The sequence below is a fragment of the Stenotrophomonas sp. 28608_Sma genome (assembly GCF_056486185.1).
The window spans coordinates 4304893-4416985 of sequence record NZ_CM151308.1 but is presented as its reverse complement, the minus strand read 5'-3'; the positions used below and the strand labels follow the sequence as shown (position 1 = coordinate 4416985).

104 protein-coding genes and 1 pseudogene (2 of these 105 running past the window's edge) are annotated in these 112093 nt (G+C 66.5%); 68 read left to right on the top strand and 37 right to left on the bottom strand.

All coding sequences use genetic code 11. From position 1 onward, the window contains the following. Positions 1-85, bottom strand: the 5' end (the start) of a protein-coding gene (locus ACZLHH_RS20840) for a TetR/AcrR family transcriptional regulator (protein ID WP_180844709.1). Its footprint begins 545 nt before the window's first position; the window shows 85 of its 630 coding nt (coding positions 1-85); the start codon lies at positions 83-85; its stop codon lies off the left edge, out of view. Positions 86-211: 126 nt separating this feature from the next. Here ACZLHH_RS20840 and ACZLHH_RS20835 point away from each other — a divergent pair, with 126 nt between their 5' ends. Next, a complete protein-coding gene (locus tag ACZLHH_RS20835) occupies positions 212-1684 on the top strand; it encodes an MFS transporter (RefSeq protein ID WP_180844708.1) in 1473 nt (490 codons plus the stop codon). Between the two features lie 10 nt (positions 1685-1694). Here the strand turns inward: ACZLHH_RS20835 and ACZLHH_RS20830 are convergent, their stop codons facing one another. The 3 genes from ACZLHH_RS20830 to ACZLHH_RS20820 form a co-directional block, all read right to left on the bottom strand. After that, positions 1695-2000, bottom strand: coding sequence for a KGG domain-containing protein (locus ACZLHH_RS20830; protein WP_032128582.1), 306 nt, complete (start codon positions 1998-2000; stop codon positions 1695-1697). A 135-nt stretch (positions 2001-2135) separates the two neighbouring features. Beyond that, positions 2136-2810 (bottom strand): CerR family C-terminal domain-containing protein, encoded by a 675-nt coding sequence (locus tag ACZLHH_RS20825; RefSeq protein ID WP_180844707.1) that lies wholly within the window; start codon positions 2808-2810, stop codon positions 2136-2138. Then, positions 2803-4059 carry a M24 family metallopeptidase gene (locus tag ACZLHH_RS20820; protein WP_049423757.1) on the bottom strand — a complete coding sequence of 419 codons (1257 nt, stop codon included), beginning with the start codon at positions 4057-4059 and terminating at the stop codon, positions 2803-2805. Before ACZLHH_RS20820 ends, ACZLHH_RS20825 begins: the two co-directional genes overlap by 8 nt. A 207-nt stretch (positions 4060-4266) precedes the next feature. Between ACZLHH_RS20820 and ACZLHH_RS20815 the strand changes: the two genes are divergently transcribed. Then, complete coding sequence (locus ACZLHH_RS20815) at positions 4267-5751, top strand: DUF4434 domain-containing protein (RefSeq protein WP_071227810.1); 1485 nt, start codon at positions 4267-4269, stop codon at positions 5749-5751. Between the two features lie 5 nt (positions 5752-5756). Here ACZLHH_RS20815 and ACZLHH_RS20810 read toward each other — a convergent pair whose 3' ends face one another. Continuing rightward, entirely contained in the window at positions 5757-6221 is a 465-nt protein-coding gene (locus ACZLHH_RS20810; RefSeq protein ID WP_071227809.1) for a MarR family winged helix-turn-helix transcriptional regulator, read from the bottom strand. Between the two features lie 50 nt (positions 6222-6271). On the opposite strand from ACZLHH_RS20810, the gene ACZLHH_RS20805 reads away from it, so the two are divergent. From ACZLHH_RS20805 to ACZLHH_RS20795, 3 genes are all read left to right on the top strand, one after another. Further along, positions 6272-7183 carry a S41 family peptidase gene (locus tag ACZLHH_RS20805; RefSeq protein ID WP_071227808.1) on the top strand — a complete coding sequence of 304 codons (912 nt, stop codon included), beginning with the start codon at positions 6272-6274 and terminating at the stop codon, positions 7181-7183. Between the two features lie 98 nt (positions 7184-7281). Next, positions 7282-8175 (top strand): NAD-dependent epimerase/dehydratase family protein, encoded by an 894-nt coding sequence (locus ACZLHH_RS20800; protein WP_049401072.1) that lies wholly within the window; start codon positions 7282-7284, stop codon positions 8173-8175. Positions 8176-8385: 210 nt separating this feature from the next. Next, the gene (locus tag ACZLHH_RS20795; protein ID WP_032128587.1) at positions 8386-10917 is read left to right on the top strand and encodes a methyl-accepting chemotaxis protein; all 2532 of its coding nucleotides are present in this window, start codon (positions 8386-8388) and stop codon (positions 10915-10917) included. A gap of 95 nt (positions 10918-11012) precedes the next feature. On the opposite strand, the gene ACZLHH_RS20790 is transcribed toward ACZLHH_RS20795, so the two are convergent. Further along, the gene (locus ACZLHH_RS20790) at positions 11013-11399 is read right to left on the bottom strand and encodes a DUF2628 domain-containing protein (RefSeq protein WP_071227807.1); all 387 of its coding nucleotides are present in this window, start codon (positions 11397-11399) and stop codon (positions 11013-11015) included. 217 nt (positions 11400-11616) lie between these two features. Here ACZLHH_RS20790 and ACZLHH_RS20785 point away from each other — a divergent pair, with 217 nt between their 5' ends. Continuing rightward, a complete protein-coding gene (locus tag ACZLHH_RS20785; RefSeq protein WP_165929944.1) occupies positions 11617-11787 on the top strand; it encodes a hypothetical protein in 171 nt (56 codons plus the stop codon). Positions 11788-11847: 60 nt separating this feature from the next. Here the strand turns inward: ACZLHH_RS20785 and ACZLHH_RS20780 are convergent, their stop codons facing one another. Next, entirely contained in the window at positions 11848-13893 is a 2046-nt protein-coding gene (locus tag ACZLHH_RS20780; RefSeq protein WP_071227806.1) for a TonB-dependent receptor domain-containing protein, read from the bottom strand. A 493-nt stretch (positions 13894-14386) separates the two neighbouring features. Here ACZLHH_RS20780 and mdoH point away from each other — a divergent pair, with 493 nt between their 5' ends. The 5 genes from mdoH (at position 14387) to hemC (ending at position 20376) form a co-directional block, all read left to right on the top strand. Beyond that, positions 14387-16312, top strand: a complete 1926-nt coding sequence (gene mdoH / locus ACZLHH_RS20775; protein ID WP_032128590.1) for a glucans biosynthesis glucosyltransferase MdoH — start codon at positions 14387-14389, stop codon at positions 16310-16312. 50 nt (positions 16313-16362) lie between these two features. Beyond that, the gene (locus ACZLHH_RS20770; RefSeq protein ID WP_478478735.1) at positions 16363-17022 is read left to right on the top strand and encodes an alpha/beta hydrolase; all 660 of its coding nucleotides are present in this window, start codon (positions 16363-16365) and stop codon (positions 17020-17022) included. Positions 17023-17025: 3 nt separating this feature from the next. Then, positions 17026-18069, top strand: coding sequence for a sensor histidine kinase (locus tag ACZLHH_RS20765; protein WP_180844706.1), 1044 nt, complete (start codon positions 17026-17028; stop codon positions 18067-18069). A gap of 10 nt (positions 18070-18079) precedes the next feature. Beyond that, entirely contained in the window at positions 18080-18811 is a 732-nt protein-coding gene (locus tag ACZLHH_RS20760) for a LytR/AlgR family response regulator transcription factor (protein ID WP_010481294.1), read from the top strand. Positions 18812-19464: 653 nt separating this feature from the next. Further along, complete coding sequence (gene hemC, locus ACZLHH_RS20755; RefSeq protein WP_180844705.1) at positions 19465-20376, top strand: hydroxymethylbilane synthase; 912 nt, start codon at positions 19465-19467, stop codon at positions 20374-20376. Between the two features lie 115 nt (positions 20377-20491). On the opposite strand, the gene ACZLHH_RS20750 is transcribed toward hemC, so the two are convergent. Together ACZLHH_RS20750 and ACZLHH_RS20745 are read right to left on the bottom strand one after the other, a co-directional pair. Beyond that, entirely contained in the window at positions 20492-21268 is a 777-nt protein-coding gene (locus ACZLHH_RS20750; protein ID WP_010481298.1) for a DUF481 domain-containing protein, read from the bottom strand. 107 nt (positions 21269-21375) lie between these two features. Continuing rightward, complete coding sequence (locus ACZLHH_RS20745) at positions 21376-21978, bottom strand: LolA family protein (protein ID WP_049399177.1); 603 nt, start codon at positions 21976-21978, stop codon at positions 21376-21378. Between the two features lie 81 nt (positions 21979-22059). On the opposite strand from ACZLHH_RS20745, the gene ACZLHH_RS20740 reads away from it, so the two are divergent. Both ACZLHH_RS20740 and ACZLHH_RS20735 read left to right on the top strand, forming a co-directional pair. Beyond that, the gene (locus ACZLHH_RS20740) at positions 22060-23031 is read left to right on the top strand and encodes a helix-turn-helix transcriptional regulator (RefSeq protein ID WP_010481302.1); all 972 of its coding nucleotides are present in this window, start codon (positions 22060-22062) and stop codon (positions 23029-23031) included. Between the two features lie 26 nt (positions 23032-23057). Beyond that, a complete protein-coding gene (locus ACZLHH_RS20735) occupies positions 23058-23852 on the top strand; it encodes a MetQ/NlpA family ABC transporter substrate-binding protein (RefSeq protein ID WP_032129055.1) in 795 nt (264 codons plus the stop codon). Between the two features lie 95 nt (positions 23853-23947). Here ACZLHH_RS20735 and glpK read toward each other — a convergent pair whose 3' ends face one another. The 3 genes from glpK to ACZLHH_RS20720 all read right to left on the bottom strand — a co-directional run bounded on the left by glpK (position 23948) and on the right by ACZLHH_RS20720 (position 27823). Next, on the bottom strand, positions 23948-25447 hold the full coding sequence (glpK, locus tag ACZLHH_RS20730) for a glycerol kinase GlpK (protein ID WP_132810822.1): 1500 nt from the start codon (positions 25445-25447) through the stop codon (positions 23948-23950). A 79-nt stretch (positions 25448-25526) separates the two neighbouring features. Continuing rightward, on the bottom strand, positions 25527-27005 hold the full coding sequence (gene glpD / locus ACZLHH_RS20725; protein WP_180844704.1) for a glycerol-3-phosphate dehydrogenase: 1479 nt from the start codon (positions 27003-27005) through the stop codon (positions 25527-25529). Between the two features lie 182 nt (positions 27006-27187). Then, complete coding sequence (locus tag ACZLHH_RS20720) at positions 27188-27823, bottom strand: OmpW/AlkL family protein (protein ID WP_032129052.1); 636 nt, start codon at positions 27821-27823, stop codon at positions 27188-27190. Between the two features lie 186 nt (positions 27824-28009). On the opposite strand from ACZLHH_RS20720, the gene ACZLHH_RS20715 reads away from it, so the two are divergent. The 3 genes from ACZLHH_RS20715 to lpdA all read left to right on the top strand — a co-directional run bounded on the left by ACZLHH_RS20715 (position 28010) and on the right by lpdA (position 32321). Further along, complete coding sequence (locus tag ACZLHH_RS20715) at positions 28010-28525, top strand: DNA-deoxyinosine glycosylase (protein WP_049421431.1); 516 nt, start codon at positions 28010-28012, stop codon at positions 28523-28525. 167 nt (positions 28526-28692) lie between these two features. Further along, on the top strand, positions 28693-30405 hold the full coding sequence (gene aceF, locus ACZLHH_RS20710) for a dihydrolipoyllysine-residue acetyltransferase (protein ID WP_180844703.1): 1713 nt from the start codon (positions 28693-28695) through the stop codon (positions 30403-30405). A 107-nt stretch (positions 30406-30512) separates the two neighbouring features. Next, the gene (gene lpdA / locus ACZLHH_RS20705) at positions 30513-32321 is read left to right on the top strand and encodes a dihydrolipoyl dehydrogenase (RefSeq protein WP_180844702.1); all 1809 of its coding nucleotides are present in this window, start codon (positions 30513-30515) and stop codon (positions 32319-32321) included. Between the two features lie 444 nt (positions 32322-32765). On the opposite strand, the gene ACZLHH_RS20700 is transcribed toward lpdA, so the two are convergent. Beyond that, positions 32766-33584, bottom strand: a complete 819-nt coding sequence (locus tag ACZLHH_RS20700) for a hypothetical protein (protein WP_010481314.1) — start codon at positions 33582-33584, stop codon at positions 32766-32768. A 459-nt stretch (positions 33585-34043) separates the two neighbouring features. On the opposite strand from ACZLHH_RS20700, the gene ACZLHH_RS20695 reads away from it, so the two are divergent. From ACZLHH_RS20695 to ACZLHH_RS20655, 9 genes are all read left to right on the top strand, one after another. After that, positions 34044-34409, top strand: coding sequence for a hypothetical protein (locus ACZLHH_RS20695; RefSeq protein ID WP_006394654.1), 366 nt, complete (start codon positions 34044-34046; stop codon positions 34407-34409). 31 nt (positions 34410-34440) lie between these two features. Continuing rightward, positions 34441-35241, top strand: coding sequence for a F0F1 ATP synthase subunit A (gene atpB / locus ACZLHH_RS20690; RefSeq protein ID WP_010481316.1), 801 nt, complete (start codon positions 34441-34443; stop codon positions 35239-35241). A gap of 73 nt (positions 35242-35314) precedes the next feature. After that, positions 35315-35620, top strand: a complete 306-nt coding sequence (atpE, locus tag ACZLHH_RS20685; protein WP_005411133.1) for a F0F1 ATP synthase subunit C — start codon at positions 35315-35317, stop codon at positions 35618-35620. 106 nt (positions 35621-35726) lie between these two features. Beyond that, the gene (locus ACZLHH_RS20680) at positions 35727-36197 is read left to right on the top strand and encodes a F0F1 ATP synthase subunit B (RefSeq protein ID WP_005419512.1); all 471 of its coding nucleotides are present in this window, start codon (positions 35727-35729) and stop codon (positions 36195-36197) included. 2 nt (positions 36198-36199) lie between these two features. After that, positions 36200-36727: a F0F1 ATP synthase subunit delta gene (locus tag ACZLHH_RS20675; RefSeq protein WP_005411131.1), complete on the top strand. Its 528-nt coding sequence runs from the start codon at positions 36200-36202 to the stop codon at positions 36725-36727. 44 nt (positions 36728-36771) lie between these two features. Continuing rightward, a complete protein-coding gene (gene atpA, locus ACZLHH_RS20670; protein WP_005411130.1) occupies positions 36772-38319 on the top strand; it encodes a F0F1 ATP synthase subunit alpha in 1548 nt (515 codons plus the stop codon). A 97-nt stretch (positions 38320-38416) separates the two neighbouring features. Continuing rightward, complete coding sequence (gene atpG, locus ACZLHH_RS20665) at positions 38417-39280, top strand: F0F1 ATP synthase subunit gamma (protein ID WP_005411129.1); 864 nt, start codon at positions 38417-38419, stop codon at positions 39278-39280. 37 nt (positions 39281-39317) lie between these two features. After that, positions 39318-40724: a F0F1 ATP synthase subunit beta gene (atpD, locus tag ACZLHH_RS20660; RefSeq protein ID WP_005411128.1), complete on the top strand. Its 1407-nt coding sequence runs from the start codon at positions 39318-39320 to the stop codon at positions 40722-40724. Between the two features lie 113 nt (positions 40725-40837). Beyond that, complete coding sequence (locus ACZLHH_RS20655) at positions 40838-41260, top strand: F0F1 ATP synthase subunit epsilon (protein WP_005419509.1); 423 nt, start codon at positions 40838-40840, stop codon at positions 41258-41260. Positions 41261-41476: 216 nt separating this feature from the next. Here ACZLHH_RS20655 and ACZLHH_RS20650 read toward each other — a convergent pair whose 3' ends face one another. After that, a complete protein-coding gene (locus ACZLHH_RS20650) occupies positions 41477-41860 on the bottom strand; it encodes a GtrA family protein (protein ID WP_180844722.1) in 384 nt (127 codons plus the stop codon). 83 nt (positions 41861-41943) lie between these two features. On the opposite strand from ACZLHH_RS20650, the gene glmU reads away from it, so the two are divergent. Together glmU and ACZLHH_RS20640 are read left to right on the top strand one after the other, a co-directional pair. After that, a complete protein-coding gene (glmU, locus tag ACZLHH_RS20645; RefSeq protein ID WP_071228874.1) occupies positions 41944-43311 on the top strand; it encodes a bifunctional UDP-N-acetylglucosamine diphosphorylase/glucosamine-1-phosphate N-acetyltransferase GlmU in 1368 nt (455 codons plus the stop codon). Beyond that, positions 43280-43813, top strand: a complete 534-nt coding sequence (locus tag ACZLHH_RS20640; protein WP_180844701.1) for a GNAT family N-acetyltransferase — start codon at positions 43280-43282, stop codon at positions 43811-43813. The genes glmU and ACZLHH_RS20640 overlap by 32 nt, the downstream gene beginning before the upstream one ends. Positions 43814-43860: 47 nt before the next feature. On the opposite strand, the gene ACZLHH_RS20635 is transcribed toward ACZLHH_RS20640, so the two are convergent. The 7 genes from ACZLHH_RS20635 to ACZLHH_RS20605 form a co-directional block, all read right to left on the bottom strand. After that, a complete protein-coding gene (locus tag ACZLHH_RS20635) occupies positions 43861-45213 on the bottom strand; it encodes a sensor histidine kinase (protein ID WP_180844700.1) in 1353 nt (450 codons plus the stop codon). Next, the gene (locus tag ACZLHH_RS20630) at positions 45210-46556 is read right to left on the bottom strand and encodes a sigma-54-dependent transcriptional regulator (protein ID WP_478478734.1); all 1347 of its coding nucleotides are present in this window, start codon (positions 46554-46556) and stop codon (positions 45210-45212) included. The genes ACZLHH_RS20635 and ACZLHH_RS20630 overlap by 4 nt, the downstream gene beginning before the upstream one ends. 123 nt (positions 46557-46679) lie before the next feature. Next, positions 46680-47057 carry a PDZ domain-containing protein gene (locus ACZLHH_RS20625; protein WP_177179520.1) on the bottom strand — a complete coding sequence of 126 codons (378 nt, stop codon included), beginning with the start codon at positions 47055-47057 and terminating at the stop codon, positions 46680-46682. Between the two features lie 16 nt (positions 47058-47073). After that, a complete protein-coding gene (locus tag ACZLHH_RS20620) occupies positions 47074-48291 on the bottom strand; it encodes an ABC transporter permease (protein WP_071228876.1) in 1218 nt (405 codons plus the stop codon). 20 nt (positions 48292-48311) lie between these two features. Continuing rightward, positions 48312-49610: an ABC transporter permease gene (locus tag ACZLHH_RS20615; protein WP_180844699.1), complete on the bottom strand. Its 1299-nt coding sequence runs from the start codon at positions 49608-49610 to the stop codon at positions 48312-48314. Between the two features lie 10 nt (positions 49611-49620). After that, a complete protein-coding gene (locus ACZLHH_RS20610; RefSeq protein WP_032129038.1) occupies positions 49621-50346 on the bottom strand; it encodes an ABC transporter ATP-binding protein in 726 nt (241 codons plus the stop codon). Positions 50347-50381: 35 nt separating this feature from the next. After that, entirely contained in the window at positions 50382-51659 is a 1278-nt protein-coding gene (locus tag ACZLHH_RS20605; RefSeq protein WP_049399200.1) for an efflux RND transporter periplasmic adaptor subunit, read from the bottom strand. A 203-nt stretch (positions 51660-51862) separates the two neighbouring features. Here ACZLHH_RS20605 and glmS point away from each other — a divergent pair, with 203 nt between their 5' ends. The 3 genes from glmS (at position 51863) to ACZLHH_RS20590 (ending at position 55302) form a co-directional block, all read left to right on the top strand. Then, on the top strand, positions 51863-53701 hold the full coding sequence (gene glmS, locus ACZLHH_RS20600; protein ID WP_049399202.1) for a glutamine--fructose-6-phosphate transaminase (isomerizing): 1839 nt from the start codon (positions 51863-51865) through the stop codon (positions 53699-53701). Between the two features lie 293 nt (positions 53702-53994). Further along, positions 53995-54456: a DUF2846 domain-containing protein gene (locus tag ACZLHH_RS20595; RefSeq protein WP_049399205.1), complete on the top strand. Its 462-nt coding sequence runs from the start codon at positions 53995-53997 to the stop codon at positions 54454-54456. A gap of 414 nt (positions 54457-54870) precedes the next feature. After that, positions 54871-55302 (top strand): CBS domain-containing protein, encoded by a 432-nt coding sequence (locus ACZLHH_RS20590; RefSeq protein WP_006394252.1) that lies wholly within the window; start codon positions 54871-54873, stop codon positions 55300-55302. Between the two features lie 67 nt (positions 55303-55369). Here the strand turns inward: ACZLHH_RS20590 and ACZLHH_RS20585 are convergent, their stop codons facing one another. Beyond that, on the bottom strand, positions 55370-55798 hold the full coding sequence (locus ACZLHH_RS20585) for a VOC family protein (protein WP_049399207.1): 429 nt from the start codon (positions 55796-55798) through the stop codon (positions 55370-55372). Between the two features lie 92 nt (positions 55799-55890). Further along, a complete protein-coding gene (gene gloA, locus ACZLHH_RS20580; RefSeq protein WP_180844698.1) occupies positions 55891-56409 on the bottom strand; it encodes a lactoylglutathione lyase in 519 nt (172 codons plus the stop codon). Positions 56410-56531: 122 nt separating this feature from the next. Here gloA and ACZLHH_RS20575 point away from each other — a divergent pair, with 122 nt between their 5' ends. Further along, positions 56532-57644: a PLP-dependent cysteine synthase family protein gene (locus ACZLHH_RS20575; protein ID WP_478478733.1), complete on the top strand. Its 1113-nt coding sequence runs from the start codon at positions 56532-56534 to the stop codon at positions 57642-57644. 69 nt (positions 57645-57713) lie between these two features. On the opposite strand, the gene ACZLHH_RS20570 is transcribed toward ACZLHH_RS20575, so the two are convergent. Further along, on the bottom strand, positions 57714-58118 hold the full coding sequence (locus tag ACZLHH_RS20570) for a hypothetical protein (RefSeq protein WP_180844696.1): 405 nt from the start codon (positions 58116-58118) through the stop codon (positions 57714-57716). Positions 58119-58288: 170 nt separating this feature from the next. Here ACZLHH_RS20570 and ACZLHH_RS20565 point away from each other — a divergent pair, with 170 nt between their 5' ends. Continuing rightward, positions 58289-60319 carry a M3 family metallopeptidase gene (locus ACZLHH_RS20565; protein ID WP_180844695.1) on the top strand — a complete coding sequence of 677 codons (2031 nt, stop codon included), beginning with the start codon at positions 58289-58291 and terminating at the stop codon, positions 60317-60319. A gap of 152 nt (positions 60320-60471) precedes the next feature. Here ACZLHH_RS20565 and ACZLHH_RS20560 read toward each other — a convergent pair whose 3' ends face one another. Continuing rightward, a complete protein-coding gene (locus ACZLHH_RS20560) occupies positions 60472-61275 on the bottom strand; it encodes an SDR family oxidoreductase (RefSeq protein WP_180844694.1) in 804 nt (267 codons plus the stop codon). Next, the gene (locus ACZLHH_RS20555) at positions 61272-61838 is read right to left on the bottom strand and encodes a DUF1415 domain-containing protein (protein WP_032129027.1); all 567 of its coding nucleotides are present in this window, start codon (positions 61836-61838) and stop codon (positions 61272-61274) included. Before ACZLHH_RS20555 ends, ACZLHH_RS20560 begins: the two co-directional genes overlap by 4 nt. A gap of 193 nt (positions 61839-62031) precedes the next feature. On the opposite strand from ACZLHH_RS20555, the gene ACZLHH_RS20550 reads away from it, so the two are divergent. The 3 genes from ACZLHH_RS20550 (at position 62032) to ACZLHH_RS20540 (ending at position 65895) form a co-directional block, all read left to right on the top strand. After that, positions 62032-63498 carry a benzaldehyde dehydrogenase gene (locus ACZLHH_RS20550; RefSeq protein ID WP_180844693.1) on the top strand — a complete coding sequence of 489 codons (1467 nt, stop codon included), beginning with the start codon at positions 62032-62034 and terminating at the stop codon, positions 63496-63498. A 17-nt stretch (positions 63499-63515) separates the two neighbouring features. Further along, positions 63516-64643, top strand: a complete 1128-nt coding sequence (locus tag ACZLHH_RS20545; protein WP_049399218.1) for an NAD(P)-dependent alcohol dehydrogenase — start codon at positions 63516-63518, stop codon at positions 64641-64643. A 157-nt stretch (positions 64644-64800) separates the two neighbouring features. Then, positions 64801-65895, top strand: coding sequence for a helix-turn-helix domain-containing protein (locus ACZLHH_RS20540; protein ID WP_258014082.1), 1095 nt, complete (start codon positions 64801-64803; stop codon positions 65893-65895). A gap of 35 nt (positions 65896-65930) precedes the next feature. On the opposite strand, the gene ACZLHH_RS20535 is transcribed toward ACZLHH_RS20540, so the two are convergent. Beyond that, complete coding sequence (locus ACZLHH_RS20535) at positions 65931-66413, bottom strand: YajQ family cyclic di-GMP-binding protein (protein ID WP_180844691.1); 483 nt, start codon at positions 66411-66413, stop codon at positions 65931-65933. 180 nt (positions 66414-66593) lie between these two features. Between ACZLHH_RS20535 and ACZLHH_RS20530 the strand changes: the two genes are divergently transcribed. The 3 genes from ACZLHH_RS20530 to ACZLHH_RS20520 all read left to right on the top strand — a co-directional run bounded on the left by ACZLHH_RS20530 (position 66594) and on the right by ACZLHH_RS20520 (position 69384). Then, on the top strand, positions 66594-67490 hold the full coding sequence (locus tag ACZLHH_RS20530; RefSeq protein WP_107433295.1) for a DMT family transporter: 897 nt from the start codon (positions 66594-66596) through the stop codon (positions 67488-67490). Positions 67491-67690: 200 nt separating this feature from the next. Further along, complete coding sequence (locus ACZLHH_RS20525; protein ID WP_032129022.1) at positions 67691-68698, top strand: methionine ABC transporter ATP-binding protein; 1008 nt, start codon at positions 67691-67693, stop codon at positions 68696-68698. After that, positions 68695-69384, top strand: a complete 690-nt coding sequence (locus tag ACZLHH_RS20520) for a methionine ABC transporter permease (protein WP_032129021.1) — start codon at positions 68695-68697, stop codon at positions 69382-69384. Before ACZLHH_RS20525 ends, ACZLHH_RS20520 begins: the two co-directional genes overlap by 4 nt. A gap of 121 nt (positions 69385-69505) precedes the next feature. Here ACZLHH_RS20520 and ACZLHH_RS20515 read toward each other — a convergent pair whose 3' ends face one another. Next, positions 69506-70108 carry a lipocalin family protein gene (locus tag ACZLHH_RS20515; RefSeq protein ID WP_010481371.1) on the bottom strand — a complete coding sequence of 201 codons (603 nt, stop codon included), beginning with the start codon at positions 70106-70108 and terminating at the stop codon, positions 69506-69508. 127 nt (positions 70109-70235) lie between these two features. On the opposite strand from ACZLHH_RS20515, the gene ACZLHH_RS20510 reads away from it, so the two are divergent. Both ACZLHH_RS20510 and ACZLHH_RS20505 read left to right on the top strand, forming a co-directional pair. Next, positions 70236-70562, top strand: coding sequence for a hypothetical protein (locus ACZLHH_RS20510; RefSeq protein ID WP_049399225.1), 327 nt, complete (start codon positions 70236-70238; stop codon positions 70560-70562). A 69-nt stretch (positions 70563-70631) separates the two neighbouring features. After that, positions 70632-72728 carry a prolyl oligopeptidase family serine peptidase gene (locus ACZLHH_RS20505; protein WP_049463220.1) on the top strand — a complete coding sequence of 699 codons (2097 nt, stop codon included), beginning with the start codon at positions 70632-70634 and terminating at the stop codon, positions 72726-72728. 136 nt (positions 72729-72864) lie between these two features. On the opposite strand, the gene ACZLHH_RS20500 is transcribed toward ACZLHH_RS20505, so the two are convergent. Then, positions 72865-74052, bottom strand: coding sequence for a pyridoxal phosphate-dependent aminotransferase (locus ACZLHH_RS20500; RefSeq protein ID WP_180844690.1), 1188 nt, complete (start codon positions 74050-74052; stop codon positions 72865-72867). Between the two features lie 192 nt (positions 74053-74244). Here ACZLHH_RS20500 and ACZLHH_RS20495 point away from each other — a divergent pair, with 192 nt between their 5' ends. The 9 genes from ACZLHH_RS20495 (at position 74245) to hslU (ending at position 82077) form a co-directional block, all read left to right on the top strand. After that, on the top strand, positions 74245-76356 hold the full coding sequence (locus tag ACZLHH_RS20495) for a S9 family peptidase (RefSeq protein WP_071229055.1): 2112 nt from the start codon (positions 74245-74247) through the stop codon (positions 76354-76356). A 54-nt stretch (positions 76357-76410) separates the two neighbouring features. Continuing rightward, complete coding sequence (locus tag ACZLHH_RS20490; protein ID WP_107433296.1) at positions 76411-76836, top strand: YbaN family protein; 426 nt, start codon at positions 76411-76413, stop codon at positions 76834-76836. 69 nt (positions 76837-76905) lie between these two features. After that, a complete protein-coding gene (lptM, locus tag ACZLHH_RS20485) occupies positions 76906-77178 on the top strand; it encodes an LPS translocon maturation chaperone LptM (RefSeq protein WP_049399234.1) in 273 nt (90 codons plus the stop codon). Then, positions 77171-78022: a diaminopimelate epimerase gene (dapF, locus tag ACZLHH_RS20480; protein WP_049399235.1), complete on the top strand. Its 852-nt coding sequence runs from the start codon at positions 77171-77173 to the stop codon at positions 78020-78022. The genes lptM and dapF overlap by 8 nt, the downstream gene beginning before the upstream one ends. Continuing rightward, entirely contained in the window at positions 78019-78693 is a 675-nt protein-coding gene (locus ACZLHH_RS20475; RefSeq protein ID WP_049463225.1) for a DUF484 family protein, read from the top strand. The genes dapF and ACZLHH_RS20475 overlap by 4 nt, the downstream gene beginning before the upstream one ends. A 13-nt stretch (positions 78694-78706) precedes the next feature. Further along, positions 78707-79597: a tyrosine recombinase XerC gene (xerC, locus tag ACZLHH_RS20470; RefSeq protein WP_107433297.1), complete on the top strand. Its 891-nt coding sequence runs from the start codon at positions 78707-78709 to the stop codon at positions 79595-79597. Positions 79598-79674: 77 nt separating this feature from the next. Then, positions 79675-79875, top strand: a complete 201-nt coding sequence (locus tag ACZLHH_RS20465) for a DUF3079 domain-containing protein (RefSeq protein ID WP_032129030.1) — start codon at positions 79675-79677, stop codon at positions 79873-79875. Positions 79876-80048: 173 nt separating this feature from the next. Next, the gene (gene hslV / locus ACZLHH_RS20460; RefSeq protein WP_005411093.1) at positions 80049-80600 is read left to right on the top strand and encodes an ATP-dependent protease subunit HslV; all 552 of its coding nucleotides are present in this window, start codon (positions 80049-80051) and stop codon (positions 80598-80600) included. Between the two features lie 103 nt (positions 80601-80703). Beyond that, the gene (gene hslU / locus ACZLHH_RS20455) at positions 80704-82077 is read left to right on the top strand and encodes an ATP-dependent protease ATPase subunit HslU (RefSeq protein WP_107433298.1); all 1374 of its coding nucleotides are present in this window, start codon (positions 80704-80706) and stop codon (positions 82075-82077) included. A gap of 54 nt (positions 82078-82131) precedes the next feature. Here hslU and ACZLHH_RS20450 read toward each other — a convergent pair whose 3' ends face one another. Beyond that, positions 82132-83124, bottom strand: a complete 993-nt coding sequence (locus ACZLHH_RS20450) for a Gfo/Idh/MocA family protein (RefSeq protein WP_107433299.1) — start codon at positions 83122-83124, stop codon at positions 82132-82134. 45 nt (positions 83125-83169) lie between these two features. Further along, positions 83170-83829: an efflux transporter SmeDEF transcriptional repressor SmeT gene (smeT, locus tag ACZLHH_RS20445; protein ID WP_107433300.1), complete on the bottom strand. Its 660-nt coding sequence runs from the start codon at positions 83827-83829 to the stop codon at positions 83170-83172. A 227-nt stretch (positions 83830-84056) separates the two neighbouring features. Here smeT and smeD point away from each other — a divergent pair, with 227 nt between their 5' ends. The 3 genes from smeD (at position 84057) to smeF (ending at position 89887) form a co-directional block, all read left to right on the top strand. Continuing rightward, entirely contained in the window at positions 84057-85241 is a 1185-nt protein-coding gene (gene smeD / locus ACZLHH_RS20440) for a multidrug efflux RND transporter periplasmic adaptor subunit SmeD (RefSeq protein ID WP_107433301.1), read from the top strand. Positions 85242-85253: 12 nt separating this feature from the next. Next, positions 85254-88376, top strand: coding sequence for a multidrug efflux RND transporter permease subunit SmeE (gene smeE, locus ACZLHH_RS20435; protein WP_180844689.1), 3123 nt, complete (start codon positions 85254-85256; stop codon positions 88374-88376). Between the two features lie 110 nt (positions 88377-88486). After that, complete coding sequence (smeF, locus tag ACZLHH_RS20430; RefSeq protein ID WP_180844688.1) at positions 88487-89887, top strand: multidrug efflux RND transporter outer membrane subunit SmeF; 1401 nt, start codon at positions 88487-88489, stop codon at positions 89885-89887. 146 nt (positions 89888-90033) lie between these two features. On the opposite strand, the gene ACZLHH_RS20425 is transcribed toward smeF, so the two are convergent. From ACZLHH_RS20425 to ACZLHH_RS20410, 4 genes are all read right to left on the bottom strand, one after another. Further along, entirely contained in the window at positions 90034-90456 is a 423-nt protein-coding gene (locus tag ACZLHH_RS20425) for a low affinity iron permease family protein (protein ID WP_107433304.1), read from the bottom strand. Between the two features lie 76 nt (positions 90457-90532). Continuing rightward, on the bottom strand, positions 90533-90859 hold the full coding sequence (locus ACZLHH_RS20420; RefSeq protein WP_014038526.1) for a hypothetical protein: 327 nt from the start codon (positions 90857-90859) through the stop codon (positions 90533-90535). Between the two features lie 75 nt (positions 90860-90934). Continuing rightward, complete coding sequence (locus tag ACZLHH_RS20415) at positions 90935-91195, bottom strand: hypothetical protein (RefSeq protein WP_049421388.1); 261 nt, start codon at positions 91193-91195, stop codon at positions 90935-90937. 200 nt (positions 91196-91395) lie between these two features. Then, entirely contained in the window at positions 91396-91848 is a 453-nt protein-coding gene (locus tag ACZLHH_RS20410; RefSeq protein ID WP_005411083.1) for a nucleoside deaminase, read from the bottom strand. 80 nt (positions 91849-91928) lie between these two features. Between ACZLHH_RS20410 and ubiE the strand changes: the two genes are divergently transcribed. The 7 genes and pseudogenes from ubiE to ACZLHH_RS20375 all read left to right on the top strand — a co-directional run bounded on the left by ubiE (position 91929) and on the right by ACZLHH_RS20375 (position 97970). Continuing rightward, the gene (gene ubiE, locus ACZLHH_RS20405) at positions 91929-92690 is read left to right on the top strand and encodes a bifunctional demethylmenaquinone methyltransferase/2-methoxy-6-polyprenyl-1,4-benzoquinol methylase UbiE (protein ID WP_005411082.1); all 762 of its coding nucleotides are present in this window, start codon (positions 91929-91931) and stop codon (positions 92688-92690) included. Positions 92691-92992: 302 nt separating this feature from the next. Next, positions 92993-94921: a M1 family metallopeptidase gene (locus tag ACZLHH_RS20400; RefSeq protein ID WP_180844687.1), complete on the top strand. Its 1929-nt coding sequence runs from the start codon at positions 92993-92995 to the stop codon at positions 94919-94921. Positions 94922-95046: 125 nt separating this feature from the next. Further along, positions 95047-95778 (top strand): hypothetical protein, encoded by a 732-nt coding sequence (locus ACZLHH_RS20395; RefSeq protein ID WP_180844686.1) that lies wholly within the window; start codon positions 95047-95049, stop codon positions 95776-95778. Continuing rightward, positions 95778-95852 (top strand): annotated as a pseudogene (locus tag ACZLHH_RS20390) (HAD family hydrolase); the annotation flags it as partial. The gene ACZLHH_RS20395 and the pseudogene ACZLHH_RS20390, both read left to right, overlap by 1 nt. Before the next feature lie 61 nt (positions 95853-95913). After that, positions 95914-96414: an Imm70 family immunity protein gene (locus ACZLHH_RS20385; protein WP_180844685.1), complete on the top strand. Its 501-nt coding sequence runs from the start codon at positions 95914-95916 to the stop codon at positions 96412-96414. Positions 96415-96537: 123 nt separating this feature from the next. Then, positions 96538-97368: a hypothetical protein gene (locus ACZLHH_RS20380; protein ID WP_180844726.1), complete on the top strand. Its 831-nt coding sequence runs from the start codon at positions 96538-96540 to the stop codon at positions 97366-97368. Further along, positions 97365-97970, top strand: a complete 606-nt coding sequence (locus tag ACZLHH_RS20375; protein ID WP_180844684.1) for an HAD family hydrolase — start codon at positions 97365-97367, stop codon at positions 97968-97970. The genes ACZLHH_RS20380 and ACZLHH_RS20375 overlap by 4 nt, the downstream gene beginning before the upstream one ends. Positions 97971-98213: 243 nt before the next feature. Here the strand turns inward: ACZLHH_RS20375 and ACZLHH_RS20370 are convergent, their stop codons facing one another. After that, positions 98214-99152 (bottom strand): carbohydrate kinase family protein, encoded by a 939-nt coding sequence (locus ACZLHH_RS20370; protein ID WP_014038522.1) that lies wholly within the window; start codon positions 99150-99152, stop codon positions 98214-98216. Between the two features lie 283 nt (positions 99153-99435). Here ACZLHH_RS20370 and ACZLHH_RS20365 point away from each other — a divergent pair, with 283 nt between their 5' ends. The 9 genes from ACZLHH_RS20365 (at position 99436) to ACZLHH_RS20325 (ending at position 111497) form a co-directional block, all read left to right on the top strand. Next, complete coding sequence (locus ACZLHH_RS20365) at positions 99436-100482, top strand: rod shape-determining protein (protein WP_005419402.1); 1047 nt, start codon at positions 99436-99438, stop codon at positions 100480-100482. Positions 100483-100603: 121 nt separating this feature from the next. After that, positions 100604-101764 (top strand): rod shape-determining protein MreC, encoded by a 1161-nt coding sequence (gene mreC / locus ACZLHH_RS20360; protein ID WP_180844683.1) that lies wholly within the window; start codon positions 100604-100606, stop codon positions 101762-101764. Further along, positions 101761-102246: a rod shape-determining protein MreD gene (gene mreD, locus ACZLHH_RS20355; RefSeq protein ID WP_049463232.1), complete on the top strand. Its 486-nt coding sequence runs from the start codon at positions 101761-101763 to the stop codon at positions 102244-102246. Before mreC ends, mreD begins: the two co-directional genes overlap by 4 nt. A gap of 3 nt (positions 102247-102249) precedes the next feature. Continuing rightward, entirely contained in the window at positions 102250-104319 is a 2070-nt protein-coding gene (gene mrdA / locus ACZLHH_RS20350; protein ID WP_180844682.1) for a penicillin-binding protein 2, read from the top strand. Next, a complete protein-coding gene (gene rodA / locus ACZLHH_RS20345; RefSeq protein WP_032130317.1) occupies positions 104316-105428 on the top strand; it encodes a rod shape-determining protein RodA in 1113 nt (370 codons plus the stop codon). The genes mrdA and rodA (ACZLHH_RS20345) overlap by 4 nt, the downstream gene beginning before the upstream one ends. 192 nt (positions 105429-105620) lie before the next feature. Continuing rightward, a complete protein-coding gene (rodA, locus tag ACZLHH_RS20340) occupies positions 105621-106700 on the top strand; it encodes a rod shape-determining protein RodA (protein WP_180844721.1) in 1080 nt (359 codons plus the stop codon). A 1059-nt stretch (positions 106701-107759) separates the two neighbouring features. Further along, a complete protein-coding gene (gene mltB / locus ACZLHH_RS20335; protein ID WP_049400491.1) occupies positions 107760-108905 on the top strand; it encodes a lytic murein transglycosylase B in 1146 nt (381 codons plus the stop codon). Then, positions 108902-110176 carry a septal ring lytic transglycosylase RlpA family protein gene (locus ACZLHH_RS20330; RefSeq protein ID WP_071229501.1) on the top strand — a complete coding sequence of 425 codons (1275 nt, stop codon included), beginning with the start codon at positions 108902-108904 and terminating at the stop codon, positions 110174-110176. The genes mltB and ACZLHH_RS20330 overlap by 4 nt, the downstream gene beginning before the upstream one ends. Positions 110177-110276: 100 nt before the next feature. Beyond that, positions 110277-111497, top strand: coding sequence for a D-alanyl-D-alanine carboxypeptidase family protein (locus ACZLHH_RS20325; RefSeq protein ID WP_032130313.1), 1221 nt, complete (start codon positions 110277-110279; stop codon positions 111495-111497). A 174-nt stretch (positions 111498-111671) separates the two neighbouring features. Here the strand turns inward: ACZLHH_RS20325 and ACZLHH_RS20320 are convergent, their stop codons facing one another. Then, a protein-coding gene (locus ACZLHH_RS20320; protein WP_032130312.1) for a lipid A deacylase LpxR family protein crosses the window boundary here: on the bottom strand, positions 111672-112093 show its final stretch. 652 nt of this gene lie beyond the right edge of the window; 422 of the gene's 1074 nt are visible here — the last part of the coding sequence; its start codon lies off the right edge, out of view — the gene reads right to left on this strand; its stop codon occupies positions 111672-111674.

Genomic DNA, 112093 nt, shown 5'->3' with positions numbered 1-112093 from the left:
ACAGCGCCTGCGCGGCGTCCATCAGTTCTTCCTGGCGGGTTTCCGCAGGTTTGGTGCGTGGCCTGGCGACAGCTGGGGTCTGCATGTGGGAGGGATCCGGGTGCGACGGGAGCCATTCTAGCTGGCCTGTGGCACCGACTGACCGTCAGTCAGTGACCGACGGTCAGTCAGTGGCTAGGATGCGCACACATCCTTCCCCCGGGAGCCGTACATGCGACGTTTCCAGCGGCCGGCCCTGGTGCTGGCGGCCTACCTCGGCACATTCCTCGCCTCGCTGGACATCAGCATCGTCAACGTCGCCCTGCCGACCCTGCAGCAGGCGTTGAATACCGACATGGCCGGCCTGCAGTGGGTGATCAATGCGTATGCAATCGCGCTGTCGGCGTTGATGCTGTCGGCGGGGCCGCTTGGGGACCGTTACGGTCATCGGCGGATGTGGCTGCTCAGCGTCGCCACCTTCACGCTGGGGTCGCTGCTGTGCGCCTGTGCCGGCAATCTTGCGACCCTGGTAGCCGGGCGTGCAGTGCAGGGCATCGCGGGCGCCTTGTTGATTCCCGCCGCAATGCCGATCCTCAGCCACGCGTTTCCCGATGCGCGCCAACGTGCACGTGCGATCGGTGGCTGGTCGGCGTTCAGTGCGCTGGCTCTGGTGCTTGGCCCGCTGCTGGGCGGCGTGCTGGTACAGCGCGTCGGATGGCCCAGCATCTTCCTGATCAACCTGCCGTTGGGCCTGCTCGCACTGGCGCTGGGCGCCTGGGGAATTCCGGAGCGGCGGCATCCGCAGCACGCTGCGCTGGACCCTGCCGGGCAGCTGCTCAGCGTCGTCGCGCTGGGTGCGCTGAGCTATGGCCTGATCGCGATCGGCGCGCATGGCCTGCTGGCCCCGGTGACGCTGCTGGCGCTGGGCGTGGCAGCTGCCGGGTTGATCCTGTTCGGCATCGTCGAACGCCGGGTGGCACGCCCATTGCTGCCGCTGGACCTGTTTGCCGACCGCCGCTTCGGCATGTTCAACCTGGCCTCGTTCGTGCTGGGCTTCACTGCCTATGCCAGCCTGTTCTTCCTGTCGCTGTTCTTCCAGCAGGCGCAGGGGCACAACGTTGCGCTGGCAGGCTCCCAGTTGGCCCCGCAGTTCCTGTTGATGGGTGCCGTGTCGCTGTTGTTCGGGCGTCTGGTCGCCCACCTCGGGCTGCACGCCGCGCTGGTGCTGGGCTATGCCCTGGCCGGGGCGGCGCTGTGCGCGATGGCCACGTTCGAACCGGCTACTTCGCACGCTTGTTCCAGTGCTGTGCTGGTGCTGCTTGGCATTGGAATGGGGCTGGCAGTGCCGGCGACCGGCATGGCGGTCATGGCCAGCGCGCCGGTCGAGCGCGCGGGTATTGCCTCAGCCACGATGAACGCGTTACGTCAGGCAGGCATGAGCCTGGGCATCGCGCTGCTGGGCAGCCTGATGGGCCAGCGCGCCGTGCAGCAGTTCGCCGCGTCCGCGCAGGCGGCCGGGCAGCGGGAGCTGGCGGCACAGGCGCGCGAACTGATCCTGCAACCGGGCTCGATGCACGCCACGCCGCAGATGCTGACGTGGTATCGCAGTGCGATGGCCAGTGGTTTCGGATGGGCGATGGCTGTGGCCGGTGCGCTGGCCCTGCTTGCGGCGCTCGGGCTGTATCGGCAGCGCGCACCGGCCTGACGCGCTGCATTCAGCCCTGCTGGCGTTGCGGACCCGCTGCCGTGCGTTCGATCTCCTGAGGCTGTTGTTGCTGCTGGCGCGCATTGGCGTGGCGAGCGTGTCCACCTTCACGACCGATCTCGGCCATGTGCTGGCGGTTGCGGCTGATCGCCTCGCCGCCCTTGCGGCCTGCGACACGTGCCTCGGCCGGACTGAATTCATGCGCGTTGCCGGAGGCATGTGCGGCGCGCCCGCCCTTGGCCGCGATCGCGCGCTGCTTTTCCTGGTCCATTGATGCGAAACCCCGGTTGGAGCTGCGCGGGTTCTGCTCAGTCATGTGAAATCTCCTACGGTATGGGCGTCGCCTTCGTAGACGACGGCATCCATGCTTGGCCATCGCACGCTAAGTCAAGGTCGCCATCTTGGCCCTGGTTTTCACGCGCCCTGCGCACGGGGCTGATCAGGCAGCCATTCAGGCGGGCGCTGCCTTCGCTGCCGCCAGTGCCATGCCACTGACCACCGACCCGATCGTCTCTACGTCTGCCAAGGGAGCTCCCTGGTTCAGTCGCGCCTGCAGAGCTCCGTGGGAGACGGCGAAGACGATCGCTTGGCCGAGCAGGGCGTGGGTACGCAGCACCGTCTCGGCGCTGGATGGTTCGCTGCCGCGCAGGCACGCTACGCACGCGGCCAACGTGGTGTGCAGGGGTTCGAACAGCGTACGGTGGGCACTGGCGAACGCCGCCGTCGGTTGGATCTGTTCGCGCGCCAACAGCAGCGTGCGTGGACCTGCATCCGGCGCCGAAAGCAAGGCATGGACGAATGCCCGCATCAACTGCTGCAGCTGCTGCGCGGCCTGCCGCGCGCCGTTGGGTGGCGTTGCCGGCAGCGGCAATCGCTCGGCAATGGCTTGAGCGCAGCGCTGCAGTACGGCGGCATACAGTTCCTGCTTGCCACCGAAGTGATAGGGAATGGCTGACTGGCTGCAGCCGGCCATGTCCACCAGCTGGCGGGTACGCACACCCTCCACGCCGAACGCGCTGAACAGCTGCAGCCCCGCGTGCAGCAGTCGGGCTCGGGTCTGCCCGCTGCGCGTCTCGGCCGCGCGCCGCCGTGCCGGTGTCTGCAGATGGGCGATGAACTCAGGCATCGGCCTGCATCAGCCGTGTCGAGTTTTCATTGAGCGCGGTACCCGCGTCCGCGCCGACGATGACCGTACCGCCGATGTTGGCCATGTGCCGGCCGAATGCACAGTTCGGTTCGAAGGCGAAGCACATGCCGGCCTGCAGGGGCAGTTCGCGCCCGACAGTCGGCAGCGGCGCGATGTGCGCATAGCGCGCGGCCTCCGGCAGCGCTTCGATGCCCGGTGCACGGCCGAAGCCAATCGGTCCATAGGGGTTGAGGCTGTGGACCAACGGATGCACGTGCCAGCCGCCCGCCTCCAGCAGGGGCGCTTCCATCGCGTCGACGACATCGCCGAAGGTATTGCCCACGCGCAGTGCGGACAGGCCTGCTTCGTAGCTGCTGCGGGCGACGGCAGCGGCGCGATGGATGTCGTCGTGCACCTCGCCAATGGCAACCGCGGCCTGATGCTGGGTTTCCATCAGCCCGTACAGTGCGAAGATCTCCGACAGCACCAGGTCACCATCGCGCAGAATGCGCGGCGGCTGCGCACGATACTGCCAGGCGGGTGGTCCCCAGCCCACATACTCGGGACCCGAGCCGAGCAACACCTCGGCGGTATAGCCCCCCAGCGAGAAACAGGCGGCGGTCACTGCGGCAACCAGTTCGGCTTCCGAAACACCGGGGCGAGCAGTGGCACGCAGCGCCTCGCTCATGGATTCACCGATCCAGGCGGCATGCGCAATCAGCGCCAGTTCCTCCTGGCTCTTTACCGAGGCGCGCTGGAAGAACGCACGATATACCGGTACGAATTCCGCGTTCGGCACCGCCGCCTGCATGCCCTGCAGGGTGCGCGCGGGCATCGCGCCGTCGAAGTAGAACGGTGGATAGGGCTCCAGCCCCAGCACGCCGATACGTGCCGTGTGCAGGCCACATTGCTGCAGCCAGCGGCCAACCTCCAGACCGGATTTTCCAACCCACAGCTGTTCGGGTGCGATCCACTGCAGGTCGCCGCGCAGGCAGGCCTGCAGGTGGTCGGCAATCATCAGCGAGGCAAAGGTGAACACCCGTGGCGGCTGGTCGCCGACGAACACCACGATCGAGCCGGGCCGGTCATTGGTGAAGTAGCAGTCCGGCGAGAACCCGGCCGGTGCGGCGGCTTCCCGGTCGCCATGCACAACCAGGGCATCGAGGCGTTCACTGGCCATGAGGTCGCGGGCCAGGGCCCAGCGGCGGTCGCGTTCCATCAGGCTGAGCGGTGCGGGCGGCGTGCGCATGAGGAGTATTCCAGGGGAAGGAGCGCGCAGGCTCGATCACGCAGTTGAATGAATCAACCGCTTGAATCGGCATTGCACGTGCGCTGCTGCGGGGGCAGCTGAAGTCGGCGATTGCGCAGTGTTGTCGATGATCGTGATGGGGCCACCGTCGCTGTTGATAGGATGCGCAACAACGCCACTCGCCTGGCCGCGACAGGGACGTAGAACATGAACAGGATTGGATTGATCGCAGTGCTGGCCTGTACCGCTCCCGTCCACGCAGCCAGCCCTCTGTTGTCCGGCAGCTTCGTCCACGTTGGCTACTCGGGCAGCGACGAACAACTGCCGGCCGCGCAGTTGCCGCTGTTCCTGGATGAACTGCAGGACCTGGGCAACGACACGATCATCCTCGGTCAGGTGCGTGCCACCCGTGCCGGCGTCGGCTGCGCCAGCGGCGTGCAGGATTTCGAATGGATTGCCGGCTTTCCCGGCAAGCTCGGCACCGTGCTCGATGCGGCGGCCGCGCGCGGCATGAAGGTCGTGGTCGGCACCACCTACAGCTCGGGGCAGTGCGCCACCTTCTGGCAGGGGCAGAACGCAACGGCCGTGGCACAGGATGCGGCGCAGTCGCTGGCCCAGCTGGGCCAACAGTACGGATCGCATCCGGCGTTCGCTGGCTGGTACATCACCGACGAGCCAGCACAGGTGCCGGCTGATCGCGCGCCGTTCTACCGTGCGATCGTGACGGCGCTCAAAGGCAGTACACCCTCGCGGCCGGTGATGGTGGCCCCCTACCTGGTGTCATCCAGCGTGGATCCGGCCAGCGTGGGCCGGGCTGCTGCACAGTTCCGTACGGCCACCGGCGTGGATGTGCAGATCTGGCAGGACGGCATCGGCGCCGCCTCGCATGCACGCCTGTTCCAGTGGGATCGCCCAGGTCATTCCACCGAGGCGTATTACGAGGCGCTGTCGGCGGCGCTGGGGGCCAGCGGCCTGTGGGCCGACATCGAACTGTTCAACCATGGCAGTCCCTTGTTCCTGGAAACCGGCAACGGATTGTCCGGTGCCTATCGCTCCGCGTCGGTGCAGCGCATCAACCAGCAGTTGTGGAGCGCGCGTTCGGCCGGCAAGCGCGTTGCCTGGCTCAACCAGTACCACATGTCCGAGGTGGTCGGCCCCGGCCAGGGCTATGCCGAATCTCCGCGGTTGATGAACACCTATCGCGGGCTGTATGGGCTCGGTGCGTCCTACAGTGTCGATCCGGTGCAGACCACCTACAGCTACAGCGTGGCGCCGGATGCAAACTATCCCGACAGCACCGGGCATGAACTGTTCGATCGCCGGGTGGGGGATCCGCGCAACCCGATGGATGCCGGCTGGGTAGGCGTGCATGGCAACGCCAGCATCACCATCGACCTGGGCCAGCGCCGGCGGGTGGACTGGATCGGCCTGCATACGATGACCCGCCCGGCGTGGGGCATCGTCACGCCGACAGCTGTGGAGGTGATGTGTGCCGAGCCGGGCGCCGCTGCGGTGAAGATCGGTGTGCTGTCGGCGCCATTCCCCCAGGCCGGACTGAGCGGTTCGACCGAAGAGGAATACGTGCTGGGCAACGCCGCGCCGCTGGCCGCGCAGTGCCGCACGCTGGAGCTGCGGTTGGCCAATGGCAGCTGGACGTTCCTCAGTGAAATCGAGATGGCGGCCGAGCAGTAAGCGCCTCAGCGTTGGGGCGTGCCACGCAGTCGCTGCGCGAACGGCCGCTGTTCAAGCGCCTGCAGTGCCTCGCGCAGCACCTGCTCCAATGACTGTCCAAGATCGGCATCGAGGCTGCGCGCCGCGCGTGCCGTGGCCCGCCACTGCGCCTGCAGCGCCGGCAATGCCTGCAACGCGCGCGGGCTCATCTGCAGGATGCGCTCGCGGCTGTCTTCACCGACCGCAGCGTGCAGCCAGCCGTCGCGCACCATTGCTGAAACCGTCTGGCTGAGCGCCGAATGGCTGAGCCCGCAGGCCAGTGCGAGATCCTTGATGCGGCAGGGTCCCTGCGCCATCAGCGTGCGCAGCACCGGGGTGTAGCGCGGCCGGTAGTCCAGCTTCAGGTCGCGGTAGGCCTGCTCGACCGCCGGGTCCAGCTGGTCGAGCAGGGCCCGCAGCAGTGTTCCCAGGGTGGCATGTTGGAGATCCATGGTGGCGATGATATATAAGCACTTACATATCATCAACATGGGGTGCGGTCATGGCGGTTTCGTGGATGCTGGGCGCGCTGCTGGCGGCGTCCTGCCCGGCCCAGGACGCGGTGCTGCAGGCGGCGGCCACGGCGATACAGGCGCAGTACCTGGACGTGGCCGAAGGCGCGCGCATTGCCGAGGCCGTGCGCGGCTGGTCCACCCAACAGCGCTATGTGGACAGCTGCGCGGACCCCAAGGCGTTCAGCGCACGCTTGAACCAGGATCTGGACGTGTTCGATGGCCACTTCCATGTCGAGCGGGTGGATGCCCGCGCCGGCCAGGACGACTGGCTGATGGCCTGGCGCGCGGATGCGCGCAGCAATGGTGCGGGCGTGCGCGAGGTGCGGGTGCTGGAAGGCAACATCGGTTACCTGCGCCTGAGCACCTTCTATCCGCTCGATCTGGCCCGGCCGAAGCTGGCTGCTGCCTTCACCCTGCTGGCCGACACCGACGGCCTGGTGCTGGACCTGCGCCAGAACGGTGGTGGCGATGACGGCAGTGCGGACCTGCTGGTGCGGACCCTGCTGGCGGCGGAGATCACCCAGGTGCAGTCACTGCAACGCCGTGGCCAGCGCAGTCCGGTACCGTTGCCACCGGCGAGCCTGGGGCTGTACCTGAAGCCGCTGGTGGTGCTGATCGACCGCCGCACCGGGTCGGCCGCCGAATTCGTCGCGTACTCGCTGCAGGCGCAGGGGCGGGCACGTGTCGTTGGTAGTCGAAGTGGCGGCGCGGCACATATGTTCGATGATCCTGTGCTGCTGCCGGATGGCTATCAGATCAGCATTCCCGACCGGCAGCCGATCAACCTCCGTACCGGAACCAACTGGGAACGCACCGGCGTCACGCCTGATGCAGCAGGCGGTGACGATCCGCTGTTCGTCGCCCGGCAGCTGCTGGCCCGATCGGCATCGCCAGAATGAACGCACAATTGCAACCGCGCCCTATCGCAGACGACATGCAGCGTGCCTAGAATCGATGCATCCCGGTAGTTCCCGGGCGCTTCGAGTGAATGGACTCAATGAAGATTCTGTTGACCGGCAGTTCCGGGCGGATCGGGCGTGCGATCTTCGGCGCGCTGGCGGCGGCCCACGAAGTGGTGGGGCTGGATCGCAGCCCATTCGCCACCACCCGCATCATTGCCGATGTCACCGATCGTCAGGCCGTGAAGCGGGCAGTGCAGGGCGTCGACGCGGTGATCCATACCGCCGCCCTGCACGCACCCCATGTCGGCCTGGTGCCGGATGCGGTATTCCAGCAGATCAATGTGGAGGCGACTGCACACCTGTTGCAGGCTGCCCGCGAGGCCGGTGCACGCCGCTTCGTGCTGACCAGCACCACGGCGCTGTATGGCCATGCGGTGGTGGCGGGCGGTTGCCGCTGGATCGATGAAGATACCGAGCCGCTGCCACGCACCATCTACCATCGCAGCAAGCTGCAGGCCGAGGCATTGGCTGAAGCCGCTGCGGCGCCGGGCTTCAGCGTGCGCGTGCTGCGCATGGCCCGCTGTTTCCCCGAGCCACCGGAGCGGATGGCGATGTTCCGCCTGCACCGCGGCATCGACGCGCGCGACGTGGCCAGCGCACATGCCGCGCTGCTGCACGATGAGGGCGCTGCCTTCGCACGCTACATTGCCTGCGCACCGACGCCGTTCCTGCGCGAGGATTGCCTGGAACTGGCGACCCAGCCTCGCAGGGTACTGGCCCGCCGCGCCCCGCAGTTGCTGGCCGAGTTCGAGCGCCGTGGCTGGCCGCTACCGCTGAGCATTGACCGCGTCTACGACAGTGCACTGATGCGCAGCACACTGGGCTGGCAGCCGCGCTTCGGCCCGGACGACGTGCTGCAGCAGTACGCGGTTGGCAGCATCGAGGTGCTGCCGCGGGCGGAATGGATCAAGGACCGCGTGGCCGAATAGGGCGGCAGCCGGGCGGGTTCCTGACCCGACCCTGAGCAGGTTCAGGAATGTGCAGATGGACCGCCTCAACCTCGTTCGCAGGCGGCCGCTAACCCGGTGCGCTTCCAGCGCCGGGCGTGTCCCGGCGGCCGGTGGCCTGCGCGACGGATCGCGCACCTGCGCGGTGCCCTCGCGGTGCCGGTCGTCCTGAACTGCCTTGCGGATCCTTCCATGCCTTCTCCCCGTTCCGCCGCTGCCCGCCGCCCGGGCAGCATCGCCCACAAGCTGATGCTGGGCACCGCTGCGATCGCGCTGCTGTGCTTCGGCCTGACTGCGTTCCTGATCTACCGCCAGGCCAGCGCCAGCCTGATCGACGCCTCGCGCCAGACCATGGCCAGCGAAGCCACCGCCGAAGCCCGCCAGGTCGCGGCCGATCTGGGCACCGCCTTTGCCAGCAACGACGCCATGGTCGAGGCCGTGCTCGCCCAGCGCGCGCGCGGCGATGTTCCGGACCGTGCCAGCCTGGCTGCCGTGCTGGGCGAGCAGCTGCGCACCCACCCCGAGTGGCTGGGCAAGAGCACCATGTGGGAGGCCGACGCCTTCGATGGCAAGGATGCCGAGTTCGTCAACACCGAAGCGCACGATGCCACCGGTCGTTACATGAGCTACTGGGCCTGGCACGACGGCAAGCCGCAGCAGTCGACGATGACCGACTACACCGAGACGGCCAGTGGCTCCGGTGACTGGTACATGGTGCCCAGCCGCGACAAGCTGGCGAAGGTAAGCGAGCCCTACGCCTACGACATCGGTGGCCAGCAGGTGCTGATGAGCACGCTGAGCACGCCGATCATCGAAAACGGCCGGTTCCTCGGTGTATTTACTGTGGACTTCTCGCTGGCGGCGCTGCAGAAGCACCTGGCCACGCTGAAGCCGATGGGCGCCGGGCGCGTCGAACTGCTCTCGCCAAATGGCGTGGTGCTGGCCTCGGCCAATGCCGCCGAAATCGGCAAGCCGCGTGGCGACGCATTGACCCGCAGCATGCTGGCAGACATCGCCGCCGACCGCCGGTTCGAAGCCTTCACTCCGGATGCCGCCGGCAACGTGCGCGTATACGTGCCGCTGCGTGTGGGCGATGCGCCGCAGCGCTTTGCACTGGGTGTGGTGATGCCGCACGCGGTGATCGTGGCCGAGGCGCGCCAGCTGCTGTGGCTGACCCTGCTGGTTGGTGTGGTGGCCGCGCTGACGCTGAGTGCCGGTGTCTATGTGCTGCTGCGCCGGTTGGCGATCCGCCCACTGGCCGAAGCCGTGCGCGTGGCCGGCGACGTCGCCGCGGGCAAGCTGGACAGCACCCTGCCGGCACGCAGCAACGACGAAGTGGGCCGCCTGCTGGACGCGATGCAGGGCATGCGGGGGCAGCTGCAGTCGGTGATGGCGGCGCAGGCGGAAATGGCGCGTCGCCATGACGCCGGTGAAATCAGCTACCGCATGGACGCCTCGGCGTTCCCGGGTGAGTACGGCCGGATGGTGGCTGACAGCAACCAGCTGGTGGCCTCCAGCAACGCCGTCACCCAGCGCCTGGTCGACGTGATGCAGCGCTATGCGGTGGGTGACCTGAGCGTGGACATGGAAGCGCTGCCGGGCGAGAAGGCGGTGTTCACCGCTGCAATGGCCACCACCAAGAGCAACCTGGCGGCGATCAACGATCAGATCCAGCAGCTGGCCGCTGCCGCAGCAGCCGGTGATTTCGCGGTGCGCGGCGACACGCTGCGCTTCGACCACGACTTCCGCCGCATGGTGGAAACCCTCAACACCATGATGCAGGTCAGCGACCACAACCTGGCCGAGCTGTCGACGCTGCTGCGCGCGATTGCCGCAGGCGACCTCAGCGCGCGCATGCAGGGCGACTTCCACGGCGTGTTCGCGGTGATGCGCGACGATGCCAACAGCACCGTGCAGCAGCTGACCCAGATCGTTGGCCAGATCCAGCAGTCGGCGGCCAGCATCCGCCTGGCGGCGGGTGAGATTGCCGCCGGCAACAGTGACCTGTCGCGCCGCACCGAGCAGCAGGCGGCGAACCTGGAAGAGACCGCGGCCTCGATGGAAGAGCTGACCTCCACGGTGCGCCAGAATGCCGACCACGCGCTGCAGGCCAACACCCTGGCCGGCTCCGCAGCGGGCGTGGCCAGCGAAGGCGGGCAGGTGGTCAGCCAGGTGGTGCAGACCATGGAACAGATCGAGGCCTCCTCGCAGCGCATTGCCGAGATCATTTCGGTAATCGATGGCATCGCGTTCCAGACCAACATCCTGGCGCTGAACGCGGCGGTGGAAGCGGCGCGTGCCGGCGAACAGGGCCGCGGATTCGCCGTGGTCGCCAGCGAAGTGCGCGCGCTGGCCCAGCGCTCGGCAGGCGCGGCCAAGGAGATCAAGGAGCTGATCGACGCCTCGGTGGCGCAGGTCGGTGCCGGTGCGCAGCTGGTGCACGGCGCGGGCCGCACCATGCAGGAAATCGTCGGCCAGGTCGGCCGAGTGAACGAGATCATGGCCGAGATCTCGGCAGCCTCGCGCGAGCAGTCGGCGGGCATCGAGCAGGTCAACCAGACCGTGGTGCAGATGGACGAGACCACCCAGCAGAACGCCGCACTGGTGGAAGAGGCCAGTGCCGCCGCGCGTGCGATGGAAGAACAGGCCGAGCAGCTGGCGGTGGCGGTCTCGCGCTTCCGCCTGCAGGCCGAGCCGGTGGCTACGGTCCGCCGCGCGGCCTGATCCTGTTGCGCGCACATGAAGACGCCCGGCCAAGGCCGGGCGTCTTCATGTCTGCTTGATGCTATGCCAGGCCGGAGTGCGGCGGCAGCATCGCGTCAGAACATGCCTTCGAAGGGATTCCAGCTGGCTTTGCCCTTCACCTGCTCCAGGTAGTAGCTGTAGTTGGTGCTGGCGGCAACCAGGAAGTTCATGGCGATGAACAGCGGGCGCGCGATGATGTCCGGCAGGAACAGGGACACGATGCCCAGCACGAGGCCGATGCCGATCACCACCAGCGCCTTGCGCCACATGCCCAGAATGAACAGGTAGATGAAGCCGAAGAAGAAGGCGAAGAAGTTGATGTTGATCTTGAGGCGGTCGCCGAAGGACAGCGCCTTCCAGGCTTCCTTGAAGCGCGGCTCCTTCGGAGCGCCGTGCTGCTGGAAGAAATTGAAGCGGAACTGCCACTTCGGGCTGAAGCGGGAGAGGTCGACGGCGTTCATTGACGATTACGTCCTTGTAGGAAAACGGTTACATGATACGAGGCCGACGGTTCAGGAAACTACCCTCAACCGTCAAAAATGTGACGCGCCCGGCATGTGCAGGCCTGCGGCGGGGCGCCGCACCGTCACCCATCCGCCTTGTTTTTAGGATAGGGTGCGCAGTTCCGCTGCCGCCCCAGCTGAACCCGGGCGGCGGCGGGATGTCCATGGAGGTTGCATGACCACACCTGCTATACCGGAAAACGCACCGGGACCGGTGCTCCTGCCGACACCTGAAGTGGTGCAGGCACAACAACTGCTCGCACGCCAGCAACTGGCGGTAGCGATGGACCGTGCACGCACGGCCGCTACGCAGAACGCGGCCGCGGCCGCGCTGGAAAGCGAGTAATCCGCAACACCGCCGATCGCGCTGGCGTGCTGCCAGCGCGATCGCGGCGCGCGCCGCCGGTCAGAACCGCGCGGTCATGCTCATGAAGTAGCTGCGCCCGGCCACGAAGTAGTCGGTGGAGCCTTCCGCATACAGCTTCTTGTCGGCCAGGTTGCTGATGCCGCCGCGCAGGGTCAGTACCTCGTTGACGTTCCAGGCTGCGGTCAGGTCATACAGGGTGTAGGCCTTGAGGAAGGTCGTGGCGGTACCGGTCTGCTTGCCGGTGTACTGCGCCGACAGGCTGCTGGAAAACACCGTATTGGGCGTCCAGTCCAGCGACGAATAGCCGGAAAACTCCGGCGTATCGATCAGATTCCTGCCGGTGGTCAGGTTCTTGGCTTCCTTCATCCAGGTGGCCGAGGTGCGCCAGCGCCACTGCTCGCCGAAGCGGACATTGAAGTTGCCTTCCATGCCACTGGTGCGCGCGCGCTGCACGTTGCTCATGCGCGTCCACCAGATGCCGTTGAACTTGCCCAGGGGCGCGTACTCGATCTTGTTCTTGAAGTCGGTATGGAAGTAGGTCAGGCCGGCATCGAACAGGTCATTGTCGAAGCTGATGCCGATCTCCCGATTGGTGCTGGTTTCCGGGTCCAGGTCCGGGTTGCCGGCCATGTAGCAGCCACCGCGGGTATAGCCCAGCGGGATCAGCGAGGTGCAGCCGCGGCCGCCGGACTGGGTGGCCGCGCTGGGCGAGTTCTCGGTCAGGCTGGGCGCGCGGAAGCCCTTGGAGACGCCACCGCGGATCGTCCACTGTTCGGCCGGGTGCCAGACCAGGTACGCACGCGGGCTGACGTGGCTGCCGAACTTCTCATGGTGGTCCAGGCGTGCGCCCAAGGTCAGCGCCAACGTGCGGTGCAGCTTCAGTTCGTCCTCAACGAACAGTGCCCAGGTATCCACTTCCAGGTTGGAGCCGCTGACGGCATTGCCGGCATAGTCGATCGGCGCGCGGCCGATGGTATCGGTATTGGTCAGTTCCTGGCGCTTCCACTGGCCACCGACGGCGAACTGGTGTTCAACGCCCAGGGTGAACGGCGTGGTCAGGCTGCCTTCGATGATGGTATCGGTGGCCTCGGAGCGGCCGGTGGCACCGATGTCGTTCTTGTACTCGGTCCAGTACGCGCTGAGCTTCGAGTTGCCGAAGCTCCACTTGCCATCGTGGTTGAGTGCCAGCGAGCTGCGCTTGAGTTCGCTGGCACCCCAGGCGCCTTCGTCCTGCTTTTCCAGCGATGCGTCGATGAAGGCCTGCTGCACGCCGTGGCCGGCTTCCAGCGACAGTTCCTGCGCATCGCTGAGCTTCCACTGCAGCAGCGCGTCGACATTGCGGTCCTTCTCGCCGGCGTAGGCATTGCCATAGACACCACCGTTGGAGCGGTCCGAGTCGCGGCGCATGCTGTTGGCACCGATGCGCAGGCCGAAGCGCTCGCCGAGCGGGCCGGAGAACGTCGCACCGATCTGCTGGGTATCACCGCGCTTGCCATCACCCGGGCGGGTATAGCTGTGGGTGGCGCTGCCGTTCCAGTCATCACCGATGCGCTTGGTGATGATGTTGATCACGCCGCCCATGGCGTCGGAGCCGTACAGCGACGACATTGGTCCGCGCACCACCTCGATGCGTTCGATCTGGTCGGGCGAGATCCAGTTCAGATCCTGGCGGCCGAGGTCGGGCCGGTAGTTGGTCGAGGCCGAGCTGCCCATGCGCTTGCCGTCCACCAGCACCAGCGTGTAATTGGACGGCATGCCACGCAGCTTGATCTTGGACTGCTCGCCGACCGCGCTGAGGCCACCGGTCACGCCCGGCACGCGGCTGAGCAGGGTGGCCAGGTCGTGCACCGGCTGGCGCTCGATGTCCTCACGGCTGATCACGCTGATGCTGGCCGGTGCATCCTTGATCCACTGCTGGTTGCCCGAGGCGGTGACCACCACGGTATCCAGATCCTTGGTGGAGGCATCGGCGCTGGCCTCTGCGGCGGCCAAGCCGGGCAGGGCCAGCAGGCAGGCGGTGGCCAGAGCGCAGGCCAAGCGGGTGCGCGGCAGGCGCGCGGAAGGGGTACGGAACGACAGGGACATGACGGCTTCCATCGGAGGAGGGGGACCCGGTGGAAGCAGCAGGCGCACGCAGACAGCAGGCAGCCCCCTTCCATGGGTCGTTGGGCGCTGGGTTGGAACCGGCGCAGCTGGGTGGGTCTCGGCCGTGCGGAAGACGGTGACCTGCCTGGTTAATGAAATGATAACCGTTCGCGTTTGTTACGATCCAGTACCTGGGGCGACCAAGTGACATCCGTTCCCCTGCCCCGGCACTCGCCTGCTGTTTGCTGAATGGGGATAAATCCCGGCGTAGACCTTCGCACTCGGCTTACATCCGGCGCCCTAGACTGAGCCGCATTTTCGATTCCGCCCCGTTGGAGATCGTGTGGGTTCCGGTAGTGACAGACAGCGACTGCGTGGCGTGATGCCGACGCAGCCAGGACAAGTGCGGGCGCCGGGAAAGCGCGCCGGGAACCTTGGTGCATGCAGCCCGGCCGGGATGGCCGGCCGTGCCGACTGCGCGGAGTAGGCGGCAATGGAGGTGCAGACCATCCATGCGGAAGCAGATACGTCCCGGCTTGATGCCGGCTGGACGCTGCTGCCGGCCGAATCGCCGTTGCAGATGCCTGAGCAGACCCTGCGCGAAGGCCAGCTGAAGGTTCGCCGCCACCGCACCTCGCCGCGGCTGATCGGCCTGCGCCGGTTCTATATCTTCGGCGGCACGCTGGCGATGACCGCCATCGCTACCCGGATGATGTGGCGGGTGCTGTCGGCCAATGGCATCAGCGTGCTCGAGGCCTGCCTGCTGGTGCTGTTTGTCGGCCTGTTCGCCTGGATCGCGCTCTCTTTCGCCAGCGCCGTGGCCGGCTTCCTGACTGCCGTGTTCGACCGGGGGTATCGCCTCGGCATCGACCCGGACAAGCCACTGCCGACAGTGCACAGCCGCACCGCGCTGCTGATGCCGACCTACAACGAAGATCCGCGCCGGCTGCTGGCCGGCCTGCAGGCGATCTACGAGTCGGTGGCCGCCACCGGCCAGCTCGACCGGTTCGACTTTTTCGTGCTCAGTGATACCCGGCGCGAAGACATCGCACGGGCCGAGGAGCAGGTGTTCGCCGAACTGCGTGAGCGCGTGCCCGATGGCCAGGCGCGGCTGTTCTACCGCCGCCGTGGCGACAACAGCGGGCGCAAGGCCGGCAACATCGCCGACTGGGTCCGCCGCTTCGGCGGTGCCTACCCGCAGATGCTGATCCTCGACGCCGACAGCCTGATGACCGGCGACAGCATCGTGCGCCTGGTCGCGGGCATGGAGCACAACGCCGACGTCGGCCTGATCCAGACCCTGCCGTCGGTGATCGGCGGGCGCACCCTGTTCGCGCGCATGCAGCAGTTCGGCGGCCGTGTGTACGGTCCGGTGATCGCCCGTGGCGTGGCCTGGTGGCACGGTGCCGAGAGCAATTACTGGGGCCACAATGCCATCATCCGCACCCGCGCCTTCGCCGATCAGGCCGGGCTGCCGGCGCTGCCGGGGCGCAAGCCGTTCGGTGGCCACGTGCTCAGTCATGACTTCGTCGAAGCGGCGCTGATGCGTCGGGGGGGCTGGGCCGCGCACATGGTGCCGTACCTGGGCGGCAGCTATGAAGAAGGTCCGCCGACCCTGACCGACCTGCTGGTGCGCGACCGCCGCTGGTGCCAGGGCAACCTGCAGCACGGCAAGGTGGTCGGCAGCCGTGGCCTGCACTGGATCAGCCGCATGCACATGCTGATCGGCATCGGTCATTACTTCACCGCGCCGATGTGGGCGATGCTGATGCTGATCGGCATCGCCATCCCGTTGTTCCAGGAAGGCATCGATTTCAACGCGCTGCTGCACCTGTCGCCCAGCGTGTACTGGCGGGCCCAGGACGAGGAACAGGTGGTGCGCCTGTTCGCGGCGACCATGGCGGTGCTGTTGCTGCCCAAGGTGCTGGGTTACTTGGCGATGCTGCTGGACCCGGTCGACCGCCGCGGGTGTGGCGGTGCCCTGCGCGCGTTCGTCTCGATGCTGGTGGAAACCGTATTGGCCGCGCTGATGGCGCCGGTGGTGATGTACGTGCAGTCGCGCGGCGTGGCCGAAGTGCTGTCCGGCCGCGATTCGGGGTGGGACGCGCAGCAGCGTGACGATGGTGGCATTTCGTGGCTGGCGCTGATCCGTGGCTACGGTGGGCTGGGGGTGTTCGGCGCCTTCATGGGCATGCTGGCCTGGGCGGTGTCGCCATCGCTGGCCGCGTGGATGGCGCCGGTGGTGATCGGCATGGTGCTGGCGGTACCGGTGGTGGCACTGACGTCTTCGCGTGGCCCCGGCGCCTTCCTGCACCGTCTTGGCCTGCTTGATATCCCCGAGGAGAACATCCCGCCGCCGGTGCTGGTACGCGCCGCGCAGCTGCGCCGGGAAGCGGCCGAACAACCGCCGCTGTACTGATCGTCCCGCGGCAGCGGCATAATGCGGCTCGAACTTGAAGGAGCCGCATCATGCTGCAAACGGTGGAACAGGAGACCGGCGCCTCGCCGCAGTGGTCGGTGATCTGGCTGCACGGCCTCGGTGCCGATGGCCACGACTTCGCGCCGATCGTGCCGGAGCTGGTGCGTCCGCATTGGCCGGCGCTGCGCTTCGTGTTCCCGCATGCACCGGTGCGGCCGATCACGATCAACAACGGCGTGCCGATGCGCGGCTGGTACGACATCGTCGGCATGGATTTCCGATCGCGCGCCGACATGGTGGGCGTGCAGGAATCGGTGGTGCAGCTGGATGCGCTGATCGCGCGCGAGATCGAGCGTGGCATCGCGCCGGAGAAGATCTTCCTGGCCGGTTTCTCGCAGGGGGGCGCGATCATCCTGACCGCCGCGCTGTCACGCACTGCGCCGCTGGCCGGCCTGATCGCGCTGTCCACCTACCTGCCCGAAGCCGACGGCGCAAAGCGCGCTGAAGGCGCCGTGCAGGTGTCGGTGTTCATGGCCCATGGCAGCAGCGATCCGGTGATTCCGCAGGCGGTGGCCGCACACAGTGCGCAGGCACTGCAGGCGCTGGGCCTGGAGGTGGAATGGCACAGTTACCCGATGGCCCACCAGGTCTGCGCCGAAGAGATCCAGGCGCTGGGTGACTGGTTGCAGGAACGCCTGGGCGCTGCCTGACCCATGCCGCCGGCCAGCACCCCGCCCTGGATGCCGGAACTGTGCCGCCTGCCGCGGCTGGCGGCGATGCTCGGCCTGGCCGAACTGGTGGTGGTGGTGCTGGCCCTGGCCCCGGATGGCAGCCGCCACTGGACTGTGGGCGAACTGCTGTCGGCCAGTGGTTTCGCGTTGTGGCTGGCGCTGGCCGTAACGGCCAGCCTGTGCCTGCTGCGGAACGCGTTGTCGAGGCTGCCACAGGTTCTGGGGGCGGTCTCGGCCATCGCACTGGCGACGCTGATCGCGGTGGTCTGCGCGGGCATCGTGCATGCCCTGTACGCGGTGCTTGGCGACAGCTTCGCCCGCGGCATCAGCTTCTGGCGCTTCACGCTGGGCAGCGCGGCGACGACGGCGCTGATCACGGCCTTGGCCCTGCGCTACTTCTATGTGAGTGATCGCTGGGCCGCGCAGGTACAGGCCAACGCACGCGCACAGGCCGATGCCCTGCAGGCGCGGATCCGCCCGCATTTCCTGTTCAACAGCATGAACCTGATCGCCAGCCTGCTGCATCGCGACCCGGTCGTGGCCGAGCGTGCGGTGCTGGACCTGTCCGATCTGTTCCGTGCCGCGCTGGGGGCGGGCGAGGGTGATTCCACCCTGCGTGACGAATGCGAGCTGGCCGAGCGCTACCTGTCGATCGAATCACTGCGCCTGGGCGAGCGCCTGCAGGTGCGCTGGCAGCGCGACGAACCGCTGCCCTGGGATCTTCCCCTGCCTCGCCTGGTACTGCAGCCGCTGGTGGAGAACGCCGTGCTGCATGGCATCTCGCGGCTGCCCGAGGGTGGCACCATCGAGCTGCAGCTGATGCGCCAGGGCAATGAACTGCAGATCTGCGTGCGCAATCCGGCGCCCGACCCGCAGGCCCCCGGGCTGGCCCTGGCGCGCGGTGCCGGCCATGCCCAGCACAGCATCGGCCATCGGCTGGCCTGGCGCTTCGGCAGCGCCGCGCGGATGACGGCTGGCTGGAGCGAGGGCTACTATGCCTGCCAGGTGACAGTGCCGATCCAGTGAGGGAGCGATCGTGAGGGTAGTCATCGCCGATGACGAACCGCTGGCGCGTGAGCGCCTGCGCAGCCTGTTGGCCGCGCAGGACGGCGTGGATGTGGTGGCCGAGGCCGGCAACGGCGAGCAGGCCCTGCACGCGTGCGCGGAGCTGCAGCCGGACCTGGTCCTGCTGGATATCGCCATGCCCGGGCTGGATGGCCTGGAAGCCGCCCGCCACCTGGCCAGCTTCGAGCCGCGGCCGGCGGTGGTGTTCTGCACCGCCTACGATGCGCATGCGCTGTCGGCGTTCGAGGCGGCAGCGATTGATTACCTGATGAAGCCGGTACGTGCCGAGCGTCTGGCCGCGGCCATCGCGCGCGCGCGCACGTTCCTGGCCGGCCGTGATGGCCAGCCACAGGACCACCGCGGGCAGCAGGCGCGCAGCATGCTGTGCGCGCGCCTGCGCGGCAGCCTGCGCTTGATTCCGTTGGACGACATCCATTACCTGCAGGCCGAAGAGAAGTACGTGGTGGTGCACCACGCGCGCGGCGAGGACCTGATCGAAGAGTCGCTGAAGTCGCTGGAAGAAGAGTTCGCCAGCCGCTTCATCCGCATCCATCGCAACTGCCTGGTGGCGCGCCATGAGCTGGTGGAGCTGCGTCGTGGCACGGGTGGGCAGGTGCAGGCGATGTTGCGCCATGGCAAGCAACCGCTGGAAGTCAGCCGCCGCTGCGTGGCGACGCTGAAGCAGGAACTGCGGCATCTGTGAGTGTTCCGCGCGGCCTGCGGCCGCGACTGCTTACGAGCAACGTCTGAAGCAACAGCAACAGCAACAGCAGATTGTCGGCTCTGTGTTGTTGCGTGTTGGGTGAGGCGGGAAGGGCGGGCGGGACACGCCGTAAACCCATCCCTGGGGGCTCGATGGCGCCTTGCACGTGTGCGCAATCCTGCGCACACGGCAAGACCGGGGTAGGGCGTCCTGCCCAACCCGCCCGAGGCATGCCTCGGGCCCATGGCGCCAACGGTCCCGCCCGCCCATCCCGCCTCACCCTCGCGAATTTCCCGGTGACGGACGGCAAGGGCATTGTTGTTATCGAGTGGGGAAGAGGGGTCAGATCCCTTTTCCTGCGGAAAAGGGATCTGACTCCGGAAGCCGTCGGCTGTTGCTTTTGCTTCTGCTTTTTTCTTTTGATCTTCCGTGGCTGACGCACACGGAAACTGTCAGAGGCCGGGCGGGGTGGGCTGCGCAGGGGCGTGAGCCGCATGGATGCGGCGACCGAGCTTACATGGACGTACTTGCAGCGTCCCCTGCGTGGCCCACCCCGCCCGGCCACGCGCGGCTGTTGCTTTCATGACCCCTCCACCAGCCACGAGGGGCTCCGCCGTTGGCCGTATCCGCGCCGAAGGCGCGATAATGACCGGATGGAAACCGTCCGCATCGCCACCCGCAAGAGCCCGCTCGCCCTCTGGCAGAGCGAACACGTCGCCGATCGCCTGCGCCAGGCCCACCCCGGCCTGCATGTGGAACTGGTGCCGATGAGCACCCGCGGTGACGAGGTGCTGGACCGCTCGCTGGCCGCCATCGGTGGCAAGGGCCTGTTCCTGAAGGAACTGGAGCTGGCCATGCTGCGTGGCGAGGCCGACTGCGCCGTGCATTCGCTGAAGGATGTGCCGATGGAACTGGATGAACCCTTCGCGCTGCCGGCGATGCTGACCCGCCACGATCCGGCCGATGGTTTCGTCTCCAACCTGTACGCCTCGCTGGATGCGCTGCCGATCGGTGCGCGGGTTGGCACCTCGTCGCTGCGCCGCCAGGCCCAGCTGCGCGCGCTGCGCCCGGACCTGGAACTGCTGGACCTGCGCGGCAACGTCAACACCCGCCTGGCCAAGCTCGACAACGGTGGCTACGACGCCATCGTGCTGGCCGTGGCCGGCCTGGAGCGTCTGGGCCTGGGCGCGCGCATCGTCGCGCGCCTGCAACCGCCGCACTGGCTGCCGGCCCCGGCGCAGGGCGCGGTGGCGGTGGAGTGCGACGGTGGCAATGCGCGCCTGATGGCGCTGTTCGCGGGCTTGGATGACGGGGAAACCCGTGCCTGCGTGGAAGCCGAGCGAGCGATGAACCGTGCGTTGCATGGCAGCTGCCACGTGCCGGTGGCGGCGATCGCGCAGTGGCAGGGCACCGACCTGCACCTGCAGGGCCTGGTCGGCAGTGCCAGTGATGGCCGTGCGGTGAGTGCCGAGGCGATCGGCCCGGCCAGTGACCCGGAAGCACTGGGCCAGCGCGTGGCGAAGATGCTGCTGGATGCCGGTGCCGGCGAACTGCTGAACGTCTGAGCCATCGCAGGTAGTGCCGGCCGCTGGCCGGCAACCTCGTGCTCCGATTGAATGCAGTTGCCGGCCAGTGGCCGGCACTACCGAAAGAAGAACGGGCGCCTTTGGCGCCCGTTTCTTATTTGAATTTGTAGACCACGTTCATCGTGGTCAGCGTATCGGTCTTGCGCTTGTCCTCGGCCACGTCACTGTTGTAACGCGCCTGCCAGCCGGCCTTCAGCGCCAGATGTTCGTTCATGCTCACCGAAACACCGAAGTCGTTCTGGCCGAAGGTGTTGTAGGAACCCGACTCGACCAGCAGGGTGTTGACCAGGTCGGTGTTGTCGGTCAGCGAGTACTTCATGTCGAACAGGCCGCGGCCGATCATGCCGGTGCGGGTGCGGTCGTCCTCGGTGCTGTGGGTGCGGCGCACACCGGGGCCGATCTGCGCGTCGAACGAGAAACGCTCGGTGTTCCACAGGCGGGTGCCGTAACCCAGACCGAACGAGCTCTGGCGGTCGTAGGTGGCGAAGTCATCGCGCTCGGTACGCACCGTGGCCGTCAGCTGGCGGTGCTCGCCCAGCTGCAGCGCGCTGCCGGCACTGCCGGTATAACGGTTGGCGGTGGTGTTGTTGCGGCGGCTGGTGGAGCCGTCGTCGCGGGTCTCGATCACCTTGGAGCTGGAACGCAGGCCAGCCAGATCCATGCTGTGCACCCAGTCACCATCGGTGTAGCGCAGGCGCAGGCGGCCGTTGAAGCTCTCGGTGCTGCTGTTGCCGCGTGCCGAAGCGAAACCGAGCTCGCCGCCACTGCCGCTCCACGGCGAGGACATCGCCGCCAGTTCGGAGGCATCCTGCGCATACGCGAGCGGTGCGCACAGCAGCAGGGGGATCAGCAGGGACACGCGCAGGGACATCGGGGCTTCTCCGAAGCGGTTGACAGCCGGTGATGATACTGGAAGCGTGACGGCGGTCCGAATCGATCCAAACGGTTTCTTCAGCAGGCGTTGCCGCGATCGCCTATTCAGGGCAGATCGACGCGCAATGCCGGGTCGTTGAAGCGCGAATAGCGCAGGCGTAGCTGGAAGCTGCGGCCATTGCTGCTGCCGCTGCGTACGATCTGCCGCGGCAGGCCCTGCGCGTCCACCCAGTACTCCAGGCGTTCGCCGGGCTGCGCGCCACGCAGGCGGTAGTGACGCGTCTCGACCCCGTCCAGCGACTGGCTGCCCAGGTCTTCGGCCTGCAGATCGGCGGGCAGGGCATCGGCCGGCAGCGGGTTGCGCCATTGCTCGAGCAGGCCCGGCGGGGTCGGCACCTGCCGGATCGCGTCGTCGGCCTGCAGGAACATGGTGTCGCCGATGATCGTCTGCGGACCGGCCGGGGTCTGCACCCGGAAGCGGTCGGGGGCGACGAAGTCCATGGCGCTGCGCACCGGCTGCGGCGCGCCCAGCACCTCCAGTTCGGCGTGGAAGCTGCGCAGGGCCGAGAAGCGCTGGCTGGCGCCCAGCACCGCCTGCGCCGGATCCGCCGCAGGCACGGGCGCTTCGGTGCTGGCCGGGGCGGGCGCGCGATCACAGGCGGCCAGCAGCAGGCAGGCCAGCAGGGACAGGGCAGGCAACCGGCGCATCGGGTGTTCCAGAGGGGTGGGGGCGACCACGATAGCCCAAACGTCCCACACAAGACCCGCGACTCGGACATAATCGGGGGTATGGACCGATACGAACGCATCACCGCCCTGCATCGTCTGCTCAAGTCCGCACGCTATCCGGTGACGGTGGCGACCCTGCAGGACAAGCTCGGTTGCTCCCGTGCCACCGTCTACCGCGATCTGGCCTTCCTGCGCGATGCGCTGATGGCACCGATCGAGGGCGACGGCGAAGCCGGCTTCCGTTACCAGGCCGACGAGAGCGACCGCTTCGAGCTGCCCGGCCTGTGGCTGAGCTCGGAGGAGCTGCATGCCCTGCTGGCCTCGCAGCACCTGCTGGCGCGGACCGGAGGCGGCGTGCTGTCCTCGGTGCTGGCACCGCTGCAGCAGCGCATCGAGAGCCTGCTGGCGGCCCAGGCTGGCGTTTCCAGCTGGCCGGTGGACCGGGTGCGGGTGATTCCGCACCGTGGCCGCAAGTTCGATGAAGGCAGCTTCCGCAGCGTGGCTTCGGCGGTGCTGGAGCGCCGCCAGCTGGCGTTCGAGTACCGCGCCCGTTCCACCGACGAGCCGACCAAGCGCACCGTTTCGCCGCAGCGCCTGACCCACTATCGCGACAACTGGTACCTGGATGCCTGGGACCATGACCGCGAGGCGCTGCGCAGCTTTGCCGTGGATCGCATCCACAAGGCGCGGGTGATCGACAGCACCGCCCGCGACGTGGCCGACAGCGAGCTGGACGAGCAGCTCGGGGCCAGCTACGGCATCTTCTCCGGTGCGCCGAAGGGCTGGGCGACCATCCTGTTCAGCGCCAAGGCCGCGCGCTGGGTGGCCGACGAGCACTGGCATTCCAAGCAGCAGGGCCGCTTCCTGGCCGATGGCCGCTATGAACTGAAGGTGCCGTACAGCGTCTCGCGCGAGCTGCTGATGGACGTACTGCACTACGGCTCGGATGCCGAGATCGTCGAACCGGTGATGCTGCGCGAGCAGGCCAAGGCGCTGCTTGAGCTCGCCCTGAGCAACTACGACAACTCCTGACACTCCCCCCGAGAACCCTTCCGCCCATGAAGAAGACCCTGTTGCTGCCCCTGCTCGCCGCTGCGCTGGCCCTGACCGCCTGCGGCAAGTCCGGCGAGCCCTCGCAGAAGCTGGTGGTGGCCGCCACGGCCGTGCCGCATGCCGAGATCCTTGAAGTGGTCAAGCCCATCCTCAAGCAGGAAGGCGTGGACCTGGACGTGCGCGTGTTCAACGACTACGTGCAGCCCAACGACCAGCTGGTGCAGAAGCAGGTGGACGCCAACTACTTCCAGACCGAGCCGTATCTGGATGCCTACAACCGCGATCGCAAGACCGATCTGGTGAAGGTGATCGGCGTGCACATCGAGCCGTTCGGTGCGTACTCGCGCAAGATCAAGTCGCTGGCCGAGCTGCGCGAAGGTGCCGACGTGGTGATCCCGAACGACCCGAGCAACAACAGCCGTGCACTGATCCTGCTGCACAAGGCCGGTGTGATCGAGCTGAAGGATCCGACCAACGCGCTGTCGACCCAGCGCGACATCACTGCAAACCCGAAGAACCTGAAGTTCCGCGAGCTGGACTCGGCGATGCTGCCGCGCGTGCTGGACCAGGTCGACCTGGCCCTGATCAACACCAACTACGCACTGGATGCGGGCCTCAACCCGACCAAGGATGCACTGGCGATCGAGAGCAAGGACTCGCCGTACGTGAACTTCCTGGTCGCACGCCCGGACAACAAGGACGACGCCCGCGTGCAGAAGCTGGCCAAGGCCCTGACCAGCCCGCAGGTGAAGGCCTTCATCGAGACCAAGTACAAGGGCGCGGTGCTGCCGGCGTTCTGACGGCCGCTGGCCATGTGGTAGTGCCGGCCGCTGGCCGGCAATCTGCAGACGCCGCCAAGGATCATGGGGTTGCCGGCCAGCGGCCGGCACTACCGTCAGTCGACGTGGAAGGCGAGGGTGGCCGCCACGGCCTGCTGCCATCCCGCATACAGTTTCTCGCGCCGCGCCACCTCCATCTGTGGCTCGAAGCGCCGGTCCAGGCCCCATTGCGCGGCGATCTGTTCGCGGCTGGACCAGAACCCCACCGCCAGCCCGGCCAGGTAGGCCGCGCCCAGTGCGGTGGTTTCGGTCAGCCGCGGCCGCAGCAGTGGCACGCCAAGGATGTCGGCCTGGAATCCGGCCAGGAAGTCGTTGCCGATCGCACCGCCATCGGCGCGCAGCTCGGTCAGCGCGATGCCGGCATCGGACTGCATCGCATCGAGCACGTCGCGGGTCTGGTAGGCCATCGCCTCCAGCGCGGCACGCACGAAGTGCGCCTTGCGAGTGCCACGGGTCAGGCCGAACATCGCGCCGCGCACATCACTGCGCCAATAGGGCGCACCGAGGCCGACAAATGCTGGTACCAGGTAAGCACCGCCACTGTCGGGCACCTGCGCGGCCAGCGCCTGGCTGTCGCTGGCGCGTTCGATCATGCGCAACCCATCGCGCAGCCACTGCACCACCGAGCCGGCAATGAAGATCGAACCTTCGAGTGCATATTCCACGCGCCCGTCCAGGCCCCAGGCGATGGTGGTCAGCAGTCCATTGCGCGAACGCACCGCCTGCGCGCCGGTGTGCATCAGCATGAAGCAGCCGGTGCCATAGGTGTTCTTGACCATGCCCGGCTGGAAGCAGGCCTGGCCGAACAGCGCCGCCTGCTGGTCACCGGCGATGCCGGCGATCGGGATCGGGTGATCGAAGAAGAACTGCGGCCGGGTATGCGCGTACACCGCGCTGGAATCGCGCACCTGTGGCAGCATCGCACGCGGGATGTCCAGCAGCGCCAGCAGGTCGTCATCCCAGTCCAGCGTGTGGATGTTGAACAGCAGCGTGCGCGCCGCGTTGCTGTAGTCGGTCACATGCGCCTGGCCACCACTGAGGTTCCAGACCAGCCAGCTGTCGATGGTGCCGAACAGCAGCTCGCCACGCTCGGCACGCTGCTGCGCGCCCTCCACGTGGTCGAGGATCCAGCGCACCTTGGTGGCGGAGAAATAGGCATCGATCAGCAGGCCGGTGCGCTCGCGGATCAGCGCCTCATGCCCTTCGGACTTCAGCCGCTCGCAGATGGCGTGGCTCTGCCGCGACTGCCAGACGATGGCGTTGTGGATCGGCTGTCCGGTGGCACGGTCCCAGACCACGGTGGTTTCGCGCTGGTTGGTGATGCCCAGTGCGGCGATGTGGCGCGGGTCGATCTGCCCGCGGCTGAGCAGTTCGGTCAGCGTGGCATAGACGCTGGTGAGAATCTCGCGCGGGTCATGCTCGACCCAACCCGGCTGCGGGAAGATCTGCGCGAATTCGCGCTGCGCGCTGCCGACGATGTCGCCGGCGCGGTCGAACAGGATCGCGCGCGAACTGGTGGTGCCCTGGTCGATGGCCAGCACGTAGCGGGGCGTCATGCAGCGTCTCCGGTAGCGATGGTGTTGGTAGAGTCGAGCCTGCTCGACTGCTTTTCATGTCAGTCGAGCAAGCTCGACTCTACCGTCTATCGATCCACGCCTGCAGCCGCGCCACCTGCGCAGCATCCAGCCGCAACCCCAGCTTGCTCCGCCGCCACAGCACGTCCTCGGCGTCCCAGGCCCATTCGTGGTCGCGCAGGAAAGCCACTTCCCGCGCATGCAGGCCGCCGCCGAAGTCCTCTCCAAGATCGTCCATGCCCCGTGCACCCTGCAGAAGGGCGGCGCTGCGGCTGCCGTAGGCTTCGGCCCAACGCCGTGCGATCTCCACGGGCAACCACGGTGCCAGCGCCTGCAGGCGGGAGCGCGCCTGTGTGGCGTCACCCCAGTCGCTGCCCGGCAGCGGGTCTCCGCCTGCCGTCCAGGCCGGTCCCATCTGTGGCAGGGCAGGGCGCAGCAGGTTCAGCGCTTCCTCGGCCAGCACCCGGTAGGTGGTCAGCTTGCCGCCCAGCACATGCAGCGCCGGCGCCGGGTTGGACTGCAGCTGAAGGCGGTAGTCGCGGCTCAGCGTTGCCGCACGCGGGTCCGGGTCGGCCAGCAGGGGACGTACACCGGCGAACTGCCAGACCACGTCTTCCGGAGTGATCGGCTCACGCAGATAGCGGTTGGCGGCCGCGCACAGGTAGCTCACCTCGGAAGGCAGCACGCTGCAGCGCGCCGGGTCACCGCGGTAGTCGGTGTCGGTGGTGCCAATCAGCAGATGCTCGTGGGCGAACGGCAGCAGGAACACCACGCGGCCATCGGGCTGCTGCAGCAGGCAGGCACTGTCATCGGGCCAGGGGCGGCGCAGCACGATGTGGCTGCCCTGTACCAGCCGCAGCGCGGGGCCGCCGCTGCGGGCCTCCATCTGCTCCAGCAGGCCACCGGCCCATGGGCCAGCCGCATTGGCGACGGCGCGCGCGGTCACATGCTGCTGGCCATCGGCGGATTCCAGCACGGCCAGCCAACGGCCCTGCACAGGGCGCAGCTCGATGCAGCGGCTGCGCACATGTACCTGTGCGCCACGCCAGGCAGCATCCAGGGCATTGAGCAGTACCAGACGCGCGTCATCGACCTGCGCGTCGGCGTAGCTGAAGGCCTGCCGCAGATCCGGGGAGAGCCAGGGGCCGAGCGGATCACGCTGAAGGTCCAGGGCGCGCGAGGCGGGAAATGCCGGGCTGCGTGGGCCCAGGTGGTCGTACAGCCACAGTCCCACGCGCAGCATCCAGCGTGGGCGCAGGTGCGGTTCCCACGGCAGCACGAAACGCAGCGGGCGGACCAGGTACGGTGCCTGCCGGCGTACCACTTCGCGTTCACCCAGTGCCTTGCGCACCAGTCCGAACTCGCCCTGTTCCAGGTAGCGCAGGCCACCGTGGATCAGCTTGCTGCTGGCGCTGGAGGTATGCCCAGCGAGGTCGTGCTGCTCGCACAACAGCACGCGCAGGCCGCGGCCGCTGGCATCACGGGCGATGCCGGCACCGTTGATACCGCCACCGATCACCAGCAGGTCGACGTCGTGCATCGCGCCTCCGCATCCTGTGTATAGAGTCGACTGTCAGTCGACTGCTGTTGCAAAAGTCGAGCAAGCTCGACTCTACGAAAGGCAGTCGAGCAAGCTCGACTCTACAGAACGCGGGTGACGGAAACGACGACGGGCCCCGAAGGGCCCGTCGCGTTACATCAGTGAAGCAGGTGCAGCCTGGATCAGAAGCGGGCGCCGATGCCGAAGCCGACGGTCCACGGATCCATCTTGGCTTCGCCGATCTTCTCGCCGCCAACCTTCACGTCCGGGCGGGCGCGCATGTAGCGGGCGTCAGCACGGGCGAACCAGGTGGAGTTGATGTTCATGTCCACGCCGACGGTGCCGATCACGCCCTTGGCATCCTTGAAGCGGATGTCGGTGTCAGCGCCGTTGCCCAGCTTCTCGTTGCTGAAGCTCGACTGGTAGTAGCCCACGCCCACGAACGGACGGAACACGTTGTCAGCCTGGCCGAAGTGGTACTGGCCGCTCAGCGCGATCGGCTGCTGCTCGACCGAGCCCAGGCGGGCGTTGTTCGGGCCCTTGAACTTGTTGTCGAACTTGTCGGCAGCGCCCCACAGTTCAACGGCCCAGTTGTCGTTGATGTAGTAGCTGAAGCTGACGGTCGGCGCCGGGCCACCATCGGTCTTCTTGACGCCGGTGATCGGGTCGTTCTTCGGTTCCAGCAGCGAGATGCCGCCAACAACGGCAAAATGCTTGCCCGAAGCGGTGTCGGTGCTGCTGCTGTCCTGGGCGAAAGCGGCCGGCGCGAAGGCGGCGGAGGTCAGCAGGGCGAGACTCAGGATACGGATGGAGCGCATGGGGGTATCTCCTAATGTTTCTTGTTTTGGGCCCCCGGTTGCGGGGCGAGCACACCGTAGTCGCCCCAACATGAATCGAATCCGACGCACGTTAAAAAATAGTTTCCCTTGTTCAGCGACTGGAGCGAAAAGCCTGTTTTCATGGGCTTTTCGGCCTTCGGCGACATTCATGCAGTTGGAGAAGATGTGAGCGAAGCAACGGTGTGCATCGGCCTGCAAGCGCAGGTGAACATGGAGTGCAGGGTGCTGCTGCTGGGTTCGATGCCCGGCGTTGCGTCATTGCAGGAGCAGCGCTACTACGCGCATCCGCGCAATCGCTTCTGGCCTGTGCTGGCCGATATCTGTGGCTTCGATGTGGCCCTGGCGTACCCGCAACGGCTGCGCGCACTGCAGGCAGCCGGTGTGGGTCTGTGGGATGTGATCGGTCAGTGCGAGCGGCGTGGCAGCCTGGATGCCGACATCGTGCGTGGCACGGAAGTACCCAATGCGCTGCCGGCATTGATCGCTTCGCTTCCTGAGCTGGAGCTGATCGGCTGCAACGGTGCGGCATCGCTGAAGGCATTCCAGCGTTGGGTGCTGCCCGGCCTGGAGGCGCCGCCAAGGCTGCTGGCGCTGCCGTCCACCAGCCCGGCCAACGCGGCCTGGTCACTGCCGCGGCTGCGCCAGGCCTGGCAGCCGGTAGCCGACGCACTGGCGACATGAAGCGGACATCGTCCGGACAATACGCTACCGACTGGTCGCGGCCGCAACCCATGAGCAACAGCGTGTCCCGGCTGCGTGAGTACTGAAAACACCTGTAACGGTTGGCGCTGGCCCCCGCTGGCCGCACAATAGACGTTTCCCTACACCAGATTGCCGGAGTTATCCCCATGGCCGAAATCAAGGAAGCACTTGTCCCCGATATCGGTGACTACAGCGATATCCCGGTAATCGAGGTGCTTGTCGCCGTCGGCGACACGGTCAAGAAGGACCAGGGCCTGGTGACGCTGGAAAGCGACAAGGCGACCATGGAAGTGCCGTCGGCCGTCGCCGGCGTGGTCAAGGAGATCAAGGTCAAGGTCGGTGACACCCTGTCCGAGGGCAAGGTCGTGGCGCTGATCGAAGTGGCTGAAGGCGAGGCTGCCAAGCCGGCCGCTGCCGCCCCGGCACCGGCCAAGGCCGCTGCCCCGGCTGCCGCCACCCAGAGCGCGCCGGCCCCGGCCGCAGCTGCGCCGGCCGCTCCGGCTGCCAGCGGTGGTGCGGTTGAAGCGCTGGTGCCGGATATCGGCGACTATTCCGGCATTCCGGTCATCGAAGTGCTGGTCGCCGTCGGCGACACGGTCAAGAAGGACCAGGGCCTGGTCACGCTGGAAAGCGACAAGGCCACCATGGAAGTGCCGTCGTCGGTGGCTGGCGTGGTCAAGGAACTGAAGGTCAAGGTCGGCGACACTCTGTCGCAGGGCAATGTGGTCGCCATCATCGAGGCCGAGGGCGCTGCCGCGCCGGCGCCGACCAAGGCAGCCGCTGCTGCCGCTCCGGCTGCCGCCGAGACCGCCACCAAGGTCGAGCCGGTCGCTGTGCCGGCGCAGCCGGACAAGCTGGCGGCCCGCGAGATCGCCTCGGCCGGTACCCCGTCCAGCCCGCCGGTGCAGTTCAACGCCGATGGCGTGCTGCCGGCCAAGGTGCCGTATGCCACCCCGGCGGTGCGTGTGTTCGCCCGTGAACTGGGCGTGGACCTGCTGCAGATCAACGGCACCGAGAAGGGTGGCCGCATCACCAAGGGTGACGTGCAGAAGTTCGTCAAGGCCGCACTCAGCGGTGGCGTGCCGGCTGCCGGCGGTGCTGCTGTTGCTGCCGGTGGTGGCCTGAACCTGCTGCCGTGGCCGAAGGTCGACTTCAGCAAGTTCGGCGAGACCGAAGTCCAGCCGCTGTCGCGCATCAAGAAGATCTCCGGTGCGAACCTGGCCCGCAACTGGGCCATGATCCCGCACGTCACCCAGTTCGAACAGGCCGACATCACCGATCTGGAAGGCCTGCGCGTGGCGCTGAACAAGGAGAACGAGAAGGCCGGCATCAAGCTGACCATGCTCGCCTTCCTGATCAAGGCCAGCGCCGCGGCGCTGAAGAAGTTCCCGGAGTTCAACGCCTCGCTCGATGCCAGCGGTGAAAACCTGACCCTGAAGAAGTACTTCCACATCGGCTTTGCCGCCGACACGCCGAACGGCCTGGTCGTGCCGGTCATCCGCGACGTGGACAAGAAGGGCGTGGTGCAGATCGCGCAGGAAACCGGCGAACTGGCCAAGAAGGCGCGCGACGGCAAGCTCGGCCCGGCCGACATGAGTGGCGGCTGCTTCTCGATCAGCTCGCTGGGCGGCATCGGCGGCACCGCGTTCACCCCGATCGTCAATGCACCGGAAGTGGCCATCCTCGGCGTCTCCAAGTCGTCCATCCAGCCGGTCTGGAACGGCAAGGAGTTCGCACCGAAGCTGATGCTGCCGCTGTCGCTGAGCTACGACCACCGCGTCATCGACGGCGCACTGGCCGCACGCTTCACCACGTACCTGTCGCAGGTACTGGCCGACATGCGCCGCGTGCTGCTGTAAGGCACCGCTTCGCCCCCACCGTTCGGCCGCCGCCCCTGGCGCGGCCGTGTGAACAGATGCAGTGACAGCCCGCCGGTACCGCCGCGCGGGCACGAGGAAAACCCACCATGGCCACGATTGAAGTCAAGGTTCCCGACATCGGCGATTACAGCGATGTGCCGGTGATCGAAGTGTTGGTCGCCGTCGGCGACACGGTGAAGAAGGATCAGGGTCTGGTGACCCTGGAGTCGGACAAGGCCACCCTGGAAGTGCCGTCCTCGGCCGCCGGTGTGGTCAAGGAAATCAAGGTCAAGCTGGGCGACACCCTGTCCGAAGGCGCCGTGGTCGTGGTGCTGGACGCCGAAGGCGCCGCCGAAGCCCCGGCCAAGGCCGCCGCGCCGGCCGCAGCTGCGGCCGCCCCGGCCAGCAAGCCGCCGGTGACCCCGTCGCACCGCGCCCCGGCTGAGCCGGCGGCGCCGAAGCCGGCGCTGTCCAGCGGCAAGCCGGCCGACATCGAATGCGAAATGGTCGTGCTGGGCTCGGGCCCGGGCGGCTATACCGCCGCCTTCCGCGCCGCCGACGTCGGCCTGGATACGGTGCTGGTCGAGCGTTACGCCAGCCTCGGTGGCGTCTGCCTCAACGTGGGCTGCATTCCGTCCAAGGCGCTGCTGCACGCTGCAGCGGTGATCGACGAAGTGGCCCATGCCGGTGATTTCGGCGTCGAGTTCGGCAAGCCGACCATTACCCTGGACAAGCTGCGCGAGTACAAGGAAAAGGTCGTCAGCCAGCTGACCAAGGGCCTGGCCGGCATGGCCAAGCAGCGCAAGGTCCGCAGCGTGCAGGGCGTCGGCAAGTTTGTCTCGGCCAACGAGCTGGAAATCACTGCGGCTGATGGCAGCACCCAGTTGCTGCGCTTCCAGAAGTGCATCATCGCTGCCGGTTCGCAGGCGGTGAAGCTGCCGAACTTCCCGTGGGACGACAAGCGCGTGATGGATTCCACCGACGCGCTGGAGCTGGCCGAAGCGCCGGGCTCGCTGCTGGTTGTCGGTGGCGGCATCATCGGTCTGGAAATGGCTACCGTGTACGGTGCGCTGGGCAGCAAGGTGACCGTGGTCGAGTTCATGGACCAGCTGATGCCGGGCGCCGACAAGGACCTGGTCAAGCCGCTGGCCGACCGCCTGAAGAAGCAGGGCATCGACGTGCACCTGAAGACCAAGGCCTCGGGCGTCACCGCCGATGCCAAGGGCATCACCGTGACCTTCGACGCCGCCGAGGAAGGCCAGGCGCCTGCGCTGGCGCAGGGCACCTTCGACCGCGTGCTGGTGGCCGTGGGTCGCTCGCCGAACGGCAAGAAGATCGATGCCGAGAAGGCTGGCGTGCAGGTCACCGACCGCGGGTTCATCCCGGTCGACCGCCAGATGCGCACCAACGTGCCGCACATCTTTGCCATCGGCGACATCGTCGGCAACCCGATGCTGGCCCACAAGGCTACGCATGAGGGCAAGCTGGCCGCCGAAGTGGCTGCCGGCCACAAGAAGGAATGGGTCGCCCGCGTGATTCCGTCGGTGGCCTATACCAACCCGGAAATCGCCTGGGTCGGCGTGACCGAAACCGAAGCCAAGGCCAAGGGCCTGAAGGTCGGCGTGGCCAAGTTCCCGTGGGCCGCCAGTGGCCGTGCGATCGGCATTGGCCGCACCGAGGGCTTCACCAAGCTGATCTTCGACGAAGAGACCCATCGCATCATCGGTGGTGCGATCGTCGGCGTGCACGCCGGCGACCTGCTGGCCGAGATCGGCCTGGCAATCGAGATGGGTGCGGAGGCGGAAGACATCGGCCACACCATCCACGCGCACCCGACGCTGAGCGAATCGGTGGCGATGGCCTCGGAAATCTACGACGGCACGATCACCGATCTGTACATGCCGAAGAAGAAGTAAGGCGCCCGCGCCTTCGCGAACGAAAAGCCCCGGCATCTGCCGGGGTTTTTTGTTTCTCCGCTCCGGATTTTTGCGAGCGGTGGGGCCGCTGCGCGGGTGGCAGGCGTCTGGACAAATGTCCCCCGTCGTCCGCCTGCGGCGGTCGCCTCCTCCTTTACTTTGTCCAAACGCCTGCCACCCGCGCAGCGGCTCGGCTTGCGGATAGTCGAGAGCCACAGCTTGGCCCGCCTGGATGCCTGACACGCGGGGGAAGAGGGACTTGCGTGCGAAGTAAAGGAGGAGGTGACGGCCGCAGGCCGGTGCCGGGGGACATTCGCACGCAAGCCCCTCTTCCCCCAGCGCTCGACCAACCTGCTTCTCTGCTCGACGATGCAAAGAAAAAGCGCGGCCCCGATGTTCCGGAGGCCGCGCCAGGAGAGAGAGTGCCGTGGAAGGGGCGTGGGATCAGAACACGAAGCTGACGCCGGCCACCGGGCCCTTGAATTCCTGCTTCAGGCCGATGGTGCCGTCGCTGCCCTTCTTGTCCGCGTCGAGCTTGAACCAGTCGTAGCCAGCGAACACACCGAAGTTCTTCGTGAAGCGGTAATCGACGATGGCGTTGGCGCGGCTCAGGTCGCCCTTGTAGTCATCGAAGCTGCCCCAGCGCGTGTTGAGATACTGGCCCTGCAGCGTGATCATCCACTTTTCCGACGGGGTGAAGCTCAGGCGCGCACCGACCACCGGCGCCACGCCGTCCGTCTTCTCATTGAGGAACTGGCCTTCGTAGACGGTGCCCAGATCGGCGTAGGCCTTGGTGCTGACCTTGGCGTACTCGGCACCCAGCTGCAGGCCGAGGTCGAAGGTATCGGTGTCCACCACCGAGTAGTCATAGACCAGGCTGGCGACCTGGTACTTCAGTTCACCCTTGACGAAGCTGCCGGACGGCACGTTGACGTCACCGAAGGAGATGTCCTGGCCAAGGGTCTCGCGGCGGTCCTTGTCGTACTTGAAGTAGTTGAACAGCAGGCGCTGGCGGTTGCTGATGCGGAACATGCCGTCGATGCGCGGTTCCCACTCCTTGCCACCCAGCTTGAAGTCCTCGGAGAAGCCGATGTCCTGGCCGGCGACGTTGGTCTTGCCGCGAAGGGTGTTGTCCGAGTCGATGTTCATCGCACCCAGGCGCAGGGCGAAGCGGTCGTCGCCTTCAGCGGCGTGGGCGGCAGTGGCGAACGAAGCACCAGCGGCGAGCAGGGAGAGGGCGAGCAGGGTGGGTACGGGGCGCATCGAAGAGTCCTTGCAGTGGTTCATCAGAATGAAGGCCACTGTGCCGGACAGGCCCGTCCACCATCCGTGAACGTATGGTCCACGAAGTGTGCACGGTTCAGCGCTGTCGCGACGATGCAAAAAGATGGCCCCGGAGCCGGGCTTCGGGGCCATCGTGGGACCTGCGGGGCGGAGCGTCGACGAGGTTGCTGCAGGCAGGTCGAAAGATCGGACCGGCGCATTCGGCGAAAGTTCCGCGGCCTGCGACCAAAGTTCAATACTGCGCTGCAACATCATACGGACGTCATTGTCCCCTGGGTGGCACGCAAAAATGTAACCGTTACCGCAACTTGCGGCCTCCCGGGATGAACAGGGAGCGGTTGTCTCGCAAATTGTCCCATTGCTATAATTTGGCGGCTCGATGAGGCCCCCCTGCTGTAGTCGCCTCAGCCCTCCACTTGCAACCACGCGGGACGTCCTGTGCTGAACTCCGTTGATGCGGGTCGGCGACTGATGCTGCGCGCCGCGGTCTACCCGCTGGCCGCAGTGGCTGTCCTGGCCCTGGCCTTCCTGCTGGTAGGTCCGAAATATGCCCTCGGCGCGCTGGCGTCCGGTGTGGCCATTTCGGCCGGTGGCTGGGTGGCGGCACGGATGGCCCTGGGCGGTGGGGCACTGGCCGCAGGATCGGCGATGGCTCGCCTGATCATTGCGATCGTGGCCAAGTGGGTGGTGGTTTTCGGCGTCCTGCTGGTGGGGTTTCTGGTCTTCAAGCTGCCTGCATTGGCGCTGTTGGCCGGTATCGCCGTCGGCTTGATGTTCCAGGTCCTGGCGATGGCCAGGCGTTGACAGAATTCAATTAACTGAAGGTTCCGGACACATGGCGGGCGAGGCTCTAACCCCTACCAGCTACATCCAGCATCACCTGCACAACCTGACCGCGCCGGTCGGCAAGGGTGAGGGTATGTTCTGGCATATCCACGTCGATACCTTCCTCACCGCTGTCCTGATGGGCCTGGTGATCGTTGTCGCGTTCTGGCTGGGCACCCGCAAGGCCACCGCCGGCGTGCCGGGCAAGTGGCAGGCCTTCGTCGAGATCTGCCTGGAGTTCGTCGACCGCCAGGCCAAGGACACCTACCACGGCAAGAGCAAGCTGGTCACGCCGATCGCCATCACGATCTTCTTCTGGATCCTGTTGATGAATCTGCTGAAGATGATCCCGGCCGATTTCATCGCCAAGCCGCTGGAATGGGTGGGCGTGCACTACTGGAAGCCGGTCCCGACCGCTGACGTCAATGCCACCCTGGGCATGGCCATCAGCGTGTTCTTCCTGATGCTGTTCTTCGCGCTCAAGTCCAAGGGCCTGGGCGGCTTCATCAAGGAATTCCTGACGGCGCCGTTCGGCAAGTGGATGATGCCGTTCAACCTGATCCTCAACATCGTCGAGTGGCTGAGCAAGCCGATCTCGCTGGCGATGCGACTGTTCGGCAACATGTTCGGCGGCGAAATCGTGTTCCTGCTGATCTGGGTGCTGGGTGGTGCCGGTTTCTTCGGTGCCATTGCCGGTGGTGTGTTCGGCCTCGGCTGGATGCTGTTCCACCTGCTGGTGATCCCGCTGCAGGCCTTCATCTTCATGATGCTGTCGATCGTGTACCTGAGCCTGTCGGAAGACGCTCACTGAGTTTCAAGCTTCAACGCGTTTCAACCTTCATCCGTTTCATCACCCTTAGCAACTTAAGTTCCTGGAGATAACCATGTACTTCGCCGTCCTGACCAACTTCGCGCAGATTCAGAGCTCCACCGCCCTTGCCGTCGGCATCATGATCGGCCTGGCCGCGCTGGGCGCCGGTCTGGGTCTGGCCATCATGGCTGGTAAGTTCCTGGAGTCGGCCGCCCGCCAGCCGGAACTGATCCCGGTCCTGCAGGTCCGCATGTTCATCACCGCCGGCCTGATCGACGCCGCGTTCATCATCTCGGTCGCCGTTGGCCTGCTGCTGGCCTTCGCCAACCCGCTGTCGGCTGCCTTCGCTGGCGCCGTCACCAAGGCTCTGGCCGGCTGATACAGCGGTTTGAGACGACCGGGTGCTGATGCACCCGGTTTCGGATGAAGGCCGGATGTGCCGCTACGGCGGCGCGTCCACCCCGAAACCAGCGATCGAGCTAACCATGAATATCAATTTCACCCTTCTTGCGCAGGCGCTGGCCTTCGCTGGTCTGATCTGGATCATCGCGACCAAGATCTGGCCGCCGCTGATGAACGCGATCGAAGAGCGCCAGCAGAAGATTGCTGAAGGCCTCGCTGCTGCCGACCGCAGCCAGAAAGATCTGGCCCAGGCGCAGGAGAAGGTCAACGAAGCGCTGAAGGAAGCACGCACCAAGGCCAACGAGATCATCGATCAGGCTCACGCGCGTGCCAACCAGATCGTTGATGCTGCCCGTAACGAAGCGATCACCGAAGCCACCCGTCAGAAGGAACTGGCCCAGGCTGAAATCGACGCCGCCGCCAACCGTGCCCGTGAAGATCTGCGCAAGCAGGTGTCCGCGCTGGCCGTGACCGGTGCCGAAAAGCTGCTCAAGCGCGAAATCGACGCCAACGCCCACAAGGCGCTGCTCGACGAGCTGGCCTCGGAGATCTAAGGATGAGCCAGGCCCTCACGCTTGCCCGCCCGTACGCCCGCGCCGCGTTCGCGACCGCGCGCGACGAAGGCGCGTTCGCGCCGTGGTCGGACGCCCTGGCGTTCTCCGCCCACGTCGCCGCCGACCCGCGCGTGGCGGCCCTGCTCGCCAACCCGGAGCTGGGTCGTGACGACGCCGTCGCCCTGCTGGCGCCGGTGTCCCACGGCGAGACCTACTCGCGCTTCCTGGCCATCCTGGCCGAATCGCATCGTCTGCCGCTGCTGCCGGAGATTTCCGGCATGTTCGACGCCCTGCGCGCCGAAGCCGAGCACGTGGTCAAGGCCACCGTCACCTCGGCCGCCGAACTGTCGGCCGGTGAGCTGGACGCGATCAAGGTCGCGCTGCGCAAGCGCTTCAACCGCGAGGTCGACGTGACCACCGCGGTCGATGCCTCGCTGATCGGCGGCGCCGTGATCGACGCCGGCGACGTGGTCATCGATGGTTCGCTGAAGGGCAAGCTGGCCCGTCTGCAGACCGCGCTCGCTAACTGAATTCATTTAACGTCCGGCCCCGCTGCCGGCACTAGGACTTGACGATGGCAACCACGCTCAACCCCTCCGAAATCAGCGAACTGATCAAGAACCGCATCGAGAAGGTCAAGCTGGCCGCGGAATCGCGCAACGAAGGCACCGTGACCAGCGTGTCCGACGGCATCGTGCGCATCTTCGGTCTGGCCGACGTGATGCAGGGCGAAATGATCGAACTGCCGAACAACACCTTCGCCCTCGCCCTGAACCTGGAGCGCGACTCGGTCGGCGCCGTGGTGCTGGGTGACTACGAGCACCTGCGCGAAGGCGACGTCGCCAAGACCACCGGCCGCATCCTGGAAGTGCCGGTCGGTCCGGAACTGCTGGGCCGCGTCGTGAACGCGCTGGGCGAGCCGATCGACGGCAAGGGCCCGCTGGGCACCGACCTGACCGCTCCGGTGGAGCGTGTTGCGCCGGGCGTGATCTGGCGCAAGTCGGTCGACCAGCCGGTGCAGACCGGCTACAAGTCGGTCGACTCGATGATCCCGATCGGCCGTGGCCAGCGCGAGCTGATCATCGGTGACCGCCAGACCGGCAAGACCGCGATGGCGATCGATGCCGTGATCAACCAGAAGGGCACCGGCATCAAGTGCGTGTACGTTGCGATCGGCCAGAAGGCTTCGACCATCGCCAACATCGTGCGCAAGCTGGAAGAGAACGGCGCGCTGGCCCACACCATCGTGGTGGCCGCGACTGCTTCCGAATCGGCTGCCATGCAGTACATCAGCGCCTACTCGGGCTGCACCATGGGTGAGTACTTCATGGACCGCGGCGAAGACGCGCTGATCGTGTACGACGATCTGTCCAAGCAGGCCGTTGCCTACCGCCAGATCTCGCTGCTGCTGAAGCGCCCGCCGGGCCGTGAAGCCTACCCGGGTGACGTGTTCTACCTGCACTCGCGCCTGCTGGAACGCGCTGCCCGCGTGTCCGAGGAATACGTCGAGAAGTTCACCGAAGGCAAGGTCACCGGCAAGACCGGTTCGCTGACCGCGCTGCCGATCATCGAAACCCAGGCCGGCGACGTGTCCGCCTTCGTTCCGACCAACGTGATCTCGATCACCGACGGCCAGATCTTCCTGGAAACCGACCTGTTCAACGCCGGCATCCGCCCGGCCGTGAACGCCGGTATCTCGGTGTCGCGCGTCGGTGGCTCGGCCCAGACCAAGATCATCAAGAAGCTGTCGGGCGGCATCCGTATCTCGCTGGCCCAGTACCGCGAGCTGGCTGCGTTCGCGCAGTTCGCCTCGGACCTGGACGAAGCCACCCGCAAGCAGCTGGAGCGTGGCCAGCGCGTCACCGAACTGATGAAGCAGAAGCAGTACGCGCCGATGTCGATCGCCAACCAGGCGCTGTCGATCTACGCCGTCAACGAGGGTTACCTCGACGACGTGCCGGTCAACAAGCTGCTGGCGTTCGAAGAAGGCCTGCACGCCCACTTCGCCAACACCCAGGGCGAGCTGGTCAGCAAGGTCAACGCCACCGGCGGTTGGGACAACGACATCGAAGGTGCCTTCAAGAAGGGCATCGCCGAGTTCAAGACCACCGGCAGCTGGTAATCGCGGTCCTGTAGAGCGGAGCCTCTGGCTCCGCTGGACCAGATGACAAACGGTTGAACAACGCGGGGCAGCAGCCCCGCGCCACGGGAAACAAGAGATGGCAAGCGGACGCGAAATCAAAACCAAGATCAAGAGCGTGCAGAACACCCGCAAGGTGACGCGCGCCCTGGAAATGGTCTCGGCCTCCAAGATCCGCAAGGCGCAGGATCGGATGAAGACCTCGCGTCCGTACGCGCAGGCGATGAAGCAGGTGATCGGTCACCTGGCCCAGGCCAGCACCGACTACCAGCATCCGTTCCTGGTCGAGCGTGAGCAGGTCAAGCGGGTCGGCTTCATCGTGATCTCCTCCGATCGCGGCCTGGCCGGCGGCCTGAACAACAACCTGTTCCGCAAGATGCTGGGCGAAGCCAAGGCATGGCAGGACAAGGGTGCGGAAGTGGACCTGGTGACCATCGGCCAGAAGGCTTCGACCTTCTTCCGCCGCGTGAAGGTCAACATGGTCGGCAGCGTGACCCACATCGGCGACGTGCCGAAGCTGGAATCGCTGATCGGTGTGATCAAGGTCATGCTCGACGCCTTCACCGAAGGCAAGATCGACCGCGTGTACCTGGTCTACAACCGCTTCGTGAACACCATGGTGCAGAAGGCCAGCTTCGATCAGCTGCTGCCGCTGCCGCCGGCTGAGAAGCAGGTCGCTCACCACGACTGGGACTACCTGTACGAACCCGATGCCGCGACCGTGCTCGAGCACGTGATGACGCGTTACATCGAGTCGCTGGTGTACCAGGCACTGCTGGAAAACGTCGCCTCCGAGCATGCGGCACGCATGGTTGCGATGAAGGCGGCGAGCGACAACGCCAACAAGCTGATCGGCACCCTGCAGCTCGTCTACAACAAGGCGCGCCAGGCAGCGATCACCCAGGAAATCTCCGAAATCGTCGGCGGCGCGGCAGCAGTCTGACCGCGTTCGTTCAAAGCACACATTAGAGGATGCAGCAATGAGTCAGGGCAAGATCGTTCAGATCATCGGCGCGGTCGTCGACGTCGAATTCCCGCGTGAATCGGTGCCGAAGGTGTACGACGCACTGAAGGTGGAAAACACCGAGATCACCCTCGAAGTCCAGCAGCAGCTGGGCGACGGCGTGGTGCGTACCATCGCCCTCGGTTCCACCGACGGCCTGAAGCGCAACCTGGTTGCCGTCAACACCGGCCGTGGCATCTCGGTGCCGGTCGGCGCTGGCACCCTGGGCCGCATCATGGACGTGCTCGGCCGTCCGATCGACGAAGCCGGCCCGGTGGCCGCCAGCGACAGCTGGGAAATCCACCGTGCGGCCCCGTCGTACGAAGACCAGTCCCCGGCCACCGAACTGCTGGAAACCGGCATCAAGGTCATCGACCTGATGTGCCCGTTCGCCAAGGGCGGCAAGGTCGGCCTGTTCGGCGGCGCCGGCGTCGGCAAGACCGTCAACATGATGGAGCTGATCAACAACATCGCCAAGGCGCACAGCGGTCTGTCCGTGTTCGCCGGCGTGGGTGAGCGTACCCGTGAGGGCAACGACTTCTACCACGAAATGAAGGACTCCAACGTCCTCGACAAGGTGGCGATGGTGTACGGCCAGATGAACGAGCCGCCGGGCAACCGTCTGCGCGTCGCCCTGACCGGCCTGACCATGGCCGAGTACTTCCGCGACGAGAAGGACGAAAACGGCAAGGGCAAGGACGTCCTGCTGTTCGTCGACAACATCTACCGCTACACCCTGGCCGGTACCGAAGTGTCGGCACTGCTGGGCCGCATGCCGTCCGCCGTGGGTTACCAGCCGACCCTGGCCGAGGAAATGGGCGTCCTGCAGGAGCGCATCACCTCGACCAAGAACGGTTCGATCACCTCGATCCAGGCCGTCTACGTTCCCGCGGACGACCTGACCGACCCGTCGCCGGCAACCACCTTCGCCCACCTGGACTCGACCGTGACCCTGTCGCGTTCGATCGCCTCGCTGGGTATCTACCCGGCCGTCGATCCGCTGGATTCCACCAGCCGCCAGATGGACCCGCTGGTCATCGGCCACGAGCACTACGACACCGCCCAGCGCGTCCAGCAGACCCTGCAGAAGTACAAGGAACTGAAGGACATCATCGCGATCCTGGGCATGGACGAGCTGTCCGAAGAGGACAAGCAGGCCGTGTCGCGCGCCCGTAAGATCGAGCGCTTCTTCAGCCAGCCGTTCCACGTGGCCGAAGTGTTCACCGGTTCGCCGGGCAAGTACGTGCCGCTGAAGGACACCATCCGTGGCTTCAAGGCCATCGTCGATGGCGAGTACGACCACCTGCCGGAGCAGGCGTTCTACATGGTCGGCGGCATCGAAGAAGCGGTCGAGAAGGCCAAGAAGATGGCCGAGAAGGCCTGATCCGGGACGGGCGGGAGCGATCCTGCCCGACCTGACGCCGGCGCCGGGCAACCGCCCGCGCCGGTGGACTCCCACGGTGGCATTGCGCCGCCGCGAACAGCGAAGAGATTTGCATGAGCACGATCCGTTGCGACATCGTCAGCGCCGAGCAGGAAATCTTCCGTGGCGAAGCGACCCTGGTCGTGGCCACCGGTGAGCTGGGCGAACTGGGCATCGCGCCCAAGCACGCGCCGCTGATCACCCGCCTGAAGCCGGGCAAGGTGGTGGTGACCACGCCGAACGGCGAGCAGCTGGATTTCGCCATTTCCGGCGGCATCCTGGAAGTGCAGCCGCAGGTGGTGACCGTGCTGGCCGACACCGCGATCCGCGCGCAGGACATCGACGAAGCCTCGGTCCGCAAGGCCAAGGAAGAAGCCGAGCGCATCCTGGCCAACCGCGGCGAAGCGATGGAAGTGGCTGAAGCCCAGCAGAAGCTGGCCGAAGCCGTCGTCCAGCTGCAGGCGCTGGAGCGCCTGCGCAAGAACCTCAAGCACTGAGGTTTCTCGCGCTGCATCCACGAGAACGCCGGCCCTGTGCCGGCGTTTTTGTTTGTGCGGGGTAGAGTGCCGGCTGGGTAGAGTCGACTGTCAGTCGACTATCGCGCGCAGCGCGGGATTTCCGCAGTCTGATGGAAGAGCAGTCGACCAACAGTCGACTCTACCGATCCCGATCCCGATCCCGATCCCGATCCCGATCCCGATCCCAGCGCCGTATCAGCGGTAGACCACGCAGCGCATCAGCAGGAAGGAAACGCACGCCAGCCCGCCTTCCACCAGCGGCTTGGCCAGCCAGGTGTACTGCAGGCCCAGCGCGTGGTCGACCAGGCTCACCAGCAACGTGCTTGTCGCGGTCAGCAGCAGCCACAGCCCGAAGAAGCGTGAAAATCGACGCCAGCCAAGGCGCGCATCACCTGCGTTGGCAAAGGTGTAACGGCCGTTGAGCCAGAAGCCCAGCAGCATCCCGGCCAGGCGTCCGGCAATGTTGGCAGGCACCACCGGCAGGCCCAGCGCGGTCGCGGCGACGAACACCAGCCAGTCGAGCAGCAGCTGCACGAGCCCGATGATGAGATAGGTGCTTCCCTGGCGGACGAGGCCCATCAGTGCGGTGAAGGAGGTGGGATGCACATGTTAACGGCCCACGCTCTAGAATCATCGGCAACGAACCACGGACTGCCGTTTCCATGACCCAACCCCTGCACGTCATCATCCTCGCCGCTGGCGCGGGCAAGCGAATGAAGTCGGTGCTGCCGAAGGTGCTGCAGCCGATCGCCGGCCAGCCGATGCTGGCGCATGTGATCGATGCGGCCCGCGAACTGCAGCCCTCGGCGATCCACGTGGTCTACGGCCATGGTGGTGAAGCGGTGCGCCAGTACTTCGCCGACCAGCCCGACCTGCAATGGGCTGAACAGGCACGGCAGCTGGGCACCGGCCATGCGGTGGCCCAGGCGATGCCGCAGGTGCCTGACGCCGCGCAGGTGCTGGTGCTGTACGGCGACGTGCCACTGATCCGCACGCAGACCCTGCGCGACCTGCTGGCGCAGCCGGGTCGCCTGGCGGTGCTGGTCGCCGATGTCGATGACCCGACCGGCTACGGCCGCGTGCTGCGCGATGCCGAAGGCAAGGTGGGCTCCATTGTCGAGCAGAAGGACGCTACCGACGACCAGCTGCGTGTGCGCACGATCAATACCGGCATCATTGCCGCCGAGTCGACCGCGCTGCGGCGCTGGCTGTCGCAGTTGTCCAACAGCAACGCGCAGGGCGAGTACTACCTGACCGACGTGTTCGCCTTTGCCGCGCACGAGTACACCCCGGCCGAAATGGCACTGGTGGCCGACGCGCAGGAAGCCGAAGGGGCAAACGATCCCTGGCAGCTTGCGCAGCTGGAGCGTGCCTGGCAGCGCCGCGCGGTACGGGCCCTGTGCGCGCAGGGCGCGCGCGTGCGTGACCCGGCACGACTGGATATCCGTGGCACCGTCACCGTGGGCAGCGATGTGCTGATCGATGTCGACGTCGTTCTGGAAGGCCACATCGTGCTCGGCGACGGCGTCACCGTGGGCCCGTTCAACCGGCTGAAGGACGTCAATCTTGGCCCGGGCACTGAAGTGCGCGCGCATTGTGATCTTGAAGGCGTGGTCACCGAAGGTGCTGCGCTGGTAGGACCGTTCGCGCGGCTGCGTCCGGGGACCGTGCTCGCCGACGGCGTGCACGTGGGCAACTTCGTCGAGACCAAGAAGGTCACCCTCGGTGTTGGCAGCAAGGCCAACCATCTGACCTACCTGGGCGATGCGGTGATCGGCAGCAAGGTAAACATCGGTGCCGGCACCATCACCTGCAACTACGACGGCGTGAACAAGTCGACCACCACCATCGGCGACAACGCCTTCATTGGTTCCAACAGTTCGCTGGTAGCACCGGTGACCATTGGCGACAGTGCGACGATTGCCGCCGGTTCGGTCATCACCCGCGACGCCCCGGATGGCAAGCTGACACTGGCACGTGCACGACAGGAAACCATCGATGGCTGGAAGCGCCCGCTCAAGAAGTCCTGAGCCACGCATCCCGCATGCCGACGAACTCGGCATGCTGCCGGCAATTGAACAACGTGCCGGTGAACTGCTGAAGGGTCACCAGGCCTACCCGGTGTTTGCCGGGCATGGTCTGGACCTGCCGACGCTGCAGGATGGCCTTCAACGTGGCCAGTTGTGGGTGGTGGATGCGGCTGACGGTGGTATCGCGGGTTACCTGCTGGCCGGCGAACTCTGCGGTGAATTCCATGTGCTGCAGATGGACGTGGATCCCGCACACGCGCGGCGTGGCTACGGCCGCGCTTTGCTGCGCCATGCCTTGGCGCAGGCGAGGGCGGGAGGCTACGCGGCCGCGGTGCTGACCACGCTGTCCGATGTGCCGTGGAATGCGGCCTTCTATGCCAGCGAAGGATTCGACGTAGTGCCCGAGGCGCAGTGGAACGATGGCCTGCGCGCGGTGATGGCCGAAGAGGCTGCGCTCGGGTTCCCGATGCACCTGCGGGTGGCGATGCGGCAGGTTTGGTAGGTGCCGACCTTGGTCGGCACATCCGCGCATGACGTGGACCTACCCGCTCAACCCACCGGCAACAGGATCGACACGCACAACCCGCCATCGCCGCGATTCTGCAGTGATACCCGGCCGCCATGCGCTTCCACGATCTCGCGGGTCAAGGCCAAGCCCAGCCCGGTGCCATTGCGCTTGGTCGAATAGAACGGCATCAGCGCATTCTGCAGCACCTGCTCGTTCATGCCCTTGCCGCGATCCAGTACGTCCAGGCGCAGCCACTGCGGCAGCCGCGTGAGTTGCACCTGTACGTCGTCGTTGGGCGGTTCTGCTTCGGCGCAGGCTTCGTGCGCGTTCTTCAACAGGTTCAGCAGTGCCTGCCCGAACTGGGCGATGTCGATGCGGCTGCTCAGTTCCTCGTCCGGCTCACGTTCCATGCCGAATGGGATCTGATGGCGCAGGCTGGACAGGAAGGGGGCCCAGTGCACGGTCTGCAACTGCGGTTGCGGCAGCTTGGCAAAGCGCGCATAGCCGCGGATGAAGCCTTCCAGGTGGCGTGCACGATCCTCGATGGTGGTGAAGATCTCCGGCAGCCGGTCAAAGCGCTCACGCTGCACCAGTACACCGCCGGAGTGGGCCAGCGAGGCAATCGGTGCCAGCGAGTTGTTGAGCTCGTGGCTGATCACCCGGATCACCTTCTTCCAGGTCTGTACTTCCTGGCGGCGCAGCTCGGCGGTCAGCAGGCGTACCAGCAGCAGGTCGTGCGGACGACCATTGAGCTGGAAGGCGCGGCGCGAGAGGTGGTACACCTGCTCGTCGTCCTCATCGCCGTCCTCGCCCTCGGCATGCACCGCGAACAGGCTGTCGCCACCGCGGGCGATGGCATCGCGCAGCTCCACCGGCACCTGTTCCAGCACGTCCTCCAGGCGCTGGCCTTCCAGCTTCCAGCCGCCATGCAGCAGCTTGCGCGCAGCCAGATTGGAGAACACCACGCGGGCGATGCCATCACCGCCCGAGGCGATCAGCAGCATCGCCACCGGCGTGTTCTGCACCATCGTGTCCAGCAGAAGTTCGCGTTGCACCAAACCCTGCCGCTGTGCACGCAGCACATCGCCCAGTTCGCGGTGTGCCTGCACCAGGTCGCCGAGCTCGTCATTGCCGGGCCAGTGCACGCCGAAGTTGTATTCGCCGTCGCGATAGCTGCTGGTGGTGCCCGCCAGGGCCCGCATCAGTGACCGCACCGGGGCGGTAGCGCGACGCAGGGTCCACCACATCAGCGACAGCAGGATCAACGCCGACACCGTGGTCACCACCCAGCCATGGTCCATCCAGTAGGCCAGCAGCCACGGCAACGCGGCGGCCAGCGCCAGCACCGGCAGCAGGCGCAGGAACAGGCGGAAAGTGAACGAGCGCCGTTTCATTCTCGCGGGATACCGTGGCGGTCCATGCGCCGGTACAGCGCCTGGCGGCTCAGGCCGAGTTCGGCGGCGGCCTGGGCGATGACGCCATGGTTGCGCGCCAGTACCTCTTCGATGCGCGCGCGGTCGGGGTCATTGCCCGCACTGGGGGCCGGGCGCGGTGCTGCGGCTGCGCGCGGCAGGTTCAGGTCGGCCACTTCAATGCGGTTGCCGGTGGCCAGCAGTTCGGCGCGCTGGATCACGTTGCGCAGTTCGCGCACGTTGCCTGGCCACGGGTGGCGCAGCAGGGCGGCGGTGGCGGCGCTGGACAGGGGTTTGCCAGCGGTCAGGAAGCGCTCGGCCAGCGGCACGATGTCGCCCGGGCGATCGGCCAGCGGCGGCAGCACCAGTTCCACCGTGTTGAGGCGGTAATAGAGGTCTTCGCGGAAGGTGCCGTCGCGGATCATCGCCGGCAGGTCGGCATTGGTCGCGCTGACCACGCGGACCTTGACCTGGCGTTCGCGGTTGGAGCCCAGGCGCTCGAAGCGGCCGGTTTCCAGCACACGCAGCAGCTTCATCTGCCCGCCCAGCGACAGGTTGCCGATCTCATCCAGGAACAGGGTGCCACCATCGGCGGCCTCGAACTTGCCTTCGCGCGCCTTGTTGGCGCCGGTATACGCACCGGCCTCGGCACCGAACAGTTCGGCCTCGATCAGTTCCGAAGGCAGCGCGCCACAGTTGACCGCCACGAATGGACCCTTGGCCACCAGGGAATTGGCCTGGATGATCTGCGCGATCTTCTCCTTGCCGGCACCGTTCGCGCCGGTGATCAGTACCGGCAGTTCCGAGCGTGCGACCTGGCAGGCGAGAGCGATGACGCGCTCGCTGGCGGGGTCGGCGAAGACCGCGCCGCACAGGTCATACTTCTCTTCCAGCGCATTGCGCTGGCGCAGTTCACGGCTGCGGCGCCGGTCCAGTTCGCGGCGCGCCTCGGACAGTTCCAGCAGGTTGTTGACCGTGGTCATCAGCTTGCGGTCGTCCCAGGGCTTGGCCAGGTAGTCGGCCGCACCGGCCTTGACCAGATCCACCGCGCTGCTGAGGTGGGTCCAGGCGGTCAGCAGGATCACCGGCAGATCGGGATGGCGCGCGCGGATCTGCGCGAACAGGGCCTCGCCTTCTTCGCCGGAGGTGGTGTCCTCGCTGAAGTTCATGTCCTGGATCACCAGGTCGACCGGCTGCCACTCCAGCAGGGCCAGCCCTTCGGACGGGCTCTGCGCCTGCAGGGTGTCGATGTCGTGCAGGGAGAACAGCACGTCCAGCGCGGTACCCACGCTGGCGTTGTCGTCGATGATCAGGATTGCAGGCATCAAGCGGTTCTGCAGAAAGGGATGGGCGGCGCCGTTGGAGCCGTTCGTGTCCACGCACCGGGAGAGCCCGGCGCCACCCATCAAGCATAGCCAAACCCGTGGCTGTGCAGGAGCGGCCCTCGCTCAGCGCCGGGGAGGCACCGGGGGCCGTGGCGGCGCGGGTGGCGGCGGCACCTCCAGCGCCTGGCGCCAGGCTGCGGCGTCGACCGCCACCGTCAGTTCGCGCTTGTCGCGGCGCAGCAACAGATAGGCGGTGGCTGCGTTGGAATGACGCAGGGCCTCGGCAAGGTGTTCGACCCGGCGCACCGCCGTGTCGTCCACGCGCAGGATGCGATCGCCACTGCGCACGCCGAAGCGCATTTCCGGGCTGGCGGCCTCCACGCGCACCTGGCCCTCCGTTGAGCGCAAGGACAACCGCGCGGCATCCTGGCGCCACTCCAGTGTCTGCGCACTGCCACCGCCGGCCAGCGCCGGCAATGGCAGGAGCAGCATCAGGCACATCGCGCGGGCACGCATCTCACGCGCCCCGCGTGGCGACCGCAGGCGGCACCGCTGCCGCACGCCGCGCCGGCCCGAACACGGCGATCTGGCCCAGCACCCACAGCAGCAGTGCACCCAGCGGCAGGTAGTACAGCGGCATGCGCGGCAGCTCGTACAGGTTCATCAGTGCCAGGTTGATGGCGTAGGCCGCCAGCATGCCCAGCACGATGCCCAGCGTGGCCAGCAGGAAGTTCTCGGTCTGGAAGTAGCGCAGGATCTGCCCGCGGGTCGCGCCCAGCGCACGGCGGATGCCGATCTGCTTGCTGCGCTGCTGCACCCAGAAGCTGGCCAGGCCGATGATGCCCAGCGCGGTGACCACCAGCAGCGAGATGCTGACGGTGATCAGCAGGCCGACCATCGCGCGGTCGTTCTTGAAGAAGTCCTTGCGCTGGTCTTCATAGGTCAGCTTGTCGCGCATCAGCCGGTTGGGGTCGTTGCGTTCCAGCGCGGCGGCACCGGCATCGAGTACTTCCTTGCGGCGTTCCGGCGAAGTGCGCAGCACATACGTGCCACCTTCGTCGAAGGTGCGCCGCATGGGCAGCAGCATCGAGTTGGTCCAGTTGTCATTCCAGCCGTTGGGCGTGCTGAGCGTGTCGACGATGCCGACCACATGCAGCGGCTGCTTGCCCATGTAGTAGGTTTTGCCCAGCGCACTGCCATTGGGTTCCATCTTGGCGGCGGTGGCCTGGGTGAGGATGACCGGGATCGCGTTCTCCTTTGCGCCGCCCTTGCTGGCGTCTTCGAAGTTCTGGTACTCGTCGGGCAGGAAATCGCGGCCTGCGATCAGGTTGATGCCCATCGTGGCCAGCCCGTTCTCGGACAGGGTGTACATCGAGGCGTTGGTGGTCGGCCGTTCCTGGTCGATCACACGCGAAATGCTGCTGCTGGAGGAGCCGTCGCGGAAGGGGACCTGGTTGATGATGGTGACGTTGCTGACGCCGGGAATCGCGCGCAGCGATGCCAGGTCCTCGCGGGTGCGGGCCATGGCGTCGGTCTGCTTGCCGATGCCGCTGACGCGCAGCATGACCAGTTCGCTCTCGGCGATGCCGCTGGGCATGCTGATCTTCTCCACGCGCTGGCTGACCAGGAACAGCGCGTTGCAGACGATGGCGCAGGTCAGTGCGACTTCCAGCACGATCAGGGCAGCGGCGGTCTTGTGCCGGCGCAGCGTGCTGAGGATGGGGCGGATGTCCATGGGAGTCCTCGTTCGGGTGCTTACTGCGACTTGAGCTGGATGGCCGGGGTGACCTGCATGGCGCGCCAGGCGGGCAGGAACCCGGCCGCAAGACTGGCGAGCAGGGTCAGGCCCAGCGCGAGCAGCAGCATGTTGCCGTCCAGGTGGGCCAGCTTTGCGTATTCCACCGGTTGCTGGCGCACCGCGAACAGGCCAAGCAGGGCCAGACCGATACCCAGCACGCCACCGACAACGCCGACCGCACCGGCTTCCACCAGGCACTGCAGGAAGATCTGGCCACGGCTGGCACCGAGGGCGCGGCGCACGCCGATCTCACCACTGCGGCGCAGGAACTTGGCCAGCAGCAGGCCCACCGTGTTGATCAGGCAGACACCCAGGAAGCCCAGCGCCAGCCACAGCTGCAGGCGCACATCGCTGGGGACCGCGCCATTGAAGTCCAGCCATTCCATCACGGTGCGCAGGCGCACGTTCGGCGGATGCTTGAAGCGGCCGGCCTCGCGCTGCTGGGTCGAATAGTTCTCCAGGTAGCGGCGGTAGTCGGCGGCCTTGGCCGGGTCCATCTCCACCCAGTACTGCAGCCACGCGCACGGTGCGTTGAGCGAGTAGCTGTTGCCGTCGGGATTCTCGCCGAAGCAGTTCATGTTGCCGTTGTTGCCCAGCTTCAGGTCGAAGGAGGTGGAGATCGGCAGCAGCAGGTCCTCGTTCTTGCCGTAGCTGCCCGTGGTCAGGTCGTAGAAGTGCGGCTCCGGGCTCCATTCCTTCATCACGCCGACAATGCGGTAGCTCTGCCCTTCCATGCGCAGGTCGCGGCCCACGCTGTTGGCGCCCTGGTACAGCTTGTCATTGAGCGCCTTGGAGATGACCACCACGCGTGCACGGCCTTCATCGTCCTCGCGCGTCCAGGGGCGGCCGTACTGCATGGGCACCTCGAACATCGGGAAGAAATCGGCCGAGGTCCAGCGGGTGTCGATGCTGAAGGGCTTGAGCGTGCTGTTGTCCGGTTCGATGGTGCCGCCGCCGCCGCTCATCAGCGCCTGGCGCTCGCCCTTGGCCTCGCGCAGCAGCGCTTCACCGTCGAAGCGGGTCAGCTGGGTTTCCGGTTCCTCGCCGGCGACATAGGCGCCGGTCGCGGCATCGAGCTGCACGTAGAACAGGCGGTCACTCTTGCCCGGAATCGGGTCGCCGGACAGCACGTGGAATACGGTCAACGTGGTCATCGAGGCGCCGATGCCGAGCGCGATAGCGATCACCATCAGCGCGGTCAGGACCTTGTTGCGGCGGAAACTGCGCGCCGCCAATCGGGCGTAGTAGGCGAACATGGTCGGGCCCTCACTCGTTGACGGCGACGATGTGGCGCGGCGGGGTGGCCAGCACCGGCTCGCGCACCAGGTCGGTCACCTGACCATCGACGATGTGCACGTTGCGCTGCGCGCGCGCGGCCAGTTCCGGATCGTGGGTGACCATCACGATGGTGGTGCCGGCAGCGTTGATCTCCTCCAGCAGTTCCATCACGCCGCGGGCCATCTGTGTGTCCAGGTTGCCGGTCGGTTCGTCGGCCAGCAGCAGGCGCGGGCTGCCGGCCAGCGCACGCGCGATGGCCGCGCGCTGCTGCTGGCCACCCGACAGTTCATTCGGATAATGCTTCATGCGCGAGCCGAGGCCGACCTGGCTCAGCGCCTTCTCGATACGTTCGCGGCGCTCGTTGGCGCTCATCTTCCGATAGCGCAGCGGCACGTCGACGTTGTCGAACAAGTTCAGGTCGGGGATCAGGTTGAAGCCCTGGAAGATGAAGCCGATCTTCTGGTTGCGCAGGCGGCTGCGGGCGTCGTCGCCCAGCGTGCTCACGTCCTGGCCGTCAAGCATGTAGGTGCCGCTGGTGAAGGTTTCCAGCAGGCCGGCGATGTTGAGGAAGGTGGTCTTGCCGGAGCCTGACGGGCCGGTGACGGCGACGAACTCACCTTCCTTGACCTGCAGTTCCAGCGAGCGCAGTGCGTGGGTTTCCACCTGTTCGGTGCGGAAGACCTTGGCGACCGAACGCATTTCGAGCATGTACATGGGGTGTCCTCTCTCCAGGATTCAGGTATCAGGTATCAGTTGACGGAGACGCGTTCGGCGTCCTTGAACAGGTCGCTGCCAGAGACCACGATGCGGTCGCCCGGCTGCACACCCGACTTGATTTCCACTTCGCCCAGGCTGCTGACGCCCAGTTCCACCGGACGCCGCACTGCGGTGCGGCCATCCATCACGTAGGCGATGCCGTTGCCCTGTTCGACGAACGGGCCGCGCTCGACCTTCAGCACGTCCTTGCGGGTGTCGAGCAGCACGCGCACCGACATCCGCTGGCTCTGGCGCAGGCCTTCCGGCTGCGCGCTGGCGAAGCGCACGCGGGCGTTGACCTCGCCGTTGACCACTTCCGGCGACACCGCACTGATCTCGCCCGGGAACGGCTTGCCGTTGCCGCCGGTCAGCTGCGCCGGCATGCCGATCGCCAGGTCGCGGGCGAAGCTCTCCGGTACCTTGATCTCAACCTCGAACTTGGACAGGTCGACCACGCCCAGCACGGGCGCATTGGCGGCCAGGTTGGTGGACTGGACGGCCTGCACCTGGCCGACCTGGCCGTCGAACGGCGCGCGCAGGGTCAGCGCGTCCACCTGGCGCTGCACCTCGGCCACCACCGCCTTCTGGCGGTCGGCCAGCAGGCGCTTGTTGCGGGCGTCCAGGTCAGCGCCCTGGCTCTGCAGGCGTGCATCGGTGGTGGCATTGGCCAGCGTGATGTCGGCCTTCTTCAGCGAGTCCTTGGCCTTGGCCAGATCGATCTGCGGTACTGCACCGCCGTCGTAACCGCGCTGGTAGCGCTGCAGGTCGCGGTCGGCGGCCTGGCGCTCGATGGTGGCCTGGTCGGTTTCCTTGCGCGACTTGGCACGGGCCAGGGTGGCGTCCAGCGCGGCGCGGCTGGCCTCGGCTTCCAGGCCGGCCAGGGTGGCCTGCTCCTGGGCCAGCTTGCTGCGCAGTTCCGGGCTGTCGATGACCGCCAGCTCCTGGTCCTTCTTGACCACGTCACCGGCAACGACTTTCAGGTCCACGGTACCGGCCGAGATGGCGTACAGGATCGGGCTGTTGGCGGCGATCACGCGGCCGTCGGCGGCGATGTCGCGGACCAGGTCACCGCGCTTCACTTCGGCGATGCGCACGCGGCTGCTGTCGTAGGAGCGGCTGGCGTTGGACCAGGCGTACACGGCCCAGCCGATGCCGGCCAGCAGCGCGATGGCGCCCAGTGCCGGCCAGCGGTAACGCTGCCAGTTGGCGCGGGTGGTGCCGGCCGGGGCGGAGGAAACGATCTGGTCCTGTGCGGAGGTGTCGCGGATCATCGGGTGCGTGCCTGACGGTGGTAGTGGGTACCAAGCACGTAGCGTGCCAACTTTATTTCCTTGTGGGTCAATGGGTTGGGAGTCGCCCTGAAGTGTCCGGGTGTCCGCGGACACCTTTCCGGACACTTTCATTAAGCGGACAGGAGGGGGAGCGCGGGCCCGCAGGCTAGAATGCGGCGATCGTCTTCAAGGAAACGCGTGACATGTGTGGAATCGTGGGTGCGATCGCTGATCGCGACGTAGTGCCGGTGCTGATCGAAGGCCTGAAGCGCCTTGAGTACCGTGGTTACGATTCCTCGGGCATCGCGGTGATCGACCATGCCGAACGGCCGGATGTGCGCCGCGTGCGTCGTACCGGCCGTGTGTCGGAAATGGCCACTGCGGCCGAGGCCGAGGGCTTCAATGCAGTGCTGGGCATCGGCCACACCCGCTGGGCCACCCACGGTGGTGTCACCGAGGCCAACGCGCATCCGCACATCAGCCACGGCGTGGCGCTGGTGCACAACGGCATCATCGAAAATCACGAGGAGCAGCGCGAGAAGCTGCGTGCCCTGGGTTACACCTTCGAGTCGCAGACCGACACCGAAGTCATCGCGCACCTGATCCATCACCACCTGAAGGACGGCGACGACCTGCTGGTGGCGCTGCAGCATACGGTGAAGGAGCTGACCGGTGCCTACGCACTGGCCGTGGTCAGCCGCGCCGAGCCGGAACGCTTCGTCTGCGCGCGCATGGGCTGCCCGCTGCTGATCGGCCTGGGCGAGGGCGAGAACTTCGTGGCGTCCGACGTTTCGGCGGTGATCTCGGCCACCCGCAAGGTGATCTTCCTGGAAGAGGGCGACACCGCCGAAATCCGCCGCGACGGCGTGCGCATCTTCGATGAGCATGACCAGCCGATCGAGCGCGAGGTGCACCTGTCCGACGTATCGCTGGCATCGCTGGAGCTGGGCCCGTACCGCCACTTCATGCAGAAGGAAATCCACGAGCAGCCGCGCGCGCTGGGCGACACCATCGAGGCAGCGATCGACGCCGGTGGTTTCCCGGCCGAACTGTTCGGCAAGAATGCCGAGGCCGTGCTGTCAGGCATCGAAGGCGTGCAGATCATCGCCTGCGGCACCAGCTATTACGCCGGCCTGACCGCGCGCTACTGGATCGAAGCCATCGCCGGCCTGCCGTGCAGCGTGGAGATTGCCAGCGAGTACCGCTACCGCGCCGCCTATGCGAACCCGAAGCATCTGATCGTCACCATCTCCCAGTCCGGCGAAACGCTGGATACGATGGAGGCGCTGAAGTACGCCAAGTCGCTTGGCCACAAGCACACGCTGTCGATCTGCAACGTGCCGGAAAGCGCGATTCCGCGCGCCAGCGAGCTGGTCTGCTACACCCGCGCCGGCGCCGAGATCGGCGTGGCGTCGACCAAGGCCTTCACCACCCAGCTGGCCGCACTGTTCCAGCTGACCGTGGTGCTGGGCAAGCTGCATGGCCGCATCGACGCGGCGCAGGAGGCGGACTACCTGGAGCAGCTGCGCTTCCTGCCGGGCAGCGTGCAGCACGCGCTGAACATGGAGCCGCAGATCGCCGCCTGGGCCGAGCGTTTCGCCCGGAAGAGCAGCGCGCTGTTCCTGGGTCGTGGCCTGCATTACCCGATCGCGCTGGAAGGCGCGCTCAAGCTCAAGGAAATCTCCTACATCCACGCCGAGGCCTATCCGGCGGGCGAGCTGAAGCATGGCCCGCTGGCGCTGGTGGACGAGGACATGCCGGTAGTGGTGATCGCGCCCAACGACAGCCTGCTGGAGAAGGTGAAGTCGAACATGCAGGAAGTACGCGCGCGCGGCGGCGAGCTGTTCGTGTTCGCCGACCAGGACAGCAACTTCAACGAGTCCGAAGGCGTGCATGTGATCCGTACGCCGCGCCATGCCGGCGTGCTCAGCCCCATCGTGCACACCATCCCGGTGCAGCTGCTGGCCTACCACACCGCGCTGGCGCGCGGCACTGACGTGGACAAGCCGCGCAACCTGGCCAAGAGCGTGACGGTGGAGTAACTCCGGGCAGATCCGCTGGCATCGCAGACGAGGGCGGCCCGACGGGTCGCCCTTTTTTCATGCCGGCATGGCATTCTCTGCACCCGAATCGGCGCATCACGGAGGATGCCTGTGCCACGCTGCAGTGCGGCGATCCATGCAATGCAGAGCGCAGCAGGCGAACCCGGAGGCGTCCGCATGTCCCGGCCGGGCCATGCCGGGAACCCATTTCACTGCTGGCAGTCCACACCCGCAACGGGTGTGCGTAGCCATGTCCATTCCGCGCGCGATGGCGCGCATTACAGGGGCTGTAGATGAAAAAGCTGCATGGAGTCGCGTTGGCAATGGCAATCAGTGCGCTGTCCGGTTGCGCGACTGTGCCTATGACCGAGAAGAGCGTGGTTGATACGGCGAAGACCTTCCCGGCACCGCAGGACGGCAAGTCCGGGGTGTATGTGTTCCGCAACAGCTTCGTCGGCAAGGCACTGAAAAAAGACGTCCTGATCGACGGAGAGTGCTTGGGCGAAACCGCCGACAAGGTGTTCTTCTATACCCAGGTCACGGGTGACAAGGAGCATGTGATCTCCACTGAGTCGGAGTTCTCGCCCAACGACATCAAGCTATTTACCGAAGCCGGTCGCAACTACTTCATCCAGCAGTCGATCAAGATGGGCGTTTTCGTAGGCGGCGCCAAGTTGACGGTGGTGCCGGAAGCTGAAGGCCGCAGCCAGGTGATGCAACTGAAAATGGCCCAGAACGGTCGTTGCTCGAAGTAGGGGAAGGTGGCCGGCGGGGCGAGATGCTCCGCCGGCCGGACCACAAGTGGGACAGCAACCGGGTGTTCTGTCCGCTGTCGGCAGCAGGCAATCAATCTTTAATGCGCGGCATCGCCTGTATTCAGCGGCGGTTTCAGCCGCGGTGCCATTCTCTGGATCGTCAGTTGGTTCCTACGACGAACTGTCCTATCGATGCCGGTAGTGACCGATGGTCGCAGTCGTAGAATCGATTTGACCGAGGGCCGGGTTGAGCGGTTGAACCCACCTCGTTCGCGTTGCAGCACGTCGTCTGCCGATCCATTTCCACCGGCAGCCGGGTGCGCCAGACGTGCGCTGAAAGGTCTGTTCCCGGGGAGGGGGCGTATCGGAAGAGCACACTTTTTTGACTTCAGTGACCTGCACCAGGAAACAAGAATGAACGTCCGCGAACTCCTGCAATCCAAGAAAGAAGCTGTCATCACCATCGACGCCGAAGACACGATCGGTGCCGCCGCCCACAAGATGAGCGCGAACAAGATCGCTGCGCTGGTGGTGATGAAGGACGATGCCCCGGTCGGCATCATTTCCGAGAAGGACATCGTGCGCACCCTGGCCGACGACGGCCCGCAGGCCGGCCGCCGGGTGATTTCCAGCCTGCCGTCCACCGGCCTGGAAGGCATTGCGCCGGAAGCGACCCTGAAGCAGGCCATGTCGCTGATGACATACTCGCGGCGCCGTCATCTGATGGTCACCGAAGGCACCCTGCTGGTGGGCATCCTCAGCCTGGGCGACATCGTGAAGAACCTGCTGGGCGAGCTGGAGCTGGAAAAGGCCGTGCTGCAGGACATCTACATGGCCGCCCACTGAGGGCTGGACCCTTGGATGCAGAGAAGCCGGGCATTGCCCGGCTTCTTCGTTCACGGCTTCGGTGATATCAGAAAGTGACCTTCACCGAATCGGCACTGTAGTTCGCCGGACCGTGATAGACCACTTCGATGTTGTTGCCATCCGGATCGAGCACGAAGGCGCCGTAGTAGCCGGGATGGTAGGGGCGCTCGCCGGGTGCGCCGTTGTCCTTGCCTCCGGCGGCGATCGCGGCGGTATGGAAGGCATCGACGGTGGCGCTGTCGCGGGCCTGGAAGGCCAGATGGTGGCGCCCGGTCAGCTGGCCGGCGGCGGCCTCGCTGCTGGCGCTGGAAATGAACAGCTCATCGGCCCAGAAGAAGTCCGGCCCTTCGCCGCCCAGGGGCACGCCGATGGTGTCGAACACCGCCTGGTAGAAGCGGCGGCTGGCTGCCAGGTCACGCACCACCAGCTGCAGATGGTCGATCAAGCGCCCGCGGTGCAGTTCCATCGTTTCCATACGAACCTCGCAAAAAAGGGGACGGAGGGGATTAAGTCACTTCCAGCCAATAGTGCCAGAAACGACTTAATCCCCTCCGTCCCCTTTTTGGGTCAGACGTTGGAGATGATCTCGACCCAGTAGCCGTCCGGGTCCTTGATGAAGGCCAGGTTCTTCATGCGGCCGTCGGTCAGGCGCTTCTGGAAGGTCACGCCCAGGTCCTCGAAGCGCTGGCAGGCGGCTTCGATGTCCGGCACCGACACGCAGATGTGGCCGAAGCCGCGCGGGTCGCTGTTGCCATCGTGGTAGACCGTGCCGTCCTGGGTTTCGGTGCCGTGGTTATGGGTCAGTTCCAGCACGCCCGGCAGGCCGGCCATCCACACGCGGCGCTGGCTGTCGTCTTCCGGCACCACCGCGCCGGCCGGTACGTAGGCCAGGAAGTACAGGCTGAACTGGGCGTCCGGGAAGTCGCGCTTGTCGATCAGCTGGTAGCCGAGCACGCGGGTGTAGAAGTCCAGCGAGGCGGTGATGTCCTTCACCCGCAGCATGGTGTGGTTGAACACGAAGCCGGTGGTTTCGGCCGGGGCCTGGGCGGCGACGCCGGGGACATCGCGCAGGGCGGGAATGGTCATGGGGGAGGTCCTTCAGACAGGGCCGTTGCTGGCCGGATGGGGCCATTCTACCGGCCGTCACCTGACGGCACCGCGACGTACAATGGGCGGATCGCACCGTTCCGTTCTGAGCATTGCCCGCCATGTCGCAGCGTGAATGGGTGGCTGCCGCCATCCGCAAGATCGAAGCCGATTTCAACCGTTCCGCCGATACCCACCTGATCCCGCTGGCGCTGCCCGGGTTCGCGGGCATCGATGTGTACCTGAAGGATGAATCGAGCCATCCCACCGGCAGCCTGAAACACCGGCTGGCGCGCTCGCTGTTCCTGTATGCGTTGACCAACGGCTGGCTGCGCGAAGGACGGCCGGTGATCGAGGCTTCCAGCGGGTCGACGGCAGTGTCCGAGGCCTATTTCGCGCGCCTGCTGGGGGCGCCGTTCATTGCGGTGATTCCGGCCACGACCTCCCCAGAGAAGATTGCGGCCATCGAGTTCCACGGGGGCCGCTGCCACCTGGTCGAGCGCGCCTGCGAACTCAACGGTGAATCGGAGAAGCTGGCCCGCGAAACCGGTGGCCACTTCATGGACCAGTTCACCTATGCCGAGCGTGCCACCGACTGGCGCGCCAACAACAACATTGCCGAGTCCATCTTCAAGCAGATGGCCGAGGAGCCCAGCCCGGTTCCGGAATGGATCGTGTGCAGCCCCGGTACCGGCGGTACCGCAGCGACGCTGGGCCGCTATGTCAGCTACCGCCGGCATGACACCCGCATCCTTTGCGCGGACCCGGAAGTGTCGGTGTTCTTCGATGGCTATCAGGCTGCCGTGGCCAGCCAGCAGGACTGGCGCGGCCTGACCTGCAGCGGCGGTTCGCGCGTGGAAGGCATCGGCCGGCCGCGGGTGGAGCCGAGTTTCATCCCGACCAGCGTCGATGCGATGGTGAAGGTGCCCGATGCACTGAGCCTGGCCGCGATGCGCCATGTCAGCCGCCAGCTCGGTCGACGCGTGGGTGGCTCCACCGGCACCAACTTCATCGGCGTGCTGCAGGCCGCGCAGTGGATGCGTGAGGCGGGCCACCAGGGCAGCATTGTCAGCATCCTGTGCGACAGTGGCGAGCGCTACGCGCAGAGCTACTACGACCCGGCGTGGTACGCGCGGCAGGGCATCGATGTCGACGGCGCCGATGCACAGCTGGCAGCGGCGGTGGCCGGGCAGGGGCTGCCGGAACTGCCGTGGTGCAGCCTGGAAGCGTTGTAGAGCCCTTGTAGAGTCGAGCCATGCTCGACTCCGGGAAAGAGCCGTCGAGCATGGCTCGACGCTACAGATTCAGTACCCCGCCGCGGTGAACGCATCCAGTACTGCATCGCGCAGCGCATCGGGCAAGGCCTCGATGTCCATCGCGCGATCATCCAGATGCAGGCTCGGGTCCAGGATGCTGGCACGGCCCTGGGCCAGCGCCTGCAGCCACAGCAGCAGGCAGATCACGAACTCGCGCTCATGGCCCAGCCGCAGTTGGCTGGCGCCGCGCTCGATCACCTCGAACGGGTACCACTCCTGGGCATCGTTGAGCATGCCGCCCTGCTGCAGCACTGCCTGCAGTTGCTGCAGGTGACGCGGGGCGTCGTCGCCGGCATCGCACAATGCGGCGATCCAGGTCAGTTCGGCCGGGCTGGCGGACAATGCCAGTGACCGGGCCGGTGAGGCGGATGCAACTGCAGCCAGACCTTCCATGTAGGGCCTCGTTCGGTGCGTACCGCTGCGGACTCCCCCGCAGCCAGAGCTTCAGCGCGGGACCGTAAGGCCGACGTGAATGCCAGGCCGTGCCCCCTTGTCAGCCCCGCCTGCCAGCGCCATATCCTGCATGCTGCCCGCCCGCCGGGCCCGTACCCTGGAGATCTACCGTGACCGTTGCCAACCCCCTGCTCGATTTTTCCGGCCTGCCGCGCTTCGAGGCCATCCGCCCCGAGCACGTGGCGCCGGCGCTGGACGTGCTGCTGGCCGAGGCCGAAGCCGCCGTCAGCGCGGCCGAGCAGGTGCAGCCGGTGCGCTGGGAGACCTTTGTGGCCCCGCTGGATGATGCCACCGAGCGCCTGTGGCGCGCCTGGGGCCTGGTCGGCCACCTGCAGGGCGTGGTCAACACCCCGGAACTGCGCGAGGCCTACAACAGCAACCTGCCGCGGGTGACCCGCTTCGCCAGCGCGCTCAGCCAGAACCTGGCGTTGTACCGGCAGTACCAGACCCTGGCCGCCAGCACCGAGGCGGCGCGCTTCGACGAGGCCCAGCGCAAGGTGCTGGACAACACGCTGCGTGACTTCCGCCTCGGCGGCGCCGAGCTGGCGCCGGAGGCGCAGCAGCGCTTCGCGGCGATCAAGGAAGAACTGTCGGCGCTGTCGGCGAAGTTCTCGCAGAACGTTCTTGACGCTACCGATGCCTGGTCGCTGATCGTCGAGGACGAAGCGCGATTGAAGGGCCTGCCGGAAGACGTGAAGGCCGCCGCGCATGCCGCAGCACAGAAGGACGGCAAGTCTGGCTGGAAACTGACCCTGCAGATGCCGTGCTACCTGCCGGTGCAGACCTGGGGTGAGGACCGCGACCTGCGCGAGATCCTGTACCGTGCCAGCGCACAGCGTGCGTCCGAATTCGGCGATGACACGCTGGACAACAGCGGCAACATCGACCGCATCCTCGCCCTGCGCGCGGAACTCGCCGCACTGCTCGGCTTCGGTTCGTATGGTGATTATTCGGTGGCGACCAAGATGGCGCAGGACCCGGCCGAGGTGCTCGGTTTCCTGCGTGACCTGGCCTCGCGCGCCAAGCCGTTCGCGGCCAAGGACCGTGCTGAACTGGAACAGTTCGCACGCGAGCAACTCGGTATCGACAGCCTGCAGGCTTGGGACCTGGCATTCGCTGCCGATCGCCTGAAGCAGGCGCGTTACAGCTATTCCGAACAGGAAGTGAAGCAGTACTTCACCGAACCGAAGGTGCTGGGCGGCCTGTTCTCGGTAATCGAGCAGCTGTACGGCCTGCGCGTGCAGGAGGACAGCGCGCCGGTGTGGCACGAGGATGTGCGCTTCTTCCGCCTGGTCGATGCGCAGGGTGCGCTGGTGGGCCAGTTCTACCTGGACCTGTACGCGCGCGAAGGCAAGCGCGGTGGCGCGTGGATGGATGATTGCCGTAACCGCCGCGAGCGTGCCGACGGCAGCGTGCAGACGCCGCTGGTCTACCTGGTGTGCAACTTCGGCCGAGGTGCCAATGGCAAGCCGGCTACCTTCAGCCACAATGAAGTGACCACCCTGTTCCATGAAATGGGCCACGGCCTGCATCAGCTGCTGACCCGCATCGGCGAACTGGGTGTGGCCGGCATCAACGGCGTGGAATGGGACGCGGTGGAGCTACCCAGCCAGTTCATGGAGAACTTCTGCTGGGAATGGGAGCACCTGCAGGCGATGACCGCACGTGTGGACAGTGGCGAGCCGCTGCCGCGCGCGCTGTACGAGCGCATGCTGGCTGCACGCAACTTCCACAGCGGCATGGCCACCGTTCGCCAGCTGGAGTTCGGTCTGTTCGACATGCTGCTGCACAGCCAGTTCGAGCCGGCGCAGGACAGCGTTCTGGCACTGCTCGATCGTGTGCGCGCGGAAGTGGCGGTGAACCACCCGCCGGTCTGGAACCGCTTCCCGCATCAGTTCAGCCACATCTTCGCCGGCGGCTACGCAGCCGGTTACTACAGCTACAAGTGGGCCGAGGTGCTGAGCGCCGATGCCTATGCGGCGTTCGAGGAGGCGCCGCAGGCGCTGGCTGAAACCGGCGCGCGCTTCCGCGAAGAGATCCTGTCGCGCGGTGGCAGCCGCCCGGCGGCGGAGAACTTCAAGGCCTTCCGCGGCCGCGCGCCTCAGATCGACGCGCTGCTGCGCCACTCGGGCATGGCGTAAGGTGTTTGGTAGGTGCCAACCTTGGTTGGCACGTTACCGTTATCCACGCATGGCGTGGATCTACCGGAATGTTCGGACATGGCGTAACGCCTTGGTTGGCGAAAAGCCCAGGCCAACCAAGGTTGGCCTCTACCGGGCGTCGCGCCTTGGGGTCATTCGGCGTAGATCATCTTCCGGGTCATGCCGCCGTCCACGATGAAGTCCTGGCCGGTGGTGAAAACGGACAGCGACGACAGCAGGTACACCGCCAGTGCACCGATGTCTTCGGGGCGGCCGACCCGGCCGACCGGGTGTTGCGCATGGTCGATGGCTGAGTATTCCGGCGCGTGGCGCCGTGAGGGTGCCTGCCACGCAGTGGTGCCGATCCAGCCGGGGCTGATGCTGTTCACCCGCACCGCCGGGCCGGCGCTGATCGCAAGTGCATGGGTGAAGGCCACCAGCCCACCCTTGGCTGCCGCGTAGGCTTCGCTGTGTGCTTCGGATTGCCAGGCGCGGGTGGAGGCGATGTTGATGATCGCACCGGCGGCGCTGGCGATCAGTGCTGGCAACGTGTGCTTGCTGCACAGGAATGCACCGTGCAGTGACGACAGCCGGCGCTGCCACTCGTCCCAGTCCATATCCTGCAACTCTGTGCCGTGTGGACCGGCGATGCCCGCGTTGTTCACCAGTCCGTCGATACGGCCGAAACGCTGCAGGGCCACGGCGATGAAGTCGCGCACGCTCGCTTCGTCGGTGATGTCCAGGCGCTGGAACGCGGCATCCTCGCCGCGCTGCCATTCCGCCAGACACGCTTCTCCGGCCTCCACGTCCAGGTCGCCGATCAGCACGCGTCCACCGGCACCAAGTACGGCCTGGGCAATACCACGGCCGATGCCGTTGGCACCGCCGGTGACCAGCACAACCTTGCCCGACAGTGGCGCGGCCGGCCATGCGGCGATCGGCGGCACCGTGCTCACGTCAGGTCTTCGCCGCGCAGGCGGCGATGCCAGCCGTCCACACCGATGCGGTCCAGGGTCTGGATGTTGCGCTCGACGATCACGTCCGGGTCCGGATAGACATCCACCGCGCGTGCCACGCTGTCTTCGCGCAGCAGGTGCAGGGTGGGGAAGGGTGCGCGGTTGGTGTAGTTGCTGGCGTCGTCCGCGGCCACGCCATCGAACTGGTAGTCCGGGTGGAAGCTGGCCACCTGCAGGATGCCCTGCAGGTCCAGTGCCTCGATCGCCGCATCGGCGTTGTCGAGGAAATCGTTGTAGTCGAGGAAATCGGTCAGCACCTGCGGATGCACGATCAGCGTCGTGTCGATCTGCTCGGCCGGCGTATCGCGCAGCAGCACCAGCTCCTCGGCCAGCTGTTCAACCAGCGCTTCCGGCGTGGTCGCATCGCTGAGCACGATGCGGACCTGGTCCTTCACGTACACCGCCTTGGCGAACGGGCACAGGTTCAGGCCGATGACGATGCGCTCCAGCCACAGGCGGGTGGCGGCGATCGGGTCATCGGTGGGCAGGTGGGAATCGGTCATGGCGGGCACGTGGGCTGGCGGGGCCGCCATTGTAGGCAGTGTGCCGGTGCTGCGCTGTCCACTGTGCAGGAACTGGACAGTGGCGAAGCTGGAAATTCCTGAAGATTCAAACCGTTGCGCGCTACCGATGGATGGCCGATTGCCAGTCCGGGGCGACGGGCGTGGAATGGATGCACGACACAGGAGGACACCCATGACTGCATCTTCCCCGTGGCTGCCGGACGCCCTCTGGGCCGGCGCCTTCTTTGATGGCCACTGGCAGGCTGCCCCGCAACGGCACCCGGTGATTGAACCGGCCACTGGCCGGGAGCTGGGCGAGATCGGCCTGGCCGACCCGGCGCAGATCGCGCGTTCGGCGGCTGCCGCGGCACAGGCGCAGCAGGCTTGGGCGGCGGCGCCCTACGAACAGCGTGCCGACGTGCTGCGCAAGGCCGCGCGTCTGGCCGAAGAGAACATCGACACCCTGGTCGAGTGGCTGGTGCGCGAAAGCGGCTCGACCCGCCTGAAGGCCGGCTTCGAGGCCAAGGTGACGATCAAGGCGCTGCACGAGGCCGCCGCACTGCCGTCGCGCAGCACGGGTGAGATCCTGCCCTCCGAGCCGGGCAAGCTGAATCTGTCGCGGCGCCGCCCGCTGGGTGTGGTCGGGGTCATCTCGCCGTTCAACTTCCCGCTCTATCTGGCGATGCGTGCGGTGGCCCCGGCGATCGCGCTGGGCAACGCTGTGGTTCTCAAGCCGGACCCGCGTACGGCAGTGTGTGGTGGCGCGGTGATCGCACGCCTGTTCGAGCAGGCGGGCCTGCCGGCAGGCGTGCTGCACATGCTGCCCGGCGATGGCGCGGCCGGGGCCGCGCTGACCAGCGACCCGCACGTGGCGATGATCCAGTTCACCGGTTCCACCGCCGCCGGGCGCAAGGTCGGCGAAGCGGCGGGCAAGCACCTGAAAAAGGTTTCGCTGGAGTTGGGTGGCAAGAATTCGTTGATCATCCTGGACGATGCGGACCTGGACCTGGCGGTGGCCAACACCGCGTGGGGCGTCTACCTGCACCAGGGCCAGATCTGCATGGCGACCGGCCGCGTGCTGGTGCACCGGAAGATCCACGACACGTTCCTGCAGAAACTGGTGGCCAAGGCCAACGCGCTGAAGGTAGGCGACCCGGCACGTGAGGACGTGGCGATCGGCCCGCTGATCAATGCTGGCCAGCGCGACCATGCTGCACGCGTGGTCGAGCAGGCGGTGCAGGCCGGTGCCACGCTGGAAGCGGGCGGCACGCACCGGGAGCTGTTCTTCGCACCCACCGTGCTCGGCAACGTTGCGGCCGACAATCCGGCCTTCAACGAGGAAATCTTCGCGCCGGTAGCGGTGGTGGTGCCGTTCGACGATGACGACGAAGCCGTGCGCCTGGCTAACGACAGCGAGTACGGGCTGTCGATGGCGATCGTGTCCAGCAACGTCGGCCGCGCGCTGAAGATCGGCGAGCGCCTGCGTACCGGTCTGCTGCACATCAACGACCAGACCGTGAATGACGAGGTGATCAACCCCTTCGGCGGCGTCGGCGCGTCCGGCAACGGCACCAGCATCGGTGGCCCGGCCAACGGCGAGGAGTTCACCCAGTGGCAGTGGTTGACCGTCAAGGGCGAAGCGCCCGCTTACCCGATCTGATCGAAGGAGCCATCACGATGAACGACAACAACGCAACGCGTGAGATCACCGCCGCCGTGGTACGCGGCAAGGAGCAGCCCTTCGTCATCGAGCAGGCGACGCTGCGCGGTCCCCAGGACGACGAGGTGCTGGTGAAGGTGGTGGCCACCGGCCTGTGCCATACCGACCTGATCGTGCGCGATCAGTACTATCCGGTGCCGCTGCCGGCGGTGCTGGGCCATGAGGGGGCGGGCATCGTCGAAGCGGTTGGCCCGAACGTGCGCGACCTCAAGGCGGGGGATCACGTGGTGCTGACCTACGGCGCCTGTGGTCACTGCAATCCCTGCCGGGGTGGACACGGTGCTTACTGCAGGGATTTCTTCGCCCTGAACTTCGGTGGCGATGATGGTCACGGCCATACCGCGATCACCGATGCGCAGGGCCAGCCGCTGCACGATCACTTCTTCGCCCAGTCCTCGTTTGCCACCTACGCGCTGGCCCGCGAGATCAATGCGATCAAGGTGCCTGATGACGCACCACTGGAACTGCTGGGCCCGCTGGGGTGCGGCATCCAGACCGGTGCCGGTGCGGTGCTCAACTCGCTGCAGGTGCGGTCGGGCAGCAGCTTTGCAAGCTATGGTGCCGGTGCGGTGGGCCTGAGCGCGGTGATGGCGGCCAAGGTGGCCGGGGCCACCACCATCATTGCCATCGACGTGGTGCCTTCGCGCCTGGAGCTTGCTCTGGAGCTGGGGGCCACCCACGTGGTCAACAGCCGGGAGACCGATGTGGTCGAGGCGGTGCGTGCGATCACGGGTGGGGGTGCTGACTTCGCGCTGGAATCGACCGGTCGTCCGGACGTGCTGTCCGCTGGCGTCGAGGCGCTGGGTGGGCTGGGCATGATGGGCGTGGTCGGTGCGCCGAAGCTGGGCACCACCGCCAGTTTCGATGTGAACAACCTGCTGCTCGGCGGTCGCAGCATCCGCGGCATCGTCGAGGGCGACAGTGTGCCGCAGGTGTTCATTCCGCAGCTGGTGACCCTGTTCCAGCAGGGACGCTTCCCGTTCGACAAACTGGTGAAGTTCTATCCGCTGGAACAGATCAACCAGGCCGCCGAAGACAGTACCCGTGGCATTACCCTGAAGCCGGTGCTGCGCATCGCGGCGTAGTTTCCCTTGTTGGTAGTGCCGGCCGCTGGCCTGCATGGGGCAGATCCGTTTTCCATAACGGCTCTGCCCCTTTGTTTGAACGCGTCTTGAAACGGAAACGCTTCGTTGCCGAGACGTAACATGGCGTTGCCGCTGGCGGGTGTACGCTGCGTCCATGATGGCCACGACAGTCGGGCAGCAACAACTGGTGGCGGCACGTGCCGCTTTCGCCGACGGCGATGCGCGCTTATTGGGCGTGTTGCCGCTGCCGCTGCAGCAGTCATGGCTGCGTTCGCGCGCGGCGGGCCTGCAGCCGGGGCAGGAGCCGGACTATCGGCCGCTGCTGGGCGATGGCCGCCATCTGTCCCATCCCGATGACCGGCGCCTGGCGCGTTGCGTGCAGCCGGAGCTGGAACAGCTCTGGGCGGCCTTCGGTGGGCGTGGCTGGACAATGTTCTGCGCCAACCGCGACGGCATGGTGATCGCGCAGCAGGCCCACGGGCTGGAAGATGCTCCCTTGCTGCGGCCGATCCAGGTCGGGCGACAGCTGGGCGAGACCGAGATCGGCACCACCGCGCCAGCGGTCAGCCTGGCCGACGATGTGCCGGCACTGGTGCGCGGCAACGAACACTACCTGCAGCGGTTCGCGCCGGTGTTCTGCCTGAGCGAGCCACTGCACGATCTCGACGGTCGGGTCTGCGGAGTGATCGATATCACCGGTCTTGGCGAGCGCGATCCCGCGCTGCTGCAGGGCTATTTCCGGCAGGCTGCGCTGGCTAGCGAAAATCGCTTGTTCCACAGCCTCACTGACGTGCACCTGCTGGCCGTGCAACATGATCCGCGCTGGCTGGCGTCACCGCTGCAGGGGCTGCTGGCGGTGCAGGAGGATGGCCAGCTGCGTGCAGCCAACCGCGTTGCACGGCGCCTGCTGGGCCTGCCACGGCGCGGGCCGTTGCCGCTGCTGGGTCTGGAAGCGCTGTTTGCCGGTGCCAGTGCGGCGCAACGGCGTCGGCTGCTGCAACCGGGCGCAGCGCATCGGGTCCGGCTGGGCGAGGGCAGTGCGGTCTACCTGCAGCGTCTGCAGGGGCCGCGGGGCGCGGCGCACCGGTCTACTGTGCGGAGCACCCCGGCAGATCCAGGCGCGCCGCTGCTGCGTGACCAGCAGCGTGAGGCCGCGCGTCGCGCGGCCCAGGCCGCTGACGGCAACCTCAGCCTGGCCGCACGCCAGTTGGGAATCTCGCGCACCACGCTGTACAAGCTGCTGCGCGATTGACCGCGTAGTCCACCGGGCAGGGCCCGGCGGGGGCATCAGTCGCGGAAGTTGTTGAACTGCAGCGGCAGTTCGAACTTGCCGGCCTTGAGCACGGCGATGGCGTCCTGCAGATCGTCGCGCTTCTTGCCCTGCACGCGCAGCTTGTCGCCGTTGATCTGGCTTTCCACCTTCAGCTTGGCGTCCTTCAGTGCCGCCGCGATCTTCTTGGCGATCTTCTGCTCGATGCCCTGCTTGACGGTGATCTTCTGCCGGGCCTGCGCCAGGTTGGTTTCGACATCGCCGAACTCCAGGCTGAGCACGTCGATGCCGCGCGCGGCCAGGCGTGCGCGCAGGATGTCGTTCATCTGCTTGAGCTGGAACTCGGTCGGCGCCGTCTGATTGATGACATCGCCATCGCGTTCGAACTTGGCGTCCACGCCCTTGAAGTCGAAGCGGGTGGCCAGTTCGCGGTTGGCCTGGTCGATGGCGTTGGTCAGCTCGTGGGTGTCGACTTCGGACACGACGTCGAAGGAAGGCATGGGCGGTGCTCCGCAGGATTCAGTGGTGGCCATTCTATCGCGCCGGCCCGCATGCCCGCTTTCTGTAGAGTCGAGCAAGCTCGACTCTACAAAACGGCCAGTCGAGCAAGCTCGACTCTACAAAACGGCCAGTCGAGCAAGCTCGACTCTACAAACCGGTGCTGTCGGCGATAATGGGCCATGAACGTGCAACGCTCTCCCTCGCGCGCGGTGGCCTGGATGGTCGCTGCGGTCGCCTGTTTCTCGCTGATGGATGCTGGTATGAAGCAGCTGTCGGCCAGCTATCCGACCCTGGAAGTGACCTTCCTGCGTGGGGCGGCTTCGTTGCCGTTCGTGCTGGTCTGGGTGCTGGTCAGCGCCGGCCCGCGCTCGCTGATCCCGCGCCGCTGGGGCCTGCACCTGCTGCGTGGTGGGCTGGGCATGGCGATGATCGGCTGCTTCGTGTTCGCCCTGCGTGACCTGCCGCTGTCCACCGCCTACACCATCTATTTCGTTGCCCCACTGCTGATCGCCGCGCTGTCGGTGCCGTTGCTGGGTGAGCGGGTTGGCCCGCGGCGCTGGGTGGCCATCGGCATCGGCCTGGTCGGCGTGCTGGTGGTGCTGCGGCCGGGCGTGGACGGCTTCATCTCGGTGCCGGGGTTGATGGTGCTGGCGGCGGCCACCGCCTATGCCATCGCCGCGATCACGGTCAGCCTGCTCACCCGCACCGATACCTCGCAGTCGATGGTGGTCTGGTTCCTGGTGATCATGGCCATCGGTGCCGGCCTGCTGGCCCTTCCCGGCTGGGTGCCACTGCAGTTGGCGCATGCGCCGCTGATCGCCGGCATGGGTCTGGCTGGGGCGCTGGGCCAGATTGCTCTGACCAAGGCGTTCCAGCTGGGCGAGGCCTCGATGATCGCGCCGCTGGAGTACAGCGGCCTGGTCTGGGTGATCGGCTGGGATCTGGCCTTCTGGGGCCAGCTGCCGGACAGCTATACCTGGGTGGGCGCGGCGATCATCGTCGCCTCGGGGCTGTACCTGCTGCACCGTGAGCGGGTGAACCGGCAGGAACCGCCGAAGCCGCTGGATCATCCCTGAGCCGGGGTAGTGCCGGCCGCTGGCCGGCAACTCCTTGCCCCGGAGGGATCGCTGCAGGTGCCGGCCAGCGGCCGACACTACCGGGTGCGGGCGACTTAGAACCAAAAGGAATAACATTCTGGCCCATGGCGCGGGCGCGCGACCGCCTGCGCTGGTAGGCTGCACGCCCCCTTCCGTCACCCAGCCGGTGAGCCACGCCCGTGATCGAGTTCCAGCGCCTGCACAAATCCTATGCCGTTGCCGGCCGCGCAGTCAGCGCGCTGCAGCCGCTGGACCTGACCATCGAGGCCGGTGAGGTATTCGGCATCATCGGCCATTCCGGCGCCGGCAAGTCGACCCTGATCCGCATGATCAACCGCCTGGAAGAGCCCAGCGGTGGTCGCCTGCTGATCGGTGGCGAGGATGTCACCGCACTGGACGCGGATGGCCTGCGCGCGTTGCGCCGGCGCATCGGCATGATCTTCCAGCACTTCAACCTGCTGTCGTCGCGCACGGTGGCCGGCAATGTCGCCTTCCCGCTGGAGCTGGCCGGCACGCCGAAGGCGGAGATCGACGCGCGCGTGGCCGAGCTGCTGCAGACCGTGGGCCTGGAGGCGCATGCGCAGAAGTATCCGGCGCAGCTGTCCGGTGGCCAGAAACAGCGCGTCGGCATCGCCCGCGCGCTGGCGACCCGTCCGCAGATCCTGCTCTGCGACGAGGCCACCAGTGCGCTCGACCCGCAGACCACCGCTTCGGTGCTGTCGCTGCTGTCGAAAATCAATCGCGAGCTGGGCCTGACCATCGTGCTGATCACCCACGAGATGGATGTGATCCGCCGTGTCTGCGACCGTGTCGCCGTGCTCGACGCCGGCCAGATGGTCGAGACCGGGCCGGTCACCCGGGTGTTCCTGCATCCGCAGCACCCGACCACGCGCCGTTTCGTCAGCGAATCGGAGCACGTGGACGAAGGCGCGCTGCATCGTGATTTCGATGCCGTCGGTGGCCGCATCGTGCGGCTGACCTTCCTCGGCGGAGACACCTACGAACCCCTGCTCGGCAGTGTCGCGCGGGAGACCGGGGTCGACTACAACATCCTGTCCGGCCGTATCGACCGGATCAAGGACACCCCGTATGGCCAGCTGGTGGTCGCCCTGGTGGGCGGTGACCAGTCCGCCGCGCAGGCCGCGTTCGTGGCTGCCGGCGTGCACGTTGAGGAGCTGCGTCGATGATCATCGCCACTGCCGGCGGATTCTTCCGCCACCTGGATGCGGGCAAGTGGGCCGACATCGGCCAGGCCACCATCGACACTCTGCTGATGCTGCTCGGTTCGCTGCCGCTGACCCTGGCCATCGGCCTGCCGCTGGGCGTGCTGCTGTACCTGTTCGGCGCGCCGCAGATGAAGCGCCGTCCGTTCGCCTACGGCGTGCTGGCGCTGGTGGTGAACCTGTTGCGCTCGGTGCCTTTCATCATCCTGATGATCGTGCTGATCCCGGTCACCCTGTTCCTGATGGGGACGTCGCTGGGGGTACGCGGTGCGATCGTGCCGCTGGTGATCGGTGCCGCGCCGTTCTACGCGCGCCTGGTCGAAACCGCACTGCGCGAAGTGGACCGTGGCGTGATCGAAGCGACCCAGTCGATGGGTGCCACCACCTGGCAGCTGGTCACCCGCGTGCTGCTGCCCGAGGCGCGCCCCGGCCTGATCGCCGGTGCGACGGTCACCACCGTGGCGCTGATCGGCTTCACCGCGATGGGCGGTGCGATTGGTTCCGGCGGCCTTGGTGATCTGGCGTTCCGCGATGGCTACCAGCGTTCGCACACCGACGTGGCCCTGGTTACCGTGGTCCTGCTGTTGGTTCTGGTGCAGCTGCTGCAGATGCTCGGCGACCGCCTGGTCGCGCATTACAGCCGCAAATGACGAGGCGCCGGGGCGCTGCCCCGGCGTCGCCCGGTGCATCGCGGCAGCCGGCCAGCGGCCGGCTCTACCCCATTGCCTGGAAACGGTAGTGCCGGCCGCTGGCCGGCAATCCCACCTGCAATCAACGCACGTTCGGTACTTCGTAGCCCAGCTTGCCGACCTGCTCCGGGTGCTGCGGCACGCGCTTGAGCTTGTCGGTGTTCACGCCGTACTCGTCACGCAGGCGCTCGGCCAGCTCCTTGTACAGGGCTTTGTCCATGTCCGGCGTACGCGAGAAGATCCAGGCCATTTCGCGGCCCGGGTAGCCGATCAGTGCCCACGAGTAATCCGGCGCTACTTCCAGCACCCTCGAATGGGTGGGCACCACGCGGTAGAACCAGGTGCGCCAGCCGTGGTTGCCACTGTCCGGGTCGACGCTGGCGCGGGCACGCACTTCCTGCAGCGGTTCGCCGAAGCCATCACGGTAGCGGTAGGTGATGCCGACCTTGTGCGCATCGCGCAACTCGTACTCGTTGACGCTGGCGACATGGCCACGTTCGATGAAGTTCGGTACGCGGCCGATCACGTACCAGGTACCCATGAAGCGCTTCAGGTCGATCGGTGCGTCCAGGGCAGCCGCACCAGAGGCGCTGGTACGGGGCGACGGCGGCTCACTGGCGGCCACGGCGGGGCCGGCCAGGGAAAGGGCCAGCAGCGCGGCGCAGAGCGGGCGGATCGAAGTCATGCGGGAGCGGGCTCCAGTGGGCTTGCACGCGCATGGTCGACTGTGTGCACGCGATCCGTCAATGGTGTCGCAACCTGTGAGAAGGGGGTTGCCCATGCTGTGTTGCATTGTCCACCGGAGAAGCCCCATGAACGCACGTTCCGTCCGCCGCTCTGCAACTGAACGCGTCATTCTCGAGCGTGCCGACCCGCGCCTGCTGCGCAGCGTGCAGCAGCTGGCCCTGGCCGGTATGGCGCTGGTACTGGTCTGGCCGGCCGCGCGCGGCAGCAGTGCCTGGCTGGGCTGGCTACCCATGTGGCTGGTGGGCATGCCGCTGGTGGCCTGGTGGGCGTTGCTGCGCTTTCCGTTGCCGCGCCTGTCGTGGCTGCGGCTGGCGCGTCGTACCGGTGGACAGGCACGTCGCCGTAGCGGCGGGGCGGCGCGAGGCCGTCGCGGCTCCACCGCCGCGGCCTGACCTTCGACACGGGGGCGGCCGCGGCGATCCATGCTAGCGTTCCACGGCTTATGACTGCCTGGAGCTGCAATGTCTCGACTCGCTTCCGCCTGCCTGCTGGCCGGCATGATGACCGCTGCCTCGGTGGGGACCGCCGTGGCCGCTGAAGACACCGATCGCTACGCCTGGCTCGAAGACGTCACCGGCGACAAGCCGCTGACCTGGGTCAAGGAACAGAACGCCAAGTCCGAGGCGCGCCTGGCGCAGACCCCGGCCTTCAAGCAGATGGAGACCAGCATCCGCGAGGTGCTCGACTCCGATGCCAAGATCCCCGGCGTGCAGAAGATCGGCGACTACTACTACAACTTCTGGAAGGACCAGCAGCACGAGCGCGGCCTGTGGCGGCGCACCACCCTGGCCGAGTACCGCAAGGCCTCGCCGCAGTGGGAAACCGTGCTCGACCTGGATGCGCTGAACAAGGCCGAGGGTGAGAACTGGGTCTGGCATGGCGCCGATTGCCTGCGCCCGGACTACAGCCGCTGCCTGATCGCGCTGTCGCGCGGCGGCGCCGACGCCGACGTCACCCGTGAGTTCGACCTGGCCAACAAGACCTGGATCAAGGACGGCTTCTTCCGTCCCGAGTCCAAGGGCGGCCTCAACTGGGTCGACCGCGACACCGTGTTCGTCTACACCGACTTCGGTGCGGGCTCGATGACCACCTCCGGCTACCCGCGCGTGGCCAAGCTGTGGAAGCGCGGCACGCCGATGACCTCGGCCACCGTGGTGTACGAAGGCAAGCCGGAAGACATGTACATCGCGGCGATGCACGATGACACCCCGGGCTTCGAGCGCAACCTGGTCAGCCGCACGCTGGCGTTCTACAACAACGAGCTCTACCTGCGTGGCGACGACGGCACGCTGACCAAGATCGACGCGCCGAACTCGGCCGAGAAGGGCCTGCACAAGCAGTGGCTGACCCTGGAACTGCGCGATCCGTGGACCGTGGGCGGCAAGACCTACGCGTCCGGTTCGCTGCTGGCGACGAAGCTGGACGACTTCCTGGCCGGCAAGCGCGACTTCGAGGTGCTGTTCACCCCGACCGCGACCACCTCGCTGGCCGGCGCCACCTGGACCAAGAGCCACCTGGTGCTGAACGTGCTGGATGACGTCAAGAACCGCCTGTCGGTGCTGACCCCGGGCGCCGATGGCTGGCAGACCAGCCGCTTCGTCGGCGCGCCGGCCTTTGGCACGCTGGCCGTGGGCGCAGTGGACAGCAACGACAGCGATGCGGTGTGGCTGACCGCCACCGACTACCTGACCCCGACCACGCTGGCTCTGGCCGAGATCGGCCAGGCGCCGGAAACGTTGAAGACCATGCCGGCCTTCTTCGATGCCAAGGGCAAGGTGATCGAGCAGCACTTCGCCACCAGCAAGGACGGCACCCGCGTGCCGTACTTCGTGGTGCACGACAAGGCGATGAAGCTGGACGGCTCCAACCCGACCCTGCTGTACGGCTATGGTGGCTTCGAGATCTCGCTGACCCCGAATTACTCCGGTGGCATGGGCCGCGCCTGGCTGGAGAAGGGCGGTGTGTACGTGGTCGCCAACATCCGTGGTGGTGGCGAGTACGGCCCGCGCTGGCACCAGGCAGCGCTGAAGCAGAACCGTCACAAGGCCTATGAAGACATGGCTGCGGTGGCGCGCGATCTGGTCAAGCGCAAGATCACCAGCGCCAAGCACCTGGGCGTGCAGGGTGGCAGCAACGGTGGCCTGCTGACCGGCAACATGCTGACCCAGTACCCGGAACTGTTCGGTGCAGTGGTGGTGCAGGTGCCGCTGCTGGACATGAAGCGCTACAGCCACCTGTTGGCCGGTGCCTCGTGGATGGCCGAATACGGCAACCCGGACACCAGCGACTGGGAGTTCATCAAGACCTTCTCGCCGTACCATCTGTTCAACGAGAAGAAGAACTACCCGCCGGTGCTGTTCACTACCTCCACCCGCGATGACCGCGTGCACCCGGGCCATGCCCGCAAGATGGCGGCGAAGATGATCGACGCCGGCAAGGACGTGACCTACTACGAGAACATCGAAGGTGGCCACGGCGGCGCAGCCAACAACGCGCAGGCCGCACACATGTCCGCACTGGCCTACAGCTTCCTGTGGGAGCGGTTGGGCGGCAAGTAAGCAGAACGGAAAACGCCGCCCCAGGGCGGCGTTTTTCGTTGGGTTCACGTATCCACGCATGGCGTGGATCTACCTACGTATCGTGCGCTGGGTCAGTAGATCCACGCCATGCGTGGATGCCGTTCGCGCAGATCGATCAGGCGCCCCAGCTCTTCAACCCGCGTGCAATCCGCGCCACCGCCTCCTGCAGCCGCGGCACTTCCTGGGTATAGGCCAGGCGCACATGCTGATTGGCGCGATGGAAACCGAAATCCAGGCCCGGGGTGAACGCCACGTGTTCGGTTTCCAGGAAGTGCGCACAGAACGCCTGCGCGTCATCGGTGAACGCGCTGACGTCGGCGTACAGGTAGAACGCACCCTGCGGTTCCACTTCGATGCGGAAACCAAGCTCGCGCAGCGCCGGCAGCAGATAGTTGCGACGCTGGCGGAACGCCTCGCGGCGCTGCTCGAAGATCGCCATCGATTCCTCGCTGAAGCAGGCGAGTGCGGCATGCTGGGCGATGCTCGACGCGCTGATGTACAGGTTCTGTGCCAGCTTCTCCAGGTCCGGCACCGCCGCCGGCGGAGCCACCAGCCAACCCAGCCGCCAGCCGGTCATGCCGAAATATTTGGAGAAGCTGTTCAGCACGAACGCGCTGTCATCCACCTGCAGCACGCTGGGTGCATCCAGGCCGTAGGTCAGGCCGTGGTAGATCTCGTCCACCACCAGATGGCCGCCACGCGCGTGCAGGGCCTGCGACAGTGCCGCCAGTTCGTCGGCGGACAGCACGGTGCCGGTCGGATTGGCGGGGGAGGCCACCAGTGCGCCGACGCTGTCGGCATTCCAGTGCTGTTCCACCAGCGACGGCGTGAGCTGGTAGGCGGTGTCCGGGCCGACCGGAACCAGCTGTGCACCGCCTTCCACCAGGCGCAGGAAATGACGGTTGCAGGGATATCCGGGGTCGGCCAGCAGCCAGTGGCGGCCCGGATCGACCAGCAGGCTGCTGGCCAGCAGCAGCGCACCGGAGCCGCCGGGAGTGACCAGGATGCGTTCGGGATCGATATCCAGCCCGTAGTGGCTGCGATAGAAGCCACTGATCGCCTGGCGCAGGGCCGGCAGGCCACGTGCGGCGGTGTAGCGGGTATGGCCGGCGGCCAATGCGGCCTGGCCGGCACGCACGACCGGTTCGGCCGTGGTGAAGTCCGGTTCGCCGATTTCCAGATGGATCACATCGTGGCCCGCCTGTTCCAGCGCCTGCGCGCGGGCCAGCAGGGACATCACGTGGAACGGAGCGATTTCATGGCTGCGCCGGCTGTAGCCCGGCGTGTGGGGCAGGGTACTCATGTGCCCATGGTACGCCGCGCGTCCTGGTAGTGCCGGTCGCTGGCCGGCAACCACCCGCCTCTGTTTATCCCGAGGTTGCCGGCCAGCGGCCAGCACGACCCATGACCATCCGCAGGGTTGCCCGCAACCCTCCTGCAACCCAGACTCGAGCACAAGGACGCCATTGCATTGCGGCTCAAGGAGCCTTATCTCATGAAATCCACCCTCTGCCTGTTGCTTGCGAGCCTGATGACCACCACTGCCACCGCCGCCACGCCGCCCGTTCCGCCGGATGCCGCCAAGCATCCGCATGTGGTCAAGGCGCCGTTCGGCGCGACCCGCAACGACGACTATTACTGGCTGCGCGACGACAAGCGCGAGAACAAGGACATGCTGGCCTACCTGCAGGCCGAGAATGCCTATGCCGACCAGTTGCTGGCGCCGTTGAAGCCGCTGGAAGACACCCTGTACAAGGAGATCGTCGGCCGCATCAAGCAGGACGATTCCAGCGTGCCGGCGCGCGAGCGTGGCTACTGGTACTACAGCCGCTTCGAGACCGGCCAGGACTACCCGATCCACGCACGCCGCAAGGGCGGCATGGATGCCGCCGAGGAAATCCTGCTGAACGTCAACACGATGGCCGCCGGCAAGGGCTACTTCAGCGTCGGCTCGATGGAAGTCAGCCAGGACAACCAGCTGCTGGCCTGGGCCGATGATGATGTCGGTCGCCGCCAGTACACCATCCGCTTCAAGGACCTGGCCACCGGCAAGGTGCTGCCTGATGTGATCACCGGCAGCTCCGGCGACCTGGTCTGGGCCGACGACAACCGCACCGTGCTGTATGTCGAGAACGATCCGGAAACCCTGCTGACCGTGCGCGTGAAGAAGCACGTGCTGGGCACTCCGGCCAGCGCCGACACCGTCGTCTACGAAGAGAAGGACGACAGCTTCTACATGGGCATCGGCCGCACCCGCGACGATCGCTTCATCACCATCGGCGTGCACAGCACTGTGTCCTCGGAAGAGCGCTACGCGCCGGCCAGCGACCCGACCACGTTCACCGTACTGGCGCCGCGCCAGCGCGATGTGGAGTACGACGCTGACCACTACGACGGCCGCTGGGTGATCCGCACCAACGACGGTGCGAAGAACTTCAAGCTGGTCACCGCACCGACCGATGCGACCTCGCGCGCACAGTGGAAGGACTGGATCGCGCATGACGATGCAGTTTTCATCGAAGGCTTCGAGCTGTTCGATGCGTACACCGCCATCGCCGAACGTTCCGAGGGCCTGGAACGCATCCGCCTGCTGTTCAAGGATGGCCGCAGCGACTACGTGAAGGCCGATGAGCCGGCGTACTCGATGGGCCTGGGCGACAACACCGAGGCCGATACGCCGTGGCTGCGCTACGTCTACACCTCGATGACCACCCCCACCACCGTGTTCGAGCTGAACACCGCCACCGGCGAGCGTCGCCAGCTGAAGGTGCAGCCGGTGATCGGCTATGACGCGTCGAAGTACGAAACCGATCGTGTCTGGATCACCGCACGCGATGGCGTGAAGGTGCCGGTGTCGCTGGTCTACCGCAAGGGCTACCAGAAGGACGGCAAGGGCGCGCTGTTCCAGTACGCCTATGGCAGCTACGGCATGTCGATGGATCCGTACTTCAACCAGACCGCGGTGAGCCTGCTCGATCGTGGCGTGGTGTATGCCATCGCCCATATCCGTGGCGGCCAGGAGATGGGCCGCGACTGGTACGAGAACGGCAAACTGCTGCACAAGCAGAACACCTTCAACGACTTCATCGACGTCACCCGCGGCCTGGTCGCACAGGGCTGGGCGGCGAAGGATCGCGTCGCCGCGTCCGGCGGCAGCGCCGGTGGCCTGCTGATGGGCGCCGTGGCCAACCAGGCGCCGCAGGACTACCGGGTGATGGTGGCGCAGGTACCGTTTGTCGACGTGGTCACCACCATGCTCGACCCGACCATTCCGCTGACCACCAACGAATACGACGAGTGGGGCAACCCCGAGCAGAAGCAGTATTACGACTACATGCTGTCCTACTCGCCCTACGACAACGTGAAGCAGCAGGCGTACCCGGCGCTGTTCGTGGGCACCGGCCTGTGGGATTCGCAGGTGCAGTACTGGGAGCCGGCCAAGTGGGTGGCCAAGCTGCGTGACGACAACACCGGCCATTACCCGATCCTGTTCCGCACCAACATGGAAGCCGGCCACGGCGGCAAGTCGGGGCGCTTCCAGCGCTACCGTGAACTGTCCGAGTCGTACGCGTTCGTGCTGCAGCAGCTGGGCATCGCCCAGCCGTAATGGTGCAGGGGTGCCGGGCGTTGCCTGGCATCCCGAACCGGTATCCTTGCGGCCATGAGCCAGCCCGACCCCTCCGCACCCCGCGATGCTGCCACGCCACCGCGCGTGGTGCGTTTCCGCTGGGCGTGGTGGCTGCTGGCCTACGTCAGCCTGGGCACCGGTATCGTCGGCATCTTCGTGCCGGGCCTTCCCACCACCGTATTCATCCTGATCTCGGCCTGGGCTGCCTCGCGTGGTTCCGAGCGCCTGCACAACTGGCTGCTGCAGCACCCGCGCTTCGGCCCGGCCATTGCCAACTGGCAGGCACACGGGGCGGTCAGCCGCTACGGCAAGTGGATGGCCACGATCACCATGGCAGTGTGCGCCGGCATCATGCTGTGGTGCGTGCCGATCGCCTGGGTGAAGTGGTTCTCGATCGGCAGCATGACCGTGGTGGCGATCTGGCTGTGGACCCGGCCGCTGCCGCCACCGGAGCGGTAGTGCCGGCCGCTGGCCGGCACCCCGGTTCCCTGCACCAACCGCTCAGCCGCCAATGGCTATACTCGGGGCATGAAGATCCCCCATCGAAACGCCATCCTGATTCCGCTGGCAGCGGCCTCGCTGCTGCTCCTCGCCGCCTGCGGCAACAAGGGCCCGCTGGTACTGCCGCAGAAGCCGGTGCCGGTGGAAGAAACCGTCGAACCGGTTGCCGAGCCCGCTACCGAAGCGACCCCGGCGCAGACCGAAGGCAGCGGCACCCCGGCCACGACCGTGGAGCCGGCTGCACCGACCACGCAACCGGCGCCTGCGCCTGCGAAGAAGGTGGGCGGCGGGAATGAGTAAGGCCGGTTCCAAGGCCCTGCGCTTCAGCAAGATGCATGGCGCGGGCAATGATTTCGTAGTGATCGACCTGCGTGACGGCACTGCGCCGCCCACGCCTGAACTGGCCGCGCGCCTGGCCGACCGCCACACCGGCGTCGGCTGCGATCAGATCCTGACTATCGAAGCGCCGCGCGCGGAAGGCTCGGTGGCGTCGTACCGCATCTGGAATGCCGACGGTTCCAACTCCGAGCAGTGCGGCAACGGCGCGCGCTGCATTGCGGCCTGGCTGGTGCGTGAGGGCAGTGCGCAGGGGGATCAGTTCGTCATCGACAGCCCGCTGGCCAGTCATGAGGTGAAGGCCCTTGGCGATGGCCAGTTCGCGGTGACCATGGGCGTGCCTGCGTTCGAGCCGGTCAACGTGCCGCTGGTGGGCTTCGCCCATGCACGCGAGGAGTACCTGCTGCCGTTGCAGGGCGAGAGCATACGCTTTGCCGCGGTGTCGATGGGCAATCCGCATGCGGTGATCGAAGTGGGCCTGATCGATGCAGCACCGGTCGAGCGCGTCGGTTCGCTGCTGCAGCAGCATGCCTCGTTCCCGCGCTCGGTGAACGTGGGTTTTGCCCAGGTGATGGGCCCGGCGCATGCACGTCTGCGTGTGAATGAACGTGGCGTCGGCGAAACCCTGGCCTGCGGCAGCGGCGCCTGCGCCGCTGCGGTGACCCTGATGCAGCGTGGCCGCCTGCAGCGCGACGCGCGCATCAGCCTGCCCGGGGGTGACCTGCGCATCCAGTGGCCGGGCGATGGCCAGCCGGTGGTGATGGCCGGCCCGACCGCATTCGTCTTCGAAGGGGAGTGGATCGCATGACCGAAACCGTCGACAAGCTCGGGGCCCATGAAGTCGCTGCCTGGTTGCGGCGACATCCCGGCTTCCTCAAGCAGTTCCCGGACCTGGCCCTGACCCTGGTGGTGCCACGCGACGACGGCCCGACCGCGTCGCTGGCCAGCTACCAGCTGGAAGTGCTGCGCGAGAAGAACCGCGAGCTGGCACGACGGTTGGCCGATCTGGGTGCCACCGCCCAGGTCAATGAACGCCTGGCAGTGCGCACGCATCAGCTGACCCTGGCGCTGATGAAGCAGGACAACGCCGCCGACACCCTGCGTGCGATGGCAGCCTCGCTGCAGGAAGATTTCGCCGGCGACCTGGTGCGATTGGTGGTGCACGCGCCGGTGGCTGGGCTGGAGCAGGCCGACTGGCTGCAGGTGATTGCTGCCGATGATGCGCAGCTGGGCCCGTTCCGCGATTGTCTGAACGACGGCGAGCCGATCTGCGGCCGCCTGCAGCCGGAAAAGAACGCCGTGCTGTATGGCGTGCGCAGCGAAGAAGTGCAGACCACCGCGCTGTTGCCGTTGCCGGGCGTGGGCCTGATTGCTGTGGGCAGCCACGACCCGAACCGCTTCTACCCGGGCATGGGCACGCTGTTCCTGCGCATGATGGGCGATGCGTTGGCCACCGGCCTGAAGCGCTTCCCGGGCTGAGCAGGACACGACGATGAGCGCGGTACAGGCCTTCCTGCAGCATCTGCAGGTAGAGCGGCGGATGTCGGCGCATACGCTCGATGCCTACCGCCGTGACCTGGACGCGTTGTCGGTCTGGGCCGAGCCGCGCGGTGTTGCGGTGGACGCACTCGATGCCGAGGCGCTGCGCCAGTTCGTTGCCGACGAGCACCGCAGAGGCCTGTCAGCCAAGAGCCTGCAGCGCCGCTTGTCGGCCTGCCGCAGCTTCTATGCCTGGCTGCTCAAGCACGGGCGCATCGAGGTCAGTCCGGCGGCGACGCTGAAGGCGCCGCGTGCGCCGCGCCGGTTGCCGCAGGTGCTTGACGCCGACGAAGCCGTGCAGCTGGTCGAGCTGGAACCGGAAGGTGAACTCGGCCGCCGTGACCGCGCGCTGCTGGAATTGTTCTATTCCTCTGGCCTGCGCCTGAGCGAAGTCTGCGCGCTGACCTGGCGCGACCTGGATTTCGACAGCGGCCTGGTCAACGTGCTGGGCAAGGGCAACCGCCAGCGTCGCGTACCGTTCGGCCGGCCGGCACGCGAAGCGCTGCAGGCGTGGCGTGCGGAAAGTGGCGGCGGCCCGGCCTCGCCGGTGTTTCCCGGTCGCAACGGGCCGATCAGCCAGCGTGCGGTGCAGATCCGCATCCGCCAGCTGGCGCAGCGCCAGGGCCTGTTCAAGCACGTGCACCCGCACATGCTGCGGCACAGTTTCGCCAGCCACATCCTGGAATCGTCCGGCGACCTGCGCGGTGTGCAGGAACTGCTTGGCCATGCCGACATCGCCACCACCCAGATCTACACCCACCTCGATTTCCAGCACCTGGCCAAGGTCTACGACGCCGCGCATCCACGTGCGAAGCGCCGCGGCAAGGACGACAAGGCTGAATAGCGAGCCCTTGATCTGGATCAGGGCAGGGCGGGCGCTATCGGCGCATCGTGGCCGCAGGCCACGAGGACACCGCCACCATGGCGAAGCCCATACCGTTGCATCCCAAACACCCCGAGCGCATCTGCTGGGGCTGCGACCGCTACTGCGCGGCTGACGCCCTGGCCTGCGGCAATGGCTCCGGCCGCACCCAGCACCCGATCGAGACGCAGGGTGAAGACTGGTACCTCGCCTGGGGCATCGAGCCGAATCCGGATCGGCCGTCGCAGGCAAAACGCTGAACGGCAGGTGTTCCACGTTCGGGCGGTGGGATCCGCGCGCATTGCGATGCGCTCGTCAGAAAGGCGCCCTCCTGTCGATGGGGCGCGGCCAAGCGCTGAACGGCAGCCATCCGCACAGGCTTGATCGCACCCGGCGCTGTCCCCATGTCCCGGGAACAGCTATCGGAGGCCGCATGGACCCCAGTCAGAATCCCAACGTTTTCCACGCCACCACCATCGTCTGCGTCCGTCGCGGCGAGCACGTGGCCATTGCCGGCGACGGCCAGGTCACGCTGGGCCACACCGTGATGAAGGGCAATGCACGCAAGGTGCGCCGTCTCGGTCGTGATGGCCAGGTGCTGGCCGGCTTCGCCGGTGCCGCCGCCGATGCCTTCACCCTGTTCGAGCTGTTCGAGGCCAAGCTGGAAAAGCACGGCCAGCTGCAGCGCGCTGCGGTCGAACTGGCCAAGGATTGGCGCACCGAGCGCCGCCTCGGCAAGCTCGAGGCCCTGCTGGCAGTGGCCGACAAGGAAACCTCGCTGATCATCAGCGGCACCGGTGATGTGATCGAGCCGGAGGACGGCATCATCGCCATCGGTTCCGGTGGTTCCTATGCACTGTCGGCCGCGCGCGCACTGATGGCGCACACCGAACTGGATGCGCGCACCATTGCCAGCGAAGCGATCGGCATTGCCGGCGACATCTGCATCTACACCAACCGCAACGTGGTGGTCGAGGAGCTGTGAGGGTCGTGCCGGCCGCTGGCCGGCAACCTCATGATCCCCCGCACGCGTGCCTGGTTGCCGGCCAGTGGCCGGCACTACCGACAATGAATCCGTGAGCACATCCATGTCGAAGATCGAAGTTTCCTCCGCCACCATGACCCCGCGCGAGATCGTGCAGGAACTGGACCGGCATATCGTGGGCCAGCACGACGCCAAGCGCGCCGTGGCCATTGCCCTGCGCAACCGCTGGCGCCGCATGCAGCTGGTGCCCGAGCTGCGCAATGAAGTGATGCCGAAGAACATCCTGATGATCGGCCCGACCGGCGTCGGCAAGACCGAGATCGCGCGTCGACTGGCCACCCTGGCCAACGCGCCGTTCGTCAAGGTTGAAGCCACCCGCTTCACCGAAGTCGGCTACGTCGGCAAGGACGTCGAGCAGATCATCCGCGACCTGGCCGATACCGCGGTCAAGCTGTACCGCGAACAGGCCAAGGTGCGCGTGCGTACCCAGGCCGAGGAGCGCGCCGAAGACCGCATCCTCGATGCGCTGCTGCCGCGCCGCAGCGGTGGCATCGGTTTCGATCCGGAAGTCGCCCGCAACGAGCCGTCGGCGCAGGACAACGAGACCCGCATCAAGTTCCGCAAGATGCTGCGCAACGGTGAGCTGGACGAACGCGAGATCGAGCTCGACCTGGCTGCCAACGTCAGCATGGACATCATGACCCCGCCGGGCATGGAGGAAATGGGCCAGCAGCTGAAGTCGATGTTCGCCAACCTCGGCGGCGGCGCCAAGGCGCACAAGCGCACGCTGACCATCAAGGCCGCGCGTCCGCTGCTGATCGAGGAAGAGGCCGGCAAGCTGGTCAACGAGGACGACATCCGCACTGCCGCGATCGAGGCCTGCGAGCAGCACGGCATCGTCTTCATCGACGAGATCGACAAGGTCGCCAAGCGTGGTGACAACGTCGGTGGTGGCGACGTCTCGCGCGAAGGCGTGCAGCGCGACCTGCTGCCGCTGGTGGAAGGCTCCAACGTGTCCACCAAGTACGGCACGATCAAGACCGACCACATCCTGTTCATTGCTTCGGGCGCGTTCCACCTGGCCAAGCCCAGCGATCTGATTCCGGAGCTGCAGGGCCGCTTCCCGATCCGCGTGGAGCTGGGTGCGCTGAGCAAGGGTGATTTCGTGCGTATCCTGACCGAGCCGAAGGCCGCGCTGACCAAGCAGTACGAAGCGCTGCTGGCCACCGAAGGCGTCAAGGTCAGCTTCACTGCCGATGCTATTGATCGTCTGGCCGAGATCGCCTTCCAGGTGAACGAGCGCCAAGAGAACATCGGTGCCCGTCGCCTGCACACCGTACTGGAGCGCCTGTTGGATTCGCTCAGCTACGAGGCACCGGACCGCGACGGCGAGACTCTGGCCATCGACAGTGCTTATGTCGATGTGCACCTGGGTGAGCTGGTGCAGGACCCGGACCTGAGCCGCTACATCCTGTAATGCCCGACGCTGCAAAGCATGAGGCCGCCGAAAGGCGGCCTTCTGCTTTGGCAGTCAGCGCGAGTGCCGTGTGCGGTAGGCCTGCAGCACCTGGTCGATCACCGCGCTGGTGCGGGCTGCGCTGATGCCGTTCGATGGCGAGTGGCCGTTGCCGCGCAGCTCATCCACCAGAGTGGCGATCAACGGCTGCTGGATCGACGGCGGGTTCGGGATGTCGAACGCCTGCACGCCCGCTTCCGTCTCCAGAACCACCGGAACGTCCTCGAAGGTGGCAAAGCGCAGTTGTCCGCGATCGCCGGTGATCTCGATCTCATCCTGGCGGCGGAACGCGCAGAAACTCCATTGCGCGATGCCGTGCGCCCCCGTCCCGGTGCGGAAGCACATCGAGACGCTGTCCTCGGCGGCGTAGGCGCCGGTCAACGAGCTGGCCAGGCCACGCACATCGCTCAGCGGCCCCAGCAGATGATCCAGCAGGTCCAGGGTGTGCGAGCCCAGATCGACGAACAGCCCGCCGCCGGCGATCGCCGGGTTGGTCCGCCAGAAGTCCGGCGATGCAGCGTTCGCCGAATGCGGCCGGTGCAGGGTGGCGCGCACACTGCGCGGCGTGCCGATCGTGCCGCTGTCCAGCAGCTGCTTCACCTGTGCGAAGCGGGGCAGGGCGCGGCGGTAGTAGGCCACGAACACCGGTACGCCGCTGCGGGCGCTGGCTTCAATGATGCGCTGGCACTCGCCGTGGTCCATGGCCATCGGCTTTTCGATGTAGACCGGCTTGCCCGCGGCAATCGCCTGCAACGCGTAGTGCATGTGCGTGGAGGGCGGCGTCGCAACGTAGATCGCGTTCACTTCCGGGTCGGCGATGAGTGCATCGGCGTCCGCGTACCAGCGGGGAATCGCATGGCGCCGCGCATAATCCTCGGCCAACGCCGCATTGCGGCGCATGACCGCCGCCACCCGTGAGCCCGGCGTGTTGGCCAGAGCCGGCCCGCTCTTCTTCTCGGTGACGCTGCCGCAGCCGATGAAGCCCCACACCACGTTGTCCAGGATCATGGGTCCGTCCTCAGATGAGTGTCGCGGTGGCGGCAGCAGCTCTACTCACGCTTCGGGCAGCGGCTCGGGCACCGTCCCGGGCACGAACACGCCTTCTTTCACGTAGGCGGCCAGGGTCATGTCCAGCGCAAGCATGCCGTCGCGCTTGAGGTCCATCAGTTCCGGTTCGACCATCGCGCCATGCAGTACGCCCAGCACAGTGGCGTGCAGCATGCGCGAGGCGATCTTCGGGTCCGCGCCTTCGCGCAGCTGGCCCAGGTCCTGGGCCCGGCGCAGGGCGCGCTCCATCCGGTCCAGCGCATCGCGGAAGCCGGCCTGCTGCATTTCGGTCAGCACCTTGGTATCGGCCGAGGCGTCACTGCGCAGCATGATCTCCATGGTCTTGCGCAGGCGTTCGTCCTCGGACAGCTCGATGAACGAGTGGATCATCACTGCGCGCAGGTCGTGCACCGGTGTGTCGCGCTGGTCGGTGGAGGTGCGCTCCAGTTCCTGCATGAAGGGCAGGTGCACCCGTTCGACGATCGCGGCCAGCACCTCGCTCTTGTTCTTGAAGTGCCAGTACACCGCGCCACGGGTATAGCCGGCGCGGGCACCGATCATCTCCAGCGTGGTACGGGCCACGCCGTGTTCATGGAAGCAGGCTTCGGCGGCGTCAAGGATGCCTTCCCGGGTTGCCTGGGTGTCCTCTTTGGTCTTGCGGGCCATGGGTGTGGGTACGAGTGCGGGTGAAACGTGGCTGAATTGTACCGGTTTACAAACAAACAAGCATGTATGTATATTTCGAACCCATCATTCCCGTCGTGTGCGTGGCAGGCCCGTCCGGCTCCCACTCCACCCGGGTGGGCGCTGTTCGCACGGTCTTCACCTTCGCTGGTGGAGGGTCCGCCGTATCAGCGCTGGCTGAGACCCTTTCCTTCAAGAGCCTTTCCGTCATGTTGCTGAGCCGAATCCGACCCTTTGCACTGTCGCTGGCAATCGCCGCGACCGTGGCTGCCTGCGGCGGCCAACCCCAGGCCCCCGAACAGGGCCCGGGTGACGTCACCGTGGTCACGCTGAAGTCCGAGACCGTGGGCCTGACCCGCGAGCTGCCGGGCCGTACCAACGCCTTCCTGGTCGCCGAAGTGCGTCCGCAGGTCAACGGCATCGTCGCCAAGCGCCTGTTCACCGAGGGCGCCATGGTCAAGGCTGGCGAGCCGCTGTACCAGATCGAGGACGCCAGCTACCGCGCACAGGCCAACAGTGCCCGTGCCCAGCTGGCGCGTGCCGAGGCCACCGCCAACGCCGCGCGCCTGAGCGCCAAGCGCATCACCGAGCTGGCCAAGGTCGATGCGGTCAGCCAGCAGGACCTGGAAAACGCGGTGGCCGCGCAGAAGCAGGCCGAGGCTGACGTCGGTGCCGCCAAGGCCGCGCTGGATGCGGCCAACGTCACTCTGGGCTACGCCCGCATCACCGCGCCGATCAGCGGCCGCATCGGCAAGTCCAGCGTCACCCAGGGTGCGCTGGTCAGCGCCGGCCAGGCCAATGCGCTGGCCACCGTGCAGCAGCTGGACCCGATCTATGTCGACCTGACCCAGTCCTCGGCCGAGCTGCTGCAGCTGCGCCGCGAGCTGGCCGCGGGCCGCCTGCAGGACAACCAGACGCTGCCGGTCAGCATCCTGATGGAAGACGGCAGCACCTTCGAGCACAAGGGCACGCTGGAGTTCTCCGAAGTCAGCGTCGACCCGGCCACTGGCAGCTTCGGCCTGCGCGTGAAGGTGGACAATCCGGACGGCCTGCTGATGCCGGGCACGTACGTGCGCGCGGTGATCGGTGGCGGCGTGCGCAGCGATGCAGTGCTGGTGCCGATGGCCGGCATCGCCCGCGATCCGAAGGGTGACACCTCCGCGATGGTGGTCGACAAGGACAACAAGGTCGAAGTGCGCCCGGTCAAGGTCAGCCGCACGGTCGGCGACAAGTGGCTGGTCGAGGACGGTCTGAAGGCCGGCGACAAGGTCATCGTCGAAGGCCTGCAGAAGATCGGCCCCGGCATGCCGGTCAAGGCCACCGAGAAGGGCGCTGCTCCGGCCAAGCCGGCAGCGGCCGCCCAGCCTGCCGCTCCGGCCGGCGACGCGAAGTAAGCGGAGAACCCCATGGCACGCTTTTTCATCGATCGACCCATCTTTGCATGGGTGATCGCCATCATCATCATGCTCGCCGGCGGCCTGGCCCTGTTCAAGCTGCCGGTCTCGATGTACCCCAACGTCGCACCGCCGGCGGTGGAAATCAGCGCCACCTACCCGGGTGCATCGGCCAAGGTGGTCGAGGACTCGGTGACGCAGATCATCGAGCAGAACATGAAGGGCCTTGATGGCCTGATCTATTTCTCCTCCAACAGCTCGTCCAACGGCCAGGCCACCATCACCCTGACCTTCGAGAGCGGCACCAACCCGGACATCGCCCAGGTGCAGGTGCAGAACAAGCTGCAGCTGGCCATGCCGCTGCTGCCGCAGGAAGTGCAGCGGCAGGGCATCAACGTGGCCAAGTCCAGCTCGGGCTTCCTGAACGTCATCGCGTTCGTGTCCGAGAACGGCAGCATGGACGCCAACGACATCGCCGACTACGTCGGTTCCAATGTTGTCGATCGCCTGAGCCGCGTGCCAGGCGTGGGCAACATCCAGGTGTTCGGTGGCAAGTACGCCATGCGCATCTGGCTGGATCCGAACAAGCTGCATACCTATGGCCTGTCGGTTGCGGAAGTGACCGCAGCGATCAAGGCACAGAACGCGCAGGTGGCCATCGGCCAGCTTGGCGGTGCACCGTCGATCAAGGGCCAGCAGCTCAACGCCACGATCAACGCGCAGTCGCGCCTGCAGACCCCGGAACAGTTCCGCAACATCATCGTGCGCGGTGCGCAGGACGGTGCCGAGCTGCGCCTGGGGGATGTCGCCCGCGTCGAGCTGGGTGCGGAGTCCTACGACTTCGTCACCCGCTACAACGGCCAGCCGGCCAGCGGCCTGGCGGTGACCCTGGCCACCGGCGCCAACGCGCTGGATACCGCCGCTGGTGTGAATGCCGCGCTGGAAGACATGAAGAGCTTCTTCCCGGCCGGGCTGAAGGCCGAGGTCCCGTACGACACCACCCCGTTCGTGCGCGTGTCGATCAAGGGCGTGGTGCAGACCCTGATCGAAGCGATCGTGCTGGTGTTCGTGGTGATGTACCTGTTCCTGCAGAACTTCCGCGCCACCCTGATCCCGACCATCGCCGTGCCGGTGGTGCTGCTGGGTACCTTCGGCGTGCTGGCGATGCTGGGCTTCTCGGTGAACATGCTGACCATGTTCGCGATGGTGCTTGCGATCGGCCTGCTGGTGGACGATGCCATCGTGGTGGTTGAGAACGTCGAGCGCATCATGTCCGAGGAAGGACTGTCGCCGCTCGAGGCGACCCGCAAGTCGATGGGCCAGATCACCGGCGCGCTGGTGGGCATCGGCCTGGTGCTGTCGGCGGTGTTCGTGCCGATGGCCTTCATGAGTGGCTCCACCGGCGTGATCTACCGCCAGTTCTCGGCCACGATCGTCTCGGCGATGGCATTGTCGGTGCTGGTCGCGATCGTGCTGACCCCGGCGCTGTGCGCGACCATGCTCAAGCCGCTGAAGAAGGGTGAGCACCACGTCGCCCACCGCGGCCTGGCCGGTCGCTTCTTCAATGGCTTCAACCGTGGATTCGACCGCACCAGCGAAAGCTACCAGCGTGGCGTGCGCGGCATCATCCATCGCCCGTGGCGCTTCATGGGCATCGTGGCGGCGCTGTTCGTGCTGATGGGCGTGTTGTTCGTGCGCCTGCCCAGCTCATTCCTGCCCAACGAAGACCAGGGCGTGTTGATGGCGCTGGTGCAGGCCCCGGTGGGTGCCACCCAGGAACGTACGCTGGAATCGATCGCGGCACTGGAAAACCACTTCCTGCAGAACGAGAAGGATGCGGTGGACTCGGTGTTCTCGGTGCAGGGCTTCAGCTTCGCCGGCATGGGCCAGAACGCCGGCATGGCATTCGTCAAGCTGAAGGACTGGAGCGAGCGTGACGCCGACAATGGCGTGATGCCGATCACCGGACGCGCCATGGCGGCCCTGGGCCAGATCAAGGATGCCTTCATCTTCGCCTTCCCGCCGCCGGCCATCCCGGAACTGGGCACCGCCTCGGGCTATACCTTCTTCCTGAAGGACAACAGCGGCCAGGGCCACGAGGCACTGGTGGCCGCGCGCAACCAGCTGCTCGGCCTCGCCGCCGGCAGCAAGAAGCTGGCCAACGTGCGCCCGAACGGCCAGGAAGACACGCCGCAGTTCCGCATCGACATCGATGCAGCCAAGGCGACCTCGCTGGGGCTGTCGATCGACCAGATCAACGGTACCTTGGCCGCCGCATGGGGCAGCTCGTACATCGACGACTTCGTCGATCGTGGCCGCGTCAAGCGTGTGTTCGTGCAGGCCGACCAGCCGTTCCGCATGGTGCCGGAGGACTTCGATCTGTGGTCCGTGAAGAACGACAAGGGCGAGATGGTGCCGTTCAGCGCGTTCGCCACCAAGCACTGGGACTACGGTTCGCCGCGTCTTGAGCGCTACAACGGTGTGTCGGCGATGGAAATCCAGGGCGAACCGGCCCCGGGTGTCGCGTCCGGTGATGCCATGGCCGAGATCGAACAGCTGGCCAAGCAGCTGCCGGCGGGCTTCGGCATCGAGTGGACGGCGATGTCGTACCAGGAGCGCCAGGCTGGCTCGCAGACGCCACTGCTGTACACGCTCTCGCTGATGATCGTATTCCTGTGCCTGGCCGCGATGTACGAAAGCTGGAGCGTGCCGACCGCAGTGCTGCTGGCGGCCCCGCTGGGCATCCTCGGCGCGGTGCTGGCCAATACCTTCAAGGGCCTGGAACGCGACATCTACTTCCAGGTGGCGATGCTGACCACGGTGGGCCTGACCAGCAAGAACGCGATCCTGATCGTCGAGTTCGCCAAGGAAAACCTGGAGAAGGGGGCCAGCCTGATCGAGTCGATCATGCACGCCGTGCGCGACCGCTTGCGCCCGATCGTGATGACCTCGCTGGCCTTCGGCATGGGCGTGGTGCCGCTGGCAATCTCCACCGGTGCCGGCTCCGGTGCCAAGCAGGCGATCGGCACCGGTGTGCTCGGCGGCATGATCGTCGGCACCGTGCTCGGCGTGTTCTTCGTGCCGCTGTTCTTCGTGGTGGTGCAGCGCGTGTTCAAGCGCAAGTCCACGACGTGACCTGAAACGGTAGTGCCGGCCGCTGGCCGGCACCTACTGCCCGCGTGATGTGAATCCAACGAGGTTGCCGGCCAGCGGCCGGCACTACCTCCTGCCATCCGGCAGTACCGATGGAAGTCATTCCCATGAAAAGTGCATCCCTGTTTCTTTCCATTGCCGCCGCGCTCGCGCTCGCCGGCTGCTCCACCCTGGTGCCGAAGAACACCGCCGTTGCTCCGGCCATTCCGGCGCAGTGGCCGGCCGAGGCCGCGCAGGGCGAGGTGGCCGATGTCGCCGCCGTCGGCTGGCGCGACTTCTTCACCGATGCGCGCCTGCAGCAGGTGATCGACCAGTCGCTGCAGAACAACCGCGACCTGCGCGTGGCCGTACTCAACGTTGAACGCGCGCGCGGCCAGTACCGCGTACAGCGCGCCGACCGTGTGCCCGGCGTGGCAGTCACCGGCCAGATGGACCGCCGTGGTACCGACGCCGGTGTCAACGAACAGTTCACCGCCGGTGTCGGCGTGGCCGAGTTCGAGCTGGATCTGTTCGGCCGCGTGCGCAATCTCAGTGAAGCGGCGCTGCAGCAGTACTTCGCGGTGGCCGCCAACCGCCGCAACGCGCAGTTGAGCCTGGTGGCCGAGACGGCTACCGCATGGCTGACCTACGGTGCCGACGCGCAGCGGCTGAAGATCGCCGATGCCACGCTGAAGACCTACGAGGATTCGCTGCGCCTGGCCGAGGCCCGCCACGAACGTGGTGGCAGTTCGGCGCTGGAGCTGACCCAGACCCGTACCCTGGTCGAGACCGCACGTACGGACGCCGCACGCCTGCGTGGCCAGCTGGCCCAAGACCGCAACGCGCTGGCGCTGCTGGCCGGTGGCCAGCTGGATCCGGCGCTGCTGCCGGACAGCATCGAGCCGCAGCTGCTTGCACTGGCACCGCCGCCGGCCGGCCTGCCCAGCGACGTGTTGCTGCGGCGCCCGGACATCATGGCCGCCGAACACCAGCTGCTGGCGGCCAACGCCAACATCGGTGCGGCACGCGCGGCGTTCTTCCCGAGCATCTCGCTGACCGGCAGCATCGGTAGTGGTTCGAGCGAATTGTCCAACCTGTTCGACAGTGGCACCCGCGTGTGGAGCTTCCTGCCGAAGATCACGCTGCCGATCTTCCAGGGTGGCAAGCTGCGCGCCAACCTGGCCATCGCCAATGCGGACCGTGACATCGCGCTGGCGCAGTACGAGAAGTCGATCCAGGTGGGCTTCCGCGAAACGGCCGATGCGCTGGCATTGAATGTCAGCCTGGATGAGCAGGTCAGTTCACAGCAGCGCCTGGTGGAAGCGGCCGAACAGGCCAACCGCCTGTCGCAGGCACGCTACGACGCTGGCCTGGACAGCTTCGTGACCCTGCTTGATGCGCGGCGTACCGCCTACAACGCGCAGCAGACCCAGCTGCAGGCGCAGCTGGCGCAGCAGGCCAACCGCATCACCCTGTACAAGGTGCTGGGCGGCGGCTGGCACGAGCGCGGGTAAGCAGTGCTTCTGGTAGGTGCCAACCTTGGTTGGCACGGATGCGTCAGCGCAGGCGGCTGGCCCTGTGCCAACCAAGGTTGGCACCTACCTGGAGATCGAGGGTAATGCCGGCCGCGGGCCGGCATTGTCATTCCAGAGCGTGTGCGCTACACCGCTTCATCGTCGCGCCGTGCTGCATGGCAGGCGCGCACCCGCGCCAGCGCGTCGCCGGCTTCGCGGGCCATCTGCTCGTACTCACGGCGGATTTCTTCCAGCCGCTCCTCGTCCAGTTCTTCCAGATCCAGAAGCTCGTTGTTGGCCTCGCTGGTCGCGCGGATCAGCTCGTCCAGCTTGATCTGCATCGCCGCGGTGTCCGCGTTCTGCGTGTGCTGGATCAGGAACACCATCAGGAAGGTGATGATGGTGGTGCCGGTGTTGATCACCAGCTGCCAGGTGTCGTTGAAACCGAACACCGGACCGCTGACGCCCCAGATCACCACGATGGCTACCGCAGCCAGGAAGGTCCACGGCGAACCGGTGGCGGCCGCGGCCTTCTTGGCGATCGTATTGAACAGATTGCGTGCTTTCATCGTCGTCGTCCCACTCAGGTGACGAGGATGATCGGCAGTAGCTCGTGCAGGGGCCGTGCAGCCGTCGCGAGGCAGCTCAGGCGCGCAGGCGCGGGGCGTCCTGCAGGCGCACCGGGCTGGTCTGGTAGACGTGCTGCCAGCAACGGTCGACGAATTCGCGGGCCTGGGCTTCGCTCAGGCGCGGCATGATCTGCAGGGCGTACTGGGTCTGGAACATCTCGTCGCGCTGCGCATTGCTGGCGCGCGGCTGGGTGATCAGCGAATCACAGGCGAACTTGATCCACGGCACGTAGGAGCCGAACGAGTTGTGCGGTAGTGCGCCGTCGGCATGCTGGCGACGCCAGTGGTCAAGCTCGGCGTCAACGTTGATGACCGGGGGAATGGTGGGGACTTCAGCGTGCATGACAATCCAGTTCGGTTGAGTGGAAAGGGAGTGGGGGTTCATCCGAGTGTGGCCGATGAGGCAGTGGATGCCGCGTCAGCGAGATGTGGAGCCGGCGTTGCGATTGCCTATCAACTGTGCATGCTCGACCGCGCCGAGGTCTTCGGCGATGTTGGCCATCGCATTGCACAGGCGCTCATGGTCGAGCGGATGGCCACGCACCAGTTCCAGCTGCAGGCCCTGGTAGGCGGTCCAGAACAGCGCGCCGCGCTGGTGCAGCGCGTACTGCTGCTGCAGGCGCTCGCGGATGGCATCAAGCATCGGGTCGGGCGTGGGGCGGACGGCGTGCGCGCACATGGCTGGCTCCGCCGGGGGAGAGAAGGCCCCGGTAACCCCACCCTAGGCGCCTCGGCCGGGTGGGGTGTTACCGCAGCGTATGCACGCAGCGCAGCTGACTGTGCGCGGGTTCACAGCAATGGCCGCAAACGCTGCCGGCACTAGGGCAGGCCGGCACTGAAGCGTTCATTAAGCGGGTTCAACAGGACACTGCGCGGTGTTCATTCACCGATGTCTTCGTTCCAGATCTCCGGATGCTGCGCAATGAAGCCGCCCAGCAGGTCCACGCATTCCTGGCTGTCCAGGTCGATCACGTTGACGCCGTTTTCGCGCAGCCAGTCGATACCGCCCTGGAAGGTGCGCGATTCGCCCACCACCACGGTGCCGATGTTGAACTGGCGCACCAGCCCCGAGCAGTACCAGCACGGCGCCAGGGTGGTGACCATGATGGTGTCCTGGTAGCGGCGCTGGCGGCCGGCCTTACGGAACGCATCGGTTTCGCCGTGCACCGACGGGTCGCCTTCCTGCACGCGGCGGTTGTGGCCGCAGCCGAGCAGGCGGCCGTCGTTGTGGTACAGCGCCGCGCCGATCGGCACGCCGCCTTCGGCCAGGCCCTGGCGGGCTTCGGCGATGGCGGTCTGCAGCAGGGCCTGGTAGTCGGGCGTGGTGATCATGCGGGGCTCCGGTAAGTCGTGGCCCGCCATGATACGGGCAGGGGGTGCCGCTGGCCCCCGGCGGTGCGATAATCGGGGCCATGAGCGAATCCCCCTACAAAGCCGGTACCACCCATTTCGGGTTCCGCGACGTCGCCGCCAAGGACAAGCAGAAGCTGGTCGGCCAGGTGTTCACCTCGGTCGCGCGCAACTACGACCTGATGAACGACCTGATGAGCCTGGGCGTGCACCGGGCGTGGAAGCGCTACTACGTGGCGACCGCGCAGGTGAAGCCGGGCGACCGTGTGCTCGACCTGGCAGGCGGCACCGGCGATATCGCCGCGCTGCTGAAGGAGCGCGTCGGCGCCGAGGGCTCGGTGGTGCTGGGCGACATCAACGCCGGCATGCTGTCGGTCGGCCGTGACCGCCTGACCAACCGCGGCCTGGTGCTCGGCCTGGACTACGTGCAGTGCAACGCCGAAGCCCTGCCGTTCCCGGACAACAGCTTCGACCTGGTGACCATCGCCTTCGGCCTGCGCAACGTGACCGACAAGGACGCTGGCCTGCGCGAGATGTACCGCGTGCTGAAGGTGGGTGGCCAGGCCCGCGTGCTGGAATTCTCCGAAGTCACCGCCGACTGGTTCAAGCCGATCTACGACTTCCACTCGTTCAAGATCCTGCCCAAGCTGGGCAAGCTGTTCGCCAATGATTCGGACAGCTACCAGTACCTGGCCGAGAGCATCCGCAAGCACCCGCCGCAGGACGAACTGAAGGCGATGATGGGGCAGGCCGGGTTCGAGCGCTGCCACTACAAGAACCTGACCGGCGGCATCGTTTCGATCCACTCCGGTTACAAGCTGTAAGCCCTGCTCTGGTGGGTGCCAACCTTGGTTGGCACACGCCTGCACCGGGCGCTGACACATCCGTGCCAACCAAGGTTGGCACCTACCGGTAGAGGCCAACCTTGGTTGGCATGCGCCCGAGGCGCAGCGCAGCCCCGGCCGCCCGTACCGCGTCCGCCGCCATTCCGGTAGAAGCCAACCTTGGTTGGCATGCGCCGGAGGCGCAGGATCGGCCCCGGCCGCCATTACCCCGCACCGCGCAACGCCTGCGGAGCCGGAGGGAGTTACCATTGGGGGTCTGATCCCCGTAACGGTCCCGATTCATGCGTAATCCGCTGATGCTCCTTCCGCTGGCCGTGGCCCTGGCCGCCGGCTGCTCCCAGGAGGCGGCCGCGCCCGCCGCCGCCCCGACTGCCGCCAAGGCCCCCGCCGCCCCCGTGAACGCCGAGAACCGCAGCCACGACGAAAGCTCGTACGCCGAGCCGGACAAGGTCGTCATCAAGGACATCGCGCTGGACCTGAAGCTGGACTTCGACCAGAAGCAGATCGGCGGCACCGCCACCTACACCCTGGAATGGAAGCAGAAGGACGCCAAGCACCTGGTGCTCGACACCCGCGAGCTGAGCGTGTCCAAGGTCGAGGCGATCGCCGCCGATGGCGCGCGCAGCCCGCTGCAGTTCGTGCTGGCCCCGGTCGACAAGGTGTTCGGCAGCAAGCTGACCATCGAGACTCCGGAGCAGCCGGCGAAGGTGGAAGTGACCTACCACACCGCACCGACCGCCTCGGGCCTGCAGTGGCTGGCGCCGTCGATGACCGAAGGCAAGAAGCTGCCCTTCATGTTCAGCCAGTCGCAGGCCATCCATGCCCGTTCCTGGGTGCCGCTGCAGGACACCCCGAGCGTGCGCTTCACCTACAGCGCGCACGTGGTCTCGCGCCCGGACGTGATGGTGCTGATGAGCGCCGACAACGATCCGAAGGCGGCGCGTGACGGTGACTACACCTTCAAGATGCCGCAGCCGATTCCGTCCTACCTGCTGGCCATCGCGGCCGGCGACCTGGTGTTCGAGCCGATCTCCGGCCGCTCCGGCGTCTGGGCCGAGCCGACCATGGTCAACAAGGCCGCCAAGGAATTCGAAGACACCGAGAAGATGATCGGTGCCGCCGAGAAGCTGTACGGCGAATACCGCTGGGGCCGTTACGACATGCTGGTGCTGCCGCCGTCGTTCCCGTTCGGCGGCATGGAGAACCCGCGCCTGACCTTCGCCACCCCGACCGTGATCGTCGGTGACAAGTCGCTGGTCTCGCTGGTCGCCCACGAACTGGCGCACAGCTGGTCGGGCAACCTGGTGACCAACGCCAGCTGGAAGGACATCTGGCTCAACGAAGGCTTCACCACCTACGTCCAGGGCCGCATCACCGAAGCTCTGTACGGCAAGGAAATGGCCGAGATGGAGAAGCAGATCGACCAGACCGATCTGCTGGCCGAAGTGAAGGACATGAGCCCGGCCGACCAGGCGCTGGCGCTGCCGCCGCTGAACGAGCGTGACCCCGACGAAGCCCTCAGCCAGGTTGCCTACGTCAAGGGTTCGTGGTTCCTGGAGTTCCTGGAACAGCGCTTCGGCCGCGAAACCTTCGATCCGTTCCTGCGTGGCTGGTTCGATGACCACGCCTTCCAGAGCGCGAACACCGACCAGTTCGTCGAGTACCTGAAGAAGAACCTGCTGCCGAAGAATCCGTCGGCAGTGACCGATGCCGAACTGAAGGCGTGGCTGGACGAGCCGGGCATCCCGGCGTTCGCGGCCAAGGCGCAGTCGCGCAACTTCAGCAGCGTCGATACCGCGCGCATCGCGTTTGCCAGCGCCGGCACCGTGCCGAGCAGCCAGGTCATCGCCGACTGGAGCACGCAGGAATGGGTGCGCTTCATCGACGGCCTGGGCGCGACCCAGCCGCTGGACAAGCTGGCCACGCTGGACAAGGCGTTCCACTTCACCGGCACCCCGAATGGCGAGATCGCCATGCGCTGGTACCCGCTGGCAATCCGCAGCGGCTACGAGCAGGCCAATGAAGGCGCGGCCGCCTTTATCGAGCGCGTCGGCCGTCGCAAGCTGATCCTGCCGATCTACGCCGAACTGGTGAAGACGCCGAAGGGGCTGGAGCTGGCCAAGCAGGCCTTCGAAAAGGCCAAGCCGGGCTACCACCCGATCACCACCGCCTCGGTCCAGGACATGCTGGCCAAGGCCGAAGCCAAGTAAGAAAACGCGCCGGGTATCCCCCGGCGCTTTTCTTTGTAGAGTCGAGCCATGCTCGACTGGCTCTTCAACAGCAGTCGAGCATGGCTCGACTCTACAAGAATGCGAAAACACCAAGGACCTCCGCCATGAAACGACTGATCCTGCTCACCGCCTGCACGCTGGCCCTGGCTGCCTGCAGCAACCCCGAGGAAGAACGCAAGGCGCAGGAAGCCGCCGCAGCCGCCGTGCAGGCGGAGAAGGAAGCCAAGGCCGAAGACGTGGCCAAGCAGTACGACATGGCCGTGGCCGCGCAGGACTGGGAGCGTGCGCGCCTGCATGGCGCCTCGCTGCTGGACCAGTACAAGGACACCGCCGCCGCCGAGCGCATCGCCGCAGGCTTCGACGAGGTCAAGGCCAAGGGCGATGCCGCGCGCGACCTGCGCCGCATGCAGGCGCTGTGGCAGTACAACCAGATTCCGGTGGGCAACAAGGGCAACCAGGTTTCGGCGCAGATCTACAGCAAGGAACGGGTGGACGTGGACGGCAGCGGCGCCAAGCCGGTGCAGCTGGTGTTCCGCGATCACCCGGAGTGGAAGCGGCATGCCTACCTGGTGCTGCAGGCCGGCGACTTCCGCTGCCCGCAGTGCACGGTGAAGGTGACCGTGGACGACGGCAAGCCGATTTCCATGGCGGCCTGGCGCCCGAAGACCGATGAAGCCATCGCGCTGTTCATCACCGACCAGAAGGCGCTGTGGAAGCTGGCGCGCAAGGGCAAGTCGATCAGCATCGAGTTCCCGGTCAAGGCCGGCGGCACCCGTACTGCGGTGTTCGAGACCGGTGGTGTCGATGCCAGCCGCATGCCGCAGTGGTGGCAGTGATGGTCGCGACGGGCAGCGCAGTGCACGCGCTGTCCGCGATCCGGCACTGGGTGTTCGACATGGACGGCTCGGTCGTGGGCCGGTTGATAAGTCAAATGGGGCAATATCTCCCTCATCCATCAGGTTTGAAGAAGAATGAAAGATGTAGGTGTTCTTGCCGCAATGACAATATCTGTCTTAGGCCCGGCTTCTGATGTTGACTGTTTCTTTAAGTCAGTTGTGTTCTTTCTTGAGAACGGCAAAAGAGGAAGCAAGTACCCCTCGGTTACAGAGAAGCTCTATTGCCGCTCTTTAAGTGAAAGCGAACTGGCTGAGCTAAAGGTAGATTTGGAGAGCATAAGGGTTGAGTTTGATGGCATTCCCGCGGATGGCTTTGATAAGGGCGCTTTCGGGGTGAGTGAGGGAAACACTCGTTTGCTTTTGAATGGTAATACTCTGGCTGACATTTTTTCTCGATTCTTCAAGGCCATTCTTGATGCCGTTGAATGTTCAGATGCCTTTCATGAGGAATTTAATGAGTGCGTACCTTTAAGGCTCGGCTTTACCGACGCGCCTGACTATATTTTTGATGTGAATCGTCCCGAAGACTTGTATAACTCTATTGCTTCCGACGAGTTGCCGTTCTGGCTTCGCTGATCTGCAGAAGTTTCATTCTTTATCTGGCGTCGGCTTAAATGGTGTCAGGTAACACGTTGGTCGATGTGGCCCGCTGCCAGGGATGCGGCAAGGGCTCTGTTTTTCCATTCCTGGATTCCTTTCATGCCTCCAGTTGTGTTGCTGTCGCTGTACCGGCGTCTGTGCCCGATTGCCGCTTTCTTCCTGTTTGGCCTGGAGGCCGTGATCGTGCTGTGCTGGGCGCTGTTGCGCGGGTCGCGTCGCCGGGTGGAACGGCGCCCGACGGCGGCGACCGAAGCTGGTTGGCTCTGGCGGGTACCGGTGGCAGTGCTGGCGCTGCTGGCAGCACCGGCAATGGCGGCGGCGCCGCCTGCGGGTGAACCGGGCAGCGCCTTTCCGGTGCAGGGCGAACAGGGCCAGCACGCCATTCCAGCAGGCTGGACACTGGCCTGGATGGACGGTGACCGCAGCGGCAACGGCGAGGTACTGGCCGAATACCTGCCGCCGGGCGAGGACCTGCAGCGCTGGCGTGGCGGTTATCTGCTGATCCATCGTCTGCCCATGCCCGATGCCGAGGTGATGAAGCAGGTCGCGGCCAGCGGCGCCACTCTGGTGCAGGTTGCGGTTTCGCAGCAGCAGGACAAGGCGCGCGGATTCTGTGTGGGCACGTTCACGCCCACCAGCGCACGCAGCAACCGCTTCAACGGCGTCGAGTTCGCCGTCGCTGGCGGCTTCTGCGACAAGGTAGGCCCGGCCGCGCCGTTCGGCGAAGGTGCGGTGGTGGCCTACCTGCAGGGCAATGGCTTCATCCACCAGGTGCAATACGGCTGGCGACCGGCCGATGCGGCCGAGCAGCGCCGTGACCTGCCGTACCGGATCGCACCGGCGAAGGTGGCCGGCTACATGCAGGCAATCACCGCCAGCACGTTGTGCGGTGGCGCGTCGCAGCCCGCCTGCACGGCGCAGGGCGAATGAGCATGGCGTTGGCACGGGTGCGGCACTGGGTCTTTGACATGGACGGCACGCTGACCGTCGCCGTGCATGACTTCGCCGCGATCCGCCGCGCGCTGGAGATCACCGCGGAGGAAGACATCCTCGACCATATCGCAGCGCTGCCGGATGCGCCGGCGCAGGCCAAGCGCGAGTGGCTGCTGGATCACGAACGTGCGCTGGCCGAGGAGGCACTGCCGGCGCCGGGTGCGGTGAAGCTGCTGCGCGCGCTGTCGGCGGCGGGCTGCCGGCTGGGCATCCTGACCCGCAACGATCATGCGCTGGCGAAGCTGACCCTGGACGCGATCGGGGTCGGGGAGTTGTTCGACGATGCCGACATCATCGGCCGCGATGAAGCGGTACCCAAGCCGTCGCCGGATGGCCTGCAGCAGCATCTTCGACGCTGGGGAATCGGGGCTGCGGAGGCGGTGATGGTCGGAGACCACGCCTATGACCTGGAGTGCGGGCGCGCCGCGGGCGCCCATACCGTGCTGGTCAACCTGCCGGAGAACCCGTGGCCAGGCAGTGCCGACTGGCATTTCGCCGATTGCCGTGCACTGTTGGCGGCCTGGCAGCAGAAGGGGTAGTGCCGGCCGCTGGCCGGCAGTGTCGACCAAGGTCGAAACCTGCCAGGGCACAGCGTGTCGACCAAGGTCGACACCTACCAGAGCAAAGCGTGTCGACCAGGGTCGACACCTACCAGAGCAAAGCGTGTCGACCAGGGTCGACACCTACCAGAGCAAAGCGTGTCGACCAGGGTCGACACCTACCAGAGCAAAGCGTGTCGACCAAGGTCGACACCCACCGAGCGGGTGCGCGGGCAGTTTGGTTTACGCGCCCAGCGCGTAACCGAACTGCTGCTTGAACTGCTCGTTGAACTCATCGAAGGTGAAACGCTGGTTCTGCGTGCCCGGGTGCTCGACCTTCAGTGCGCCCATCAGGTTGCCCATGCGGCCGATGGTCAGCCAGTCGTAGCCCTTCTGGATGCCGTAGATCAGGCCGGCGCGGAAGGCGTCGCCACAGCCGGTCGGGTCGACCACGCGGCGCTCATGCGCCGGCGGGATGTCGTAGCTCTTTTCCGGGGTGTGGATGACCGCGCCCTTCGGGCCACGGGTGGTGATGTAGGCCTTGACCCGGCTGACGATCTCTTTCTCATCCCAGCCGGTGCGCTCCTGCAGCAGGTTCGACTCGTAGTCGTTGACTACCACGTAGTCGGCCTGCTCGATGAACGCGCGCAGCTCCGGGCCGTTGAACAGCGGCATGGCCTGGCCCGGGTCGAAGATGAACGGAATGCCGTCTTCGTGGAATTCCTGCGCGTTCTGGATCATGCCTTCGCGGCCGTCCGGGCCGACCAGGCCCAGGGTCACGCCCGGCACGCCACGCACGTGGTTTTCGTAGGAGCGCATCATCGCGCCCGGGTGGAAGGCGGTGATCTGGTTGTTGTCGTGGTCGGTGGTGATGAACGCCTGCGGGGTGAACAGCTCATCGATCACGCGCACGCGCGACAGGTCGATGCCCAGGCCGTCGAAGTATTCGCGGTACGGGCCGAAGTCCGAACCCACGGTCCCCATCGGGATCGGCTGGCCGCCCAGCAGGTGCAGGTTGTAGGCGATGTTGCCGGCGCAGCCGCCGAACTCGCGGCGCATGCGCGGCACCAGGAAGGACACGTTCAGGATGTGCACCTTGTCCGGCAGGATGTGATTCTTGAACTGGTCCGGGAACACCATGATGGTGTCGAAGGCAAGAGAACCACAGATCAGAGCGGACATCGATGTAAGCCTATGCGGTGAATTTTGGGGTGGGCCGGCCCGGTTCGGCGGGCAAGCAAACGGCGCCCTTGGGCGCCCGACGGCGCAAAGGTTACCCGCTGGTGCCGCTCAGGGCCAGAACCGGGTGAGACCCGATCAGGCCGAAAGCCTGTGAAGACGCGGGTTCAGCTAGTTTTTTCCTTGCTCGGCGGCAGGCGGGTTGCTAGGCTTGTCGGCCTCGATTTCTGCCCATTTTTTCGCCATCCCGCGGCGGGCACGACACCCCTCAGGACTCCTTCCTCAGATGTTCAAGAAACTCCGTGGCATGTTCTCCAACGACCTGTCCATCGACCTGGGCACGGCCAACACCCTCATCTACGTGCGCGGGCAGGGGATCGTGCTGAACGAGCCATCGGTCGTGGCCGTGCGTCAGGACCGTGCCATTGGTGGCACCCGCTCGGTGGCAGCCGTAGGCGCCGAAGCCAAGCAGATGCTTGGCCGTACCCCGGGCCACATCACCACCATCCGCCCGATGAAGGACGGCGTCATCGCCGATTTCACCTACACCGAGGCGATGCTCAAGCACTTCATCAAGAAGGTGCACAAGTCGCGCGTGCTGCGCCCGAGCCCGCGCGTGCTGGTCTGCGTGCCGGCCGGCTCGACCCAGGTCGAGCGCCGCGCGATCAAGGAATCGGCCGAGGAAGCCGGTGCCCGTGACGTGTTCCTGATCGAAGAGCCGATGGCCGCCGCGATCGGCGCCGGCATGCCGGTTACCGAAGCCCGTGGCTCGATGGTCATCGATATCGGCGGCGGCACCACCGAGGTTGCGGTGATCTCGCTCAACGGCATCGTCTATTCGGCCTCGGTCCGCATCGGCGGCGACCGCTTCGACGAGTCGATCACCAACTACGTGCGCCGCAACCACGGCATGCTGATCGGTGAAGCCACCGCCGAGCGCATCAAGGTCGAGCTGGGCTGCGCCTACCCGCAGGCGGAAGTGATCGAGATGGAAATCTCCGGCCGCAACCTCGCCGAGGGCGTGCCGAAGATGATCAAGATCAGCTCCAACGAAGTGCTCGAGGCCCTGCACGAACCGCTGTCGGGCATCGTCAGCGCGGTCAAGCTGGCGCTGGAGCAGACCCCGCCGGAACTGTGCGCCGACGTCGCCGAGCGCGGCATCGTGCTGACCGGTGGTGGCGCCCTGCTGCGTGACCTGGACCGCCTGATTTCCGAGGAAACCGGCCTGCACGTGCAGGTGGCGGACGATCCGCTGACCTGCGTGGCCCGCGGCGGTGGCCGTGCGCTGGAGCTGGTCGACATGCACGGCAACGAGTTCTTTGCGCCGGAATAAGCCGTCCCGGCTGCCTGCGCCCGCAGCGCCCCTCCGGGGTGCGGCCCACCATGAGGGTAGGCCGGCACCGGCGGGGTGTCCGCGTGTTTCCCTTCCGCCTTCTGCCAGTTGAATCGTTGCCGTGCCGCCCTACGCCGGACCTCCCGTTGCTTCCCGATCCGGTGATGCCGCCAGCCCGCTGCGTCTGCTGGCTTATCTCGCACTGGCCATCACCCTGATCGTGCTTGACGACCAGGCCGGCTGGCTTGCGCAGCTGCGCGGGCAGGCCAACAGCCTGGTGCAGCCGGTATGGGCACTGGCGGGACTGCCGGGCAAGCTCGGCAACCAGGTCAAGGACTCGGCGGCCAGCCACGGCCAGCTGGTCAACGAGAACCGTGAACTGCGCAACCAGCTGCTGCTGGCCAACGCCCGCCTGACCCGCCTGCAGACCGCCGCGTTGGACAACGCCCAGCTGCGTGAACTGCTGAACGTGGCCGAGCGCAGTGGCCTGGACGTGCAGCTGGCGCCGATCCTGGACATCGACCTGGATCCGGTGAAGCAGCGCCTGGTGCTCGACGCCGGCAGCCGCGAAGGCGTGCACGTCGGCCAGGCGGTGATCGATGCCGGCGGTCTGATGGGCCAGGTGATCAGCGTCACTGGCGGTACCTCCACCGTGCTGCTGCTGACCGACCCCGACCATGCCGTGCCGGTGACGGTGGCCCGCAACGGCGTTCGCCTGATCGTCTACGGCCGCGGCGACAAGCTGGAACTGCGCGACATCCCGCTCAGCGCCGGCGTGGAAGTGGGCGATGAGATCGTCACCTCCGGCCTCGGTGGCCGCTTCCCGGCCGGCTTCCCGGTCGGCACCATCACCGGCCTGCGTCCGGACGATACCCATGCCTTCCTGGTCGGCGAACTGAAGCCGGCGGCGCAGCTGGATCGCGGCCGCGACGTGCTGCTGCTGCGCCCGGGTGCAGCAATTCGCTTGCCTGCGGCCAGCGAACTGTCGCCGACTGCACCTTCGGTGCAACCGGCCCCCGCATCCTCCCTTACCCCCGCGCCTTCGGCGCGACCCCCTCAACAAGAGGGGGGCTCTCCACCCGATGCTGGGTCGGCGACGGTAGTGCCGGCCGCTGGCCGGCAACCGACGCCGTCTTCGACGAAGCCGGTTGCCCCCGCATCCTCCCTTGACCCCGCGCCTTCGGCGCGCCCCCTTGAACAACAAGGGGGCTCCACTCCAGCCAGCTCCACGGTAGTGCCGGCCGCTGGCCGGCAACCGACCGCGCCGGAGGCCCAGCGATGAGCCGCCTGCGCGACAACCCGTGGGTGCTGCCGGCCAGCCTGGTGGTGGCGCTGCTGCTGGGCCTGCTGCCGTTGCCGGCGCTGCTGCAGCCGCTGCGCCCGTACTGGCTGGCGCTGGTGCTCGCGTACTGGGTGATTGAAGCGCCTGAGCGTGTCGGCCTGGGCGTCGCTTTCGCCAGTGGCGTGATCGCCGATCTGCTGTACGGCGGTGTACTCGGCGAACAAGCGCTGCGGCTGGTGATGCTGGCCTTCATCCTGCAGCGCTTCCGCGCCCGCATCCGCTTCTTCCCGATGTCCCAGCAGATGCTGGCCATCGGCGGCCTGCTGTTCAACGACCGCATCGTCAGCGCGCTGGTCCACATCGTGGTGGATGAGCCGACCCTGCCGTGGTCGTACTGGTGGGCACCGCTGCTGGGCATGGGCCTGTGGCCGCTGGTATTCGTGCTGCTGGACGCGGTGCGCTTCGGCAAGCGCGGGCGCTGAGCCATGATCCCGCGCCGCCAGGTCAAGAATCCGCATGCCGAAGCCGAACAGTTCCGCCGCCGCGCGGCGCTGGGCTTCCTGGGTGTGCTGGTCTGCCTGCTGGGCCTGGGCGGCTGGTACTTCAAGCTGCAGGTGCTGGACCACGACGTCTACGCCACGCGCTCGGAAGCCAACCGCATCAAGCCGCGGCCGGTGGTGCCCGGGCGCGGCATGATCTACGACCGCAACGGCCGCCTGCTGGCCGAGAACGTGCCCGCCTTCCGCCTGGACGTGACCCCGGACAAGGTCAAGGACATGGACGCCACCCTGGAAGGGCTGGCGAAGATCATCAGCATCAGCCCGGAAGAACTGGAAGCGTTCAACAAGTCGCGCAAGGCGCGCCGCAAGTTCCTGCCGGTCACGCTGAAGCTGCGCATGAGCGACGAGGAGATGGCGCGCTTTGCCGTCGACCGCTGGCGCTTCCCCGGCGTCGAGCTGGAACCCTACCTGACCCGTCGCTATCCCTATGGCGATCTGTTCGCGCACATCATCGGTTACGTCGGCCGCGTCGATGACAAGGACCTGGAAATCCTCGGCGAGGGCAATGCCGCGCTGACCCACATCGGCAAATCCGGCCTGGAGCGTTATTACGAGCAGCAGCTGCGCGGCAAGGTCGGCTACGAGCAGGTCGAGACCAACGTGCAGGGGCGTGCGATCCGCACCATCGGCCGCGTTGCCGCGCAGTCCGGCGCCGACCTGCGGCTGTCGATCGACGCCGACCTGCAGCGCGCCATGGTGGCCGCCTTCGGCGACCAGGAAGGCTCGGCGGTGGCGATAGACCCGCGTACCGGCGAGGTGCTGGCGATGGTCAGCCTGCCGTCCTACGACCCCAATCTGTTCGTCAACGGTATTTCCCATGCCGACTTCAAGGCGCTGAACGACAACCCGTCGCGGCCGCAGTTCAACCGCCTGGTGCTGGGTGGCGTCGCGCCCGGTTCCACGCTGAAGCCGCTGATCGGCCTGGCGGGCCTCGATTCCGGCGTGCGCCGCCCGGAAGACAAAGTGCTGTCCACCGGCATGTTCTACCTGCCCGGCACCTCGCGTGGCTGGGGTGACTCGCACCGCGGCGGCCATGGCTGGACCGACCTGCGCAAGTCCATCGCGCAGTCGGTCAACACCTACTACTACAAGCTGGCGCTGGATCTGGGCATCGAGCGCTTCGACCATTACATGGAGTACTACGGCTTCGGCCAGCCGACCGGCATCGACCTGACCGGCGAGATCGGGGGCATCCTGCCGTCGCCGGCCTACAAGCGGAAGAGCCGCAAGGAAGCCTGGTATCCGGGCGATACAGTCAACATCAGCATCGGCCAGGGTGACTGGAAGGTCACTCCGTTGCAGCTGGCGCGGGGCGTCAGTGGGCTGGCCAACGGGCAGCTGCGCACGCCCCATCTGGTGATCCAGCAGCGTGCGGGATTCGACCACGACTGGATGGCGACCGACCCGGGCGAGAGCAAACCGGTCAGTCCGAACCCGAACAACCTGCAGGCGGTGCGCGAAGGCATGATGGCCACCATGCTGCCTGGCGGCAGCGCTGCGCGGATGGCGGCCGGCGCGCCGTACACGATGGCTGGCAAGACCGGTACCGCGCAGGTCATCAGCCGTAAGGGTACCGCCGCGGTGAATCCGAAGAGCCTGCCGATGCACCTGCGCCACCGCGCGTTGTTCGTCGGCTTTGCGCCGGTCGATCAGCCGGTGATCGCGCTGGCGATCGCAGTGGAGGGCGGTGGTTACGGCGGCGCGGCGGCCGCGCCGATCGCACGCAAGGTGTTCGACGCCTACCTGCTGGGCAAGATGCCCGAAGGCATGCAGCCGCTGGACAGCGAGCGCGGCACCACCGCCATCGGTGCAACCGCATTCGACAACGAAGATGTGGGCGCGCGCCAGGCCGGTGACCTTGCTGCGGCACAACTGGGGGAACACCCCGTGCTGATTGGCGTGCCTGCGCCGGCACCCGCACCGCAGCCGGGGACGCCGGCCGCCGCCGCGCTGCCGGCCACGCCACGCCCGACCACCGCGGAGCCCGCACGATGAGAGTGTTCCTGCGTTGGGCCGGCGACATGCTGCGCCGCTTCTTCAGCACGCTGGACTGGGTACTGTGCCTGGCCCTGGGCGCGCTGATGGTGATCGGCCTGGCCACCTTGAAGAGTGCCGGTGGCGACGGCCTGGTGATGGCCCAGGGCGCGCGCTTCGCAGTGGGCATGGCTGCGCTGTGGGGCATCTCACGGGTACCGATCCTGCGCATCCGTTCGGCTACGCCGATGATCTACGCGATCTCGATGATCCCGTTGCTGGCGGTGTTCGTGCTGGGCACCGGCAAATACGGCCGGCAGTGGCTCGACCTGAAATTCTTCTACCTGCAGCCGGCCGAGCTGCTCAAGGTCAGCCTGCCGATGATGGTGGCCTGGTACCTGCACAAGATGCCGTTGCCACCGCGCTTCAATACCGTGCTTGTGTCCCTGGTCATCATCGGCGTACCGACCGGCCTGGTGATGCTGCAGCCGGACTTCGGTACCGGTGTGCTGATCGCCGCCAGCGGCGTGTTCGTGCTGCTGTTGGCAGGCCTGCCGTGGTGGTGGGTCGGGCTGGGCGTGGGTGGCGTGGCTGCGGTCGCGCCGGTGGCCTGGTTCTGGCTGCTGCGGCCGTACCAGAAGGACCGCATCATGATGTTCCTGGACCCGGAGATGGATGCACTGGGAGCCGGCTGGAACATCATCCAGTCGAAGATCGCGATCGGTTCCGGCGGCTTCGATGGCAAGGGCTGGGGCGAGGGCTCGCAGTCGCATCTGAACTTCATTCCCGAGCAGACCACCGACTTCGCGTTCTCGGTGCTGAGCGAGGAGTTCGGCTGGATCGGCGTGGCCACCGTGCTGGCGCTGTACCTGGTGGTGATCGGGCGCTGCCTGTGGATCGCCAGCCAGTCGCGCGATTCCTATTCGCGCCTGCTGGCCGGCGCCACCGGCCTGGCGTTCTTCGTCTACGTGCTGGTGAACGGCGGGATGATCTCCGGCCTGCTGCCGGTGGTGGGCGTGCCGATGCCGCTGATCAGCTATGGCGGTACCTCGGCGGTCTCGCTGCTGGCCGGCTTCGGGTTGGTGATGGCCGTGCGTAGCCACAATCCAGTGCACGGCGGCTACGGGTAACAACGGCCGCGCCTTTCATCGCGCTTCCATATGCTCGATTGCTTCTCGCTGTTCTGTAGAGTCGAGCCGTGCTCGACTGCTTCTGCTGCATGAAGGGCAGTCGAGCACGGCTCGACTCTACAGACGCAGAAGCACCCTGACAGCTTCACGCAAGCGCGCGTTGTTACCGTGGCCAGCGTGGACTGGAAACGAATGCTTGGCGGCTGCCGTGAGGCGGTGCGCACGATCGACCTGCCGTTGCTGGTCGCGCTGTTGATCCTGATGGGCGCGGGGCTGGCGGTGCTGCACAGCGTGTCCGGTCCGGTCACCGGGCAGGCGGCGCGCTTCGCCGGTGGCCTGCTGGCGATGTGGCTGCTGTCGCGTGTTTCGCTGCTGCGCCTGCGCGCGTGGACACCGGCGCTGTACGCGCTGTCGATGCTGCCGCTGATGGCGGTGTATGTGATCGGCACCGGCAAGTACGGGCAGCGCTGGCTCAACCTCGGCGTCTTCTACCTGCAGCCCTCCGAGCTGCTCAAGCTCAGCCTGCCGTTGATGATGGCCTGGTACCTGCACCGGCAACCGCTGCCACCGTCACCACGCACGGTACTGACGGCCGCAGTGCTGATCGGCGTTCCCGCCGTGCTGATCCTGATGCAGCCCAACCTCGGCACCGCCACGCTGGTCACCGCCAGCGGCGTGTTTGCGTTGTTGCTGGCCGGCCTGCACTGGGGCTGGGTGGCGACGGGGGCGGCAGGGCTGGCGGTGGGCGCACCACTGGCGTGGTTCGGCCTGTTGCGGCAGTACCAGAAGGATCGTGTACTGACCTTCCTCGACCCGGCGGCAGACCCGCTCGGCACCGGCTGGAACATCCTGCAGTCGCGCATCGCGATCGGTTCGGGCGGATGGCACGGCCGTGGCTGGGGGCAGGGCACCCAGGCCACGCTGGATTTCCTGCCCGAGTACACCACCGACTTCGCGTTTTCGGTGCTGGCCGAGGAATTCGGCTGGATCGGTGTGGCGACGCTGTTCGCGCTGTACCTGTTCGTGGTCGGGCGTTGCCTGTGGATCGCAGTGCACGCGCGCGACACGCATGCGCGGTTGCTGGCCGGCAGCCTGGGGCTGGCGTTCTTCGTCTACGTATTGGTGAACGGTGGAATGATTTCCGGCCTGCTGCCGGTGGTGGGCATTCCGATGCCGTTGATCAGCTATGGCGGGACATCGGCGGTCTCGTTGCTGGCCGGTATCGGGTTGGTGATGGCGGTACGCGGGCACCGGCCCGTGCACGGGGGATAGGGTTTCCAGCCAACGGCGCAGCCCCTCGTGGGTGGTCGTGTAACGCGGCTCATGTGTGGGGCGGGCGCGGTGGGTTCGCGGGACACGCCGTAAACCCGTCCTTGGGGGCTCGATGGCGCCATCCATGGCGCCAACGGTCCCGCGAACCCACCGCGCCCGCCCCCTGACAGTTTTCGGGCGTGTCCACCCACGGAAAAGAAAAAGAAGATCAAAAGCAAAACCAGCTTGGCCGCCCGCTTCATTGCTTCCTGTAGAACCGAAGGCAGCGGCAGGAGCCGCTGCCAACGTCGCCCATGGCGACGGCCCGAAGGGTGCCGGTCAGGACGACCGGCATAGCCATGCTCGGCTCTCGAGCAAGCGCAGCGCGCGACCCGCTTGTGATCTTCTCTTTCTTCTCCGTGGGTGGCAGACCACCGAAATCTGTCAGAGGGCGGTCGGGTTGGGTATGCGGGGGTGTCAGCCGCATGGATGCGGCTGCCAAGCCTCCAGGGACGGATTCACGGCGTCCCCCGCGTACCCAACCCGACCGGCCCAGCGGCGGCTTCTGCTTTCCGCAACACACCCCACCCACGAGGGGCTGCGCCGTTGGCTGGAAACTTCCTGACTCTGCGCAACGCCCGTTGTGGAAGCGTTCTCACAACGATGCACGGCAGCACGCCCACTGACCAAAGTCCGGAAAAAGCGTTAGCTGGTTCACACTTTTACAGCGCGTTGATCCTGATCAATGGACTTGTCGTAATCGGCCTGCACAATGGCGGCCCGTTCGGCACGGCGCGCCGTCAATCGTTGCAGCGCGAGGGGGCGTCGGGCGGGAAGCAGTACTGATCCAACGGGTACAGGGAGCGCGGAGCACTGCCACTGGGGAGCGGCAGCCGCGCGGGTACCGACCGGATCCGGTCGCCGGTTGCGTCTGCGGGGATGGGGACGCAACCGGCAACCTCTATCTGAATGGGGAAGTGTGATCACGACGTCTTCACATTTCCCGCTACTCGCAGGCAAATCGTTGTGATTCATGGTGTTAGGGGTTTTAATTCATCCATGACCTGCTAACCTGCGACGATGATTCGACGCACTCTGGCCTGCATGCTCACCCTCGGCCTGGTCGCCTGCGCGACCCAGCCGAAGTCCCCACCGTCTTCGCCCCAGGCCAGCAGTACGCCGCGCCAGCCCGCCGCCAAGGCCCATGGCCCGGCCGAGGCCGCGCCCGAAGCTGCTGCCGCCACCGCGCCGCCGGTCGATCTCACCCCGGTGCCGTTCGAGGTCGCACGGGCCCGCTTCATTGCCGATACCGCCAAGCGCTATGGCCTGAAGCCGGAGCAGATCAGCAGCGTGCTCGACCAGGCGCAGGTGCGCCAGCCGATCATCGCCGCGATGTCGCGCCCGGCCGAACGGGTCAAGCCGTGGAACGAGTACCGGCCGATGTTCATCAGCAAGGCACGCATCGATGGCGGCCGCGCGTTCCTGGCCCAGCATCGCGCCGAACTGGATCGCGTCCAGCAGCGCACCGGTGTGCCGGCCGAGGTGATCGTGGCGATCATCGGCGTGGAAACCAGCTACGGCAAGAATGCCGGCAGCCATCGCGTGCTCGATGCGCTGTACACGCTGGCGTTCTATTACCCGCGCAGCGGCGACCCGGCCAAGCTGGAGCGCGAAGTGCGCCGCGAGCTGTTCTTCCGCGATGAGCTGGCCAAGTTGTTCGAGCTGGGCCGCGAAGAAAACCTGGACATCACCACGCTCAAGGGCAGCTATGCCGGCGCGATGGGCATGGGCCAGTTCATGCCGTCCAGCTACCTCGATTACGCCGTGGACGGTAATGGCGATGGCCGTCGCGACCTGTTCACCAGCTACGACGACGTGTTCTCGTCCATCGCCAACTACTTCGTGAAGAAGGGCGGCTGGGTGCGTGGCGGGCAGGTGGCCGTGCCGGCCACGCTGGCGCCGGGCCGCGAGGAGTTCAATCCGACCGAATGGATGCCGACCTGGTCGCTGGCCGACCTGGCGAAGCGTGGCTACCAGCCCAGCGCAGCGGTGCAGCCGGGCGCCACCGCTACGCCGATCACGCTTGAAGGCAGCACCGGCAAGCAGTACTGGCTGGGCTTCCAGAACTACTACGCGATCACCCGCTACAACCTCTCGAAGATGTACGCGATGGCCGTGTTCCAGTTGTCCCAGGCCATCGCCGGACAGGAGCTGCCCCCGGCATGAACATCAGATGGCTGGTCCCAGGCTTGATCGTCCTCGCGCTGGCTGCCTGCAGCAGCGCGCCGAAGAAGCCGGCCACGGCCGGCCATGGTGGCAAGTCCGGCGGCACTCTGGTGCAGGGTCGTGGCTCGCGCCCGGCACACTGCCCGGAAGGGTCGCCGTACGCGGCGGCCAAGGAAGACCTGAGCACCCGCGGCAATTACACCGCTGGTGGCCTGTACAAGCCGGGCGTGCGCGACAGCACGCCGGATTACATTCCCAACGTGGCCTGCATTCCCGAGCCGGAAGTGACCGCCGAGGAGCGCTCGGCGATCGGCAACAAGTCGCCGTACGTGGTGCTGGGCAAGTCGTACAAGGTGCTCGACGATACCCGCAACTATGTCGAGCGTGGCACTGCGTCGTACTACGGTGCCAAGTTCCACGGCCGCCTGACCTCCAACCGTGAGGTCTACGACATGTACCAGTTCACCGCTGCGCACAAGACGCTGCCGCTGCCCAGCTTCGCCCGCGTGACCAACCTCGACAACGGTGAGTCGGTGATCGTGCGCGTCAACGATCGCGGTCCGTTCCATGATGGCCGCGTGGTCGATCTCAGCTATGCCGCCGCTGTGCGCCTGGGCATCACCCAGCGCGGCACCGGCAACGTGGAAGTGCGCGCGCTGCAGCCGGGTGAGGGCAACCTGCTGGCGCAGAAGCCGTCGCGCCGCGAGCGTCGTGCTGCGGAAGCGGCCGCCGCCAGCGCTGTAGCCAGTGCGCGCCCGGCACCGACCGCGCGTGCCGCCGCCGACAGCGACATCGATCGCCTGGTCAAGGGGCTGCCGGCCGATGGCATGCCGGCGCGTGGCCAGCCGGCCACCACCCAGGGCGTGGCCAGCACCGTGCCGGATGTGGCGGTCAGCAGCCTGCCGCCGAGTGCTCCGCCGGTGCGCAGCACCGCATACGCGCCAGCTCCGGCGGTCGTTGCCAGTACCACGCCGCGCGCCGCTGCGCAGGCACCGGTCCGCACCGCCGCCGCTACCCCCAGCCTGTCGCAGCAGGTGGTGGGCGCAGTCATGGTGCAGGTTGCCAGCTTCTCCAACCGTGACAACGCCAACCGCGCGATGGGCCAGCTCAACGCCGCCGGCATCGTCGGTGCCACCATCAGTGACATCGCCGCCGGTGGCCGTACCCTGTTCCGCCTGCGCGTTCCCGCCAGCGACCATGCCAGTGCCGCGGAACTTGTCGGCCGCATCGCCGGTCTGGGGCTGGGTTCGCCGCAGATCGTCAAGGATTGATCCACCCGGGCCGGTGCTGCCGGCCCATGCTGCCCCGGCCTTACAATGGCCGCTACGTTCCACCCTCCATTCCCGGCCGTCCCCTGGAGCCTGCTGTCCAATGAATTTCCGTTCCGCCGCCACCGCCCTGGCCGCCACCCTGGTGGTGGGCCTGGCTTCCGCCCAGACGCCGCTGCCGACTCCGGCCACGCCGGCGCCTGCCGCCGCCGCTGCCGCCCCAGCCACCGTCGCCACTCCGCCGGCGCCGGCGCCGAGCGTGTCCAAGGCCTGGGTGCTGATGGATTACGCCACCGGCCAGGTGCTGGCCGGTGAAAACATCAACGAACAGCTGGCTCCGGCCAGCATCACCAAGGTGATGACGTCCTACGTGATCGCCGCCGAGGTCAAGAACGGCAAGGTCCGTGCGGATGACCAGGTGATGATGAGCGAGCGCGCCTGGCGCGAAGGTGGCGCGGGTACCGATGGCAGCTACAGCGGCTTCCCGGTCAACCAGACCGCGCGCCTGGAAGACATGGAAAAGGGCATGGCGATCCAGTCCGGCAACGACGCCGCGATCGCCCTGGCCGAGCATGTGGCTGGCAGCGAGGAAGCCTTTGCGTCGCTGATGAACAGCTATGCCGCCAAGATCGGCATGAAGAATTCGCACTTCGTCAACGCCCATGGCCTGACTGCGCAGGGCCACCACAGCACCGCCTACGACCTGGCGCTGCTGGGCCGTGCGATGGTGCGCGATTACCCGGAAACCTACGCGTACAACAAGATCAAGGAATTCCAGGTCGGCAACATCAAGCAGCCGAACCGCAACCTGCTGCTGTGGCGCGATGGCAGCGTGGACGGCATCAAGACCGGCCACACTTCCGAAGCCGGTTACTGCCTGATGAGCTCGGCCCAGCGCGGCGACCAGCGCCTGATCGCCGTGGTGCTGGGCGGCCAGTCGGAAAAGCAGCGTGCCGATGACAGCCTGGCCCTGCTGAACTGGGGTTTCCGCTTCTTCGAGACCCACCGCCTGTACGAGCCGGGCAAGGCCGTGGCCGAGCACAAGGTCTGGAAGGGCACCACCGACAAGGTGCAGCTGGGCGTGGCCCAGCCGATGCTGGTGAGCGTGCCGCGCGGCCGCTACAACGACCTGAAGCCGAGCATTGACGTGCCCAAGACCCTGGAAGCACCGTTCACCGCCGGCCAGCAGATCGGCACCGTGAAGGTGATGCTGGATGGCAAGCTGGTGGCCGAAGCGCCGCTGGTGGCGGTGGCTGCCGTCGAACAGGCCGGCTTCTTCAAGCGCCTGTGGGACAGCTTCTGGATGTGGTGGGAATCGGAATGATCCACGCCCCGGCGTGGTGAAGGAAAAGGCCGGCAAATGCCGGCCTTTTCTGTTTCGGGATGCCGCTTGCGCATGAATCCTGCCGGATGTGGGTAGTGCCGGCCGCTGGCCGGCTCCTCATGAACCCATCCGGATATGCCGGCCCCGGTGTGCCGACCAACGGTCGGCACCTACCTACAGCGACCGGCTGATGGTGAAGCTGCCGAACACCGGCGCTTCGCGCTGGCCGTTGAACTCGCGCGTGCTGTGGTAACGCGCCGCGGCGAACTTCCAGCGTCCGTACATCACCGCCACGCCATAGCCGCCGTAGGCCACCACATGGCGCTTGTCCACACTGTGGCTGTTGCGGAACGTGTTGCCATCCAGCGTGATGTCACGGATCACCCAGGCGGCGTCCGAGGTCGCGAACAGGTGCCAGGACCAGCCATTGGGACGGCCGCCGCGGGTCGGCGCAGTGTTCTCACCGGCCGGGCGCAAGGGCGTGCTGCCGAAGTCGTCCGGCAGCTTCCAGCCAAAGCGCACTTCACCGCCGAGATTGGCCTTGGTTTCCAGGTTGCCGATTGATCCGCCGTAGTGGCTGATGGCGTCCCAACCCC

Bases quoted from the DNA above. Each gene is read 5' to 3' on its own strand.
- ACZLHH_RS20835 (WP_180844708.1), top strand. From the start codon at position 212: ATGCGACGTTTCCAGCGGCCGGCCCTGGTGCTGGCGGCCTACCTCGGC.
- ACZLHH_RS20830 (WP_032128582.1), bottom strand. From the start codon at position 2,000: ATGACTGAGCAGAACCCGCGCAGCTCCAACCGGGGTTTCGCATCAATG.
- ACZLHH_RS20825 (WP_180844707.1), bottom strand. From the start codon at position 2,810: ATGCCTGAGTTCATCGCCCATCTGCAGACACCGGCACGGCGGCGCGCG.
- ACZLHH_RS20820 (WP_049423757.1), bottom strand. From the start codon at position 4,059: ATGCGCACGCCGCCCGCACCGCTCAGCCTGATGGAACGCGACCGCCGC.
- ACZLHH_RS20815 (WP_071227810.1), top strand. From the start codon at position 4,267: ATGAACAGGATTGGATTGATCGCAGTGCTGGCCTGTACCGCTCCCGTC.
- ACZLHH_RS20810 (WP_071227809.1), bottom strand. From the start codon at position 6,221: ATGGATCTCCAACATGCCACCCTGGGAACACTGCTGCGGGCCCTGCTC.
- ACZLHH_RS20805 (WP_071227808.1), top strand. From the start codon at position 6,272: ATGGCGGTTTCGTGGATGCTGGGCGCGCTGCTGGCGGCGTCCTGCCCG.
- ACZLHH_RS20800 (WP_049401072.1), top strand. From the start codon at position 7,282: ATGAAGATTCTGTTGACCGGCAGTTCCGGGCGGATCGGGCGTGCGATC.
- ACZLHH_RS20795 (WP_032128587.1), top strand. From the start codon at position 8,386: ATGCCTTCTCCCCGTTCCGCCGCTGCCCGCCGCCCGGGCAGCATCGCC.
- ACZLHH_RS20790 (WP_071227807.1), bottom strand. From the start codon at position 11,399: ATGAACGCCGTCGACCTCTCCCGCTTCAGCCCGAAGTGGCAGTTCCGC.
- ACZLHH_RS20785 (WP_165929944.1), top strand. From the start codon at position 11,617: ATGACCACACCTGCTATACCGGAAAACGCACCGGGACCGGTGCTCCTG.
- ACZLHH_RS20780 (WP_071227806.1), bottom strand. From the start codon at position 13,893: ATGTCCCTGTCGTTCCGTACCCCTTCCGCGCGCCTGCCGCGCACCCGC.
- mdoH (WP_032128590.1), top strand. From the start codon at position 14,387: ATGGAGGTGCAGACCATCCATGCGGAAGCAGATACGTCCCGGCTTGAT.
- ACZLHH_RS20770 (WP_478478735.1), top strand. From the start codon at position 16,363: ATGCTGCAAACGGTGGAACAGGAGACCGGCGCCTCGCCGCAGTGGTCG.
- ACZLHH_RS20765 (WP_180844706.1), top strand. From the start codon at position 17,026: ATGCCGCCGGCCAGCACCCCGCCCTGGATGCCGGAACTGTGCCGCCTG.
- hemC (WP_180844705.1), top strand. From the start codon at position 19,465: ATGGAAACCGTCCGCATCGCCACCCGCAAGAGCCCGCTCGCCCTCTGG.
- ACZLHH_RS20750 (WP_010481298.1), bottom strand. From the start codon at position 21,268: ATGTCCCTGCGCGTGTCCCTGCTGATCCCCCTGCTGCTGTGCGCACCG.
- ACZLHH_RS20745 (WP_049399177.1), bottom strand. From the start codon at position 21,978: ATGCGCCGGTTGCCTGCCCTGTCCCTGCTGGCCTGCCTGCTGCTGGCC.
- ACZLHH_RS20740 (WP_010481302.1), top strand. From the start codon at position 22,060: ATGGACCGATACGAACGCATCACCGCCCTGCATCGTCTGCTCAAGTCC.
- ACZLHH_RS20735 (WP_032129055.1), top strand. From the start codon at position 23,058: ATGAAGAAGACCCTGTTGCTGCCCCTGCTCGCCGCTGCGCTGGCCCTG.
- glpK (WP_132810822.1), bottom strand. From the start codon at position 25,447: ATGACGCCCCGCTACGTGCTGGCCATCGACCAGGGCACCACCAGTTCG.
- glpD (WP_180844704.1), bottom strand. From the start codon at position 27,005: ATGCACGACGTCGACCTGCTGGTGATCGGTGGCGGTATCAACGGTGCC.
- ACZLHH_RS20720 (WP_032129052.1), bottom strand. From the start codon at position 27,823: ATGCGCTCCATCCGTATCCTGAGTCTCGCCCTGCTGACCTCCGCCGCC.
- aceF (WP_180844703.1), top strand. From the start codon at position 28,693: ATGGCCGAAATCAAGGAAGCACTTGTCCCCGATATCGGTGACTACAGC.
- lpdA (WP_180844702.1), top strand. From the start codon at position 30,513: ATGGCCACGATTGAAGTCAAGGTTCCCGACATCGGCGATTACAGCGAT.
- ACZLHH_RS20700 (WP_010481314.1), bottom strand. From the start codon at position 33,584: ATGCGCCCCGTACCCACCCTGCTCGCCCTCTCCCTGCTCGCCGCTGGT.
- atpB (WP_010481316.1), top strand. From the start codon at position 34,441: ATGGCGGGCGAGGCTCTAACCCCTACCAGCTACATCCAGCATCACCTG.
- atpE (WP_005411133.1), top strand. From the start codon at position 35,315: ATGTACTTCGCCGTCCTGACCAACTTCGCGCAGATTCAGAGCTCCACC.
- ACZLHH_RS20680 (WP_005419512.1), top strand. From the start codon at position 35,727: ATGAATATCAATTTCACCCTTCTTGCGCAGGCGCTGGCCTTCGCTGGT.
- ACZLHH_RS20675 (WP_005411131.1), top strand. From the start codon at position 36,200: ATGAGCCAGGCCCTCACGCTTGCCCGCCCGTACGCCCGCGCCGCGTTC.
- atpA (WP_005411130.1), top strand. From the start codon at position 36,772: ATGGCAACCACGCTCAACCCCTCCGAAATCAGCGAACTGATCAAGAAC.
- atpG (WP_005411129.1), top strand. From the start codon at position 38,417: ATGGCAAGCGGACGCGAAATCAAAACCAAGATCAAGAGCGTGCAGAAC.
- atpD (WP_005411128.1), top strand. From the start codon at position 39,318: ATGAGTCAGGGCAAGATCGTTCAGATCATCGGCGCGGTCGTCGACGTC.
- ACZLHH_RS20655 (WP_005419509.1), top strand. From the start codon at position 40,838: ATGAGCACGATCCGTTGCGACATCGTCAGCGCCGAGCAGGAAATCTTC.
- ACZLHH_RS20650 (WP_180844722.1), bottom strand. From the start codon at position 41,860: ATGGGCCTCGTCCGCCAGGGAAGCACCTATCTCATCATCGGGCTCGTG.
- glmU (WP_071228874.1), top strand. From the start codon at position 41,944: ATGACCCAACCCCTGCACGTCATCATCCTCGCCGCTGGCGCGGGCAAG.
- ACZLHH_RS20640 (WP_180844701.1), top strand. From the start codon at position 43,280: ATGGCTGGAAGCGCCCGCTCAAGAAGTCCTGAGCCACGCATCCCGCAT.
- ACZLHH_RS20635 (WP_180844700.1), bottom strand. From the start codon at position 45,213: ATGAAACGGCGCTCGTTCACTTTCCGCCTGTTCCTGCGCCTGCTGCCG.
- ACZLHH_RS20630 (WP_478478734.1), bottom strand. From the start codon at position 46,556: ATGCCTGCAATCCTGATCATCGACGACAACGCCAGCGTGGGTACCGCG.
- ACZLHH_RS20625 (WP_177179520.1), bottom strand. From the start codon at position 47,057: ATGTGCCTGATGCTGCTCCTGCCATTGCCGGCGCTGGCCGGCGGTGGC.
- ACZLHH_RS20620 (WP_071228876.1), bottom strand. From the start codon at position 48,291: ATGGACATCCGCCCCATCCTCAGCACGCTGCGCCGGCACAAGACCGCC.
- ACZLHH_RS20615 (WP_180844699.1), bottom strand. From the start codon at position 49,610: ATGTTCGCCTACTACGCCCGATTGGCGGCGCGCAGTTTCCGCCGCAAC.
- ACZLHH_RS20610 (WP_032129038.1), bottom strand. From the start codon at position 50,346: ATGTACATGCTCGAAATGCGTTCGGTCGCCAAGGTCTTCCGCACCGAA.
- ACZLHH_RS20605 (WP_049399200.1), bottom strand. From the start codon at position 51,659: ATGATCCGCGACACCTCCGCACAGGACCAGATCGTTTCCTCCGCCCCG.
- glmS (WP_049399202.1), top strand. From the start codon at position 51,863: ATGTGTGGAATCGTGGGTGCGATCGCTGATCGCGACGTAGTGCCGGTG.
- ACZLHH_RS20595 (WP_049399205.1), top strand. From the start codon at position 53,995: ATGAAAAAGCTGCATGGAGTCGCGTTGGCAATGGCAATCAGTGCGCTG.
- ACZLHH_RS20590 (WP_006394252.1), top strand. From the start codon at position 54,871: ATGAACGTCCGCGAACTCCTGCAATCCAAGAAAGAAGCTGTCATCACC.
- ACZLHH_RS20585 (WP_049399207.1), bottom strand. From the start codon at position 55,798: ATGGAAACGATGGAACTGCACCGCGGGCGCTTGATCGACCATCTGCAG.
- gloA (WP_180844698.1), bottom strand. From the start codon at position 56,409: ATGACCATTCCCGCCCTGCGCGATGTCCCCGGCGTCGCCGCCCAGGCC.
- ACZLHH_RS20575 (WP_478478733.1), top strand. From the start codon at position 56,532: ATGTCGCAGCGTGAATGGGTGGCTGCCGCCATCCGCAAGATCGAAGCC.
- ACZLHH_RS20570 (WP_180844696.1), bottom strand. From the start codon at position 58,118: ATGGAAGGTCTGGCTGCAGTTGCATCCGCCTCACCGGCCCGGTCACTG.
- ACZLHH_RS20555 (WP_032129027.1), bottom strand. From the start codon at position 61,838: ATGACCGATTCCCACCTGCCCACCGATGACCCGATCGCCGCCACCCGC.
- ACZLHH_RS20550 (WP_180844693.1), top strand. From the start codon at position 62,032: ATGACTGCATCTTCCCCGTGGCTGCCGGACGCCCTCTGGGCCGGCGCC.
- ACZLHH_RS20545 (WP_049399218.1), top strand. From the start codon at position 63,516: ATGAACGACAACAACGCAACGCGTGAGATCACCGCCGCCGTGGTACGC.
- ACZLHH_RS20540 (WP_258014082.1), top strand. From the start codon at position 64,801: ATGGCCACGACAGTCGGGCAGCAACAACTGGTGGCGGCACGTGCCGCT.
- ACZLHH_RS20535 (WP_180844691.1), bottom strand. From the start codon at position 66,413: ATGCCTTCCTTCGACGTCGTGTCCGAAGTCGACACCCACGAGCTGACC.
- ACZLHH_RS20530 (WP_107433295.1), top strand. From the start codon at position 66,594: ATGAACGTGCAACGCTCTCCCTCGCGCGCGGTGGCCTGGATGGTCGCT.
- ACZLHH_RS20520 (WP_032129021.1), top strand. From the start codon at position 68,695: ATGATCATCGCCACTGCCGGCGGATTCTTCCGCCACCTGGATGCGGGC.
- ACZLHH_RS20515 (WP_010481371.1), bottom strand. From the start codon at position 70,108: ATGACTTCGATCCGCCCGCTCTGCGCCGCGCTGCTGGCCCTTTCCCTG.
- ACZLHH_RS20510 (WP_049399225.1), top strand. From the start codon at position 70,236: ATGAACGCACGTTCCGTCCGCCGCTCTGCAACTGAACGCGTCATTCTC.
- ACZLHH_RS20505 (WP_049463220.1), top strand. From the start codon at position 70,632: ATGTCTCGACTCGCTTCCGCCTGCCTGCTGGCCGGCATGATGACCGCT.
- ACZLHH_RS20500 (WP_180844690.1), bottom strand. From the start codon at position 74,052: ATGAGTACCCTGCCCCACACGCCGGGCTACAGCCGGCGCAGCCATGAA.
- ACZLHH_RS20495 (WP_071229055.1), top strand. From the start codon at position 74,245: ATGAAATCCACCCTCTGCCTGTTGCTTGCGAGCCTGATGACCACCACT.
- ACZLHH_RS20490 (WP_107433296.1), top strand. From the start codon at position 76,411: ATGAGCCAGCCCGACCCCTCCGCACCCCGCGATGCTGCCACGCCACCG.
- lptM (WP_049399234.1), top strand. From the start codon at position 76,906: ATGAAGATCCCCCATCGAAACGCCATCCTGATTCCGCTGGCAGCGGCC.
- dapF (WP_049399235.1), top strand. From the start codon at position 77,171: ATGAGTAAGGCCGGTTCCAAGGCCCTGCGCTTCAGCAAGATGCATGGC.
- ACZLHH_RS20475 (WP_049463225.1), top strand. From the start codon at position 78,019: ATGACCGAAACCGTCGACAAGCTCGGGGCCCATGAAGTCGCTGCCTGG.
- xerC (WP_107433297.1), top strand. From the start codon at position 78,707: ATGAGCGCGGTACAGGCCTTCCTGCAGCATCTGCAGGTAGAGCGGCGG.
- ACZLHH_RS20465 (WP_032129030.1), top strand. From the start codon at position 79,675: ATGGCGAAGCCCATACCGTTGCATCCCAAACACCCCGAGCGCATCTGC.
- hslV (WP_005411093.1), top strand. From the start codon at position 80,049: ATGGACCCCAGTCAGAATCCCAACGTTTTCCACGCCACCACCATCGTC.
- hslU (WP_107433298.1), top strand. From the start codon at position 80,704: ATGTCGAAGATCGAAGTTTCCTCCGCCACCATGACCCCGCGCGAGATC.
- ACZLHH_RS20450 (WP_107433299.1), bottom strand. From the start codon at position 83,124: ATGATCCTGGACAACGTGGTGTGGGGCTTCATCGGCTGCGGCAGCGTC.
- smeT (WP_107433300.1), bottom strand. From the start codon at position 83,829: ATGGCCCGCAAGACCAAAGAGGACACCCAGGCAACCCGGGAAGGCATC.
- smeD (WP_107433301.1), top strand. From the start codon at position 84,057: ATGTTGCTGAGCCGAATCCGACCCTTTGCACTGTCGCTGGCAATCGCC.
- smeE (WP_180844689.1), top strand. From the start codon at position 85,254: ATGGCACGCTTTTTCATCGATCGACCCATCTTTGCATGGGTGATCGCC.
- smeF (WP_180844688.1), top strand. From the start codon at position 88,487: ATGGAAGTCATTCCCATGAAAAGTGCATCCCTGTTTCTTTCCATTGCC.
- ACZLHH_RS20425 (WP_107433304.1), bottom strand. From the start codon at position 90,456: ATGAAAGCACGCAATCTGTTCAATACGATCGCCAAGAAGGCCGCGGCC.
- ACZLHH_RS20420 (WP_014038526.1), bottom strand. From the start codon at position 90,859: ATGCACGCTGAAGTCCCCACCATTCCCCCGGTCATCAACGTTGACGCC.
- ACZLHH_RS20415 (WP_049421388.1), bottom strand. From the start codon at position 91,195: ATGTGCGCGCACGCCGTCCGCCCCACGCCCGACCCGATGCTTGATGCC.
- ACZLHH_RS20410 (WP_005411083.1), bottom strand. From the start codon at position 91,848: ATGATCACCACGCCCGACTACCAGGCCCTGCTGCAGACCGCCATCGCC.
- ubiE (WP_005411082.1), top strand. From the start codon at position 91,929: ATGAGCGAATCCCCCTACAAAGCCGGTACCACCCATTTCGGGTTCCGC.
- ACZLHH_RS20400 (WP_180844687.1), top strand. From the start codon at position 92,993: ATGCGTAATCCGCTGATGCTCCTTCCGCTGGCCGTGGCCCTGGCCGCC.
- ACZLHH_RS20395 (WP_180844686.1), top strand. From the start codon at position 95,047: ATGAAACGACTGATCCTGCTCACCGCCTGCACGCTGGCCCTGGCTGCC.
- ACZLHH_RS20385 (WP_180844685.1), top strand. From the start codon at position 95,914: ATGAAAGATGTAGGTGTTCTTGCCGCAATGACAATATCTGTCTTAGGC.
- ACZLHH_RS20380 (WP_180844726.1), top strand. From the start codon at position 96,538: ATGCCTCCAGTTGTGTTGCTGTCGCTGTACCGGCGTCTGTGCCCGATT.
- ACZLHH_RS20375 (WP_180844684.1), top strand. From the start codon at position 97,365: ATGAGCATGGCGTTGGCACGGGTGCGGCACTGGGTCTTTGACATGGAC.
- ACZLHH_RS20370 (WP_014038522.1), bottom strand. From the start codon at position 99,152: ATGTCCGCTCTGATCTGTGGTTCTCTTGCCTTCGACACCATCATGGTG.
- ACZLHH_RS20365 (WP_005419402.1), top strand. From the start codon at position 99,436: ATGTTCAAGAAACTCCGTGGCATGTTCTCCAACGACCTGTCCATCGAC.
- mreD (WP_049463232.1), top strand. From the start codon at position 101,761: ATGAGCCGCCTGCGCGACAACCCGTGGGTGCTGCCGGCCAGCCTGGTG.
- mrdA (WP_180844682.1), top strand. From the start codon at position 102,250: ATGATCCCGCGCCGCCAGGTCAAGAATCCGCATGCCGAAGCCGAACAG.
- rodA (WP_032130317.1), top strand. From the start codon at position 104,316: ATGAGAGTGTTCCTGCGTTGGGCCGGCGACATGCTGCGCCGCTTCTTC.
- rodA (WP_180844721.1), top strand. From the start codon at position 105,621: ATGCTTGGCGGCTGCCGTGAGGCGGTGCGCACGATCGACCTGCCGTTG.
- mltB (WP_049400491.1), top strand. From the start codon at position 107,760: ATGATTCGACGCACTCTGGCCTGCATGCTCACCCTCGGCCTGGTCGCC.
- ACZLHH_RS20330 (WP_071229501.1), top strand. From the start codon at position 108,902: ATGAACATCAGATGGCTGGTCCCAGGCTTGATCGTCCTCGCGCTGGCT.
- ACZLHH_RS20325 (WP_032130313.1), top strand. From the start codon at position 110,277: ATGAATTTCCGTTCCGCCGCCACCGCCCTGGCCGCCACCCTGGTGGTG.